The organism is Paraburkholderia dinghuensis (genome assembly GCF_003837865.1).
Lineage (GTDB): Bacteria > Pseudomonadota > Gammaproteobacteria > Burkholderiales > Burkholderiaceae > Paraburkholderia > Paraburkholderia dinghuensis.
The window spans coordinates 1-96,383 of sequence record NZ_RQIS01000021.1 but is presented as its reverse complement, the minus strand read 5'-3'; the positions used below and the strand labels follow the sequence as shown (position 1 = coordinate 96,383).

Annotated in this window: 72 protein-coding genes and 1 pseudogene; 47 read left to right on the top strand and 26 right to left on the bottom strand. The window is 61.3% G+C overall.

Features of this window, described 5'->3' with window-relative positions; translation table 11 throughout:
• Positions 1 to 342 precede the first annotated feature (342 nt).
• From D1Y85_RS23230 to D1Y85_RS23210, 5 genes are all read left to right on the top strand, one after another.
• Positions 343 to 3,366, top strand: coding sequence for a type VI secretion system Vgr family protein (locus tag D1Y85_RS23230; protein ID WP_124153425.1), 3,024 nt, complete (start codon positions 343 to 345; stop codon positions 3,364 to 3,366).
• A gap of 3 nt (positions 3,367 to 3,369) precedes the next feature.
• Positions 3,370 to 3,906 carry a hypothetical protein gene (locus D1Y85_RS23225; protein ID WP_124153424.1) on the top strand — a complete coding sequence of 179 codons (537 nt, stop codon included), beginning with the start codon at positions 3,370 to 3,372 and terminating at the stop codon, positions 3,904 to 3,906.
• An 11-nt stretch (positions 3,907 to 3,917) separates the two neighbouring features.
• The gene (locus D1Y85_RS23220) at positions 3,918 to 5,675 is read left to right on the top strand and encodes a LysM peptidoglycan-binding domain-containing protein (protein WP_124153423.1); all 1,758 of its coding nucleotides are present in this window, start codon (positions 3,918 to 3,920) and stop codon (positions 5,673 to 5,675) included.
• Positions 5,676 to 5,685: 10 nt separating this feature from the next.
• Complete coding sequence (locus tag D1Y85_RS23215; protein WP_124153422.1) at positions 5,686 to 6,294, top strand: hypothetical protein; 609 nt, start codon at positions 5,686 to 5,688, stop codon at positions 6,292 to 6,294.
• Positions 6,295 to 6,358: 64 nt separating this feature from the next.
• Entirely contained in the window at positions 6,359 to 6,616 is a 258-nt protein-coding gene (locus tag D1Y85_RS23210; RefSeq protein WP_124153421.1) for a PAAR domain-containing protein, read from the top strand.
• A 128-nt stretch (positions 6,617 to 6,744) separates the two neighbouring features.
• Here the strand turns inward: D1Y85_RS23210 and D1Y85_RS23205 are convergent, their stop codons facing one another.
• Positions 6,745 to 7,779, bottom strand: a complete 1,035-nt coding sequence (locus D1Y85_RS23205) for an IS481 family transposase (RefSeq protein WP_124153420.1) — start codon at positions 7,777 to 7,779, stop codon at positions 6,745 to 6,747.
• Between the two features lie 693 nt (positions 7,780 to 8,472).
• On the opposite strand from D1Y85_RS23205, the gene D1Y85_RS23200 reads away from it, so the two are divergent.
• From D1Y85_RS23200 to D1Y85_RS23180, 5 genes are all read left to right on the top strand, one after another.
• Positions 8,473 to 8,931 carry a hypothetical protein gene (locus D1Y85_RS23200; protein ID WP_124153419.1) on the top strand — a complete coding sequence of 153 codons (459 nt, stop codon included), beginning with the start codon at positions 8,473 to 8,475 and terminating at the stop codon, positions 8,929 to 8,931.
• Positions 8,932 to 9,356: 425 nt separating this feature from the next.
• Positions 9,357 to 10,667, top strand: coding sequence for an efflux RND transporter periplasmic adaptor subunit (locus tag D1Y85_RS23195; RefSeq protein WP_124153418.1), 1,311 nt, complete (start codon positions 9,357 to 9,359; stop codon positions 10,665 to 10,667).
• Between the two features lie 18 nt (positions 10,668 to 10,685).
• Positions 10,686 to 13,826 (top strand): efflux RND transporter permease subunit, encoded by a 3,141-nt coding sequence (locus D1Y85_RS23190; protein WP_124153417.1) that lies wholly within the window; start codon positions 10,686 to 10,688, stop codon positions 13,824 to 13,826.
• A complete protein-coding gene (locus D1Y85_RS23185) occupies positions 13,823 to 17,137 on the top strand; it encodes an efflux RND transporter permease subunit (RefSeq protein ID WP_124153416.1) in 3,315 nt (1,104 codons plus the stop codon). The genes D1Y85_RS23190 and D1Y85_RS23185 overlap by 4 nt, the downstream gene beginning before the upstream one ends.
• A gap of 86 nt (positions 17,138 to 17,223) precedes the next feature.
• Positions 17,224 to 18,723 carry an efflux transporter outer membrane subunit gene (locus D1Y85_RS23180; protein WP_246025030.1) on the top strand — a complete coding sequence of 500 codons (1,500 nt, stop codon included), beginning with the start codon at positions 17,224 to 17,226 and terminating at the stop codon, positions 18,721 to 18,723.
• A gap of 122 nt (positions 18,724 to 18,845) precedes the next feature.
• On the opposite strand, the gene nfsB is transcribed toward D1Y85_RS23180, so the two are convergent.
• Positions 18,846 to 19,499, bottom strand: a complete 654-nt coding sequence (gene nfsB / locus D1Y85_RS23175; protein WP_124153415.1) for an oxygen-insensitive NAD(P)H nitroreductase — start codon at positions 19,497 to 19,499, stop codon at positions 18,846 to 18,848.
• Between the two features lie 186 nt (positions 19,500 to 19,685).
• On the opposite strand from nfsB, the gene D1Y85_RS23170 reads away from it, so the two are divergent.
• The 3 genes from D1Y85_RS23170 to D1Y85_RS23160 all read left to right on the top strand — a co-directional run bounded on the left by D1Y85_RS23170 (position 19,686) and on the right by D1Y85_RS23160 (position 21,735).
• Complete coding sequence (locus tag D1Y85_RS23170) at positions 19,686 to 20,105, top strand: secondary thiamine-phosphate synthase enzyme YjbQ (RefSeq protein WP_124153414.1); 420 nt, start codon at positions 19,686 to 19,688, stop codon at positions 20,103 to 20,105.
• Between the two features lie 87 nt (positions 20,106 to 20,192).
• Positions 20,193 to 20,900: a dienelactone hydrolase family protein gene (locus tag D1Y85_RS23165; RefSeq protein ID WP_124153413.1), complete on the top strand. Its 708-nt coding sequence runs from the start codon at positions 20,193 to 20,195 to the stop codon at positions 20,898 to 20,900.
• A gap of 130 nt (positions 20,901 to 21,030) precedes the next feature.
• The gene (locus tag D1Y85_RS23160; protein ID WP_124153412.1) at positions 21,031 to 21,735 is read left to right on the top strand and encodes a glutathione binding-like protein; all 705 of its coding nucleotides are present in this window, start codon (positions 21,031 to 21,033) and stop codon (positions 21,733 to 21,735) included.
• A gap of 99 nt (positions 21,736 to 21,834) precedes the next feature.
• Here the strand turns inward: D1Y85_RS23160 and D1Y85_RS23155 are convergent, their stop codons facing one another.
• The 3 genes from D1Y85_RS23155 to D1Y85_RS23145 form a co-directional block, all read right to left on the bottom strand.
• Positions 21,835 to 22,854: an aldo/keto reductase gene (locus D1Y85_RS23155; RefSeq protein WP_124153411.1), complete on the bottom strand. Its 1,020-nt coding sequence runs from the start codon at positions 22,852 to 22,854 to the stop codon at positions 21,835 to 21,837.
• A gap of 198 nt (positions 22,855 to 23,052) precedes the next feature.
• Entirely contained in the window at positions 23,053 to 24,366 is a 1,314-nt protein-coding gene (locus D1Y85_RS23150) for a serine hydrolase domain-containing protein (RefSeq protein ID WP_124153410.1), read from the bottom strand.
• Between the two features lie 44 nt (positions 24,367 to 24,410).
• Positions 24,411 to 24,737 (bottom strand): DUF4148 domain-containing protein, encoded by a 327-nt coding sequence (locus tag D1Y85_RS23145; protein ID WP_124153409.1) that lies wholly within the window; start codon positions 24,735 to 24,737, stop codon positions 24,411 to 24,413.
• 223 nt (positions 24,738 to 24,960) lie between these two features.
• On the opposite strand from D1Y85_RS23145, the gene D1Y85_RS23140 reads away from it, so the two are divergent.
• The 8 genes from D1Y85_RS23140 to D1Y85_RS23105 all read left to right on the top strand — a co-directional run bounded on the left by D1Y85_RS23140 (position 24,961) and on the right by D1Y85_RS23105 (position 41,131).
• The gene (locus tag D1Y85_RS23140) at positions 24,961 to 25,893 is read left to right on the top strand and encodes a LysR family transcriptional regulator (protein WP_124153408.1); all 933 of its coding nucleotides are present in this window, start codon (positions 24,961 to 24,963) and stop codon (positions 25,891 to 25,893) included.
• A gap of 579 nt (positions 25,894 to 26,472) precedes the next feature.
• Positions 26,473 to 28,206, top strand: a complete 1,734-nt coding sequence (locus D1Y85_RS23135; RefSeq protein WP_124153407.1) for a SulP family inorganic anion transporter — start codon at positions 26,473 to 26,475, stop codon at positions 28,204 to 28,206.
• Positions 28,207 to 28,248: 42 nt separating this feature from the next.
• Positions 28,249 to 29,703 carry a DUF2252 domain-containing protein gene (locus tag D1Y85_RS23130; protein ID WP_246025026.1) on the top strand — a complete coding sequence of 485 codons (1,455 nt, stop codon included), beginning with the start codon at positions 28,249 to 28,251 and terminating at the stop codon, positions 29,701 to 29,703.
• Between the two features lie 136 nt (positions 29,704 to 29,839).
• Positions 29,840 to 30,208, top strand: coding sequence for a DUF2784 domain-containing protein (locus D1Y85_RS23125; RefSeq protein WP_124153405.1), 369 nt, complete (start codon positions 29,840 to 29,842; stop codon positions 30,206 to 30,208).
• 1,052 nt (positions 30,209 to 31,260) lie between these two features.
• Positions 31,261 to 33,846: a bifunctional aconitate hydratase 2/2-methylisocitrate dehydratase gene (gene acnB, locus D1Y85_RS23120; RefSeq protein WP_124153404.1), complete on the top strand. Its 2,586-nt coding sequence runs from the start codon at positions 31,261 to 31,263 to the stop codon at positions 33,844 to 33,846.
• A gap of 1,247 nt (positions 33,847 to 35,093) precedes the next feature.
• Entirely contained in the window at positions 35,094 to 36,506 is a 1,413-nt protein-coding gene (locus D1Y85_RS23115; protein WP_124153403.1) for an NAD(P)/FAD-dependent oxidoreductase, read from the top strand.
• Positions 36,503 to 37,477, top strand: coding sequence for an alpha/beta fold hydrolase (locus D1Y85_RS23110; protein ID WP_246025025.1), 975 nt, complete (start codon positions 36,503 to 36,505; stop codon positions 37,475 to 37,477). The genes D1Y85_RS23115 and D1Y85_RS23110 overlap by 4 nt, the downstream gene beginning before the upstream one ends.
• 513 nt (positions 37,478 to 37,990) lie before the next feature.
• Positions 37,991 to 41,131: a type VI secretion system Vgr family protein gene (locus D1Y85_RS23105; protein WP_124153402.1), complete on the top strand. Its 3,141-nt coding sequence runs from the start codon at positions 37,991 to 37,993 to the stop codon at positions 41,129 to 41,131.
• Between the two features lie 7 nt (positions 41,132 to 41,138).
• Here D1Y85_RS23105 and D1Y85_RS23100 read toward each other — a convergent pair whose 3' ends face one another.
• Entirely contained in the window at positions 41,139 to 41,345 is a 207-nt protein-coding gene (locus D1Y85_RS23100) for a hypothetical protein (RefSeq protein WP_124153401.1), read from the bottom strand.
• Between D1Y85_RS23100 and D1Y85_RS23095 the strand changes: the two genes are divergently transcribed.
• Positions 41,344 to 45,915: an RHS repeat-associated core domain-containing protein gene (locus D1Y85_RS23095; protein ID WP_124153400.1), complete on the top strand. Its 4,572-nt coding sequence runs from the start codon at positions 41,344 to 41,346 to the stop codon at positions 45,913 to 45,915. The genes D1Y85_RS23100 and D1Y85_RS23095 overlap by 2 nt on opposite strands.
• Before the next feature lie 2 nt (positions 45,916 to 45,917).
• Positions 45,918 to 46,100: a hypothetical protein gene (locus D1Y85_RS23090; RefSeq protein WP_124153399.1), complete on the top strand. Its 183-nt coding sequence runs from the start codon at positions 45,918 to 45,920 to the stop codon at positions 46,098 to 46,100.
• A 34-nt stretch (positions 46,101 to 46,134) separates the two neighbouring features.
• Here D1Y85_RS23090 and D1Y85_RS28040 read toward each other — a convergent pair whose 3' ends face one another.
• Entirely contained in the window at positions 46,135 to 46,236 is a 102-nt protein-coding gene (locus D1Y85_RS28040) for a SymE family type I addiction module toxin (protein ID WP_124153398.1), read from the bottom strand.
• Between the two features lie 409 nt (positions 46,237 to 46,645).
• On the opposite strand from D1Y85_RS28040, the gene D1Y85_RS23075 reads away from it, so the two are divergent.
• A complete protein-coding gene (locus D1Y85_RS23075) occupies positions 46,646 to 46,978 on the top strand; it encodes a hypothetical protein (RefSeq protein WP_124153397.1) in 333 nt (110 codons plus the stop codon).
• A 33-nt stretch (positions 46,979 to 47,011) separates the two neighbouring features.
• Here D1Y85_RS23075 and D1Y85_RS27225 read toward each other — a convergent pair whose 3' ends face one another.
• Positions 47,012 to 47,185, bottom strand: coding sequence for a SymE family type I addiction module toxin (locus D1Y85_RS27225; protein ID WP_185219095.1), 174 nt, complete (start codon positions 47,183 to 47,185; stop codon positions 47,012 to 47,014).
• Positions 47,186 to 47,216: 31 nt separating this feature from the next.
• Between D1Y85_RS27225 and D1Y85_RS27740 the strand changes: the two are divergent.
• A pseudogene (locus tag D1Y85_RS27740) lies at positions 47,217 to 47,903 on the top strand (RHS repeat-associated core domain-containing protein); the annotation flags it as partial.
• A gap of 212 nt (positions 47,904 to 48,115) precedes the next feature.
• Here D1Y85_RS27740 and D1Y85_RS23060 read toward each other — a convergent pair.
• Complete coding sequence (locus tag D1Y85_RS23060; protein ID WP_124153394.1) at positions 48,116 to 49,672, bottom strand: methyl-accepting chemotaxis protein; 1,557 nt, start codon at positions 49,670 to 49,672, stop codon at positions 48,116 to 48,118.
• Positions 49,673 to 50,255: 583 nt separating this feature from the next.
• Positions 50,256 to 50,732, bottom strand: coding sequence for an OsmC family protein (locus tag D1Y85_RS23055; protein ID WP_124153393.1), 477 nt, complete (start codon positions 50,730 to 50,732; stop codon positions 50,256 to 50,258).
• Between the two features lie 193 nt (positions 50,733 to 50,925).
• Between D1Y85_RS23055 and D1Y85_RS23050 the strand changes: the two genes are divergently transcribed.
• Together D1Y85_RS23050 and D1Y85_RS23045 are read left to right on the top strand one after the other, a co-directional pair.
• Positions 50,926 to 51,648 (top strand): YceH family protein, encoded by a 723-nt coding sequence (locus tag D1Y85_RS23050; RefSeq protein WP_124153392.1) that lies wholly within the window; start codon positions 50,926 to 50,928, stop codon positions 51,646 to 51,648.
• Positions 51,649 to 51,876: 228 nt separating this feature from the next.
• Entirely contained in the window at positions 51,877 to 52,137 is a 261-nt protein-coding gene (locus D1Y85_RS23045) for a hypothetical protein (RefSeq protein ID WP_124153391.1), read from the top strand.
• 45 nt (positions 52,138 to 52,182) lie between these two features.
• Here the strand turns inward: D1Y85_RS23045 and D1Y85_RS23040 are convergent, their stop codons facing one another.
• The gene (locus D1Y85_RS23040) at positions 52,183 to 53,274 is read right to left on the bottom strand and encodes a tartrate dehydrogenase (protein ID WP_124153390.1); all 1,092 of its coding nucleotides are present in this window, start codon (positions 53,272 to 53,274) and stop codon (positions 52,183 to 52,185) included.
• A 260-nt stretch (positions 53,275 to 53,534) separates the two neighbouring features.
• Here D1Y85_RS23040 and D1Y85_RS23035 point away from each other — a divergent pair, with 260 nt between their 5' ends.
• On the top strand, positions 53,535 to 54,044 hold the full coding sequence (locus D1Y85_RS23035) for a GAF domain-containing protein (protein WP_124153389.1): 510 nt from the start codon (positions 53,535 to 53,537) through the stop codon (positions 54,042 to 54,044).
• Positions 54,045 to 54,122: 78 nt separating this feature from the next.
• Here D1Y85_RS23035 and D1Y85_RS23030 read toward each other — a convergent pair whose 3' ends face one another.
• Positions 54,123 to 55,124 (bottom strand): LysR substrate-binding domain-containing protein, encoded by a 1,002-nt coding sequence (locus D1Y85_RS23030; RefSeq protein ID WP_124153388.1) that lies wholly within the window; start codon positions 55,122 to 55,124, stop codon positions 54,123 to 54,125.
• A 104-nt stretch (positions 55,125 to 55,228) separates the two neighbouring features.
• On the opposite strand from D1Y85_RS23030, the gene D1Y85_RS23025 reads away from it, so the two are divergent.
• Positions 55,229 to 56,527, top strand: coding sequence for a gallate dioxygenase (locus tag D1Y85_RS23025; protein WP_124153387.1), 1,299 nt, complete (start codon positions 55,229 to 55,231; stop codon positions 56,525 to 56,527).
• A 179-nt stretch (positions 56,528 to 56,706) separates the two neighbouring features.
• Here the strand turns inward: D1Y85_RS23025 and D1Y85_RS23020 are convergent, their stop codons facing one another.
• Positions 56,707 to 56,928, bottom strand: coding sequence for a hypothetical protein (locus D1Y85_RS23020; RefSeq protein ID WP_124153386.1), 222 nt, complete (start codon positions 56,926 to 56,928; stop codon positions 56,707 to 56,709).
• Positions 56,929 to 57,287: 359 nt separating this feature from the next.
• On the opposite strand from D1Y85_RS23020, the gene D1Y85_RS23015 reads away from it, so the two are divergent.
• From D1Y85_RS23015 to D1Y85_RS23005, 3 genes are all read left to right on the top strand, one after another.
• On the top strand, positions 57,288 to 57,923 hold the full coding sequence (locus tag D1Y85_RS23015; protein WP_124153385.1) for a LysE family translocator: 636 nt from the start codon (positions 57,288 to 57,290) through the stop codon (positions 57,921 to 57,923).
• 112 nt (positions 57,924 to 58,035) lie between these two features.
• Positions 58,036 to 59,097, top strand: coding sequence for a DMT family transporter (locus D1Y85_RS23010; RefSeq protein ID WP_124153384.1), 1,062 nt, complete (start codon positions 58,036 to 58,038; stop codon positions 59,095 to 59,097).
• Between the two features lie 152 nt (positions 59,098 to 59,249).
• A complete protein-coding gene (locus D1Y85_RS23005) occupies positions 59,250 to 59,636 on the top strand; it encodes an SRPBCC family protein (protein ID WP_124153383.1) in 387 nt (128 codons plus the stop codon).
• 7 nt (positions 59,637 to 59,643) lie between these two features.
• Here D1Y85_RS23005 and D1Y85_RS23000 read toward each other — a convergent pair whose 3' ends face one another.
• On the bottom strand, positions 59,644 to 59,868 hold the full coding sequence (locus D1Y85_RS23000; RefSeq protein ID WP_124153382.1) for a DUF3079 domain-containing protein: 225 nt from the start codon (positions 59,866 to 59,868) through the stop codon (positions 59,644 to 59,646).
• A 664-nt stretch (positions 59,869 to 60,532) separates the two neighbouring features.
• Between D1Y85_RS23000 and D1Y85_RS22995 the strand changes: the two genes are divergently transcribed.
• Positions 60,533 to 62,776 carry an NADP-dependent isocitrate dehydrogenase gene (locus tag D1Y85_RS22995; RefSeq protein WP_124153381.1) on the top strand — a complete coding sequence of 748 codons (2,244 nt, stop codon included), beginning with the start codon at positions 60,533 to 60,535 and terminating at the stop codon, positions 62,774 to 62,776.
• A 101-nt stretch (positions 62,777 to 62,877) separates the two neighbouring features.
• Here D1Y85_RS22995 and D1Y85_RS22990 read toward each other — a convergent pair whose 3' ends face one another.
• Entirely contained in the window at positions 62,878 to 63,252 is a 375-nt protein-coding gene (locus tag D1Y85_RS22990; protein ID WP_124153380.1) for a cupin domain-containing protein, read from the bottom strand.
• A 439-nt stretch (positions 63,253 to 63,691) separates the two neighbouring features.
• On the opposite strand from D1Y85_RS22990, the gene D1Y85_RS22985 reads away from it, so the two are divergent.
• The 3 genes from D1Y85_RS22985 to D1Y85_RS22975 all read left to right on the top strand — a co-directional run bounded on the left by D1Y85_RS22985 (position 63,692) and on the right by D1Y85_RS22975 (position 66,597).
• Positions 63,692 to 64,042, top strand: coding sequence for a hypothetical protein (locus tag D1Y85_RS22985; RefSeq protein ID WP_124153379.1), 351 nt, complete (start codon positions 63,692 to 63,694; stop codon positions 64,040 to 64,042).
• A 221-nt stretch (positions 64,043 to 64,263) separates the two neighbouring features.
• Complete coding sequence (hpnI, locus tag D1Y85_RS22980) at positions 64,264 to 65,544, top strand: bacteriohopanetetrol glucosamine biosynthesis glycosyltransferase HpnI (protein ID WP_246025024.1); 1,281 nt, start codon at positions 64,264 to 64,266, stop codon at positions 65,542 to 65,544.
• Between the two features lie 39 nt (positions 65,545 to 65,583).
• A complete protein-coding gene (locus D1Y85_RS22975) occupies positions 65,584 to 66,597 on the top strand; it encodes a lysylphosphatidylglycerol synthase domain-containing protein (protein ID WP_124153378.1) in 1,014 nt (337 codons plus the stop codon).
• Positions 66,598 to 66,826: 229 nt separating this feature from the next.
• Here D1Y85_RS22975 and D1Y85_RS22970 read toward each other — a convergent pair whose 3' ends face one another.
• Positions 66,827 to 67,018: a hypothetical protein gene (locus D1Y85_RS22970; protein WP_124153377.1), complete on the bottom strand. Its 192-nt coding sequence runs from the start codon at positions 67,016 to 67,018 to the stop codon at positions 66,827 to 66,829.
• Here D1Y85_RS22970 and D1Y85_RS22965 point away from each other — a divergent pair.
• The 4 genes from D1Y85_RS22965 (at position 67,017) to D1Y85_RS22950 (ending at position 71,993) form a co-directional block, all read left to right on the top strand.
• A complete protein-coding gene (locus D1Y85_RS22965; RefSeq protein ID WP_124153376.1) occupies positions 67,017 to 68,528 on the top strand; it encodes a sugar ABC transporter ATP-binding protein in 1,512 nt (503 codons plus the stop codon). The genes D1Y85_RS22970 and D1Y85_RS22965 overlap by 2 nt on opposite strands.
• A gap of 19 nt (positions 68,529 to 68,547) precedes the next feature.
• The gene (locus tag D1Y85_RS22960) at positions 68,548 to 69,573 is read left to right on the top strand and encodes an ABC transporter permease (protein ID WP_124153375.1); all 1,026 of its coding nucleotides are present in this window, start codon (positions 68,548 to 68,550) and stop codon (positions 69,571 to 69,573) included.
• A gap of 92 nt (positions 69,574 to 69,665) precedes the next feature.
• Positions 69,666 to 70,607, top strand: coding sequence for an ABC transporter substrate-binding protein (locus tag D1Y85_RS22955; protein WP_124153374.1), 942 nt, complete (start codon positions 69,666 to 69,668; stop codon positions 70,605 to 70,607).
• 87 nt (positions 70,608 to 70,694) lie between these two features.
• On the top strand, positions 70,695 to 71,993 hold the full coding sequence (locus D1Y85_RS22950; RefSeq protein WP_124153373.1) for an L-fuconate dehydratase: 1,299 nt from the start codon (positions 70,695 to 70,697) through the stop codon (positions 71,991 to 71,993).
• Positions 71,994 to 72,127: 134 nt separating this feature from the next.
• On the opposite strand, the gene D1Y85_RS22945 is transcribed toward D1Y85_RS22950, so the two are convergent.
• On the bottom strand, positions 72,128 to 72,430 hold the full coding sequence (locus D1Y85_RS22945; RefSeq protein WP_124153372.1) for a hypothetical protein: 303 nt from the start codon (positions 72,428 to 72,430) through the stop codon (positions 72,128 to 72,130).
• Positions 72,431 to 73,088: 658 nt separating this feature from the next.
• Between D1Y85_RS22945 and D1Y85_RS22940 the strand changes: the two genes are divergently transcribed.
• Positions 73,089 to 74,783: a methyl-accepting chemotaxis protein gene (locus tag D1Y85_RS22940; protein WP_124153371.1), complete on the top strand. Its 1,695-nt coding sequence runs from the start codon at positions 73,089 to 73,091 to the stop codon at positions 74,781 to 74,783.
• A gap of 53 nt (positions 74,784 to 74,836) precedes the next feature.
• Here the strand turns inward: D1Y85_RS22940 and D1Y85_RS22935 are convergent, their stop codons facing one another.
• Positions 74,837 to 76,090, bottom strand: coding sequence for a LysR family transcriptional regulator (locus D1Y85_RS22935; protein WP_124153370.1), 1,254 nt, complete (start codon positions 76,088 to 76,090; stop codon positions 74,837 to 74,839).
• A 347-nt stretch (positions 76,091 to 76,437) separates the two neighbouring features.
• Entirely contained in the window at positions 76,438 to 77,787 is a 1,350-nt protein-coding gene (locus D1Y85_RS22930) for an MFS transporter (protein ID WP_124153369.1), read from the bottom strand.
• A 1,408-nt stretch (positions 77,788 to 79,195) separates the two neighbouring features.
• Here D1Y85_RS22930 and D1Y85_RS22925 point away from each other — a divergent pair.
• A complete protein-coding gene (locus D1Y85_RS22925) occupies positions 79,196 to 80,290 on the top strand; it encodes a porin (RefSeq protein WP_124153368.1) in 1,095 nt (364 codons plus the stop codon).
• A gap of 481 nt (positions 80,291 to 80,771) precedes the next feature.
• Here the strand turns inward: D1Y85_RS22925 and D1Y85_RS22920 are convergent, their stop codons facing one another.
• The 5 genes from D1Y85_RS22920 to D1Y85_RS22900 all read right to left on the bottom strand — a co-directional run bounded on the left by D1Y85_RS22920 (position 80,772) and on the right by D1Y85_RS22900 (position 85,633).
• The gene (locus D1Y85_RS22920) at positions 80,772 to 81,161 is read right to left on the bottom strand and encodes a GntR family transcriptional regulator (RefSeq protein ID WP_124153367.1); all 390 of its coding nucleotides are present in this window, start codon (positions 81,159 to 81,161) and stop codon (positions 80,772 to 80,774) included.
• A gap of 53 nt (positions 81,162 to 81,214) precedes the next feature.
• The gene (locus D1Y85_RS22915; protein ID WP_124153366.1) at positions 81,215 to 82,993 is read right to left on the bottom strand and encodes a tannase/feruloyl esterase family alpha/beta hydrolase; all 1,779 of its coding nucleotides are present in this window, start codon (positions 82,991 to 82,993) and stop codon (positions 81,215 to 81,217) included.
• 191 nt (positions 82,994 to 83,184) lie between these two features.
• Positions 83,185 to 83,889 (bottom strand): substrate-binding domain-containing protein, encoded by a 705-nt coding sequence (locus D1Y85_RS22910; RefSeq protein WP_246025027.1) that lies wholly within the window; start codon positions 83,887 to 83,889, stop codon positions 83,185 to 83,187.
• Positions 83,890 to 83,921: 32 nt separating this feature from the next.
• The gene (gene ligK, locus D1Y85_RS22905) at positions 83,922 to 84,605 is read right to left on the bottom strand and encodes a 4-carboxy-4-hydroxy-2-oxoadipate aldolase/oxaloacetate decarboxylase (RefSeq protein ID WP_124153365.1); all 684 of its coding nucleotides are present in this window, start codon (positions 84,603 to 84,605) and stop codon (positions 83,922 to 83,924) included.
• Between the two features lie 2 nt (positions 84,606 to 84,607).
• Positions 84,608 to 85,633 (bottom strand): amidohydrolase family protein, encoded by a 1,026-nt coding sequence (locus tag D1Y85_RS22900; protein WP_124153364.1) that lies wholly within the window; start codon positions 85,631 to 85,633, stop codon positions 84,608 to 84,610.
• A gap of 680 nt (positions 85,634 to 86,313) precedes the next feature.
• On the opposite strand from D1Y85_RS22900, the gene D1Y85_RS22895 reads away from it, so the two are divergent.
• Positions 86,314 to 87,897 carry a Na+/H+ antiporter gene (locus D1Y85_RS22895; protein ID WP_124153363.1) on the top strand — a complete coding sequence of 528 codons (1,584 nt, stop codon included), beginning with the start codon at positions 86,314 to 86,316 and terminating at the stop codon, positions 87,895 to 87,897.
• 16 nt (positions 87,898 to 87,913) lie between these two features.
• Here the strand turns inward: D1Y85_RS22895 and D1Y85_RS22890 are convergent, their stop codons facing one another.
• Together D1Y85_RS22890 and D1Y85_RS22885 are read right to left on the bottom strand one after the other, a co-directional pair.
• Entirely contained in the window at positions 87,914 to 88,831 is a 918-nt protein-coding gene (locus D1Y85_RS22890) for a LysR family transcriptional regulator (RefSeq protein ID WP_246025023.1), read from the bottom strand.
• Positions 88,832 to 89,213: 382 nt separating this feature from the next.
• Positions 89,214 to 89,624, bottom strand: a complete 411-nt coding sequence (locus D1Y85_RS22885) for a VOC family protein (RefSeq protein ID WP_124153362.1) — start codon at positions 89,622 to 89,624, stop codon at positions 89,214 to 89,216.
• A 78-nt stretch (positions 89,625 to 89,702) separates the two neighbouring features.
• Between D1Y85_RS22885 and D1Y85_RS22880 the strand changes: the two genes are divergently transcribed.
• From D1Y85_RS22880 to D1Y85_RS22865, 4 genes are all read left to right on the top strand, one after another.
• Positions 89,703 to 90,101 (top strand): VOC family protein, encoded by a 399-nt coding sequence (locus D1Y85_RS22880; protein ID WP_124153361.1) that lies wholly within the window; start codon positions 89,703 to 89,705, stop codon positions 90,099 to 90,101.
• Positions 90,102 to 91,711: 1,610 nt separating this feature from the next.
• The gene (locus tag D1Y85_RS22875; RefSeq protein ID WP_124153360.1) at positions 91,712 to 93,085 is read left to right on the top strand and encodes a replication initiation protein; all 1,374 of its coding nucleotides are present in this window, start codon (positions 91,712 to 91,714) and stop codon (positions 93,083 to 93,085) included.
• Positions 93,086 to 94,020: 935 nt separating this feature from the next.
• Positions 94,021 to 94,707, top strand: a complete 687-nt coding sequence (gene parA, locus D1Y85_RS22870) for a ParA family partition ATPase (RefSeq protein ID WP_124153359.1) — start codon at positions 94,021 to 94,023, stop codon at positions 94,705 to 94,707.
• Positions 94,697 to 95,698: a ParB/RepB/Spo0J family partition protein gene (locus D1Y85_RS22865; RefSeq protein ID WP_124153358.1), complete on the top strand. Its 1,002-nt coding sequence runs from the start codon at positions 94,697 to 94,699 to the stop codon at positions 95,696 to 95,698. The genes parA and D1Y85_RS22865 overlap by 11 nt, the downstream gene beginning before the upstream one ends.
• Positions 95,699 to 96,383 lie beyond the last annotated feature (685 nt).

Sequence of the window (96,383 nt, the reverse complement as noted above, 5' to 3'; positions counted from 1 at the left end):
CCGACATGGTTCCGCCGGCGATCTTTCGCCTGTAGAGCTTGAAAGGCGCTATGCGCTGAACGGCTCGTGAGTGTCTATGAAACTCTGGTCGGTCCACCGGGCTGCTTCGTTTTTACTGCAATGCAAGTATCTAATTGACAAATTTTCACATTGCCTCCGGAGTGCGGGGCTATCTTTTCACCTGAATCGCACTGAAAATAGAAGTCAATTGTTTCGCGAATTATCGATTTGAATTAAATTTACACGTTCGCAGTACTGATCAGTTGCGGCCCACTGGGACGGGGAACCGTTCGCCCGTCGCAGAGCGCGGGCGCATCCAATAAGAAGCAGAGCGGATTACGTATGGACATGACCGAACTGGCACAGGCCATTCGCGGTGGTTTGATTCAACAAGACCGGTTGCTGAAAACTGATATTCCAGCCTTACCCGGCAATGCGCTAATACCCCGCCGGGCTGTGACTCATGCCGAATTGGGTCGGGATTTCAGTGTCGAGCTCGACATGGTGTCTGCAGCCGGCGATATCGAACTGAAAACGCTTATCGCTCAGCCCATAACGCTGTGGATTCAGCAGGCGGGTAAGTCTTATCTGCCGATCAACGGTTATATCCATACGGCCCATCGACTGGGTGCTGATGGCAGCTTGACTGGCTATCAGCTGAGTTTCGCGTCGTGGATGTACTTCCTCAAGTTCCGTAGCGACATGCGGCTCTGGCAAGACAAATCGGTCGTCCAGATCGTCACGGACGTGTTCAATCAGCATCCGCAGGCGCAAGGACACTTCCAGTTCGCGCTGTTCAAGCCGCTGCCTACGCGCTCGTATTGCCGCCAAAGCGAAACCGACTGGAATTTCGTACATCGGCTATTGGAGTCGGAAGGGTTGTTCGGATTCTGGCAACAGGCCGAAGACGGCAGGTCGCATACGTTCGTCATCACCGACGATCTCTACAAGCTCAACAAGATGTCGCCGGAGACGGTGGATTTCTACCGCTCAGGCGCAACCAGCGAAGTCGACGCGTTCACCCAGTGGTCGGCATCACGCACGTTGCAAAGCGTGACGTACACGACTCGAACGTTCGACTACAAGGCTCCCGCGTCATTGTTCAACCCCAAGGGCACGACGTTGCCGACGCGGCCGAATCAAGGCGAATTGCCCGGCCAACTTGAGATTTACTCATACACGGGCGCGTACACCTACTCGGATCGGGATCGCGGCGATCATCTGACGCATATCCACCTCGAGGAATGGGAGTCACGTGCAAAGCGCTTTCATGGCGCGGGCGGTGTGCGCGGTATTGACGCCGGGCTTCGTTTCAGCCTGAATAATCACCCGGAGCACCAGCACGATCCGGCCAACCAGCGGGAATTCGCGGCGATCAAGGTATCGCGGTACATCGAAAACAATCTTCCGCCTTCTAGCCATGAGACAAATTTTCCGCACAGCCTGAAGAGTCGAATTGCCGAGGCCCAAAATGGCTACTCGGGCGATACGTTGCTCAAGATTTACCATGCCGACGGTAGTGAGGGGTTCTTTCTGGTCGAAGTCGAAGCGCAACGGATAACGGTACCGTATCGCAGTCCGTTCGAGCACAAGAAGCCTGAGATGCATCTCGAGACGGCGATGGTCGTCGGCCCGAAGGGTGAAGAGGTCTATACGGATGCGCTGAACCGGATCAAGGTTCGGTTCATTTGGGAGCGGATCAACCCGGGCGACCAGAATGCCTCTTGCTGGGTGCGGGTGGCGCAGTCGGATACGGGAGGTGGGTACGGCGGCGTGCATGTTCCGAGAGTCGGTGAAGAGGTCATCATCGGGCACATCGGTGGGGACTGTGACCGGCCGATTGTTTTACATCGTGTTTTCAATGGCGCGGTTCAGCCTCAATGGCACAGCAACGGGATTCTGTCGGGTTATCGGACCAAGGAATATTCGGGCGCTGGTTTTAACGAGCTCGCGCTAGATGACGCTACGGGACAAAACCGAGTCAGACTGATGAGCAGTACAGGGAACAGTTTGCTTCACCTGGGGTACTTGATTGACCAAAGCGGCAATACACGTGGGTCTTTTCTAGGAAGCGGCTTTGATTTGAAGTCCGATGCGTATGGTGCTGTCCGCGCTGGACAGGGCCTATATATTTCGACGCATTCGACTTCAGTGGCGCAACCTTTAGGTGCACAACCCGCTACCGAACAACTGATCAACGCCGGAAGCGTGATTGAAGCGGTCTCTGAGGCCAGCGTGGCTGGCCACGCAGAAAGTCTGAAAGCTGGTCAGGAAGCGCTGACCAAGTTTGCCAACGCAACGCAGCATAGTATTTCTGGGGCAGAAGGGGCTGGCGGACGAACCGCTGGCGGTGGTGCCGGCAATGCAAACGGCTTCTCGAAACCGGTCATGTTGATGGCAAGCCCTTCGGGTATCGCACTGTCAACACCGGGGTCGACCCATATTAGTGCGGACCAGCACATCAACCTGATCAGCGGCAAAGACACCTATCTCGCAACGGGCAAATCGCTCGTAATGAGCGTGGTGGAAAAGATTAGCCTGTTTGTACAAAAGACGGGCATCAAAATGTTCGCTTCCGCTGGCAAGATTGATATCCAGGCTCAAAATGACGAGATGGCACTGAGTGCCCTAAAAAATTTGACGGTTCGAAGCACCGATGCCCAGTTGGCGCTCTCGGCGGCGAAGGATGTCAAACTCAACAGTGTCCAGAGCCAAATTACCATTGCGGCGAAGCAGGGCATCACGCTCACCAGCGGCGGCGCATATGTGAAGATCGCCGATGGCAATATAGAACTAGGCTGCCCGGGCAGCATTACGCTGAAGTCTGGCAACTTCCACTGGGAGGGGCCTGCCAGTGTCACTGATTCTGCAAACCTTTGGCCAGGCCAAATTCCTGCAAATTTCAGTGCAAAGGTCATCGTGGACCAGCAACTCCAGGAGCGGCTTGGTGCAACCGGAGCGATTCCTTATCAATTCATCAGTGAGAGCGGCGCTGTGATAGCGAAGGGAACGATCGATGAAACTGGGGCAACACAACGAATCTTTCATCCCAATACAGAAGGCATGGATGTGTTGTTTGGCGAAAAAGGCGAATGGAGCATGGCGGAACATCCGGATGGTGACAGCTGTGAATGCGGCGTTGATCATGCCGCTCAGTCGTCGCCGGGTTTTGCGCAACTCGCTGGTCAGGCGCAACAAGACGGCAACGAGAGGGTTGACGAGGAGCGCTCGCTCCAATCGACGTTCGACTCGGCAATGGTAACAAGTGTCGATTCCGAAACGATTCAATTTCAACGGAGCCTGATCGAGCAATTGGTGTTCAAAGACCCCAAAATTGAACAGGCAATTCTGGATGGTGAGGACTAGCCGATGAAGATGGTTGCAGTATTGTGTCTGGCGCTTTGTTTCTCAGGGGCGCATGCAGCGGAAGTCAGCCAGATCCCCGCTAGCGTTCAGCTGAAACTGGTTGATGGACCAACCGATGTTCCTCTTGCAGGAATGACTGTGCGCGTTGTCAAAGGTTATGTCGGCACCCTCACGGCGCATGGCTATGAAACCTTCACGAGCTATGTATTGCCTGGGAAGGCGGGCGGCAGTTGGCTACAGATTCTTGTCGATCAGCCCGAAGGCAGCGATTCCGAACTTAGGACCGTCGAATCCGCTGATTCGACGGTCCAGGCCATCGCAATGTATCGATCCAATGACGCACTTTACGCGGTCCAAGCTACTAAGAGTGGGGCCACGGCGCCGGACCTCTACCTGAAACCAGAAATGGTTGCATTCAAGGTTTACCGGTTTAACGGAAACCTCGACGTAGCACGCTTTAAGCTCGTGCAGACTTTGCGTAGCAAGGCGTCGTACATGAATGCGGGCGACGCACTCGCCAAAGAGTTCTTTTCTCACTAAAGGGATTACGTATGTTCGTGAGAGCAACCTATGACAGGGAAAAGAAGACGGTCCATTACTTCGATGAAGAAGGTAACGAGACGCTCTATATCGGTGGATCGTTTGCGTGGCGCACGAATAATCCGGGCAATTTAACCAAGCCTAGCAGCTACGTCATGAAGTCGGCGATCGGCTATGCGCTGCGGACAAGCAAATCCAAGGTTTCCTTCATCATCTTTCCAGATCGGGCCGTGGGTCAACAGGCGCATCAAGACCTGCTTAAGGGCGTTTACGGTGATAAGACCATCCGAGGCATGATTACGGAATATGCTCCGCCGTCAGAAAACGACACAGAGAGTTACATCAATTTCGTGACGAAGAAGGCGGATGCTTCATCGAGCAACGTTGTCGGTTCTTTAAGCGATGACAAGTTCAAGGCCGTCAGCGCGGCGATGGAACAAAAGGAGGGATGGGTTCCAGGCGTTATCAAACCGCTCGGCAAGCCGGTTCAGGTTCAGATGTTCGACAAATTGAACCAGCCTTTCGCCGGTCAGACGATGCAACTCAGCGGTGAGCACGCGACCATTGACGCGCGAACGAACGCCAACGGTGAGTTGCCGTGGATCTATAGCGGATTGATGGGAGAGAATGTCAACATCCAGTACAAACGCGGTCAGGATGACAAGGAGCACGTGGGCCAATTAACCACGTCGGAGACGGCCAGCGCCTATACATTTAATGCGCCATATTATCGGGTTCCGACACGTCCGAGGCTGCACGACAGCGAGGAGCGCCCGCGTCCACGTGTTCACATCGTACAGTCAGGCGAGACACTTTCCGCGATCGCAGCGAAGTACGGTACGACCGTAGGCGCGATGGTCGCGGCAAACGGACTGAAGGACGCGAACCACATCTACGCAAGGCAGCATCTCTCGATTCCGGCAACGTCGGACATGTCGTCTGCGCAGGGGGAGCATGGCGATGTCACGCCGCAACAAGCCGCATCGGCAACCGTCACGAAGCCGACGCTCGAGCCCGCAGCGGAGGCGTCCGCCATGGAAAAATTGCAGTCGACGACCTCGTCTCCTGCGAACGCAACTGCAAATCCCGCGCAACCCCATGCAGGCTCAGCGTCCCCATCCAACTCCGGTTCGAGCTCGGTTGCAGCGGGAGTTGTGCATCAGCACGCTCCGAGCGGCCACCCACAGACCGTTGTGAGTTCGCCTGCACTGGAAGCGAGCGATGCGGCATGGTGTCATCGCTATCCGGGCAGTGCGTCACTCGATTCGTTGAATGCTTCGTTCAAGGCAGCAGCGAGTGCATTTATTGGCGCGATGCGGGATGCCAATATCACGGTAAAGATCAATGCCGCGCTTCGCCCCATTCAACGTTCGTACCTCATGTATCACGCTTTTCAAATCGCCAAGGGAAAAGAAAGTCCGGACAAGGTGCCGTCCTATGCCGGCGTCAATATCGACTGGGTACATCGTAAAGCCGACGGCAGCATGGATCTCGACGCGTCAATCAAGGCGGCAAAAGAGATGTGCATGGGCTACGGGACTAACATTCACTCGGCCAAGCAGGCAGTGGGACGGCCCGGACATTCTCGGCATAATTTCGGTGCGGCAGTTGACCTAAATATCATTGGTCACACTGGAAAGAAAATGAAAGACTCGAGTGGGCATGACGTCGAGATCAAGTCGTTTGATGACTTGAAGGCGGTTGGGGCTGGCTATGGCGTGAGATATTTTGAGAAAGAAAATATGCACTGGTCTGACAACGGTTCTTAATATAGACACTATGAGAAAGATTGCACTATGTATTCTGATCGCGTCGACATGTCAGTTTGCTCATGCGGAGCAACCTCCGGCTGTCGGCTTGTGGGAGCAACTTGCCGCTGGAGATACGGGCGGCTCTCCAGCCAATACTCAGCGCGTCGACGTTGTATTCGTTGATCGAAAAATTAACGAGGATGTCCTGTTTAGCGGTCTTTTCGATATAGGTGAGAAGGTGGAGGTTTTGTGTTGTGTCAATGTGATCAAGAGCGCATTGATTACGCTGCCGGAATTATTGAAGAAGTATCCATGGGACCCGGATACTGCCGAACATCTCACGAAAATCACCGGCTGGAAATACATATACGAAGCGAGAGTTGTCGATTCGAGCGAGCAAAATGCGAGGATGCGGAGCTTGATCAAGAGTTTGATCATTCCTCCCGCGTTGTCGCCATATTCAGCTCCCGTGGTTGTCGGGAAGATTCCCGCCGTGGAAATCGACAAGAAGTTCAAGGTAGGCAGTGCGGATGTCGCTTATTCAATGCGAGTGTCGCAGGATAAACGCGTCATTTCGTACAAGTTCTTGATCAATGGGAAGCCAGTGACGCTGACTGAGGAAAATTTCCCGGATTGATAGCGGAATTTTCTGCGAGCGAAGGTTCGGTACCGCGGACCGGGCTTTTGACAAAGGACTAAATATGCCGGGTGTGATACGCGTGGGCGATCGTACCAGTTCGAATGGGGAAGTGCTGAGTGGATCGGAGACCTGCTTTTTTATGGGCAAAGGGGTGGCAAGAGTCGGTGATCCAGTTTCGTGCCCGAAGCACGGTGATAACCACATCGCACGCGCCACTTCACACGCGCACGATAACGGGCGGGAGGTGGCGCAACATGGGGATGCGTGCGAATGCGGATGCACGCTAGTTTCGTCCTTGCCTTCGGGCGGACCTAAGTAAATACAGCCAAGATGAAAGGACTAAGAGTCGCTAACACAAGTCATCAACGAAGCGTGAACAGATAACGGCGGCAGCGAGGGAAAGCAACGCGCCATGAATGTCGAGATGTGCGATTCACAGACATCGTTTCACTTTTTGTGAGGCCGTTTCTTTGACTCCTTGGAAGCCGTGGCGCCGGTAGGGGCCACGGCTTCCAAGGAGCGTCGATGATGTTCGCCGAGGATCTTGTCGACCCGCCATTCACGGTGCCGAAGTCGCTCTTTCCGTTCGTCGTACGCACTTTGCACGTCCTCCGCGAGAGGTGTGATTTCGCCCAACTCTGCAATGCGGTCAACAGGGGTCTTGCCACCGAGTGAGCCGTGTGGCCGACGCCAGTTGTAGTCGAACTGCCACTCTTCGATTCGCAGGCCAATTGCCCGCTCTGTCGGCGCATGGTGGAACCAGAATTCGTTCAGGTCAGTAAGCTGAGAACGTTCAACCTTGCCATTGAGGTGCGGCGAGCGCGGTGGAATCGGCCGGAACTTGATGCATTCGTTCATCAGGCGCCGCTGCACAGACTCAGCGAAGAACTCGCTGCCGCGGTCGGTCTGGATGCGTTGAATCGGAAATGGCATCTCCTCGATGACTCGATTAAGGAAAAGCAGCGTATTTCGGGCATTTCTACGCGGATAGACGGCCAGTACACGAAAGCGTGAACAATCGTCGATGGCCGTGTACTGATAGACGCCTCGCGCAATTTTCATCGTGTCCATCTGGACGCGATCTCCGGGAACCGGACGGCTGTAGCGCCTCGGCTGCGCTGGCCTCCTGGGGCGAACCAACGGCTTCACGGACGCTTCGCACAGAACCTTGTGAATCGTCGCAAGGGACAGTTCTCTTTGCTGGTGCAGACGCAAATCGTTCTGAATCCGCCGTGCCCCTTTGCGCTCAGCCCGCAGGCGGAGAATCGTTGCTCGATCTGCGTCGGAGACCTTTCGATTCGGGCTATTCAGAGGGCGGCGGCTTTGAGAGCGAAGACCTTCTTCTCCCGCCTCCTGGTAGCGGCACAGCCACTTGCGCAATGTCGGTCGGGAGATGCCACACCGCGCGCAAACGAGGCCGGCATTGCCGGTCTCCTGATGCAGGCGCACCCAATGCAATCGCGTGGCAATTTCGCGGTCCATCGCCTCATTTTAGTTGAAACGATGTCTGTGAATCGCACACATGAGTGCTCTGCATCCTCGCCTACGAACGTCCAGGCACGCGTTGTGCTGCACCTCTGCCGGTACTCGTGCCCGGAGCCTGCCGACATGCTGTTGTGGAAGAACTGCCTCGCCGCCGTCCTGTCCGCCGCTGCCGCGTTCGTGCCCGCGCACGCGCAGACGCAGACGGAGGGTGCGGTGCAGCCCGCCGTTCCTGCGTCGCAACGGCTGGTGATACACGCCGTTCCTCTGAACCCGCCCGCGTCCGCCCCACAACCCACTCCGCAGGCCGCTCAAAAGCCGACGCCACAACCTGCTCCACAGCCCGCTCAAAAACCTGCTGAAAAGCCCGCTAAAAATCTCGCTGAAAAGCCGGTTCATAAGCCTGAACATAGGCGTGTCCATGAGCCCACCTATGAGCCCGTTCCGCAGCCTGCCGTGCAGTCGGAACCGCCTATACTCCCGCCGACAACGTCGCAGCCCGCGGAGCAGCCTGCGCCAATACCGCAGCCGTACGCGCAACCAGCACCAGCGCCGCAGCCGAACGTACCGCCAGCACCAACGCCTCGCCCCTATGCACAGCCCGCGCCAACGCCGCAGCCCTACGCACAACCAGCACCTCAGCCTTACGCGCAGCCAGCGCCACCACCTCAACCGTATGCCCAACCAGCACCAATGTGGCAGCCCTTCGCGCAGCGCAGCGTGCAGCCCGTCGTTAACTGGACGCTGCAGGTGATCCGCGACGGCCGGCAAATCGACTCATTCAACGGGACGACTGCGGTAGGCCAGGCTCGGACCAACAGACATCACAAGCTCGTCACGCACGACGTCGGCTGCATGGATCAACCTGCGGCCAGGATCGACCTGCAGCGCACCATCACGGTCTCGCCGCTGCGTGCGGACCCGACTGGCTCCGTTCTCGCAATCGAGGCGCTGGAAACGCTCGAAAGCGATTTCCCGTCCGAAACCCGGGGTGGCTGCATGCTGCCGCCGCAGCCGAGCCAGGTGCACGCCATCCATCCGGGACTGATCGTGCCGGCGGGTCAATGGGTCAACTGGCAAATCGTCGGCCAGGATCCTTCGCTGCTGTACCGGGTGCATGCGAGCCTCGCGCCACCGTCTGCGCAACCTTGACTGGCAGTCGCGGGGAGACTGCACCAGGCCGCCAGTATCGCGTCGTCGGCCACGGCAACGCCCACACCAAACCGTCTGCTGACACGCGCGCCAACCCCGCGCCAGCCTGGCCACGGCTCGTAAGAAGAACTCACAGAAATAACGCGCCAGAACCTTTCATTATTCTGACGTTTCGATTTCCCCGTCCTGTTTGGTTAGACTTCAACTCTCGGCCTTCGCTGCGGAGCGTGTGTCGCTGCGCAGCGAAGGCATAACAACCACAAGAGAATGCGTATGGAGCCATCCGAAAGCTTCCGGCATGCCGTCGACACCGCGCGGCCGCCGCGTGCAACGCACACCGGGGAAGCGGCACTTGGGGCGTCTTCCACCCCGGCGTGCGCACAGGCAGTCAACCGTACCGGGACCGCTTTCCCACGGAGGCAAGCGTGAGCACCGCGCCAACCCCGCAACCGCCGGCGCAGCAAGCGCCAGCCCAGCCACCGCGCAAACGCCGCGGCCCGCTGTTGATCGCTCTCGTCGTGATCGTCCTGATTGCGTTAGTGATCGCGCATCTGCTGCGTGGCACGAAGCCCGAACACGGCCCGGCCGCGCAGGTCGTGACAGTCGCCACCGTCACACTCGGCCCGATGCCCGAAACGCTCAACGCACTCGGCACGATCACGCCCATCGCCACCATCACGGTGCTTCCGCAGTTGAGCGGGTACCTGACCGCCGTGGGCTACGAAGAAGGCCAGGACGTCAAGAAAGGCCAGTTCCTCGCACAGATCGACCCACGCCAGTACGAGATCGGCAAACAGCAAGCCGAGGCGCAGCTCGCGAAGGACGAGGCGGCGCGTGACCAGGCCCACGCGGACCTTGCGCGCTTCACGCTGCTGAACGAGCGGCATTCGATCGCCGAACAGACCTTTTACAACCAACGGTTCGTCGTCCAGCAGGCGGAGGCCGCCGTGAAGGCCGATCTCGCGAACATCGCGCAGTTCGCGCTCGACATCGAGTATTGCCACATCACGGCGCCGGTGGCCGGGCGCGTCGGTCTGCGGCTCGTCGATCCGGGCAACTTCGTGACGGCGTCGAGCCAGCCCGGCATCGTCGTGATCACGCAGATGAAGCCCACCACCGTCCAGTTCGCCATTCCGCAGAACACGCTCGGCGATGTGCTGCAGCGTTTCAACTCGGGAGCGACGCTGCCGGTCACGGTCTACAACAGCAACAACACGAAACAGCTCGCCACCGGCAAGCTGTTCGCGATCAACAACCAGATGGCGACGGCCACCGGTACGGTCACGCTACGCGCGAGCCTTCCCAACGACGACGAAGCGCTCTTCCCCAACGAGTTCGTGAACGTAATCCTGATGGTGGACACGCTGCAGAACGCCGTGCTCGTGCCCACACCCGCCGTGCAGACCGGCGCGCCCGGCGATTATGTGTATCTCGTGAACGCCGACAACACGGTCTCGGTCCACAAGGTCACGCTCGGGCCCGGCGACGGGAGGCACACCGTGATCGTCTCGGGGCTCTCGGCGGGTCAGCGCGTGGTGACCGACGGCCTCGACCGCCTCTCGGACGGCGCAAAGATCCAGCCAGCGGCCGCACACCCCGCAGCGGCCGGCGCCGCGCCCGAAGGAAGCGGCCCGGCCCCCGGCGGCAAGGGCCAGGCAGGCAACGCGCAAGCGCACCACGATAAGGCGGCGTCGACTGCGCCGGGCACGCCCCGCGCGGCATCGCCGGCATCGTAAGCCGCGGACCTGGTGCAGATGAATATCTCCCGCCTGTTCATCCTCCGGCCAGTCGCTACATCGCTCCTGATGATCGCGATGGTGCTGGTCGGCCTCGTCGCGATGAAGTTCCTGCCGGTGTCGTCCCTGCCTTCGGTCGACTATCCGACCATCCAGGTGCAGACCTTCTACCCCGGCGCGAGCCCCTCGGTGATGGCCACCACCGTCACCGCGCCGCTCGAAGTGCAGCTCGGTCAGATCCCTGGCCTGCAGCAGATGATCTCGTACAGTTCGCAAGGCGCGTCGGTCATCACGATGCAGTTCGACCTCGCGCTCAATCTCGACGTCGCCGCGCAGAACGTCCAGCAGGCCATCAACGCGGCCAACAGCTTCCTGCCGGCGGGCTTGCCCGCACCGCCGACCTACGCGAAGGTCAATCCCGCGGATCAGTCGATCCTCACGCTCGCGATCACGTCGAAGTCGATGTCGCTCACGCAGTTGCAGGATGCGGCCAACAACCGGCTCGCGATGAAGATCTCGCAGGTGTCGGGCGTGGGTCTCGTCACGACGGCGGGCGGCAACGTGCCCGCCGTGCGTGTGGAAGCCGATCCGCAGAAGCTCGCCGCCTACGGCCTCAATCTCGACGACCTGCGCACGCTGCTCGCCAACGTGAACGTGAGCGCCCCGAAGGGCAACTTCGACGGCCCCGAGCTCAACTACACGATCAATTCGAACGATCAGATCTCGGACCCGAGGGATTACGAAGACACGGTCATCGCCTACCAGAACGGCGCGCCCGTGTTCCTGCGCGATGTCGCGCGCGTGAGCACGGCGGCGCAGGACGTGGAGCGCGGCGCCTGGTACAACCGCACACCCGCGATCGTGCTGAACGTCCAGCGCCAGCCGGGCGCGAACGTCATCGCCACGGTCGACCAGATCACGCGGCAATTGCCGCAGCTCGAAGCGGCGCTGCCCGCGGGCATGCACGTCACGGTGGTGTCGAACAGTGTCGGCGTGATCCGCGCATCGGTGGCCGATGCCGCGTTCGAACTCGTGCTCGCGGTCGTGCTTGTGGTGGCCGTGATTTTCGTGTTCCTGCGCAACGTGCCCGCCACGATCATTCCGAGCATTTCAGTGCCGGTCTCGCTGATCGGCACGCTCGCGCTGATGTACGAGCTGAACTACTCGATCGACAATCTTTCGCTGATGGCGCTCATCATCGCGACGGGCTTCGTCGTGGACGACTCGATCGTGATGATCGAGAACGTCGTGCGTTATCTGGAGGAGGGCAAGAAGCCCCTTGAGGCGGCACTGGAAGGCGCGGGGCAGATCGGCTTCACCATTCTCTCGCTGACCATTTCGCTGATTGCCGTGCTGATTCCACTGCTTTTCATGGGCGGCGTGATCGGGCGGCTCTTCAGCGAATTCGCGGTGACGCTCGCCGTGACCATCGTGCTCTCGGCGGTCGTCTCGCTCACGGTCGTGCCGATGCTCTGCGCTCGCATGCTGCGCGCGCAGGCCGAACGCCACCCGAGCCGTTTCGAGCGCATCAGCGAATCGCTCTTCAACAAGCTGCTCGGCGCCTACGAACGCGGCCTGAAGTGGGTGCTCGACCATCAGACGCTCACGCTGCTCGTGGCCGTGGGCACAGTTGTGCTCACGATGCTCCTGTACATCGTGATCCCGAAAGGTCTCTTCCCGGTGCAGGACGTGGGCGTGCTGCAGGGCATCAGCGTGGCCGACAACTCGGTGTCCTACCTCGCGATGGTGCGCCGCCAGTCCGCGCTCGCCGACGAGATCCTCAAAGACCCCGACGTCGTCTCGCTCACCTCGTATGTAGGCATTGACGGCATCAACACGACGCTCAACAACGGGCGCTTCCTCATCAATCTGAAGCCGCACGACGATCGCTCCGAAACCGCCGTGGAAGTCGCGCGGCGCATCCAGCAGCGGGTGGCGAAGGTACCGGGCATCCGGCTCTATCTGCAGCCGGAGCAGGAACTCACGCTCGACACGACGGTGTCGCCCAATCAGTACAACGTCGTGCTGCGCGGCCCGAATCAGGAGGCATTCAATCAGTACGTGCCCGCGCTGATCGCGCGTATGAAGCAGATCCCCGCGATCAGCGACGTCACGAGCGATCTGAATACGGACGGCCTCGCCGTCAATGTCGAAGTGAACCGCCAGCTCGCGGCGCGCTACGGCATCACCGCGGCAACGATCGACAATGCGCTTTACGACGCCCTCGGCCAGCGCATCGTCTCGACGATTTTCCAGCAGTCGGACCAGTATCGCGTGATTCTCGTCGCGAAACCGGAGACGCTCGCCACCGTCGATTCGATCGGCAACATCTATCTGCCTAGCCAGACGAGCGCAACGGGCCAGGTGCCGCTCAAGGGCATCGCGACGATCCAGATCATGCGCTCGCCGCTCGTGATCAGCCACCTCGCGCAGTTTCCTTCCGTGACGATCTCGTTCAACCTCGCACAGGGCGGATCGCTTTCCGCCGCCGTGCGCGATATCCGCAAGGCTGAGGCGGCTGCGCAATTGCCGCCGTCGATCACGTTGTCGTTGCAGGGCGCCGCGCAGGCGTTCGAAGATTCGCTCACGAGCGAAGTGTATTTGCTGATCGCCGCGCTCGTGGCCGTCTATATCGTGCTGGGCGTGCTCTACGAGAGCTATGTGCATCCGGTCACGATTCTCTCCACGCTGCCTTCCGCCGGCATCGGCGCGCTGCTCGCGCTGATGATCGCGGGCGACGACCTCGACGTGATCGGCATCATCGGCATCGTGCTCCTGATCGGCATCGTCAAGAAGAACGCCATCATGATGGTGGACTTCGCGCTCGAAGCCGAACGCGTGCACGGCAAGCCGCCGCGCGAAGCGATCTTCGAGGCCTCGATCCTGCGTTTCCGCCCGATCCTGATGACCACGCTCGCGGCCATGCTCGGCGCGCTGCCGATGCTGCTCGGCGCCGGCACCGGGTCAGAGCTGCGGCGGCCGCTTGGTCTCGCGATCATCGGCGGCCTCACGCTATCGCAGATGCTCACGCTCTTCACGACGCCCGTGATCTATCTGTTCTTCGACCGTCTCGCCGTGCGCTTCGGCCGCAAGCGTAGCGCCGACGGTGCAGGCAATCCCGATGGCGGCGCACCGCCCGCTCCCGAAGGCACGCCGTGAACATCTCGGCGCTCTTCATCCGGCGACCGGTCGCGACCTCACTCCTCGCGATCGCGATCCTGATTTCAGGCGCGCTCGCGTTTTTCCGGCTGCCGGTCGCGCCGCTGCCGAATATCGCGTATCCGGTGATCGTCGTGCAGGCCACGATGGCGGGCGCGAGCCCCGACATCATGGCGGCCACGGTCGCCGAGCCGCTGGAGCGCCGCCTCGGCACCATCGCGGACGTCAGCCAGCTCACGTCGATCAGCTATGTGGGCTCGTCGATGATCATCATCGTGTTCGGGCTGACGCGTGACATCAACGGTGCAGCGCGCGACGTCGAAGGGGCCATTCAGGCCGCGCGCGCGGACCTGCCCACCACGTTGCGCAGCAATCCGACCTATCGCCAGTACAACCCGGCGAGCGCGCCGATCATGGTGCTCGCGCTCACCTCGGACACGCTCACGAAGGCGCAACTCTACGATTCCGCCGATTCGGTGATCCAGCAGCAGCTTTCGCAGGTGAACGGCGTGGGCCAGATCACGCTGGGGGGCGGCGCGCTGCCGTCCGTGCGTGTGGAACTGGAGCCCGGCAAACTCAACAGCTACGGCATCGGCATGGAGGACGTGCGCGCCGCGATCGGCGCGGCCAACGCGAACAGCGCGAAAGGCCACATCGATCAGGGCGACCAGCGCTACCAGGTCCTGTCGAACGACCAGATCAGCAAGGCCGCGCCATTCAAGGACATCGTGATCGCGTATCGCGAAGGCTCGCCGGTGTTGCTCAAAGACGTCGCCGAGGTGCTCGACTCGAACGAAAACATCCGCAACGCGGGCCTTTATAACGGCAAGTCAGCGGTGCTCGTCATCGTCTATCCGATGCCGGGCAGTAACGTCGTCAAAACCGTGCAGCAGATCGGGGCGAGGCTGCCCGCCATCGAAGCGGCGCTGCCCGCGTCGATCAAGGTCCACGTCGCGATCGACCGCTCCGAATCCGTGCGTGCCTCCGTGGCCGAAACGGAGCGCACGCTGTTCATCGCCGTTCTGCTCGTGATCGGCGTGGTGTTCGTGTTCCTGCTCTCGCCACGCGCCACGCTGATCCCCGCCGTCGCACTGCCGATCTCGATCGTCGGCACCTTCGGGCCGATGTACCTGCTCGGCTACAGCATCGACAATCTCTCGCTGATGGCGCTCACCATCGGCACCGGTTTCGTCGTGGACGACGCCGTGGTCGTGCTGGAGAACATCGTGCGCCACATCGAAGCCGGTCTCGAACCGAAAGAGGCCGCGTTGCGCGGCGCGGGCGAAGTGGGCTTCACCGTGGTGTCGATGAGCCTCTCGCTCATCGCCGTGTTTCTGCCGATCCTGCTGATGCCGGGTATTGTCGGCCTGCTCTTCCACGAGTTCGCGATGACGCTCTCCATCGCAATCCTCATCTCGCTCGTCGTCTCGCTCACGGTCACGCCGGCGATGTGCGCGTATGTGCTCCAGCGCCGGCAAAACGCGCGCCCGCAGGGGCGCGTTTCCGCGTGGTTCGAGGCGCAGTTCGGACGATTCAAAGCGGCCTATTCGCGTTCGCTCGAAGCCGCGCTCGACCATGCGGCGCTCGTCATCTTCGTGCTGATGGGGCTGCTCGTCGCCAACGTGTTCGTCGCTCGCCTGCTCTCCGCCACGTTCTTCCCCGAGCAGGACACCGGCATCCTGATTGGCCAGATCATCGCGGACCAGAGCATCTCGTTCCAGGCGATGTCGAAAAAGCTCGCTCAGTTGCAGTCGATCGTGCAGAAGGACCCCGCCGTGGCCTCGGTGGCCGGCTTCACGGGCGGGCGCGCGCTCAACACGGCCAATGTCTTCATCGAACTCAAGCCGCTCAACGAACGCCATCTCTCGGCCACCGAAGTCGTCAACCGGCTGCGGCCGAAGCTCAACGCGGTCTCCGGCGCGCGACTCTTCCTCCAGGCGCAACAGGACCTCCAGATCGGCGGGCGGCAGGCAGCGGCGCAATACCAGTACACGCTCACGAGCGAAGACGCAGACGCGCTCTTCACCTGGGTGCCACGGCTCGTCGACGAACTGAACAAGCATCGTACCCAGATGCTCGACGTGAACTCCGACCTGCAGCAAAACGGCCTGCAGGCCGACGTGACCTACGATCGCAAGACCGCGAAGCGCTTTACCTTCGATCCGAACCAGATCGACAACACGCTCTACGACGCGTTCGGCCAGCGCACCGTGTCGACCATCTATAACGCGATCAACCAGTATTTCGTCGTGATGGAAGTCGCGCCGCAGCACTGGCAGTTTCCGCAATCATTCGACCAGATCTGGCTTTCCACGGCAGCGGGCAACGCGAGCGGCGCCGCACAGACACAGATGCATCCCGGCACCATCTCCGGCGTGACGTCGCACGTGGCCGTGAGCACGACCTCTGGCACCACGTTGAACACGAACGCACTCAACGCGAACGCCGTGGCGAACCAGCTCACCAATGCGATTGCCAACAGCAAGGGCGGCGGTACGACCGGCAGCCCGGATAGCACCGCCGCCGAAACCATGGTGCCGTTAAAAGCGCTCATGACGTGGGTGACGAGCCACACCGCCACGCAGGTGAATCACCAGAGTGGCCTGGTCGCGGGCACCATCTCGTTCAATCTGCCCAAAGGCGGCTCGCTGAGCGGCGCGGAGCAGATCATCAACCAGGCCGAACGCGACATCGGCATGCCCGCTTCGGTGCATGGCGCATTTGCTGGCGCGGCACAGGCCTATGCGCAGTCGATGGGCACCGTGCCGCTCCTGATCCTCGCCGCGCTCGCCGTCGTGTATATCGTGCTCGGCGTGCTCTACGAAAACACCATCCACCCGCTCACCATTCTCTCGACGCTGCCCTCCGCCGGCATCGGCGCGACGCTCGCCATGCTGATCTTCGGCACGCCGTTTTCGGTCATCGCGATGATCGGCATCATCCTGCTGATCGGCATCGTCAAGAAGAACGGCATCATGATGGTCGACGTCGCGATCCAGTTGCAGCGCTACGAAGGCATGGATGCGAGACGCGCGATCCATGAAGCCGCCGTGGTGCGTCTGCGACCGATCATGATGACCACGTTCGCCGCCGTGCTCGGCGCGGTGCCGCTCGCGATCGGCATCGGCCAGGGTGCGTCGCTGCGCCAGCCGCTCGGCGTGACCGTGGTGGGCGGCCTGCTTCTGAGCCAGATCTTTACGCTGTACACCACACCCGTTATTTACCTGTTCCTCGACCGCCTGCGCGCTCGTCTCGCACGCTGGGCCGAGCGCCTGCCCTGGAACCGCCAGGCCGATGAGAGCGCATCATGATGAAGCCCCCCCACATGCCAGCGCGCCGCCACTCTTCCGCGACGCTCACGCGCGCCGCGCTGCGGCTCGCACCGTTCGCCTTTGCGATGCTCGTCGGCGGCTGCATGGTCGGCCCCGATTACCATCGTCCGCAGGTGACTGTGCCCGCCACCTGGAAGGAGCTGCCCGGCTGGACCGAGGCCGAGCCCGCCGCCGAAAGCCCGAAAGGCGACTGGTGGACCGCTTTCAACGACCCGCTGCTCGACGAACTGGAGCCCCTCGTCGCGGTGTCGAACCAGACCGTGCGGCAGAGCTACGCGAACTATCAGCAGGCGGTCGCTGAAGTGCGCGTCGCGCGTGCTGGCCTGTTTCCGACGCTCGGGGTGACCGGCTCGCTCACACGCGAGCGTTCGGCCATCGGCACGCTCAACAGCGTGAGCGGGGTCAGCTCGCTCGGCAGCAGCGGCGGCTTCTCGCGCATCAACAACGCGGGCGCGCTTGAAGGCACCGCGAGCTGGGACATCGACGTGTGGGGCGAAGTGCGCCGCCAGATCGAACAAAACTCCGCGACTGCGCAGGCCAGCGAGGCGACGCTCGCCAACGCTACGTTGTCCGAACAGATCGTGCTGGCCAACGCCGTGATAGGCCTGCGCGTCGCCGACGCGAATATCGACCTGCTCACGCACACAGTCGCCGCCTACACGGCGTTCCTGCGCGTGGTGGCCGATCAGGATTTCGCCGGCACCGTCCCGCCGTCCAGCCTCGTTCTCGCGCGTACGCAACTGGAAGCGGCACAAGCGAACCTGATTTCGCTCGGCGTCGTGCGCGCGCAGAACGAGCATGCGATCGCGGTACTCGTGGGCCGCAATCCCGAGGACCTCACTATTGCGCACAGCGAAAAGCTGCCGACTCTCCCGTCGATTCCCGCTGGCGTGCCCTCCACGATCCTGCAGCGCCGCCCGGACATCGCGGCGGCGGAGCGGAACATGGCCGCAGCGAACGCGTCGATCGGCGTAGCGACCGCGGCGTACTACCCGACGATCTCGCTCTCGGCGCTCGCCGGCTTCACGCAATCGCCGCTCGCGGGCTTGCTGCATATGAACAACTACGTGTGGTCGCTCGGCGCGAGCGCGACGCAAACGATCTTCGACGGCGGATTGCGTGGAGGCCAGGTAGCCGCGGCGCGCGCAAGCTACGACGCGGCGCTGGCGAACTATCGCGGCACGGTGCTGAATGCGTTCGAGAGCGTGGAGAACGATCTGTCCGGGTTGCGTATCCTCGCGCAGCAATCGGATGCGCTCGACGCCGCCGTGCGCGACGCCATCCACGGCACGCAGATCGCCCAGGATGAATTCGAAGCGGGTACCGTCGATTACACGACTGTCGCGACGGCTCAGACCACGCAGTTGGTCCAGCAGCAGACAGCGCTGGGCGTGCAGCAGCAGCGGCTGCTCACGGCGGCCTCGTTGATCGGTGATCTGGGGGGAGGATGGTCCGGCGCACTGCACGAGGCAGGGCATCCGGACCGCGAAGACCCGAATGCCAACACGGCGAATGCGCCCTCCGAACAGGCGAGCCACATGCCGGCGGCGACACAAAGCCCATGATCGCCAGGCACGGCGCTATAGCGACGTGGGGCGGGCTTTGCCAGTGGGAACGTGTGAGCGACGGGAGAACAAGAGTGCGCAAGGCAGGCGCGTAACACCCACGCCCGCCTTGCGAGCCAACGTTACGCGAGTTCGGTGAACACGGTTTGCACGGGCAGACGCGACTTCGGCAGCTTCGCGTTGAAATCGCTGTCGCTGCGGTAGCCGAGGCTCACCACCACCACCGACGTCAGGCCCTTTTCGCTCAGGCCGAGTTCCGCGTCGAGCGTCTTTACGTCGAAACCTTCCATCGGGCACGCGTCGATCTCGAGCGTGGCCGCGCCGATCAGCAGCGTGCCGAGCGCCAGATACGCCTGCTTTTCCATCCACGTGGACAGGTCGCGGCGCTCCCGATGCAGATCCACGTAATACGCACGCGTTTTCTGCTGGCCCGCTTTCGCATCGGCGTTGGCGAAGCGGCCATCCGCTTCTTCCTGCGCGATCACGGCGGCGAGATGGGCGTCGTCCATGTCGGTGCGCGCGCATAGCACGACGACGTGCGATGCGTTCAGCACCTTCGGCTCGTTATAGGCGTAGCCCGGTTGCATGGCCTTCGCGACGCGCGCGCGGCCCGCGTCGCTCGATGCGATCACGAAATGCCACGGCTGCGAGTTCACCGACGACGGGCTGAAACGAACCAGCTCCTTCAGTTCGTCGATGACGGATGCGGGAATCTTGCGGGCGGGGTCGAATGCCTTCGTGGCATGGCGGCCCTTCGCGAAGCGGGTAAGGTTCAAATGCGTTCTCCTGGGTGTATCCGGTGTTTGCCGTGCGTCGAGGGGGCGCTTTCGCGCCGCCGGCCCGGCGGCAAGGGCGACATCCTACCAGCAAGCACGCGCGCGTGCCGGACGCTCCCCGGGCGCCGCGGCATCCGTTATGCTCATCCATCACACGGATCACGCGACCACGAAGGAGTTACAACCATGCGCCAGGCACTTCATCATCTGCGCGTGAACGCGCGCACGCGCGGCCTCGTCGACATCAGCGCGGACGTGCGCGCGTTCGTGCGCGAACACGGCATCGGCACGGGCCTTTTGACCGTGTTCTGCCGCCATACGTCGGCCTCGCTGCTGATCCAGGAAAATGCGGACCCGTCGGTGCGCCGCGACATCGAGCGTTATTTCGATGAACTCGTCCCCGAAGATCCGCAGCGCTACGAACACGACACGGAAGGCCCCGACGACATGCCCGCACATTTGCGCACCGTGCTCACGCAAACGCAGCTGTCGATACCGGTCGAACACGGCGAGCCGGTGCTCGGCACCTGGCAGGGCATTTATCTGTTCGAGCATCGCCGGCATGCACAGGCACGCGATATCGTGCTGCATCTGATCGGCGAATGACGCGCACGCCTCAGGCGTTGCGGACGCGCAGGCGCTATGCTACGGCTTCCGCCCAATTCAGGTTCCGCACAGAAAGGAATGAGCACCATGAAACAGCACGCAGGATCCATGATCACCTTTAACCGCCCCGACGGCCAGGCGCTGCAGGGGTATCTCGCGAAGCCTGAGAAGGTCGACGGCGCACCCGCCATCGTCGTGATCCAGGAATGGTGGGGATTGAACGACCAGATCCGCGGCGTGGCCGACCGCCTCGCACAGTCGGGCTATGTGGCGCTCGTCCCCGATCTCTATCGCGGCAAGGCCACGGTCGAGGAAGAGGAAGCGAACCACCTGATGCAGGGGCTCGACTTCGCGGATGCCGCTTCGCAGGACGTGCGCGGCGCCGTCGATTACCTGAAGACGCTGACCGACCGCGTCGGTTTGACGGGCTTCTGCATGGGCGGCGCGCTGACGCTGCTCGCCGCAGGCATGACTCCCGCGCTTTCCGCAGTGGTGACGTGGTACGGCCTGCCGCCGCTCGAATACATCGACGCCACGAAGATCACGGCGCCCGTGCTCGGCCACTGGGGCATGCAGGACCAGTTCTTCAAGCCCGAAGCCGTGGACGCGCTCGAAAAGAAGCTGCGCGACGCCAACGTGAACGTCGAATTCCACCGCTATCTCGCGCACCACGCGTTCGCCAATGAAGACGCCGTCGGTCCGGACCGCATCGCCGCGACGCAGTACGACCCGGTCTGGGCGCAACTGGCGTGGGACCGCTCGCTCACGTTCTTCGGCAAGCACCTCTGGGCGTAACGCGGCACGCGCGATTTTCACGCAGGGCACGCAGGGACGCGGGCGGCCAAAACACGCCGCCCGCGGATTCCCCTAAACTGGGCGGTGTTTGCAAACGCACACACGACGCCTGGTAAAAGGAACCGCCCGCATGAACGATCTCTCCGCTTTTCCCATTACCCGCAAATGGCCCGCGCAGCATCCCGGGCGCATTCAGCTCTATTCACTGCCTACGCCGAACGGCGTCAAGGTTTCGGTGATGCTCGAAGAATCGGGCCTCGCCTACGAGCCGCATCTCGTTCGCTTCGACGCGAACGATCAGATGTCGCCCGAATTCCTTTCGCTGAATCCCAACAATAAGATTCCTGCCATCCTCGATCCCAATGGCCCGGATGACCAGCCGCTCGCGCTGTTCGAATCGGGTGCGATCCTGATTTATCTCGCGGACAAATGCGGCCAGTTCCTCGCGCGCGCAGGCAATGAGCGCTACGAGACGATCCAGTGGCTCATGTTCCAGATGGGCGGCATCGGTCCGATGTTCGGCCAGTTGGGCTTCTTCCACCGTTTCGCGGGCAAGGAGTACGAGGACAAGCGTCCGCGCGACCGGTATGTCGCCGAGTCGCGCCGTCTGCTCGGCGTGCTGAACGGCCGTCTCGAAGGTCGCACGTGGCTCATGGGCGAGCACTACACCATCGCCGACATGGCGACGTTCCCGTGGGTGCGTAATCTCGTCGGGTTCTATGAGGCAGGCGATCTGGTCGGGATTCGCGACTTCCCGCACGTCACGCGCGTGCTCGACGCTTTCCTCGCGCGTCCGGCCGTTGTGCGTGCGCTCGATATTCCGCATCGGGGATGAGTGGAAAAGCGAAGCCGCCGGGTGTCGGCGGGCTTCGCTTTTGCGGTGCGGGCCACGCGCCGCCTGCTTCGCGGTTCGACATCTACCACGCCCCGTTGATCAAGCGGGAACCCGGTCCCGGTCATGGAAGCGCTGCATCCAGTGGGGGAACGGAACAGGTGTCCCGGAGACCTTATCGAGGCGCGCGAGCTGTTCAGCGGTTAGTGCGAAATTCTGCGCGTCCAGGTTGGCTGCGAGTTGTGCGGGCGCGCGGGCTCCGACGATAACCGAAGTGATCTGCTCGCGCGCGAGTAACCAGGCCAGTGCAACTTGAGCCGGCATGGCCGCCAGTTCGCCAGCCACTTCACGCAAGACGGCGACGATCGGCTCGGCCCTGACGATGTCGACCGGAGGAAAATCGAGCTTCGTACGACGCCCGCCAGCTTCGCCATTCTGACCATACTTGCCGCTCAGGTAGCCGCCGGCCAGTGGGCTCCAAACCATAAGACCAATATGGTTTGCCGCTGCAACAGACATGATTTCGTGCTCCACATCACGGCATGTCAGCGAGTAGTGCACCTGATTGCTCGCCACACGCACCCGATCGGTGCGGGACGTTATGCCGAAAGCGCGCTCGAGATCGGCTGCACTGAAATTGCACACGCCGATGTGACGGACCTTGCCCTGCGTGACGAGGTCGTCCATCACACGAAGCGTCTCGTCGAGCGGAACGAGCGCGTCGCGGTCGTGCAACTGGAGCAGGTCGATGTGATCGCGGCCAAGTCTCTTCAGGCTGGTCTCGACCGAGCGCATGATATGCGAGCGGCCCAAACCCACATCATTCTGGCCAGGGCCGGTGCGCAGCCGAACCTTGGTCGCGACGAGCATTCGACTTTCGTCCAGCCCGAGCGCACCCAGCACCTCTCCCACGACTTCCTCGGAGCGACCCTGCGAGTAGACGTCCGCCGTGTCGATCAGGTTGACGCCCCGGTCCACCGCCATCGAGACGAGCCCGGCGGCCTGATCGCGGTCCACTCCGGCAATGTCGCCCCAGATGCCCGAGCCTGCACCGAACGTCATTGCGCCAAGGCTCAGCCGTGAGACGCGCAGCCCGGTTCTGCCAAGCGTGCTGTATTCCATCGTGTACTCCTTCGTGAATCGGTGTGTGATGCAATCGTCGATCGACGCGCAGTTGCCTGCATCGACCAACCGGTAGCGGTCAGACCGCCCGCGACACAATCTCGTCAAGAACCGTATTCAGCTCGACTACATCGTCCTTGCATGTAAAAAAGAGAGCGCGCCGCGTTGCGACGTTGCGGCGGCCAGGTGGTCAGGCGCTCAGGCACGCTTCAGGCCGTCGTAAAGCGCGCGCTCAAACTGTCCGTAGAGGTCCACGACGCGGGCATCGTAGAAAGGCAGAACCTGCGTATAGAGCGATCCGGTGACGCGCTTGACCGGATCCACCCAGTAGTAGGTGTTGAGCAGTCCCGCCCAACTCACGCTGCCCGCGCTGCGTCCGTTTGGCCCAGGTTGTGTATTGATGTCGAACGACAGCCCCCACTTGTGCACGGTGCCCGGAAACTGATCGAAGCTGTTCGACCACGATGGCAGCGCCGTCTTCATTTCAGTAACCTGCAGATCGCCGATGTGATTGCGGAACATCGCCGCCACGGTGTCGGCGCGCAGAACACGCTCACCGCGATACGTGCCGCCGTTCAATAACATCTGCAGAAACGCCATGTAGTCGCGTGGCGTGCTGAACAGTCCACCCCCGCCCATGAAGAATTCAGGACGCTGGTTGATCTCGAACGGCTCGGCCACCAGTGAGCCATCTGCCTGACGTCTGTGCATGGTTGCGACGCGCTCTTTCTGTGCGCTGCCGATGAGGAAGCCCGTATTGCGCATGCCTAGCGGAGTGAAGATGTGCTCGCGGAAATAGACCTCCAGCGACTGGTCGGTCACGGCCTCCACCAGCTTGCCGACCCAGTCCATGCTGATGCCGTACTGCCAGCGTTCGCCCGGCTCGAACTCGATCGGCGCCGCGAATGCGCCTTCCATCGAATAGCCGATGTCGGGCATCCCCGTCGCCTTCTCGTACTGACCGATTTCGCCGCTCCAGATGCTGTATGTGAAGCCGGAGGTATGCGTGAGCAGATGACGCACCGTGATCGTATTGCGCGCGGGACGCAGCTTCGGCTGCCCCGAAGCGTCGAACCCGTCGAGGATACGAGGCGACTTCAACTGCGGCAGGATCTCGCCCGCGGGCTGATCCAGGCGCAGCCTGCCCTGTTCGACGAGTTGCATGCACGCGGTTGCGGTAATCGCCTTGGTCATCGACAGAAGCCAGAGGATCGTGTCGGGGGTGATGGCGTCACGATTGTGAACATTCGCCACCCCGCGCGCTCCCTCGTAGACGAGCCCGCGCGGCGTGGCACCCATGGCCACGACACCGGCTACCGTGCCGTCGTCGACCGCCCGTTGCAGGCATTGATCGATCGACGCGTAAGCGGGATGCCGGACCCGCGCTGCTTCTTCTGGTGCACCTTGCTGCGTTGCTTGCGCGTTCCGGCTTGCGAACGCGCCGAGCGTCGCAACGGCCAGCAGGCTCGGCGCACCTTTCAGAAGCCGACGGCGATTCAGAATGACCGTCATTTTGTGCTCCTCTACGGGTGAATAAATCGTGGCATCACGGAGTCTCAATGATGCGAGAACAACTGGCTTTGCGAGCCGCTCGCGACAAGGCGAATCCCCGAATCGGAGTGGCCATCCGTTGCGCCGCCTACGGCGTTGACGGCATACGAATTGGCACCGCCAGCCGCGCGAATGCGCGCTTCAGCTGCGAGAATGTCATCGGGGTAATTGGCGTTGTCGAGGCGTGCCGGTTGATATCCCACACGCTCGAGTTGCACGATTTCCTGACGGACCTGCGCACGTGTCGTGCCCGATGCATCACTCTGCGCATGTGCGACGACGGGAAGAGAAATCGCGGTCGCGATGGCAACGATGAGAATACGGATGTTCATGTCAATCTCCTTTCGATCAGCAAGACGGAATGTCTCGGTGATGTGAATTCTGGAGAAACGCCGATTGAAATTAAATGACATGGATGGCATCGGATAAGTGACATCGAATCACCAATGAGGCATGCTGTGCATCGGTAACCCACGTGGCGGCACGGTGCGGCGTCGATGTGTTGGCCCTCATCGGATCGATTGCAGTCCGTTGCGCGTATTCACCCCCGCGACCATGACATCGAGTAGCGAGAAACTGTCCAGTGGTATTGGCGTATTCGCCGCAGTGGTCGATGCGGGGACGTTTGCGGCCGCTTCAGAAGCGTTGGAAATGTCGCCACCGGGCGTCAGCCGGGCGATCGCGAGGCTGGAAAAGAGACTGAAAATCCGGCTATTCAATCGAACGACGCGCTCCGTCTCCTTGACGGAAGAGGGTCGTCGCTTTTACGAGCAGGTCATGCCCCACCTCGCAGGCCTGGAAGAAGCGGCCGCTGCCGCGACAGGTGGCGCGTCGGCTGTGCGCGGCAAGCTGAGAATCAATCTGGATCCCGCCTTCTACCGGACCATCATCGGTCGACAGCTGGATGGATTCATGGATGCCCATCCCGACCTCGAAATCGAGTTCATCGCGCGAGACAATCTTGGCGATCTCGTCATGGACGGCTTCGACCTCGCCGTGCGATTCGGCGAGCCCAAAGCATCCACCCTGATCGCGCGAAAGCTGCTCAATACCGGCATTGTCACGGTCGCGGCGCCCTCGTACGTCGCGCGTTGGGGACGCCCGGCGAAACCCGAGGACCTTGAAAGCCGAAGCCACAAATGCCTTGAATTTCGCAACCCGGAAACGGGCAGGCCGTTTCCCTGGGAATTCCATCGCAAGCGAAAGCGCATTGTGGTGGACACGCGGGGCCGCCTCACGGTGAACGACCCCAGTGCGCTGATCAACGCATGCGTCGACGGTTCCGGGATTGCGCAGATGCTGCTTCTTGTTGCCGAGCCACTGATTGCAGAAGGCCGATTGATCAATCTCTTTCCCGAATGGGCAGACGAGCGATACCCCTTATACGCCTACTTCCCATCGCGCCATCACGTGCCGGCGAAGACGAGAGCTTTTATTGACTTCGTTGTCGAGCTGACGAGCAATAGCCAGCGCGTTGGCTTGAGTTAATGCTGTTGCTGCGAACAGGTGAGGCGAAGGCAAGCGACCGGCTACATGCCGTTATCGGTCGGCTCGGTCGCGCCAGTGCATTGAGCGGGAAGTGGCGCGCGGCCACGAGTGACGAACGAAATGGTCAGAACGAATGGGCGATCACGTTTTCGGTGCGCGCGCATCATCGTTTCGGGAATCGACGTGACCGGGATTGTCCGCAAGAAGCAGATGCATGACGACGAAGTGAAGATGCGAAACGCATCGGTTGTCGGTGGGATAGCACGCAGCGCTGGTTGTGACGATCACTAACCTCAACAACGTCTCACTCGTGGCCCCGTCTAAAACGTAGAACCACGAAATGAAACCACCTGCGAACCATGCCCGTCTGCGGGGTATGCCCCCGGCGCCAGGCTATTGACTATTCCCGTAAAAAGGACGACGGTCTCCATCTGGAACCGGGTTCGCCGTTGTCTCGATCAGGCCGTTTATCCGGGGCAATCATGTGAATCTTCCGTCGCGATGAGCCTCGCCTCGAGGTTATCCGCATCCGGGAATGGCGTCGTCGCGCGTGCCGTTCCGTCCAATGGAGGTGACGCCATGAAGCCAGCGGCATCCGCAGGGTCTCATCTACATCACATGCCATTTCTGCAGGGGCTCTTGCCAGTCAATCCCGTGCAACTCCCCCATGACATCATTGCGGGGATCACGCTGGCGGCACTCGGCATCCCCGAAGTCATGGGTTATACGAAGATCTCCGGCACGCCCACTGTCACCGGCCTTTACACGATCCTGCTGCCGCTACTCGCATTCGCCGTCATTGGTGCATCGCGTCAACTGGTTGTCGCTGCGGACTCTGCCACAGCCGCCATTCTTGCCGGTACGCTCACGACCGTCGCCGCATTGGGCAGTAAGGAATACGTCGGCCTGACGAGTACCGTCGCCCTCACGGTGGCCGTGATGCTCGTCATTGCGCGGATCTTTCGTCTGGGGTTTCTGGCCGACTTTCTTTCTCGCAGCGCCCTGATCGGTTTTCTTACCGGCGTGGGCGTACAGGTCGCAGCCGGCGAGCTGGCCGGGCTGATCGGCATCGCAAAGCAGGGGCATGGCCCGTTGATGCAGGCCGCATCCGTGGTCCAGCGCATCGCCGAGGCGAACTATCCGACCACAATACTTTCGATTGCCGTCCTCGCCGTGATCATCGGTTGCAAGCGTCTCGCACCACGTGCGCCGGGTGCGCTGATCGCCGTGATCGGTTCCATCGTGGCAAGCGGCGTGTTCAATTTCGCCGGACGTGGCATCGCGGTCACCGGCGCAGTACCGGGCGGGCTTCCGTCGTTGTTCCTCCCACCGCTGCACATCGGCGAGATCGACCAGGTACTGGCAACGGCCGCATCCTGCTTCATCGTCATCATCGCGCAGAGCGCGGCGACGGCACGCGCGTACGCCGCCCGCTACAACGAGAAGGGTGACGACAATGCCGACATCATCGGGCTCGCAGCGGCGAACGCCGCTGCGGCATTCACCGGCACCTTCGTCGTGAACGGCAGTCCGACCAAGACCGAGATGGTCGACGACGCGGGCGGTCGCACCCAGGTCGCCCATCTGACGACCGCTGTCATCGTGCTGGTGGTGCTGCTTTTCCTCACGAAGCCATTGAGTCTGCTGCCTGCCCCGGTATTGTCGGCCATCGTGTTCATGATCGGCGTGAAGCTGATCGACGTGAAGGGCATGACCGAACTTTTTCGCATGCAGAAGGACGAATTCATCGTCGCGTTGCTTACGGTGTGCGTGGTCGTGTTTGTCGATGTGATGCACGGCATCCTTGCCGCCATCGTGCTGTCGCTGATTGCGCACGCGCGGCATAGCTACCGGCTGCGAACACGCGTGCTCACACGCAGCCCTACCGGCAACTGGGTCCCGCATCGTGTCGAACCGAATTTGCTCGCGGCTCCAGGCATCGTCGCCTACCGGTTCGAAGCGGACCTGTTCTATGCAAACGCCGGCCGCTTCGCGGAGGAAGTGCTGAAGCTCGTCAACGACGCAGATCCTCCGTTGCGCTGGGTGGTCCTCGATGCATCGGAAATCAACAACATCGATTACACGGCATGCAAAACACTGATCCAGCTTGGTGACGAACTCGACAAGCGGGGTGTACGTATTGCCATAGTCGCGCTTCCGACGGGTGTCCGGCATGAGCTCGAACGATATAAGGCATTGCGCGGGCCGGACATCCATCGTGAGATCTTTCCAACGGTCGATGCCGCGATCGACGCGCTCGGCAAACTGCCGCCAGTCGCGCCCGCGGCGCCGCCCGACGAAAGCGCGAAATGACGTCAAGCACTTTTGGCAATGAACCGGGAGAGGGAGTCAGACGTGTCCAGGATCACCGCACCGAGGCCCAACGAACCTGCTACGGAACCGGCCGATCCGGGAACAGTGGCGGCACACGAAGATCCGTCCATCCTGTTTGCGGGACGTGGCTCGCTTGCATCGCGCATCGAACAGGGCAAAGCGGCGCGCAAAAAGGTGCCGCGTGCGAAGCTGGCCGAATGCAGGACAGATGGCCGCGATCCCCTCGCGTTGCTCGACGCGTCCAACGTGGGGCGGGTGCCCGAGCTGATTCCCATTCGCTACGGACGCATGGTTGCGAGTCCCTTCGCGTTTTATCGCGGGGCCGCGTCGCTAATGGCCTATGACTTGTCGAAACTGCCGAATTCGGGCGTCAACGTGCAACTGAGCGGAGATGCTCACCTGGCGAATTTTGGACTGTTCGCAAGCCCCGAGCGACGCATGCTTTTCGGACCCAACGATTTCGACGAAACGCTGCCCGGTCCGTTTGACTGGGATGTGCGCAGGCTGGCCGCATCGTTCGTGATCGAAGCGCGCGAACGCGGATTCTCGACGCGTGAGCAGCGCGCGGTGATAAGCAGGCTCTGCAAGACGCTTCGCGAAAGCATCGCCGACTTCAGCCGGATGGATACGCTCGCTGTCTGGTATTACCAGTTCACGGCAGCCGGCATGCTGGCTATTGCCGATTCGCAGCAGGAAAAGAGAAAGGAACTGGCCGTCATTACCAAGGCGCGCCAGCAGTCATCCCAATCGGTGATGACGCACGCGACCGAGATCGTCAACGGTAAGCTGCGCATCAAGGATGAGCCGCCGCTGGTGTATCACGTCCCCCTCGCAAGCCCGCACGATCATAGACAGTACGAAGCGATGGTCCGGCGTTTCTTCGCCGACTACCGGCTCACGCTACCGGACGACAGGCGTGCCCTCTTTGACCGCTATGAACTGGTGGATGTCGCCATTCGCGTCGTCGGCGTCGGGTCGGTGGGGACGCGCTGCTACCAGGCACTCTTCATGGCCGATGGAGAGTGCCCTTTGTTCCTCCAGTTGAAGGAGGCAAGAGCTTCCGTGCTCGAGGGTTACGTGCCGCCGAGCCGGTTTCCCAATCACGGCCAGCGTGTGGTGAACGGGCAGCGTCTGCTGCAGTCGGCCAGCGATATTTTTCTCGGATGGTCGAAGATGCGGCACACGGGCAATGACTTTTACGTGCGCCAGCTGCGCGACATGAAGGGCGCATTCGACTTCACCGCCTTCGATGTTGACGATCTCGGCGAATACGCGGTTTCCTGCGCTCATGCGCTGGCCCATGCGATGGCGAAAGCGGGCGATCCCGGGCTTCTCTGTGGGTATATCGGAAAGTCGGGCGCATTCGACGAAGCCATCGAGCGATTCGCGCTCGCCTATGCCGAACAGAATGAAGCAGACTGGACGGTTTTAAAGGCAGCGGTCAAGTCGGGAGGTGTCAAGGTTATTCGTCAGTGATGCACGCGCGAAGCAGGACCGGAGGCGGCTCGAAGTCGGAGGCCAACATGCTGCACGATGTAGCGGTCGCCACCCCGGTCATGCTCCTGTGCCTGCGCAACTACGCGCACATCCGGCACGGCTATAAAGACACCTCATGAACTGGCTGGCCAATACCGTCCTGGTGTTGCACGCGCTGGTCGTACTATTCATCGTCGGCGGACTACTCGCGATCTGGGCGGGGGCATGGTTACAACGCAGTTGGGTACGCAACCGCGTATTCCGGCTCGTGCATCTCATGGCTATAGGCGTCGTGGCGATTCTCGCTGTCCTTGACATACAGTGCCCGCTGACGGTCCTTGAGGACTGGCTACGTACCGGGCGTGCCGGGCCACAGGGCTTCATCCAGCGCTGGGTAAGCCACTGGCTGTATTACGACCTGCCCGGCTGGGTGTTCACGACGGCCTACGCAGCGTTCCTGCTGATCGTAGTGGTCACGTGGTTTCGCGTCCCGCCGCGTTCGTGACAGCAGCAGACTACGCAACGGCGGATTCAGTTCAAGGTCACGGAGTCGGTCAGCCAGAGCGTCGAAGGCTGAACATAGGGCTCTTCGCAGATTATTCATAGAATGGCGGCACAAATGCTCCGAAAAGTATTGCGATCAGAAGGACCACAACAAATGTGCCGATTGCTGCTGGCCGAGCGGGCAGTCCGACGCGAGGCAGTAGAAACACTCGAGCATAGAAGGCGAGTACGCAAACCCACGATATAAGGAATGGGTACGCAATGCCCGCCCAACCCGTTTGCGCGGGTTCGTTGAAGGCCAGTAGCGCTGCTACGAATGCGGGAGCAGGAAGAAGAACGAGACCGATGTCGGCCGCGAACAGGGTACGCCTTCGGAACGCGGTGATTGCGGGAACTATGGCCAAGCCAAGAGGCACAAGCGCAAGCAGAGGGGCAAAAAATTCGGGGGACATTTGAACTGTGGGACCCAACGTGGTATCAGGATGCTAGAGCAGGCTTGAGACAGCAAAATAGCGCAAGAGCACAGGCAGCATTGTCAATAATGCTTATCGCAAAAATCTCTCTGTCTTTCCGGGCGCGCTCCCCCGGATCGACTGTTGACGATCCAGGCACTGAGGTTGAACGGCCGCTCCTGGTTTGAGTCCGCAAGCGGTCGCCCCGGAAATCCGCGCGAAACCGAATAAAGCCCCACCGCTTAAACCCCACCAACTATCCGGAATCCGGTCCCAAAATGGCCCATCTCATGTCAGAGGACAATCCGGCGACGCTGTTCTTGTAGCCTGCCCGGACCCTCTCCGCTCCTGCCGACGAAAGCCCAAAATTAATCCGAAAGCCTTGTGCGACAAGGCTCCCGGCTAGACGGCCTAACGCCACACGAAAACCGCAACTTCCCCTCCCAACCCCAACCTCAAACGCCCCAACTCTTATATAAGACATAAGACATTTGACCTCATAGGCGTTTTGCCATTAAAATCGCGACCGAAGTAGCGCCCGGCACAGCCTCGGAGTGCCTGAAAAGTCTTCCCCCTGAAACGCACAATCAGCAGGTTCCCCATGCTTGAAAACTTTCGTGCTCACGTGGCCGCCCGCGCCGCGCTCGGTATTCCTCCCCTGCCGCTGACGGCTCAGCAGACCGCCGAACTGGTCGAACTGCTGACGAATCCGCCCGCCGGCGAAGAGCAGACCCTCGTCGATCTGATCACCAACCGCGTGCCGGCTGGCGTCGACGAAGCCGCCCGCGTGAAGGCCGGCTTCCTCGCCGCCGTGGCCAAGGGCCAGACCGCCTGCGCACTGATCTCGCGCGCACGCGCCACCGAACTGCTCGGCACGATGCTGGGCGGCTACAACATCCAGCCGCTGATCGAGCTGCTGTCCGACGCCGAAGTCGGCACCGTTGCCGCCGACGCGCTGAAGAAAACCCTGCTGATGTTCGACCAGTTCCACGACGTCAAGGAACTCGCCGACAAGGGCAACGCCAACGCAAAGGCCGTGCTGCAAAGCTGGGCCGACGCCGAATGGTTCACGAGCCGTCCGGAAGTGCCGCAAAGCCTGACCATCACCGTGTTCAAGGTGACGGGCGAAACGAACACCGACGACCTGTCGCCAGCCCCGGACGCCACCACGCGCCCGGACATCCCGATGCACGCGTTGGCGATGCTCAAAAACGCCCGTCCCGGCATCACGCCGGAAGAAGACGGCAAGCGTGGCCCGGTCAAGTTCATCGAATCGCTGAAGGAAAAGGGTCACCTGGTCGCCTACGTGGGCGACGTGGTCGGCACCGGCTCCTCGCGCAAGTCGGCGACCAACTCGGTGCTGTGGTTCACGGGTGAAGACATCCCCTTCATCCCGAACAAGCGCTTCGGCGGCGTGTGCCTCGGCGGCAAGATCGCCCCGATCTTCTACAACACGATGGAAGACGCCGGCGCCCTGCCGATCGAACTCGACGTGTCGAAGATGGAAATGGGCGACGTGGTGGAACTGCGCCCCTACGACGGCAAGGCACTGAAGAACGGCGAAGTGATCTCCGAATTCCAGGTCAAGTCCGACGTGCTGTTCGACGAAGTGCGCGCCGGTGGCCGCATTCCGCTGATCATCGGCCGTGGCCTGACCGCCAAGGCGCGTGAAGCGCTGGGTCTCGCCCCGTCGACGCTGTTCCGCCTGCCGCAGCAGCCTGCCGACAGCGGCAAGGGCTTCTCGCTGGCCCAGAAGATGGTCGGCCGCGCCTGCGGTCTGCCGGAAGGCCAGGGTATCCGTCCGGGCACGTACTGCGAACCGAAGATGACCTCGGTCGGCTCGCAGGACACCACGGGCCCGATGACCCGCGACGAACTCAAGGACCTGGCGTGCCTCGGCTTCTCGGCTGACCTCGTCATGCAGTCGTTCTGCCACACCGCCGCTTATCCGAAGCCCGTGGACGTGAAGACGCACCAGACCCTGCCGAACTTCATCAGCACGCGTGGCGGTATCGCGCTGCGTCCGGGCGACGGCGTGATCCACTCGTGGCTGAACCGCATGCTGCTGCCCGACACCGTCGGCACCGGCGGCGACTCGCATACGCGCTTCCCGATCGGCATCAGCTTCCCGGCGGGTTCGGGCCTGGTCGCGTTCGCGGCCGCTACCGGCACGATGCCGCTCGACATGCCGGAATCGGTGCTGGTCCGCTTCAAGGGCAAGATGCAGCCGGGCGTGACGCTGCGCGATCTCGTCAACGCGATCCCGCTCTACGCGATCAAGCAAGGTACGCTGACGGTCGCCAAGCAAGGCAAGAAGAACATCTTCTCGGGCCGCATTCTCGAAATCGAAGGCCTGCCCGATCTGAAGGTCGAGCAAGCGTTCGAATTGTCGGATGCGTCCGCCGAGCGTTCGGCCGCTGGTTGCACGGTCCACCTGAACAAGGCACCGATCATCGAATACCTCAACAGCAACATCACGCTGCTGAAGTGGATGATCGCCCAGGGCTATCAGGACCCGCGCAGCCTGCAGCGCCGCATCAAGGCGATGGAGCAGTGGCTGGCCGACCCGCAACTGCTGTCGCCGGATGCCGACGCCGAGTACGCGGCCGTCATCGAGATCGACCTCGCCGACATTCACGAGCCGATCGTCGCTTGCCCGAACGATCCGGACGACGTGAAGACGCTGTCTGATGTCGCTGGCGCCAAGATCGACGAAGTGTTCATCGGCTCGTGCATGACCAACATCGGTCACTTCCGTGCCGCATCGAAACTGCTGGAAGGCAAGCGCGACATTCCGGTCAAGCTGTGGGTCGCCCCGCCGACCAAGATGGACCAGAAGCAGCTGACCGAAGAAGGCCACTACGGCGTCTTCGGCACGGCCGGTGCCCGCACCGAAATGCCGGGCTGCTCGCTGTGCATGGGCAACCAGGCGCAGGTGCGTGAAGGCGCGACGGTCATGTCGACCTCGACTCGCAACTTCCCGAACCGCCTCGGCAAGAACACGAACGTGTATCTCGGCTCGGCGGAACTGGCGGCAATCTGCTCGCGTCTGGGCAAGATCCCGACCAAGGCCGAGTACATGGCCGACATCGGCGTGCTCAACGCCAGCAGCGACAAGATCTACCAGTACATGAACTTCGACCAGATCGAAGACTTCAAGGAAGTGGCGGATACCGTCGTGATGTAAGCGTGATGTTTGGCTACGGCGTGTTGTTTGCGTCGTAGCGGCACACGATGCGCAATGGCGCCTCAGGCTGAATGCCTGCGGCGCCATTTTTTTTGGTGTGATGCCGGGCAGCCTTTCGATAAGGAACGTTGCTGAACGGCTTCCTGTGCTTTCCTCTGTCCGCTGATTCGGTGACGAATGTCGCGACCTGGTGTCACTCGCCGGTGAGTTGCCGCGATCGAGCTCTGTGCTGGGCAGCCTCGTACAAGAAGGTGCAACTCCCTACAACGCTAGCGCCGGACAATGGGAGCGCGTCGGCCATCTCCGGCCATTCGGCCGTGCTCCAGGACGGATATTCAAACGTCGCTTCTGCCTAAGACAAGGGACGTTCGTCAACTCACGGACGCCAATAAACGGTGAGGAGTCTCCGGATGTGGAGACGTGGAGTAAAGAGCCAGGGGTCCTGCCCCTGACCATCGACTGACCGCCAGCACTTCAAAAGTGTGAGCGCCAGCGTACAGACACGATGTAGCTCCGAATTGCGGAATTGCGGAATTGCGATGCGGGCATAGTCCCGTTGGAAAAAGTTGTAGTCGAAGCGCGCGACCGCCGTTTTCCAGCCTTTGTAGATATCAGCGCCGTAGCCACGCCTTTGCCTCGCGCAGCTCCGAGGTAAAAAGGTCTTGCGCATAGCGACTGTGTGCAGGCTGAGCGGTGCTGCGATGAAGAAAGAAGTACGCTAATCCGGGTAAGTCGCCGTCGCGTTCCGCTACCAGGCGTCATAACCTCATACGGACCGACGAATCGTGACCGCGTCCTGAGAGTTATTTATCGGAGCAAAGCGGCATCGCTGCGGCGATTGCAGAAGGCGTTATAGCATCTCAAAGAACTTTCCATTTACGAAAAGCGCTGCGCACAATCGGGCGGATCCTCATGAGATCCGACATGGTTAGGTAACCTTGATGAAGGCTGTGCCGGAATTCTGTTTTGAGCATGAGTCGAGCGATTTTGAAAGATTCGAGCGCTCTCGTTAACCAGTCGAAAAGCCGGAAATCCACTATTTGCAATCCGCTACGCCGGACGCCGAGTGTGCTCCACATCCTCGACCAAGTCGGAAGACAACCGGCGGGAAGCCTCTGACACTGAAAACCGCTTCAGAATGACGCGAAGCGCAAGCGCGTAACCCGAAACCGTAGAAATGCAGCGGCCGTGTAACGCACCGGAATCGTTACGACACGGCTTCGAAGTCTCCCATTAAGGAGGGTGACATGGCATTGATTGAGTCCGACTACTTCGTGACAGGAACGGGTGCCACTGCCATGGCATTCGTCGACACGTTGCTCAGCGAGTCGCCAGATGCACGAGTCGTGATGGTGGATCGCCACCACCGTCCCGGTGGCCATTGGAACGACACCTATCCTTACGTGCGGCTGCACCAGCCGTCCGCCTGGTATGGCGTGGCATCGCGCGAACTGAGTGACTGGTCGCATGAAACGACGGGCTTTAACGAAGGCATGCTTGGTCTTTCCTCGGGAGCGGAGGTGCTCACGCATTTCGAACAGGTGATGAAACAGCGCTTCATTCCCTCTGGCCGCGTGCAGTGGTTCCCGAAATGCGATCACTTCGCGAGCGACGGCCGCACGCACCGCTTCCGCTCGCTGCTGACCGGCGCCGAGCACGAGGTGCGCGCGCGGCGCAAATGGGTGAATGCCACGCATGCGAAAACCGAGGTTCCGTCCACTCACCCGCCAAAATACAGCGTGGCCGCGGGTGTGCGATGCATCCCCTGCAACGAGCTGCCGAAGGTTATGCGGCCTTACGCGCGCTATACCGTTGTCGGCTCCGGCAAGACCGGTATGGATGCGTGCATCTGGCTGATCGAGAACGGTGTCCCGCACGAGCACATCCGCTGGATCATGCCGCGCGACGCCTGGGTGATGGACCGTGCCAACATGCAGCCCGGCCCGACCGGCTGGCGGCACTATTTCGAGAACAACGTGGTGCAATTCGATGCGATCCGCGACGCGCGCGACGTCCCCGACCTGTTCCGGCGACTCGAAGCGGGCGGCGCGCTAATGCGGATCGACGCTGCCATCGAACCCACGACCTACCGCTGCGCACTCGTTTCGCGCGGTGAGATGGCCCAATTGCGCAAGGTCGGCGAGATCGTGCGGCTAGGCCGCGTGCGCGCGATCGAGCCGTCGCGCATCGTGCTGGAGAAGGGTGAACTCGCCGCCGATCCCGACACGCTGTACATCGACTGCACGGCCTGCGCGATCCAGCCGCCGCCGGAGGTGCCGGTGTTCCAGGATGAAGCCATCAACCTCCTGATGGTCCGCTGGTGCCAGCCGGTCTTTTCGGGCAGCGTGATCGCCTGGGTCGAAGCGCACCTGGAGAATCTGCAGGAACAAAACGCGATGTGCATGCCCGTACCCGTGCCCGAACTGCCGATCGATTACCTGCGTATGTGGCTGCCGACTCTCGCCAATGCAGCGCGCTGGCAGCAGAACCCCGACCTGAGCGCCTGGCTCAGGCAGTGCCGCCTCAACGGGCAGGTTGTGGTTCTCAAAGGCGTGGAGGTGGACGCTGCCGTGCTAGACCTTATCAAGGCCGTCGGGACCAAAGCGACGGACGCGGCGCAGCGCATTCCGCAATTGCTGGCAGCAGCGGAGGTAGCGTGAGCGCCCCCTGCGAGGTACAACTCGAAACGCTACAGGTCGGCGCCATCCGCATGCGTGTCGCGCTGCAGGGCACCGGGCCGCTCGTGCTGTTTTGCCACGGATTTCCGGAGTTGTGGGTATCGTGGCGCGCGCAGATGGCTGCAATCGCCGACGCGGGCTACCGCGCCGCGGCACCGGACATGCGCGGCTACGGCGGTACAGACGCGCCGGCCGACCCTGCACAGTACACGATGCTGCACCACGCAGGCGACATGGTGGACCTGGTCAGAGTGCTCGGTGCCGGTTCGGCGGTGATCGTGGGCCACGACTGGGGAGCGCCCGCAGCCTGGCACAGTGCGCTGCTACGGCCCGATGTTTTCCGTGCCGTCGTCGGCCTGAGCGTACCCTATGTCCCGCCCGCGAAGACCGATTTGCTGACGGCACTCGAGCACCAGGGCGTGACGACGTTCTACATGCAGTACTTCCAGCAAGAGGGTGTGGCGGAAGAGGAGCTCGAGGCCGATGTCGCCGCGACCCTGCGCCGCGTCACGTTCAGCATGTCGGGCGACGGCCCGGGCCGCACGGTCGCAGGCATCCTCGCGCCGGGCGCCGGCCTCCTCGACAACACCGTCGAGCCCGACGTATTGCCGGATTGGCTTCTTCAGGACGACCTCGATTATGTCGTCGGGGAGTTCCGACGCACCGGTTTCCGCGGTGGGTTGAACTGGTACCGCGCGATCCGCAGGAACGCCGAATTGCTCGCCCCCTGGTATGGTTGCCCGATTCGTCAGCCATCGCTCTTCATTGGTGGCTCGCGCGACGATGTATTCAGGCTTCCCGGCATGCAGCAGCGCATCGCTGCGTTGCCGCAAGTGCTGCCGGAGTTGCGCGGTGCCCACGTGCTCGAAGGCGCGGGCCACTGGCTGCAGCGCGAGCGTGCCCGGGAAGTGAACCGGTTGCTACTCTCCTTCCTGAACGAACTCGACGGGTGACCTGCACAATTGCGCGGCACGATGCACTGCATAGGGCGGCTGTCCGGAAGATGGCGAGATCGATTGTTCATCGATCAACTCGACAGGCTGAGCGACGGTTGCATTGTAGAAGCGGCCGTCGCAGTGACTCGCGTCCGAACGGCGGTTCACGATCGGCTACGGCCGACTACGTTGGGCGGTAGTCGGCCAGGAAGAGGCTCGCGGCTCCTCCTTCGCCAAGACGTTCAGACGTCAGCTCCGCCAGCGGCGAAGTGCCATTCTCCATCTGATACGTCCGTCGGGCACGGCTTGCGTTTGGACGTCATCCCACCAGGATACCCGGTCTGAATCGAAGCGCCTAACGCCCCGCAGAATCCGCAGATAATTTTACCGATATCCGAAACGAATTAATTCGCGGTGAAATAAATTCCGATTTAACAATTAATTGCGAATTTAGGATTGCGAAAAATCTGCAATCGTTTGTACTATCGCGCGATTAGCGCGGGGGCGCGAATTGCTTATATACGAGGCAGCATGAGCGCTCAGGACATTATCGCGGCGATTAAAGGCGGACTGCTACAGAGTGACCGGCTGCTTAAACTGGACACGCCACTGGGCAGTGACGTCCTTTTGCCGCAAAGGCTGGTGGGTCGTTCGCGCCTTGGCCGCGATTACGAATTCACGCTGGATGCGGTTTCAGCCAGCGAAAATATTGAACTCAAGAAGCTGATCGCCCAGCCCGTCACGCTGTGGGTGCAGCAATCCGGTCTGTCGTACGCCCCGCATCACGGTTATGTCCATACTGCCCGTCGCTTAGGTTCCGACGGCGCCATTACCAGCTATCAGATTGGTTTTGTCTCCTGGATGCACTTTCTGCGTTTCAGAAAAGATGCGCGCATCTGGCAGGATAAAACCGTCGATGAAATCCTCACGGATGTATTCAATATGCATCCCCAGGCGCAGCGGGTATTCCGGTTTGACTTGCGAAGTCCATTGCCGCAACGCTCATTCTGCGTTCAATACGAGGACGACTGGAATTTCTGTTGCCGGCTGATGGAAACAGAGGGCCTGTTCAGCTATTTCGAACAGGCCGCCGATGGTAAATCGCATACCCTGGTGGTGACCGACGACATCGGCAGTCTGCAACCCCTGTCGCCGCAGACGGTAGCTTTCTACCGCTCGGGCACTAACAGCGAAACCGATGCCTTCGTGCAATGGAGCGGCACACGCACGCTGCAAAGTACCTCTCTCACGACCCGCACGTTTGACTACAAGGCCCCGTCCGTCCCCGCCAATCCAAAGGGGACGACGATCCCGACGCTGGCCACCCAGGGCGACCTGCCGCAGCAGGCCGAAGTGTACGAATATACGGGTGCCTACACCTACCGCAGGCAGGACCGCGGAAATCATCTCTCGACAGTGAGAATGGAGGAGTGGGAATCCCGGGCGAAGCGCTTCCACGGTGTGGGCGCGGTGCGCCGGGTCGACGCCGGCCGCTGGTTCGAACTGCAGGACCACCCGGAGCACGACACCGGCAGCCAGCAGGATCGCCAGTTTGCCGTCATCGGCGTTCAGTGGGTGATCGAGAATAACCTGCCGGTCTCGGGCGGTACGACGGACTTCCCGCATAGCCTTCACCAGACGATCGCCGGGGCGCGTGCGCAGCACGCCAACGAGCCAGCAATGCTCGTCAGGTCACCCGACGGCAGCGAAGGCTTCTTCATGGTCACCGTCGAGGCGCAGCGCAAGGCCATCCCGTTCCGCAGTCCGCTCGAGCATGAGAAGCCGGAAATACACCTGCAGACGGCGACCGTGGCGGGCCCCGCGAACGAGGAGGTCTTCACGGACCCGTTGAACCGCATCAAGGCGCGGATGCACTGGGACCGGCTGAACCCCGGCGATGAAAACGCCTCGTGCTGGATGCGTGTCGCGCAATCGCATGCCGGTGGTGGTCATGGCGGTGTGCATGTGCCGCGTATCGGCGAAGAGGTCATTGTGTCGTTCCTCGACGGCGACTGCGACAGGCCAGTCGTCACTGGCCGCGTCTACAACGGCGCCAGGACTCCCGACTGGCATTCGAACGGGATTCTCTCGGGCTACAAGTCCAAGGAATATCAGGGCCGCGGTTACAACCAGATGGTGATGGACGATGCCACGGGCCAGAATCGCATGCAGCTCTACAGCACGAGCGCAAACTCCCAATTGCATCTTGGCTATCTGATCGCGCAATCGGGCAATTCGCGCGGTGCCTATCTCGGGAGTGGCTTCGATCTGAAGTCGGATGCCTATGGCGCAGTCCGTGCCGCCAAGGGGCTGTATGTATCGACGCACCCGGCGACCGGCGCAGCGCGCCAGCCGCTCGATGTGCGCGAGGCCAGCAACCAGCTGGTCAATTCGGAGAGCGTGATCGAAGCGCTCTCGCAGGCGAGCGAAGCTCACGAGGCTGAAAGTCTGAAAGATGGCTACGGATCGCTGAAGTCGTTTACCGACGCAACGCAAGACAACGTGGCGGGTACCACAGGCAACGGAGGTAACACCGCCGGTGGCGGCACGGGTCATGCCAACGGCTTCAAGGAGCCGATCATGCTGTTCGCGACGCCGGCAGGCATCGCGATGTCGACGCAAAACTCGGCTCACGTCGCGGCAAACGAGCAGGTGAATCTCGTGAGTGGCCAGAACACGCACATTGCCACCGGCAAATCGCTGCTGGCAAGCGTTGGCGAAAAAATCAGTCTCTTCGTTCAAAACGCGGGCATGAAGCTGTTCGCTGCCAAAGGGAAAGTTGAGATCAAAGCGCAGTCCGACAATGTGGAACTCACTGCGCAGAAAACATTAAGGTTGCTCTCCGCAACCGAAAAAATTGAGGCGGCGGCCGATCAGGAAATCCTGCTGACGAGCGGCGGCGCATACATCCGCATTGCTGGTGGCAACATCGAGATTCACGCGCCGGGCATGGTCGACGTCAAAGGTGCGCAGCATAGCTTCGGTGGCCCGACGAGTCAGGGCTATCCACTGCCAGCGGCACGTCCCGATCAGCCGGGACAGCTCGAGTTGCTCCATCAATACGCGAATGGCGAGCCCGTCAAAGGCGGCCAGTTTTCAGTGCTGGACGCCAACGGCGGACTTCTACGACAAGGCGCGCTCGATGCCAACGGCCGCATGACCGTCTGCGGTTTGCCGCCAGGCGCGGCGCAAGTGCAATTCGGCACCGATCCTCGCGATCCCTCGCAGCCGGCCAACTACTTCAAGAGCACCCAGTGGCCGCCCGAGCCACTGGGTGCGTCAGGCGATGCCGTAGCCGTTTCGCAGATGGGTTCGTTTCTGCCGGGGGCTGGTGGTGCATCGGGCGCAGCGGCCACGGCTGGGGTAGCGGCTGCAGCAGGCACGATGGGCAGCGCGGCAACCAGCTCAATGAATGCAATGAAAACGGCAGCAGGTGGAGCATCGCAACTCGCGAGTCTCGCGAGCATGGCCTCGCAGGGGACGGGCGGACTCGCATCGATGGCACAAGGTCAGGCTACGGAACTCGCCCAAAAGGAGCTCACCAGGGTGCTGCCAACAGGCGCCAGCGCCGCGCTCTCACAAGCAAGCCAGGCAGCAGGCATGGCCAGGGAAATCAGCCGTATTGCGCAATCCGCGCGCGGCGCGTTGCCCACAATCAAGGGCATCGTCTGATTCGATGTCAGCCATTCGACTTCAGAGTGAAGGCGCGGGCACCGTCGCACTGCGCGAATCCGCTGGATGGCGCGGCGTCGACTATCGCAGGACGGCAGGAAGGAAGGAAATCAGATTGCTTGTCGATCAGCAGGAAAGCCCGGGCTGGATTCTGCTCGGATGCGATTACGACAAACTTTTTACCCGCAGCAACTAAACCGAACTGATCCACCATGAGCGCAAACGCCGCCCAGACCACCGCCGTTGTCCGTAAAGATGTCGCTGTGGCGCCGCTCGCCACCATCGCAAAGGAGGACGCGGGTTCCGCGCTCGAGCAATTCGATGCGTGGCTAAAGAGCGTTAGCGACGGCTACATCACGCTGGAGCGCGTCGAGCAACTGGCTAACTGCATTCCGGTCGTCTCGAACATTCTGTCTGCGGTCGATGTCGTGATGGATATCAAGCAGTTGATCGAAGCTGAAGCGAAAGACTTCTTTGATTATCTGAATCTGGGCATCGACCTCATCGGCGTGATTCCGGTGCCGCCCGTTATGGGTGAATTCCGCATGGGCGCGCGGCCCCTGATGAAGCTCGCCCGCGAGGAACTCTCAAAGAGCGCCAAAACCGTTGCACAGGGTGGTGCGCAGATGATCGCCGATACGATCATTTCGGTGCTGGTCGCGGGTATCAGCGCCAAGTTCGCCGGCGACATCGAAAAATTCATTCAGGAGGTGCAGTCACAGCTCGCGCAACTGCTGGACGACTGCGCGAAACACGCAAAACAACTACTCGAAGGTATTGCGCAGATTTTCGAAAATGCGGCGTCGGGCAAGCTCTTCGACACCTCGGGCAACTATCGGGCGGCCGGCAAACATATCGGGCAGGCCGGCGACGCCTTCGTCGCTCATGATGCGACCAGGGTTGCCGAGAACCTGTGGTCGTATCTGAAAGACGGCACGAAGGTGATGGTCAAGGACGCGGCGAATCTCGCCTCGCGTGCCGCGAATGTGATCTCGCCGTCGACAAACCAGCGGCTCATGCACATGGCCGGGCAAGCGCGCAACGCGATTCCGATGGTAACGGAGAAGATCAAAGGGCTGAACAGCGCGAATGTGGGCGGCCTGATCTGGTTGCTCGACGCCCTCATGAAGGCCGTGATCAAGTGGAAGGACAAGCAGAAACACAACCAGACCGTCGGCATCAAGGCAGCCGGCAAGGTCGAAGCCGAATTGAAGAAAACCGAAGGCGAGCTGGAGACGATCGGCGCGCAGGCGAAGGCGAAGCATCCGGGGGCGAACGACTGCAAGAGCTGTGGGCTGGGACGCAGCGGCGGCTCGATCGGCTACGCACTCGGCGACGAGCGCTTCGATCACGAAGACTTTGTCCTGCCCGGCGCCATGCCGGTGGTCTGGCGACGCACTTACCGGTCTTTTCTCGCGGCCTACGACGAAAGCAGTCTGGGCGCGCGCTGGATCACGCCCTACACCACGCGTTTCGATATCCACGCGGCGAAGCTTGTCTATCACGATCAGAGCGGACGCAGTCTTGACTACCCGCTACTGAAGGCGGGCGAGACGCATGACGATCTCGCCGAGAATCTCACGCTTGCCCGGCTCGATGACCAGTGGCTGACGCTCACTCGTGGTCATGAACTGCTCGAAGCGTACGAAAAACGCGGGGACGCCTTTCACCTTGCGTTTTTGAGGGACCGCAACGGCAACCAGGTCACGCTCGATTACGACGAGGCACACCGGCTCACCCGGCTGATCACCTCGCAAGGCGTCGTGGTGTTTTCACATGATGCGGGCGGCCGTCTCATCGAGGCGGCGGAGGTCAACCAGGCGGGCGAACGGATCGGCACGCTGGTGCGCTACACGTACGACCGGCATGGCGACCTCGTTGCGGCCACCGACCGTCATGGCAACCGTCGCGAGTACGCCTACACGCATCACCTCGTCACCCGCTACACGGATCGTACCGGCCGTGGCATGAATCTGGAGTGGGATGGCACCGGCCCCCGGGCGAAGTGCGTGCGCGAATACGCGGACGACGGCAGCCACGACACGCGCCTCGCGTGGCACCCGGACATCCGTCTTGTCGACGTGACTGACGGGCCAGGCAATGTCACCCGCCATTATTTCGATATCGACGGCTATACGTACCGGATCATCCACGCGGATGGCCTCAACGAATGGTTCTACCGCGACGCCCAGCATAACCTGACGCAGCATATTTACCCGGACGGCACTGTCGAACGCTTCACCTATGACAGGCGCGGCAACCTGACCGGGCAGACCCGTCGGGATGGCAGCGTGGTGCGCATGGAGTACGACGCGAAGGATCAGATGACGGTCCTCATCGATCCGCACGCGTATCGCTGGACGCGCGAATACGACGACGCCGGCAACGTCGCGACGCAGGTCGACCCGCTGGGTCACAGGACGCAGTACAGCTACAACGCCCAGGGCCTGCCAACGGAAATTGTCGACGCCAAAGGCGGGGCAAGGACACTCGCCTATGATGCCGCGGGGCGCCTTGTCCGCTATACCGACTGCTCGGGCAAGACCACGCGGTGGGCCTATGACGTAGAAGGCCGGCTGACCGAAAGCCGGGACGCGGGCGGACGGAGTGTCGTCTACCGCTACGGCGGCAATGGCCAGCTGGCTGCGGTGCAATCTGCTGCGGGAACCGAAAAGCTCGAGTACGACGCCGAGGGCCGGCTCCTGGTGCACACGGATGCGCTGGATCGCGTCACGCGCTATGGCTACGACGCCGCCGGGCGGATCGCGAATCGACGCGATGCGTCGGGTGAACTGCTGACCTATCGCTATGACCGGGCCGGGCGCCTGAGCGCCCTCACCGATTCAAATCGCGCGACTTACCAGTTCCACCATGATCCGGTCGGCCGGCTCATCGAGGAAACGGGCTTCGACGGGATGTCGACCCGCTACACCTACGACGCCGCGACGGGCCAGCTGCAATCCATCGATGAAGCGGGACAGACGACCCGGCTCGAATACGACAACGGTGGACGCCTCGCGCGGCGCGTTTGTGGTGCAAGCGACGAGCGCTTCATGTATGACGGCAGTGGCCGTCTGATCGACGCGCAGAATGCAGTCAGCCGGGTGCAGCATTTCTTCGACCCCGTCGGCAATCTCGTGCGCGAACATCATGCGCAGCAGCTGTTCGACGAGCGTCGCAGCTACGTGTGGCGACACGAATACGACGAGACCGGCACGCGTATCAGGACCGTGCGCCCGGATGGGCATGCGCTCGACTGGCTGGTGTATGGCACGGGTCACGTGCACGGCATGCAGCTCAACGGCCAGGAGTTGATCCAGTTCGAGCGTGACGGCCTGCATCGCGAAACACAACGCACGCTGTCGAACCGGATCGTGCAGGACACGCGTTACGACCCGCTCGGGCGAATGGAGGCCCAGGCGCTCCGGCGTTCGGGCGCACCTGCCCCGATCGTGGCGCGCCGGTACCAGTACGATGCAGCGGGACAGCTCAAGGAGATCGACGACAGCCGGCAGGGTGTGACGCGTTACCAGTACGATCCCGTCGGCAGGCTGCTCGAAGCGGTGAGTCCGCTTGCGACCGAACGTTTTGCATTTGATCCGGCTGGCAATATCGTCGATGCGGGCAGTCCAGCACAGGCGCGCAGTGGTGGCGCGCAACCATCGAGTACGTTGCCGGCGCAGATACCGAAGGTGCTGGGCAACCTGCTGAAGGATTACGCCGGCACCCACTTCAGCTACGATGCCCGCGGCAACCTGGTTGAGAAGCGCTCGGCGGGCGCCGGGCAGCGTTACGAGTGGGACGAATTCAACCGGATGAGCGCGGCCAGTGTCGATGAGCCTGCGCGCCGGCATGAGGTTCGCTACTTCTATGATGCCTTTGGACGTCGCATCGGAAAGGACGTCGACGGCGTGCGCACGACGTACGGCTGGGACGGCGACACGCTGGCTTACGAAAGCGTCGAGGAAGGTAGCACGCACTATGTGTATGAAGCGGGGTCCTTTGTGCCGCTGGCGCAGTTCGTGTCGGCTCCGGTCAGGGGAATTGACACGCCCGGCTGGAAGCCGACCGATCGCTACGCGCCGGAAGATGATCCGCTGCTGAAGCCGGTCAGGCCGGCCTCCCCCGCGCACGTTTTTTATTACCACTGTGACCAGCTTGGCACGCCGCAGTTGCTCACCGATGAACTCGGCGAGGTCGTCTGGGAGGCAAGATACAGGGCGTGGGGCGAAGCGCGGGAGGTGATAGCGCGGGTATCGAAGGCGACGCTCGGCGCTGCGCGCAACCCGATCCGGTTCCAGGGGCAGCAACGCGATGAAGAGACGGGCCTCGCGTATAACCGGTATCGGTACTATGATCCACAAAGCGGGCGGTTCGTCAGCAAGGATCCGATTGGGTTGGCGGGTGGGATCAATGCGTATGCGTATGCGCCCAATCCGATCTCATGGATCGACCCGCTAGGCCTAAGCGGCGCAACTCCGCCGACAATTACTGCGGCGGATATAACGGACAAAACGCGCACTGAGATTCGAGGTCTCGCGAATCAAAGGGGGCTCGTCGTGGCGAAGCAAGATGCTTCGGGGGCGCCGATAAAATGGAAATGTCCATGTACAGGGAAAGAGCGTCTCCGATTAGATCGTGGCCATATAGATCAATCAACAGGATTGCCCTATAACGATCCCAAAGCCGCTGTTGACCATGTACATGCCTATGACCCAACGGGGAAGGTGAAGGTTGTCTCGCCAGTCGATGGCAATCCTCATTTCCCGACCACAGGTGAATAGCAATGCAGGCCGAAAACAAGAAGGACTATTTCGAGTCAAGCGATGGGACGCTTCGGATATGGATCGAGCAAGAGTCGTCAATACACATCAAGGCGACGACAAAAGAAGGCGACCCGGTTGAATTGTCCGAGTCGGAGGCGTTGGAAATAGCAGAAGTGCTGAAAGACTTCGCAAGCCGAATCTAGTTCCGTACGAAGGGCCGCATCTGCGGCCCTTCGTTCATTTGGCGGTGATAGTCAGCCGCCCATGTTCAACAGCGATCCTGACGCGCTGTCCGGCTTCGAAGCCTGCGTGCTCGATCCACCGTCCGGCGAGCTTCATCCACGGATAAAGCGGGGGCGTATATGCGTATGCGCCCAATCCGGTGCAGTGGATTGACCCGCTTGGACTGTCTAACACATTCCCATCGAATCCGAATGACATGACAAAAGTCCTGGGTGTTGATCCCAAGATCGGAACGACTCCAGACGGAACGTCTCGTTATACCTGGTCCCCGAATAGCAATACACGTATCCGCTACGAAAGCCATCCTGAGGGGTTGTGCCGGTGCTCCAACGGATTCAACCCGCGGCATCATGGAGAGCATTACCATGTCGAAACAAAACCCGATGACCTCAGTTGGGGCCAAGCTTCGCGGCGTGGTCAGATAAACAAATCTCTACCGGACGGTTATATACCAGGCAGCGGCACTGGATTTACTCCAGGTGAAAAATTTCCGGGAAGTTAAGAAATGAAAAGCAGTGCGATTCTTGTCGCCGATGCGCAGATTGAGTCCTACTCTTATAAAGGTGGACGTCTAACAGTGCTTATACGGTCTGATGGAGGGGCTTTTGAGGTTGTTTTCCATACGGTCCTTGGCATGAAGGCCGTTTCTCCAGAAGGACAAGATCTGTCGCATTTGGTCGAGAGTACAGAGAAGAGTCCTTATCTTGTTGCTATATGTGACGCAGCAGAGGAGCCCATAGACGGGTTCAAGGAGTTCAGCTTTATCTCGGCTTGGACCGATGAGCCATTATTAACCGTGGTTGCGATTGACGTTCAGGTTCCCAAAACGCCGTATTAAAACAAGGGCCGCTTACTGCGGCCCTTCGTGCTTTTACCCGGCTGTGATGGTAAGCCGTCCGTGTTCAACGCTGATCTTCACGCGCTGCCCGGCTTCGAAGCCGGCGTGCTCGATCCACCGTCCGGCGAGCTTCATCCACGGATAAAGCGGCGGTGTACAACCGACTCTCCAGTTGCGCGGCTGGCGCAGCGACTGCTGGATGGTCACGAAGCGTTCCGTGACGGGTGAACGTGCCTTAAAAGCGGGACAGACGACCCAGCTCGAATACGACAACGGTGGACGCCTTGCGCGGCGCGTCTGCGGTGCAGGCGACGAGCGCTTCATGTATGACGGCAGTGGCCGTCTGATCGACGCGCAGAATGCCATCAGCCGGGTGCAGCATTTCTTCGACCCGGTCGGCAATCTCGTGCGCGAACATCATGCGCAGCAGCTGTTCGATGAGCGTCGCAGCTATGTGTGGCGACACGAATACAACGAGACCGGCACCCGTATCAAGACCGTGCGCCCGGATGGGCATGCGCTCGACTGGCTGGTCTATGGCACCGGTCACGTGCACGGCATGCAGCTCGACGGCCAGGAGCTGATCCAGTTCGAGCGTGACGAACTGCATCGCGAAACACAACGCACGCTGTCGAACCGGATCGCGCAGAACACGCGTTACGACCCGCTCGGGCGAATGGAGTCGCAGGCGCTCCGGCGTTCCGGCGCACCCTCCCCGATCGTGGCACGCCGGTACCAATACGATGCAGCGGGACAGCTAAGGGAGATCGACGACAGCCGGCAGGGTGTGACGCGTTACCAGTATGATCCCGTCGGCAGGCTGATCGAGGCGGTGAGTCCTCTTGCGACCGAACGTTTCGCATTTGATCCGGCCGGCAATATCATCGATCCGGGCAGTCCGGCACAGGCACGCAGCGGTGACCCGCGACAACCGGGTGCCCGGACAGGCACAGGCATTAATTGCTCGAATGTCTGCTTTCGTACTAATCGGTGGGCGGCTCAGGGTCGAACGGACCCCTTCCCCGGAAATCTGCGACGAACCTCTAAAAAAACCAGCCGGAATTATTCCGCTGTTGCGGCCCAAACCACTCTTCGCCGTTCAAACGGGCGCGGCATTGCACACGCGCCCGGACCACCTCATCGAGTACGGAAAATCGAAATCGCCGTGGTCAACCGGCGCGCCTGGTCTTCGAGCGACGCGGCCGCCGCCGCGGACTGCTCGACCAGCGCGGCATTCTGCTGCGTGACCTGATCCATCTGCGAGACGGCGATATTCACCTGATCGATGCCGGTGCTCTGCTCGTTTGCCGCCGTCGCGATTTCGCCCATGATGGCGCTCACGCGCGCGATGGCATCGACGATTTCCTGCATCGTCGCGCCCGAGCGCTCCACGAGCCCCGCGCCGGTTTGCACGCGCGCGGTCGAAGTCCCAATCAGTTCCTTGATCTCCTTGGCCGCCGCCGCGCTGCGCTGCGCGAGCGAGCGCACCTCGCCCGCGACAACCGCGAAACCACGCCCTTCCTCACCCGCGCGCGCCGCTTCGACGGCCGCATTCAGGGCGAGGATGTTGGTCTGGAACGCGATGCCTTCGATCACGCCGACGATTTCGCCGATGCGCTGCGAGTCGCTGACGATGTTATGCATCGTGCCCACCACCTCGCGCGCGAGGTCGCCGCCCTGGCCCGCGAGCCCCGACGCGCCCTGCGCGAGCGAGCTGGCCTGCTGGACGTTGCCGGCGGTCTGCCGGACCGTCGACGTCAGCTGTTCGATGCTGGCCGCGGTCTCTTCGAGTGACGCCGCCTGCTGTTCGGTGCGTTGCGAAAGATCGGTGTTGCCCGTCGCGATCTCGCTCACGCCCGTGTCGATCGACGCGACGCCGTCACGCACCGTGCTGACCATCGTGATGAGCGCTTCCTGCATGCGCTGCAGGCCGCTCAGCAGCTTGCCCATCTCGTTCTGGCTCGTCACGGCGATCGGCGTGGTGAGGTCGCCGCTCGCGATGCGGTGGAACTGCTCGACTGCGGCGTCGACAGGATGAACGATCGCGCGCATCAACGCGACGCGCGCAAACCAGGCGAGCACCAGCGCGCCCGAGAGGCCAACGCCAACCGCCACGCAAACCACCGTAAAGCGCGCGTGCGCGTCCTCGAACCGCCGAGCGCCGTTGGCCAGCTCGCGCTTTTCGACTGAGACCATCGCCTGGTCGTAACCGGCGTAGAGCGGCGGCAGCTTGTGCGCCTGCAGTTCCGAAAAAGTAGCGCGGTCGCCGGTTTTGAGCGCGGTGAGCGCCGGATCGATACCCTGGTGCAGGAACGCATCGCGCTTGTCCAGCATCTCTTTCAGGAGGCGCTGGTCTTCGTCGTCGCCCGTCACGATCGACCGGAAGTGGTCGAGGCGGTCGTTCGAGGTCTTGAGATACTGGTCGAAGCGTCCGAGCACGGCATTCGCGCCCGGCTGGTCGCCGGCGTCCAGGAGCGAGGCATACGTTGCGAGCGCGAGGCGCATACGCAGGAGCTGACCCGCGCTGCCCTCCAGATCGGCGACGGCCGGTTCGTCGATCGTGTACATGGCCTGCAGCGACAAATCGCTTTGCCGGATGGACAGAAGTCCCACTGCGGCGCCGATCACCAGCACAACGCCAATAAACGTGACCATCAAGGTAAGGCTTGTGCGAATCGACAGCTTGCTGAGCATTTAGATCTCCGGCGGGTCGCGCGCGGTTGACGCGCGCTTGACCACGGTTTCATCTGTTGACGGGCGCGCGTGACGCCCGCAAATTACCGGACCCATTTGCAGGTGTCCGTCTAGTGTCAACGGCAACGAGCGCCATAACTTTAGTCGCCACCGAATGTGACAGCATGTCGCACCCTCGGCGTGTGGGCCCGGTGGACGCTGGCTTGAGGCGGTACGGATGGGCATCGGCGCGATCTGCCGGTGCAAACTGAGCGGATACGTCGGCGTGAATGGAATACGGAAAGCCGGGCTAGCGAGACGAAAGGCCACAGGCACCGCCCACGAACAGGGCGGGTACCAGATTCGCGCGAACTGGAAGAATGGTTCTGGAAATTCGCGCCGAAGCGCAGTGGCCGCGGACAGACCGGGCAAGTCCGATCCGGTCAACCGGCTGTTCTTATGGGAAACGCATCACGCTGTAATCATCGCGAGCCACATCGGCGGCGGGGCAACCGTGGAATCACCGCCGCCTTTGATGAACAGCCAAGGCGCTCACCGCTGCACAACCGAAAGCGAAGGCGAGCGCCACTAGCATCGCCTGCTACTACGCTGCGGCAAACTCGAACGCAGGCTCACAACGAATGGGGAAGTTCAGCGAGTTCGCCACGAAGCATTGCTCGTGGGCGGTATGGTGCAGCCGTTCGGCGAGGGCGCGGTCGTCGCCGGAACGAATCGTGACGCGCGGGCGCAGGATAATTTCCGTAAACCGCCCCGCGTCCGGGCCGTCCTGCATGGTGCCTTCGGCCTCGTCGACATACGCCACGACGCAAATGCCCGCCTCGGCGCACAGGTGCAGATACCACAGCTTGTGACACGCCGATGCCGACGCCACCACCAGGTCCTCGGGATTCCAGCGTGCCGCATCGCCGCGAAACGCCGGGTCCGATGAGCCCGGAATGTCCGGTTTGGCGCCGGCACGAATGACGTGATCGCGGCCGTAGTCGCGGTATCCCGATGTGCCGCTGCCCTTGTTGCCCGTCCACTCCACCGTGACGTGGTACTTGTGCTGACCCTGTGCCATCGCAGATTCCTGTGAGAACGATGCGTTGAACCCGGACTGCGGGGGTGCGACGCCTGACTGCACACCGATCCGGTCTGGAGGCGTCATTGTGATGGACATTCTTCAAACCTGTCACGATCGCAATGTTCGATACACGCGCTCGACGCGAGTATCATCGAGCCCCACGTTCGATCTCCCGAAGCCGAAACTCCTCATGAATTCTCCTGCCGATAGTTCCTCGCCGCGCCCGATCCGGGCGCTCACGCAACTGGAAGCGCGCATCGTCGGCGTGCTGGTCGAGAAGCAACATACGGTTCCGGATACGTATCCGCTTTCGCTGAACGCCCTGACATCGGGCTGCAATCAGAAGACCGCGCGCACGCCGGTGATGAACGCCACCGAAACCGAGGTGCTTGGCGCGATCGAGAGCCTCAAGCATCTGAGTCTCGTATTCGAGGGCAGCAGCAGCCGTGTGCCGCGCTTCGAGCACAACCTGAACCGGGTGCTCGGCATTCCGAGCCAGGCGGTCGCGCTGCTCACCGTAATCCTGCTGCGCGGCGCCCAGACCGCCGCGGAATTGCGGCTGAATTCCGCGCGTCTGCATGGTTTCGCGGACGTTTCGTCGGTCGAGGCGTTCCTCAGCGAACTCGCCGGCCGCGAACCGCCGCTCGTCGTGAAGCTGCCGCGCTCGCCGGGCGAGCGCGAGCATCGCTGGATGCATCTGTTGTGCGGTGAAGTCGATGTGAGCGTTGCAGCGGGCAATGCCGCTGAACGCGCCTACGAGAGTGCCCAGGACGGCGTCTCGCTCGCGCAATTCGACGCGCTGAAGAGCGAGCACGATCGGTTGAGTGACGAGGTGGTCCGGTTGCGCGCGCTGGTCGAGCGGATGGCGTCGGAGCTGGGAATTTCGCTTGATGGATCGTCGACGTCGGCGTAACGACGGAGGCCACGTCGCGTGGCATCACGCGCGCAAATTCGCTGAGCGTCACGGTTAGCCGCCAGGTCGACGGACCGGCGAGCGATGACCACTACAACGCCCCCGGCCATCAGCCCTGACCATTTGGCGTATCAAGCGATCCTGCCAGCCCGCCGTCACCGGGAAAGCGGCATTCCCGCGTGCGGTCACGCCCTGAATACGGGTTCCGTTTGCGGTTACACTTCTCCGATGGACAAATGCCGTTACTGCGGAAAAGTTCGTGACGAATGGGATTGTCACGGTCAGGCCTGCCGTACCGCCATCGCGCGGGCGTTGCAGCGCCATCGCAAAGGCCTGCCGATGCTGGCCAACGTGATCCGCAACGAGATTCCCGCTCATGCCAGCACTAGCGAGGTCATCACGGTGCTGTCACGCCAGCGCATGCGCGCGCGGCGCGGTAACGAAGCACGCCGCGAACGCAAGGAACTCGAAGGCACTGACACCGACTGAGCCCACCGCTCACACCCCCATCGCGACGCGCCTCGCGGCCCCCTCTTACGCTGCCGCCTCAAGCGCAGCGGCAACAGCCTCACCCACGGCCGCCGTGTTTGCCGTTCCACCCATGTCGGGCGTGCGCGGCCCTTCGACCAGTACCTTTTCGATAGCGCGCATGATCGCGTCGTGTGCCTGCGTAAAACGCGCGTCGCCGTTACCGAGGTAATCCAGCATCATCGCGCCGGACCAGATCATGGCGACCGGATTGGCGATCTTCTTGCCGAAGATGTCGGGTGCGGAACCGTGCACCGGCTCGAACAGCGACGGGAATTTTCGCTCCGGATTCAGGTTCGCCGACGCCGCAAGGCCGATCGTACCCGTGCACGCAGGACCGAGATCGGAGAGGATGTCGCCGAACAGGTTCGAGGCCACGACCACGTCGAAGCGGTCCGGCTGCAGGACGAAGCGCGCTGAAAGAATGTCGATGTGCTGCTTGTCCCACGTCACGTCCGGAAACTGTTCGCCCATCGCGGCGACGCGCTCGTCCCAGTACGGCATGCTGATCGAGATGCCGTTCGACTTCGTCGCAGCCGTGAGCTTTTTGCGCTCGCGCTTGTTTGCAAGGTCGAACGCGTACTTCAGGATGCGATCCACGCCGTGACGCGTGAACACCGACTCCTGCAACACGAACTCGCGGTCGGTGCCTTCGAACATCTTGCCGCCCACCGAGCTGTATTCGCCCTCGGTGTTCTCGCGCACGACGAGGAAATCGATGTCGCCGGGCTTGCGGTTCGCGAGCGGGCACGGCACGCCGGGCAACAGACGCACAGGTCGCAGGTTCACGTACTGGTCGAACTCACGGCGGAATCTGAGTAGCGAGCCCCACAGCGAAATGTGGTCGGGCACCTTGTCGGGCCAGCCCACCGCGCCGAAATAGATCGCGTCGAAGCCCTTGAGCGTGGCGAACCAGTCGTCGGGCATCATCTTGCCGTGCTCGAGGTAGTAATCGCAGCTGGCCCAGTCGAAGTGCGTGAATTCGATCGACAGACCGAATTGCTTCGCCGCCGCCTGCACCACACGCACGCCCTCCGGCATCACCTCCTGACCAATGCCGTCGCCTGCGATGGCAGCGACCCGGAATGTCTTGCTCATGTTTCGTTCCCCATTGTCCCTATTGCTGGCTTGCTGGCGCGGATCGGCATTGATCCGCGCTTCGTGAGCGCCAGCATGCCTGAAAATACCGTGGAAACAAACTCCGCGAGCGTTGTGCCGTTCCGCACGAAACGTGGACAATCGGCCTGCGTCCATGACTTCCATGACGCCGACCGGGCTTTCGGCATTCGCGCCCGATGCCGCCTAAACTGTGCACTCGGCGCGATGTCGGTGCATCGCCCATAACCCGGTACCTTTCCATGTTTTCGCCCGCCAGCACGCTCCCGGCCGTCAAGGCCGATCTCTATGAAACGCTCGCCGCCCAGGCGCGCGCGATGCTCGAAGGCGAGTCCAATACCGTCGCCAACGCGGCGAATTTCTCGTCGCTCGTATTCAACTCGCTCGAAGGGCTCAACTGGGCCGGCTTCTATTTCTTCGACGGCAAGGAACTGGTCGTCGGCCCCTTCCAGGGCAAACCGGCATGCGTGCGGATTGGAATCGGCAAAGGCGTGTGCGGCACCGCCGCGCAGACGCGCGAAACGCAGGTCGTCCGTGACGTGCACGCGTTCGCTGGCCATATCGCGTGCGATTCGGCTTCGCAATCGGAGATCGTCGTGCCCCTCATCGCGCCGGATGGCGCGCTGATCGGCGTCTGGGACGTGGACAGCCCGCAACTCGCCCGCTTCGACGACGAAGACGCAAAGGGCATGGAAGCGCTGTGCCGCGTCTTCGTCGAATCGGGATGGAACACTGCCGCCCGGGGGACCTGATGCCCGCACGGCGGGCGCGTGCAAGCGGCGGTGCGCGGAACGTAGACGCACCGCGAGCGTTTTGCGTGAATCGTCGCGTTACGACGATGCGAACCGCCGCAGTTGTTCCGCGAAGGTGCCAGTCGCATCGGAAAGCGTATCCTGGCTGCGACGCAGGATTCCAATCTGCTCGACACCCCTCGGTGCGGGAACGCTGACAAGCGCGAGCGCGCCCGCGTCGAGATCGTCCTGCGCGACGCGCTCCGGCACGATCCATATCGCGTCGGACGCCCCCACCACGAGCCGCGCAACCGGCGACGACTGCGTCTCGACACACCCCTGCGGCAACACCAGCCCACGCGATTCGAAGAAGGCCTCCGTGTGGTGACGCGGCGCTGTGTCGACGCCCGCGATCACGAGCGGGTAATCGAGCACGTCTTCGAGCGTCGGCCTCGCGCCGGATTCGGTGAGCGGGTGACCGGCCCGCGCCACCATGGTCAGTGACTCGGTGTACAGATACTCGAACGAAATGCCCTTCATGGCCGACGGTTCAGCCATGCGCCCGACGACGAGATCGAGGTCGCCTGCCTTGAGCGCACCGAGCAATTCGGCGTTCGAGGCCACCTGAATCCGGACGCCGACGCCCGGCATAAGCGTCTTCATACTCACGATGGCCTTCGGCAGCACCGCCGTCTGGACGGTGGGAAGCGCGCCGACGCGGACCGCCAGCGAGTGGTGCGCGTCCTCGCGCGCCAGTGCAGCGGCGGACGCATCGACAGCGCGCTGCACGTCGAGCGCATAACGCAGGAAATGCTCGCCGGCGACCGTGAGTGCCGCGCCGTTGCGGCCCCGTTCGACGAGGCGTGCGCCCGCCCACTGCTCAAGCTCGGCGAGTGTCTTCGAGATCGCCGGCTGACTCAGATGCAGACGCTCGGCTGCGCGCGCAAGCGTGCGCTCCTGCGCAATCGCGACGATGCAGTTCAGGTGCCGCAGCCGCAGCCGATCCCGGACCTGGGCACGCAGATCGTTCAGTGGCGGGTCATCTTTCGTCGCAGCCGGACGTTGACGGTTCGACAATGCGGTCGGCTTCGGCTTTTCCATAACCTCAAGTTATTGATTTTTCCAAAAGAAGTCAATTTACATGATCTTTCGTGAAGATTAAATTAGCGCGAAACACATCGTTTAATCGCCCAAGGAGGAGACTCGTGGCCACACTCGTCGGCGGCATCGCCGTTTCGCACACCCCCACGATTGGTTTCGCGCTCGATGCGCACAAGCAGAACGATCCGGCCTGGGCGCCGATCTTCGAGACCTTCGAACCCGTCAAGCGCTGGCTGCGCGAGCAAAAACCCGACGTGATCGTCTACGTCTACAACGATCACGTGACGTCGTTCTTCTTCGACCACTACTCGGCGTTTGCGCTCGGCATCGGCGATGAGTACGGCGTAGCCGACGAAGGCGGCGGCGCGCGCGACCTGCCTGCCATCAAGGGTAACGCGCAACTCGCGCGCCACATCGGCATGAGTCTGTCCGCCGACGAATTCGATATGTCGTTCTTCCAGGACAAGCCGCTCGATCACGGCTTTTTCTCCCCGATTTCCGCGCTCATCGATCGCGACGAACAGGGCTGGCCGACGCGCGTCGTGCCACTGCAGGTCGGCGTGCTGCAGTTTCCGATTCCAACCGCGCGACGCTGCTACCGCATCGGTCAGGCGCTGCGCCGCGCAATCGAAAGTTATCCTGAAGATATTCGCGTGGTCGTGATGTCGACAGGCGGACTCTCGCATCAAGTGCACGGCGAACGCGCGGGCTTCAACAATACCCCGTGGGACCATCAGTTCATGGACGCGCTCACGAACGACCCCGAAGCCCTTGCGCAGATGACGCATGCCGAATTCGCCGAACTGGGCGGACTCGAAGGCGCCGAGGTCATCATGTGGCTCATCATGCGCGGTGCGCTTGCGGGCAACGTGAAGAAGGTGCATAGCGGCTACTATCTGCCGTCGATGACGGGCATCGGTACGCTCGTGCTGGAAAATACCGCCGCGCCGCTGCCGGGCGCCGCGCACGAACGCCATCGCGCGCATATGGCGCAACAACTCGTCGGCGCGGAGAAGCTGAGCGGCACGTACCCGTTCGATCTCGCGGCAAGCGTCAAGGCGTATCGGCTGAACAAGTACCTGCACGCGATGATCGACGAGGCTCATCGACGCGCATTCCTGGAGGACCCCGAGCGTTCGTTCGAGGCGGCGGGTCTGACCGACGAGGAAAAGGATCTTGTGCGACGGCGCGACTGGCGCGGCCTCATCCACTACGGCGTGATCTTCTTCATGCTCGAGAAACTAGGCGCGGTGGTAGGCGTATCGAACCTCCACATCTACGCGGCGATGCGCGGCGAAACACTTGAGGCGTTCTTGCAGACCCGCAAAACCAAAGCAATGTATTCGGTGGCGGGCAACACGCAGAAGACTGAGTCGTGGAGCAGTGAGCCTGCTGAGCGATAAGTTTGCCGAAGTTCCGCGGTGCGATCGCGCTTATCACGCTTATCGCTCTTCGCACCGCGCGGCGGGCTACGCCATCGTGAACGGAAAATGAAAAAGCCGCGGTTGCTCAACCGCGGCTTTCGTTCTTGACCGCTCGGCACGCGAGGCGCGCGACGCCCGCGCTGCCCCGGCGAAGAGGATCACGTCTGCGAATCGGAACTACCGGCCTGCTGGGCGCTGTCGTCTTCCTTCTTCTCATCCTCTTTCTTTTCGACCACCTCTTCCAGTTTCTCCGCGCCTTCGTAGCCCGCGACGGCCGCGGCTGCCTTGGTCAGGAAGCCTGCATTCGGATCCACCTTGTCCGTCGCTTCGACCGCGACCACTGCACCTGCAATCTCGCCCACCTTGTCCAGAATGCCCATACGACCCTCCAGTTCTCACCCGCCATCGCGTCGAAAAGCGCCTGCGCGCGGACTGCACGCGAGCCGCCAGCCACTGGCCGCGCGCCTTTCGCAGGCACGCGTGTCGTTCCATTCTGTGCGCCCGAATCTGACGGATCAATCTGATTCCACTGCAATTGACAATCTTTAACTATTTCGCCGATTCGCAATTGCTGCGGCGCACCAATCGCTAGACTAGACACGATCACGTTTCCTCCATGTCCTCTGGCATGGTTCAAGCCCGCCGCGTTGCGGGCTTTTTTCTTGTCCGCGCCGACGGGCAGTCCGCCAGCACGCTGGCATAATCCTCACTCCCGGTTCACCTTTCGCCCGTCGTCGTCATGAGTCTGCATATCTGGTGGCTCTTTCTCGCCACCGTATTCGTCGTATCCGCTATCCCTGGTCCCAACATGCTGCTCATCATGTCGCATGGCGCGCAATACGGTCTGCGCCGCACCGGCGCCAGCATGGCCGGCTGCCTGTCCGCACTCGTCCTGATGCTTTCGGTTTCTGCTGCTGGACTCGGCGTGTTCCTGCAGGCATGGCCCGCCATGTTCAACGCGCTGCGCCTGATCGGCGCGGCTTACCTCGTCTATCTCGGCATCAAGGCGTGGAGCGCACCTGTACCCCACGCCGATGCGCGTGAAGCTCAATCGCCCACCGTGGCTCCCGTGCGGCGCCCCGGCGCGCTCTTTCGCAATGGCTTCCTCGTGGCGAGCAGCAATCCGAAGGCGATCCTGTTCGCCGCCGCGCTGCTGCCGCAATTCATCGATGCGAGCCGGCCCACGCTGCCGCAGTTCGGCATCCTCGTCGCGACATTCGCCGTCATCGAGGTGAGCTGGTATCTCGTCTACGCGGGATTCGGCACGCGCATCGGCGCGACACTCAAGAGCCGCCGCGTCGCCAAGGCGTTCAACCGGTTGACCGGCGGTGTGTTCGTGGGTTTCGGAGCGGTGATGGCGCTCATGCGCCAGTAGTCAGCGCCATAAGCGCCACACCCGCGGCGCTTGCGTCTTCAGCGATCGCGTATGGGAATCCAGGCGGCGCGCGCATAAAATCACGCTCATCGATCGTCGTTGCGCCGCAGCCATGAAACTCCATCAGAACGCCATCTTCACGGCACTGCTCGCCGCTGCGCTGTTCGGCGCAACGACCCCTCTTGCGAAAGCCCTCCTCGGAACGCTGCCGCCCTTCATGGTGGCGGGCCTCTTTTATCTGGGCAGCGGCGTCGGCCTTGCCGTCGCCATCGCAGTGCGGCATGCGCGCCGCAAGGCAAACGAACCCCATGCGGAACACCCGCTAAAGATCGCTGAACTGCCCTGGCTCTTCGGCGCAATCGCAGCGGGCGGCATAGCGGGACCTGCCCTGCTGATGCTCGGCCTTAGCACCGCCCCCGCTGCCGCCAGTTCGCTGCTGCTCAACCTCGAAGGCGTGTTCACGGCGTTGATCGCATGGCTGTGCTTTCGCGAGAACGTCGATACGCAGATCTTCCTCGGCATGGCCGCAATCGTCGCGGGCGGGGTGCTGCTTTCGTGGCCGGCGTCGCATGCGGGCGCGGCGCCCGGCGAGCTGCTCGTAGCCGGTGCTTGCCTGTGCTGGGCCATCGATAACAACCTCACCCGCAAGGTCTCAACTAACGACGCGATGGTCATCGCGTGCCTGAAGGGGCTCGTTGCGGGCCCGGTGAATCTCGCCATCGCTTTCGCGCTCGGTGCGCACTGGCCTGATGCAGGCAGGATGGGCGGTGCGATGGCCGTGGGCTTCGCGGGCTATGGCGTGAGTCTCGTGCTCTTCGTGGTGGCGTTGCGCCATCTCGGAACGGCGCGCACGGGGGCCTATTTTTCGGTCGCGCCGCTGTTCGGCGTAACGCTTTCATTTCTGCTTTGGCCTGAGCGCCCGGCGGCTACGTTCTGGCTCGCAGGTGCGCTGATGGGCTTCGGCGTGTGGCTGCACGTCCGCGAGCGACACGAGCACGAACACACGCACGAACCGCTCGACCACACGCACCGCCACCGCCACGACGAGCACCATCAGCACGAACACGACTTCGACTGGGACGGCACCGAGCCGCATACGCACCGGCATCATCACGCGCCCATCACGCATCGTCACGCGCATTTCCCGGACGTGCATCACCGGCATTCGCACTGAATCGCTCGATCACTCGATCACTTGTGGCCGCGCGCTCGCATGGCGCGCAGTTCGCGTCGGCATCGCCGCGGCTTTTTCCAGGACCCGCGCCACGATTACGCGCACAATGCGCGTTATCCATTCGATGCCCGTCCCACGAAGGAGAAGCCGCGATGACTTCGATCTACCGCGAACTCGTACTGGACACCGACGCCGCCCACGTGTGGCATGCGCTACACGACCCCGCGAACCTCGCGCACGCTTTTGCGGGGGTGGTCACCGACTGCACGCTCGACGGCGATCTGCGCACCGTCACGTTTGCGAATGGGAATGCGATTGAAGAACGCATCGTCGCGATCGATGAGGCACGAATGCTTATCGCCTACACAATCCTGGACCGGTTCGAGCATCACCACGCGACGATGCAGATCGTGCCGGAAGGCTCCACCCGCTGCCGCTTCATCTGGCAAAGCGATTTCCTGCCCGACACGCGGCGCGAGGTAGTGGAACAGCTGATGGACGCGGGATGCGCCGCGTTTGCGCGTAACGTTGCGGGCTGAACGAGTTTCAGCGCGGGGACTCGCCCAGGCTCGCCGCAGTCGCTGCTGCCAATGACGGCGCTTCAATACCCCAGTCGCCATACTCCAGCCAGTCTTCGCCGAGCATTTCGATGGGGTGCGGCGTGCGGCCGCTGCCGTTTCCGCAACTGAGTGCATCAGCCGCGCAATAGCGGTCGCAGCCCCAGCAGATACGTTCGGGATGCGTGGGATAGATGGGGAAGACGCGGGCCATGGCGATCGGGAATCTGGCTTGTCGGCAATTAAATCAATATAGATTTCACAATTACGCACGCCAGTGACGCAACGCCGCAACTGGATCACCGGGATACCGCGCTACAAAACGAGACAATAAGAAGCGATATCGACCGGTTGGCGCAGCGCGCGACCGTGATCTGGCCACGCCAGCCGCGCTGGACCGTTAGTTGCGTTAGTGCCATCAGCTAGTACAAATGGCACGTTCTCGATGGATCGCTGAGTGCGCCCCTTCTGCGAGGCCCTGGAGCGACTGGCGTGACGGGGTGCCTCGCGCTGAATTCGCCGCTCGCGCGCATCGCTCCCGCCTGATCCGGGTCGTTCCGGCTTGACAACGGCGCCCGCATCGAAACAAAAGCGAACGATCGTTCTGTTCTCCGCGTGATCGTACCCCTTATATAAGACTTGCCTGCCATCGCCCGATCACGACGTTGCCCCACCCCCACGGCGCAACATGCGGACATGCGGCACCGTGATTTCCATCAGTTCCTGTAAAAAACTGCGATATGGCATTTTGCAATATGAAATTTCATGGGACTTTGGCCCCATCGCGTCGTAAAATCAGGCAAAATTCCAGTGTTTACGCCGACTGTGCGCAGCCGGTGGTGTTCCCACCCCGTTTTTGAACCCCCGCCAAGAAGCCGATGAGTACTCAGCAACCCACCATCATCTACACCCTGACCGATGAAGCGCCGCTGCTCGCCACCAGCGCGTTCCTGCCGATCATCCGCACCTTCGCTGCACCTGCCGGCGTGAACGTCGAGACCAGCGATATTTCCGTGGCGGGCCGTATTCTCGGCGAGTTCCCGGAATTCCTGACCGAAGCGCAGCGCGTGCCGGACAACCTGGCCGAACTGGGCCGTCTGACGCAATCGCCGGATACGAACATCATCAAGCTGCCGAACATCAGCGCATCGGTGCCGCAGCTCGTCGCCGCGATCAAGGAACTCCAGGGCAAGGGCTACAAGATCCCCGACTTCCCGGAAGATCCGAAGAACGACGAAGAAAAGGCCATCCAGAAGCGCTACTCGAAGTGCCTCGGCAGCGCGGTGAACCCGGTGCTGCGCGAAGGCAACTCGGACCGCCGTGCGCCGGCCGCCGTCAAGAATTACGCGAAGAAGCATCCGCACAGCATGGGCGCGTGGAGCATGGCTTCGCGCACCCACGTCGCGCACATGAAGCACGGCGACTTCTATCACGGCGAAAAGTCGATCACGAACGACAAGGCTCGTGAAGTCCGCATGGAACTCGTCACGAAGAGCGGCGAAACCATCGTGCTGAAGCCGAAGGTCGCGCTACAGGCCGGCGAGATCGTCGACAGCATGTTCATGAGCAAGAAGCACCTGATCGACTTCTACGAAGAGCAGATGGAAGACGCGCGCAAGACCGGCGTCATGCTCTCGCTGCACGTGAAGGCGACCATGATGAAGGTTTCGCACCCCATCGTGTTCGGCCACGCGGTCAAGGTGTTCTACAAGGACGCGTTCGCGAAGCACGCGAAGGTCTTCGAAGAAATCGGCGTGAACGTCAACAACGGCATGGTCGATCTGTACACGAAGATCGAGACGCTGCCGGAATCGAAGCGCGAAGAAATCATCCGCGATCTGCACGCGTGCCACGAGCACCGTCCGTCGCTCGCGATGGTCGACTCGGCCAAGGGTATCTCGAACCTGCACGCGCCGAACGACGTGATCGTCGACGCGTCGATGCCCGCGATGATCCGCGCCGGCGGCAAGATGTGGGGCGCCGACGGCCGTCCGGCCGACACGAAGTGCCTGATTCCGGAAAGCACGTTCGCGCGCATTTACCAGGAAATCATCAACTTCTGCAAGACCAACGGCGCGTTCGATCCGAAGACGATGGGCACGGTGCCGAACGTCGGCCTGATGGCGCAGAAGGCTGAAGAGTACGGTTCGCACGACAAGACGTACGAAATTCCGCAGGACGGCACGGCACGTATCGTCGACAACGCCACGGGCGAAGTCCTCGAAGCGCTGACGCAGCAAGTGGAAGAAGGCGACATCTGGCGCATGTGCCTCGTGAAGGACGCGCCGATCCGCGACTGGGTCAAGCTCACCGTCAATCGCGTGAAGAACTCGGGCACGCCGGCCGTGTTCTGGCTCGACCCGTATCGTCCGCACGAAAACGAACTGATCAAGAAGGTCGAAACGTACCTGAAGGATTACGACCTGACCGGCCTCGACATCCAGATCATGTCGCAAGTCCGCGCGATGCGTTACACGCTCGAGCGCGTGATCCGCGGCCTCGACACGATTTCGGTGACCGGCAACATCCTGCGCGACTACCTGACCGACCTGTTCCCGATCATGGAACTCGGCACGAGCGCGAAGATGCTGTCGATCGTTCCGCTGATGGCGGGCGGCGGCATGTACGAAACGGGCGCAGGCGGTTCGGCACCGAAGCACGTCCAGCAACTGGTGCAGGAAAACCACCTGCGCTGGGACTCGCTCGGCGAATTCCTCGCACTGGCCGTGTCGCTCGAAGACCTCGGGATCAAGACGGACAACGCGAAGGCGAAGCTGCTCGCGAAGACGCTCGACGCCGCCACGGGCAAGCTGCTCGACAACAGCAAGGGCCCGTCGCCGAAGACCGGCGAGCTGGACAACCGCGGCAGCCAGTTCTACCTGGCGATGTACTGGGCGCAAGAGCTGGCCGCGCAGAAGGACGACGCGGCACTGGCTGCCCACTTCGCACCGCTCGCGAAGACGCTGGCCGACAACGAAGCGGCGATCGTCGCGGAACTGTCGGCCGTGCAGGGCAAGCCGGCCGATATCGGCGGCTACTACATGCCGGACGTCGCGAAGCTTTCCGACGTCATGCGTCCGAGCAAGACGCTCAACGCGGCGCTTGCGGCGGCTGCAAAGTAAGTGAGACGCGAGGCGGGCCCGCGTAAGCGGGCCTTGCCTTGTCACGATGTCCTGAACGCCCTTGCGGTTGCTGACCGCAAGGGCGTTTTTGTTTTAGTGCATCAGGTGCGTGCCGTCTCGTTCTCGTAGACGACGTAGATTTTCTCGCACGGCTCCACGACTTCCCAGGTGCCCTTGAATCCTGCGGGAATCACAAACCGGTCACCTGCGCGCAGCACCTTCTCCTTGCCCGTTTCATCGCGAATCACCGAAACACCCTTGAGGATTTCGCAGTACTCCATCTCGGTGTAGTTCACGCGCCAGTGCCCGGGCGTGCTCGCCCAGATACCGGTGCTGAACTGTCCGCACGGGCTCGTAAAGCCCTGCGTGAGCGTCTGCACCGGATCGCCCGATATCAGCTTTTCCGGCGCCACGCGGTACTCGAATCGCTCGCCCTGGTCCACACCGATATCGACGATGCCCGAAATGCCTGCCATGTCTCGCTCCCCTCGTGCCGCAATCTGCGGTCGTTGAAAGCTGCGAGTATCGCAGCGTTCGGGCAGCGGCCAATATTACCGAGGGAAGAACCTGGGCACGCGTCGAAGCGCCTCGCGCGAAGGAGAAAAAACGGCCGGATCGCTTCACTCACCGACACCTTGCGCGGCGCGCCGGGCATCTCCGACACGCAACGTCGTCGAGCCAGTTGCGTCGCTTTCCATTCGATCAGGAATACGAATAAAACTTACATGACCAGGAACGCCCGGAGCGAATCGGCTTAAAGTTCTCTTCACGTTCCACCGCCAGAATGGCTGGAGCGTTGCGCTCGGTCTCGCGCCCGTAGAGGCGGACAGAAAGACATTTGCAGGCTGCAAAAATACATCCCGAAAGATTCGCTGCTCGCTTGTCCTGGCGCAAGGCATTGGAGCGGACCTCTAAATGAAGCCGTCGACCATCGAACTTTGGCGCGCGTACTTGTTTGTCGCTTCACTCGCAGCCGCCCTGATCCAGGTCGCCGCCTTCTTTTTAGTCCTCTTCTGGCGCATCCCGCAGGACGTCTTCACTTCATCGCAGTTCCGACTCGGCGTCGTCGCGCTTGTCGCGTGCTCCGTGGTCGTCGTCCGCCGGTTCGCGCTTAACACGTTTCACAGCGCGCTTGCCAGCCGGCACGCCCGCTTCGTCGGCGATCAGCAGCGCACCGTCGCGCTTTCGCCACACTGTCCGCGGCGGCTTCTCGTCAAGCTGCATGTCCGCTTCAATCGGCAGAGTCTCGATCCGGCGCTATACTGAAACCGCTGTGCGAAACCGGTCGCTTTAGATCTGGTAACGTCATCCCAGCGGTCATACCAGCGTCAAGTCTGGCCCCTATACTCCTGGCCGGGTCGCAACACGCGTCACGGGGACATTCTGCTCATGAATTGGCTGTATCTGCAGGCTGGCTGTCACGGCCGCCACATTTTCGCTGCCCGGGCGCCCGCAGCGCGGCGCAGTATGGCACTTCGGCGCGTCGCATGATGGACGTCCCGCGTGCCAGAAGGCCGAAGAAGGGGTATCCGGGGGTGACACGGGCGGTCCTATGGACCCTGCCCGTCGTCGCGGTCGCGCTCTGGGCAGCGTCGCCGCTCACGCTGTTGCATCTGGCGCACGTGTTGCTTGCGCTATTCGCCGTCGCCTGCGCTGTCGGATCGGCGCTCGGTATCGCCTACTGCTGCGTCGCCGCGGTGCTCGTGCGCCGCTTCTTCGCGCAGCCCTGCAACGAGCCAGCCTACTGCCCCGGCGTCACCATCGTGAAGCCGCTGCACGGCGACGAGTGGAATCTCGCCAGCAACCTCACCACCTTCTTCGAGCAGGACTACCCCGGCCCCATCCAGTATCTGTTCGGCGTTCACGACGAGGGCGACGCCGCCCTGCAAACCGTCGAGGCGCTGCGCACGCGCTACCCGGACGCACACATCACCGTGGTGGCGGATTCGCGGCTCTACGGGCCGAACCGCAAGATCGCGAACCTCGTCAACATGGTCGAACGCGCCGAGCACGACCTGCTCTGTTTCGCGGACAGCGACGTCAGCGTCGGGCGCGATTATCTGCGCCACGTCGTCGGTACGCTGGAGCAACCGGGCGTCGGGCTCGTCACCTGCCTCTATCGCGGCCTGCGCGCGCCCGGCTTCTGGCCGCGTGGCGCCGCCGCATCGACGAACTATCATTTCCTGCCCGGCGTCGTGACCGGGCTCGCCATTGGCCGCGCGCGCCCCTGCTTCGGCCAGACGATTGCCATGACACGGGCGATGCTCGAGCGCATTGGCGGACTCGCACAGTTCGCCCACCACCTCGCCGAAGATCATGCGCTCGGCCAGGCGGTGCGGCGCACGGGGGCGAGCGTCGCCATTCCGCCGTTCACGGTGCAGCACGCGTGCGTGGAAACCACCTTCACGACGCTCTTCACGCACGAACTGCGCTGGAGCCGCACGATCCGTGCCGCTGACCGCAGCGGTCATCTGAGTTCGACGCTGATGCATCCGTTCGTGCTTGCGCTGGGCGCCGTGCTGGCGTCAGGCGGCGCAAGCGCCGCTCTCGCGCTGATGCTTGCGGCGCTCGTCGCGCGCGCAGCGCTCAAATGGCAGACCGATCGTGCTATTGGCGAACGCTGCCGCGGGTTGTGGCTGCTGCCAATGTGGGATATCGTGCAGTTCATGATTTTCGCCGCCAGCTTCTTGTCTTCACGCGTCGTCTGGCGCGGCTTCAGCTTCAGCGTCGACGGCAACGGCATGCTCTCGCCGCTGCACGATGACTGAGCGCCGATTGAACAACACACGTCTCTCCGTTACCCATCAATGAAACACCTCGGACGCGCGACGGCCTTGATCGGCCTCGTAATCGCGATCTGGCTGGTCTGGCGCGAACACCCCACGACGATCTTCCGCATGCTGCAAGGCGCGGGCGCAGGCCTGCTGCTGGCCGCGGCAGTCCACGTGCTGCCGATGCTGGCCAACGCCTGGGACTGGGGCACGCTGATCCGGCCAGCGCAGCGCCCGAGACTCGCAACGATGCTGTGGCTCGTGTGGATCCGCGAATCGATCAATTCGATGCTGCCCGTCGCGCGCGTGGGCGGCGAACTCGTTTCGTTCCGTCTGCTCGGTCGCCACGGCGTGCGGCCGGCAACGGCGACGGCGAGTCTCGTCGTCGACATGCAGCTCACCGTCATCAGCCAGGTCCTGTTCGCGCTCGTGGCAGTCGGCTATCTGCTCGAACAGACATCGTCGGATACGGCGCGCGTCGTCGGACAGCTCGCCTGGGCCATCGCCGCGCTCGTGCCCGTGCTGCTGCTCTTCGCGCTCGTTCAGCATGCGCGGCCGTTCGAGCGTGCCGCACGCACGCTCAATCACATCACGAGCGGCAAGGTCTATGAGCTTGTCGGCAAATCTGCGCGGATCGACCAGTCCGTCAAGCTGATCTGGCGGCAGACGGGCGTGGTCGTGCGCTATCTTTTCGTCTGGCAGGTGCTGCAATTCCTGGGCTACTCGCTCGAAATCTGGTTGGCCCTGCACGTGCTCGGCGCGAACGCGACTTTCGTGCAGGCAATGGTGATCGAAGCGCTGATCCAGATCGTGAGCAGTGCGGCGTTTCTCGTGCCAGGCGGCCTCGGTGTTCAGGAGGGCGGCTTCGTGCTGATCGGCGCTCTGCTGGGTTTCGATGCGCCGACGTGTCTCGCGCTCGCAGGTGCACGACGCATCCGTGACCTGCTGTTTTACGTGCCCGGCCTGATTGCCTGGCAGTTCGCGGAATCCTGGCCGCGCGGCGCCAAGGCCCGTGTGCGCCCGCGCGTCGGCATGGGCGGAACGCGGTAAGTGATGCGATAACTACGGCAGTCATCAACGCAGCAATAACCGCGCGCCCCCGGAACGCACATCCGCCTGGCCCGTTCACATTCCCTTTTCATCTCGCGCTGCACAATACCAACGCGTCTGCGCGAATAACGCCGCAAAAGCGCAAATAGTGGGATTGCGCGACATACGAAGGCTGCGGCATCGGCACTTACCTTAGGTTGAGTGTCGCCTGTCCCGCGTCGTAGAATCGTCATACATCGATTTTGCAGGCCCCGGTAATGTCTCTGGCGTCTCGCTGAAATTGCAGCCCGGAATGGCGGAGAAAACCGCCGGAGACGCCCAACGCACTGACACCAGAAGTACCGACGTCCGACGCTTTTTCGACCAACGCTTCCTGACGAGGCTGCCGCCCGCCGGGAATTTGTCGTGAAATCTGCGCCATGACCCCGCTCATTTCCGTAAGCCGGCTCAGCAAGCGCTTTCCCGGTGTGAGGGCGTTGCACGACGTCCAGTTCGAACTGATGGCGGGCGAAGTGCATGCGCTGATGGGCGAAAACGGCGCCGGCAAGTCGACGCTGATGAAAATCCTCGCGGGCGTCTATACCCGCGATTCGGGCGATATCGTCTACGACGGCCAGACCGTCGCGTTCCAGAGTCCACGCGAAGCGCAGTCTGCGGGCATCGGCATCATTCATCAGGAACTCCAACTGATGAATCATCTGAGCGTCGCGCAAAACATGTTCATCGGCCGCGAACCGCGCAAAGGCCTGGGCGTGTTTCTCGACGAAGACAAGCTCAACGCGCAGGCGCGCGACATCCTCGAACGCATGCACGTCAAGCTCGACCCGCGCGCCATGGTCGGCACGCTCACGGTCGCCAAGCAGCAGATGGTCGAAATCGCCAAGGCGTTGTCCTTCGATTCGCGCGTCCTGATCATGGACGAGCCGACCTCCGCGCTCAACGACGCCGAGATCGCCGAGCTTTTCCGCATCATCCGGCAACTCAAGGGCCGGGGCGTCGGTGTCATCTACATCTCGCACAAGATGGACGAGCTCAAGCAGATCTCGGACCGCGTCACTGTGCTTCGCGATGGGGAATACGTCGCCACGGTCGACACCGGACAGACCAGCGTCGACACGATCATCAGCATGATGGTCGGGCGAATCTTGACGGATGCCACGCCCGACCACCGCGACAGCGGCAAAGGCGAAATCGCGTTTGAAGTGAAGCATCTGAACGCGGGCCCGCTCGTGAGGGATGTGAGCTTCGCGCTGCACAAGGGCGAGATACTGGGTTTTGCAGGACTGATGGGTGCGGGCCGCACCGAAGTCGCGCGCGCGGTGTTCGGCGCCGATCCCGTCGATTCCGGCGAGATCTTCGTGAGCGGCACGAAAGTGACGATTAAACAACCGAGCGACGCGGTGGCGCGTGGTATCGGCTATCTCTCGGAAGATCGCAAGCAGTTTGGCCTCGCGACCGGCATGGATGTCGAATCGAACATCGTGATGTCCAACCTGCGCAAGTTCCTCGCGTTCAACTTTTTCCTGCGTCGCGCACAGATCCGCAGGACCGCCGAGCATTTCGTCAAGCTGCTCGCCATACGCACGCCCGCCACGACGCAACAGGTGCGCCTGCTCTCGGGCGGCAACCAGCAAAAAATCGTCATCGCGAAGTGGCTCGAGCGCGACTGCGACGTGCTCTTCTTCGACGAGCCGACACGCGGCATCGACGTCGGCGCCAAAAGCGAAATCTACAAGCTGCTGCGCGCGCTCGCCGACGATGGCAAGGCGATCGTGATGATCTCGTCGGAGCTGCCCGAAATCCTGCGCATGAGCGACCGCGTCGTCGTGATGTGCGAAGGACGCGTCACCGGTGAACTTCGGGCCTCGGAAGCAACGCAGGAGCGCATCATGCAACTGGCGACACAGCGCGAAACCTTAAAAGCAGCGTGATCTTCGAAAGGTCCACTTCATGACACTGCGATCGGATACTTCCGTACTGGGAAACAAGGAACGGCCCACGGGCCTCAAGGCTCGCCTCTTTGCGCCAGCAACGCTGCAGAAGCTGCTTGCCTTCGTGAGCCTGATCCTGCTGCTGGTGTTTTTCAGCATTGCCTCGTCCGCGTTCATGCAGGTGGACAACATACTCGGCATTCTGCAGGCGACGGCGGTAAACGGCGTACTCGCGATCGCCTGCACGTTCGTCATCATCACGGGCGGCATCGATTTGTCGGTCGGCACGCTCATGACTTTCACAGCGGTCATTTGCGGCGTGTTTCTCACTTACTGGCATCTGCCGATGTGGACAGGCGTACTCGCGGCGATCGGAACGGGCGCGCTTTGCGGAACGATATCGGGCACGTTGACCGCGAAAATGAAAATACCGCCCTTCATTGCCACCCTCGGCATGATGCTGCTGCTGAAAGGACTTTCGCTCGTCGTCTCGGCCGACAAGCCGATCTATTTCAACGACACCGAAAATTTCTACATGATTTCGCAGGATTCGCTGATCGGCTATTTCATTCCGAGCCTGCCCGTTCCCAATGCGGTGCTGATCCTGTTCATTCTCGCCATCGCGAGTTCGATCACGCTCAATCGCACGGCGCTCGGCCGCTATACGTTCGCGCTCGGCAGCAATGAAGAAGCGGTACGCCTTTCCGGAGTGAACGTCGATCGCTGGAAGATCGCCATTTACGCACTCGGCGGATCGATTTGCGGCGTCGCCGGACTGCTCATCGCATCACGGCTGAATTCCGCACAGCCTGCGCTCGGCCAGGGGTATGAGCTTGAAGCCATCGCCGCGGTAGTGATCGGCGGCACGTCGCTCAGCGGCGGTGCCGGCACGATTCTGGGCACCATCATCGGCGCGTTCATCATGAGCGTGCTGACCAACGGGCTACGCATCATGTCCGTCGCTCAGGAATGGCAGATCGTGGTGACCGGTCTCATCATCATTCTGGCGGTCTATGCCGACATCTTGCGACGCAGAAAGCTCTGAGTCTGCACACGACGACATATAGAAGAAGGACGGGAGCACAAAAACGCTCCCCATCGGCTGAAGGTTGCTGTCCACTCAAAGAGGAGAACCTCATGTTGAAACGGAGACTTGTCGGTGTCGTGGTTGGCGTAGTTTCACTCGTTGGCGGCACGATGCTCGCGCACGCCGACGAACCCTATATCCCGCTCATTTCGAAGGGGTTCCAGCACCAGTTCTGGCAGGCCGTCAAATCCGGGGCCGAACAGTCGGCAAAAGAGCACAGCGTCAGGATCTCCTTCGAGGGTCCCGAAACAGAGGCCATGGTCGACAAACAGATCGACATGCTCTCGGCCGCACTTGCGAAGAATCCGCAGGCGCTCGGCATCGCCGCGCTCGACAGCAAAGCGGCCATTCCGCTCCTGAAACGCGCGCAAAGCAACAAAATACCGGTGATTGCCTTCGACTCCGGCGTCGACAGCGACATTCCGCTCACGACGTGCGCCACAAACAATCTCGCTGCCGCCGCGCTCGCGGCCGACAAGATGGCCGAGGCGATCGGCAACTCCGGCGAAGTCGGCGTGATCGTTCATGACCAGACCAGCCGGACCGGCATCGACCGCCGCGACGGTTTTCTGAATCAGATGAAGACGAAGCATCCTGGCGTCAAGATCGTCTCCGTGCAGTACGGCGGCGGCGACCACCTGAAGTCGGCGGAAATCGCCAAAGCGATGATCCAGGCGAACCCGAATATCAAGGGCATCTTCGGCGCCAATGAGGGTTCCGCGGAAGGCGCGGCAATCGGCGTCAGGGAATCGGGCAAGAAGCTCGTGCTGATCGGCTTCGACTCCGGCAAGGAGCAAAAAGACGACATCAACTCGGGCCTGATGTTGGGCGCCATCACCCAGAACCCGGTGGGTATTGGCAGGTGTGTCGTCGATTCGGCGGTGAAGGCGCTCAAGGGCGAAAAGCTGCCGCAGAAAGTCGACACGGGCTTCTTCTGGTACGACAAAACCAATATGACCGATCCGAAGATCGCCGCCGTGCTTTACGACTGACCCGCAGCCGACACGGTGCAACGAAAGGAAGGGCTGCGGCCCTTCCTCTTTTTTCGCTCCCGCACGTCGCGGGACAAGGATGCCTCAATGACCACGATCACCAAGCTGTCCGTCAAGGACATCCGGTTTCCGACATCGCGTTCGCTTGACGGCTCCGACGCGATGAACGCCGCACCGGATTACTCCGCGACTTACGTGACGCTCGAAACCGATTCGCCGACACCGCTCACGGGCCACGGACTCACGTTCACGATCGGACGCGGCAACGAAATCTGCGTGTGCGCTGCGCACGCGCTCGCGCCGCTTGTGGTCGGCAGAACGCTCGAGGATATTGCGGCAAACATGGGAGCGTTCTGGCGTGCGATCACTTCAGACAGCCAGTTACGCTGGATCGGCCCCGATAAAGGCGCCATTCATCTTGCGACGGCGGCTGTCGTCAATGCGGTATGGGATCTGTGGGCGAAAGCACAGGGCAAACCCGTGTGGAAGCTGCTGGTCGACATGAGTCCGGAAGAACTCGTGCGTTGCCTCGATTTCCGCTATGTCACCGACGCGATCACGCCACAGGAGGCCATCGCGCTACTGCATCGTCACGCGAAGACGAAGGGGGCGCGCGAAGCGGAAATGCTCGCGAATGGCTATCCCGCGTATACGACTTCCGCTGGCTGGCTCGGCTACGACGACGACAAGATCCGCCGGCTCGCACGCGAAGGCGTCGCGAACGGCTGGACGCATTTCAAGCAGAAAGTGGGCGGCAATATCGAGGAAGATGCGCGGCGCGCACGCATTCTGCGCGAGGAGATTGGCGAGAACCTGAAGCTCATGATGGACGCGAATCAGGTGTGGGATGTCGATGAGGCCGTCGCCAACATGCGGCGCCTCGCCGAATTCGACCCGTGGTGGATCGAAGAGCCCACGAGCCCCGACGACATACTCGGCCACGCTGCAATCCGCGAGCGAATCCGCCCCATCGGTGTCGCGACGGGGGAGCATTGCCAGAACCGCGTGATGTTCAAACAACTTCTGCAGGCACAGGCGATCGACTTCTGCCAGATCGACAGCTGCCGCCTGGGTGGACTGAACGAAGTGATCGTCGTACTGCTCATGGCCGCAAAATACGGCGTGCCCGTATGTCCGCATGCGGGCGGAGTCGGGCTATGCGAGTACGTGCAGCATATCTCGCTGTTCGACTACATTTGCGTGTCAGGTTCGCTGGAAAACCGCGTGCTCGAATACGTCGATCACCTGCACGAACATTTCATCGATCCGGTCGTGATCCGTAACGGTCATTACATGCCACCACAACGTCCCGGATACAGCATCGAAATGCATGCCGCTTCGCTCGATCAATACGCGTTTCCAGATGGACCCGCGTGGCGGTCGTAATCGCTGGCGCTTAACACGTTCTCGCCTGTTAACAGGTGAACGGACGCTCAACCAGCGAAGATTCGATGTATGGGTGAAATTGATTCCGTACCGGATCCCGGCGCAAATGCACCGGGTATCCGGAACGAAAGGCCTTAATTGACCGAATTGATCGCTTCCGTCGCGCGGCCGCGGGCCTCCTGCACGGACTGATTGCGTTCAGCTCTGGATTCGCGGACTTCGGCTCGCTGGACGCTTCTCGCTTCAGCTCTGTTTGCGCGATGCGTCTGGTTGGCCGCACGAACCTCCATGCGCTTCTGAACGATGGGATCGTTGTGCGTGGTCGTGGCTGGAGATTGCTCAGGTGCAACAGCGGATGGCTGTGCCATTACGGGGCCGGCCACGAGCAGACCAACAGCGAAAACGAGGGCGCTCAACTTGATAGCAGGGACTTTCATGAGAGATCTCCATTAAATAGGATGACGAAATGTAACAAACCGTGTTTAAGTTCCTTACGTGAAGCATTACGTGAATATCCGCAATACAATCAGTTGCTTGCGAACGCAATTACGTTTTGCTTTCAGCGATTCTACTGAGCAAAGTGACCAACATCAACCGCCGGACACACCAGAATTGCGTGGCACGTTGTCATCCAGAAATTATTACGCCACGGACGATCTGACACTTCCAGACGCTGCAGCCCCGTATTACGGGGGTTTGCTTCCATAAAACGTGCCCTCACGCACTCGCTCCGCTCTTCGCCGGGAAGCGATCGAGGAAATTGCGGTAATAAATGCAGCCTTCACGGACCGCTTTGAAATAGCGATCACCCTACGCATCAGCGCGAAGCTTTCGCTATCAGGACGCGCGAGTTCGGTCTATCGAATTTCGCTTTACGGCGTTGCAAATAAGTTATCGACCATGGCACGGCAATTCGAACTGCCGAATGGTTTGCGCCATCGAGCGTCATTACTGCGAGCCCCTGGTTTCAGGCACTCCGGCGATCTCTACGCGACGGCAACACGGAAGAACCCCTGGCGATAGCGCGAAATCCCACTGTATCCGCGCGATTTGCTTCGTCGCTGCCCGCACCAGAATTGAAAACGTCGGTCGATAATGATCGCCCGAGCGGCGTCGATGCTCCGGCTCACAAACGGACTCGCGAGCGAAACGAACCTCCAGCTCAAGCGAGCACATGACAACGATCTCAAAGAACGCAAGCGGAGACCACGAGTGCACCCTGAATTGCTCACCACCCAGGGAGAAGTTTCTCTTCCCGCGGGAACGATGCTCGTTTCGACGACCGATACTCGGGGGGTAATCACAAGCTGCAATGATGCTTTCGTTGAGGCAAGCGGCTTTTCCAGAGAAGAGCTTCTCGGACAGCCACACAACATCGTCCGCCATCCTGACATGCCACGCGAGGTGTACCGGGACATGTGGGAAACCCTGAAGAAGGGCGAATCCTGGATCGGTATGCTGAAGAACCAGTTCAGGAGCGGGCACCATTGTTGGGTTCAGGCCGGTATTACGCCTGTTTTCGAGGGGATGGACATCGTCGCGTATCGCGCAGTCCAGACTGCCGCTTCGCGCGAACAGGTCCGGGCTGCTGAAACGCTGTACGCGACCTTGCTGAATGAGCAAAACACCGGGCGGCACGCGCGCCACCTTCAATCCGGGGTGATCGTCCGCACGGACATGACCGGGCGGCTCGCACGCCTCGTACACCCGACCATGAAGACGCAAACCTACCTGTTGACGTGCGGTCTCGCCATACTGGGCATGGCAGTCGGCGTACTCATCGCTAGCGGTGTTTCGTCGATCACGCTGCTGCGTGCTGGTATCGGATTCGCAGCCTGTATCGCGTTGGGCTTTCTCGCCGAGTATCGCATGCGCTACATGTTCATCTACCCGCTGCGCAGATTGCTGGGCGTGGCCAGCCGGCTCGCGAGGGGTGACCTCACGCACACTATCGACAATAGCTGGAAGCCCACCGGCGTGGTCGGCAAACTCGAGCAGTCCGTCAATCAGGTGAGCCTCAATATGCGCGCGATCGTCGGCGACGCCCGCAACCAGATGGCGAGAATGGGCGACGCGACGACCACCGTGTCCGAGGGCAGCCGCAAACTCTCGGCCCGGGCCGAATCGCAGGCCGCCAGTCTCGAGCAGTCGGCAGCCTCGATGGAGCATATGGACGCCAACGTTCGGCAAACCGCCGAAGCCGCGCGCCAGGCCGCCAATAGCGCCGGGAATGCTCGTGCCATCACCGAGGACAGCGGCCGCGCGGTAGACGCCATGACGCAAACGATGCAGGGCATTACCCATGCATCACGAAAAATCGGCGAAATTATTCAGGTTATCGAAGGGATTTCATTCCAGACGAACATACTCGCGCTCAATGCGGCTGTAGAGGCGGCGCGAGCCGGCGAGCATGGACGCGGCTTCGCCGTGGTCGCCAGCGAAGTACGCAGCCTTGCAGGCCGTGCGGCGACGGCTGCCCGGGAAATTGCCAGTCTCATCGTCGATTCGACCCATCAGGTCGAAGAGGGCTGCAAGCTCACTGAAACCGCGCGAGAGAAGATGCAACAAGCCGTTCAGGCAGTGCGCGACGTCAATGCGCTGATCGACGCGATCAATTCGGCCACCGCCGAACAAAGCAACGGAATCTCGGAGATCAAACAGGCTCTGGATCACCTCGGTGATTTGACGAACCAGGATACGGCTCTCGTGAACAACTTCTCGATCTCCGCCAACAAGCTCGCGAACAACGCACAGACCGTCATCGAAACAGTCGGTATGTTCAGGATCTGAGAAGCGTTAGCGGAAGCGATGAATCGCGATGATCGTACCCATCACGCGCGACTTCACCCCTGCGCCTTTGCAACGCCGGCCATGGTACGCACCTTGTCGGCGGTAAGGCGCACCGCGTCGATCATCGCACGAGCAGCAGGCGACGGTACGCTTCCCGCACGCATAACGATGCCGATGTCGCGCCGCGTATCCGGCATCGCAATGTCGACGATCGATAGCTGCCCCGTCATGCATTCGTAGTAGAGCTGCTGGGTCGACAACACGGCGACCATATCCGTCTGCAGCAACAGTCCGCGAATGACGGCGAGGTCGGCCGTCTCCACGGTCGGCATCGGCACCTTGAGCTTGTGACGCTTGAAGAGTCCTTCGAAGAGCAGGCGTGTCGGTGCATAGCTGCGCGGCAGAATCCATTGCGCGCCCGCCAGTTGCGCGAACGTTACGTTGCGCACTTGCGCAAGCGGGTGGCCAGCGCGCACGAGCACAACCAGGTCTTCGGACATGAGCCGTTCGTTGACGAGTCCACTGCCAGTGTCGGTTGGGCGCAGCGCGCCCAGCACAAAATCGATGTCCCCCGCACGCAGACCCGCCACCAGGGTTTCATACGCGCTTTCGTCCGTGGTGATTTTCACGCCGGGATATTGGGCCGCAACCCGTGCGATGGCCTGCGGCAGAATCAGCGTGCGCGCGAGCGGCAACGCACCGACAGTGACTTGTCCCTGAATCGTGCCGCGCAAAGCGGCAATATCGTCGGATATATGCCGCAATTCGTTGAGTGCGCGGCGAACGTGGAGAACAAACGTCTCGCCTTCTGCAGTCAGCAACGAACCGCGCGGGCTGCGATGAAAGAGCGGCGTGCCCGCACCGGCTTCGAGGATGCGAATGGCGTTGCTCACAGCAGGCTGGCTGATGCCGAAGGCCTGAGCAGTGGTCGGCATATGGCGGTGGCGCGCAAGCGCCACGACCAGTTGCAGGCGTCGGGTGTTCAGCAAAAACGAGGGAACTGCGCCGACTTTCGTGGCGCGTCGTCCCGTCTGCTGCGACGCGCACCAACCCGCCAACGTTTCCAGTTCCGCGAAGATGCGCTCGCAGCGTTGAAGCACGACGCGTCCCGCCGGGGTCGGCAGCATGCCCGCCGCGCGACGTTCGAACAGACTCTCACCCACCGCAGTCTCGAGTTCCTGCAAGGAACGCGTGACCACCGACTGCGCACGAAAGAGCGTCGTAGCGCTGCGCGTGACGCTGCCCGTTTGCGCGACCACACGAAACGCCCGCAGATGAGAAAGGTTCAGTTGGTCTCGATTGTCCATCGCAACGTATCCGGTCACGCCGGTAGCCGTCTGGGACCGGCCGGCACTTCCACCGCAATGCCCGGGCGAGCGCCCACCCCCCTTCACTTGCGGATCGACTCACTCGGACGCTGCGCGCCCGGTGTGGTCCATCGACTCGTTGAATGGCCGCTCGACCATGCTGGACCGCCATTCTAATGCCTACGTCATCCTCGAAGAATGGATGAATCCTTCAACCCGCAACTGCGCACCGCTCGTCGCGCTTTTCACGCTGTTCTGAAGTGACCGCGGATACGACGGTCGACCCCTGTTGGGCGAATACCATTTGCGGGGCGCAGCCGCACGATTGCGACATGCGCCCTCGAACATCAATGTGCAGCGCTAACCTGAGGCGTCGCTTCGTTAGACCTTGTGCGTTGCGACACCAGAATGGCGAGTGCCGCGAGAATGGCCGGCACGGCGAGCATGCCGAGAATGGCACCGAATTGCCAGCCAAGTCCGAGCAAGGCGCCACCGATGGCGGACCCGAAGATGCTGCCGAAACGGCCCATGCCCAGCATCCAGCTGACACCCGTGGCACGCGCAGCAGTCGGGTAACGGCCGGGCGCATAAGCGTTGAGGCCCGTTTGCGCACCGCTCATGCAGAAGCCGGCTGCAAAGACGAGCAGCGCGAGCGACGACGACAAAGCACCCAATCCGCCGAGCACCAGCACGCAGATTCCACCGCCGATGTAGGCGAGGCCGATGACGCGTGCGGGACGAACCTTGTCCATGAACCATCCAACCAGCACAGCGCCGATCGTGCCGCCGATCTGGAACATGGCGGTGACGTTGGCAGCCTGCGTGATCGAGAGACCAGCGTCCTTGATCAGCGTCGGAAGCCAGCCGGTCAACAGATAGATGACGAGCAGGCCCATGAAGTAGGTCACCCACAACGCAATCGTCATTACGCCGTAGCCCTGCGAAAACAGGATGCCAATCGGCTTGCGGGTGGGCAGCGACGGCTCAGTCGATACGAAGGTCTCCTGTCCGGTGAACTGCGCACCGGTGACACGGTTGAGAAGCGAGCCGATGCGCGCCGACGATGCACCGCGTACCGCAAGCAGACGCGCCGACTCGGGCAGGAGCCAGATCTGGAGCGGAACGAGAACCAGCGGAATGGCGCCGCCGAAAATCAGCACCGCACGCCAGCCGTAGTTCGGAACGAGCCATCCGGCAGCGAAACCGATTAAGGCCGAGCCGAGATTGAAGCCCGTGAACATGATCGTGATGAGCAATGCGCGCTTGCGTTGCGGCGAGTACTCGGAGAGCAGCGTCGTCGAATTCGGCATCGCTGCGCCAAGACCGATGCCGGTCAACACGCGCAGCACGGCCATCGACACCGGCGACTCCGTAAATGCAGTCAGGATCGTGAAGACGCCGAAAAGGAACACGGAAGTAATCAACACCGTCTTCCGCCCGATCTTGTCCGATGCGGGCCCCGCGAAGAGCGCGCCGATCACGAGACCGATGGGTGCCGCGCTCATAACGAGCCCGAACTCAGGGCGCGAAATACCCCACTGATGAGTGATGGCGGGCGCGATGAATCCCATGATGGCCACGTCCATCCCGTCGGCGGTCACCGCGAGAAAACACAACGCGACCACCAACCACTGGTAGGCCGAAATATGGCGTTCGTCAATGAACGCTTTGATGTCAACTGTCTTGCTGCCAGACATGTGTAGTCTCCTGTGCGTACTGTGGTCCACTGCTAGTGGCGCACTACCGTCGCGCTGATACGGAAAAGCGCGGCGGCATGCTGGTCATCTCTTCGCTTCTTTGCGCGTTCCGGCACGCCGTCGTGATGGACGTCCCCTCGCCGGATCTAGCGTTAGCGCCCTTGTCGCACGCGAATGCGATGGTGGGCGTATGAAACGCGGCAAGCCTCCGATGATTGCCGCCGTGACCTGGTCCGATTTCCACCAGATGACGGCATGTCGGTTGGGGTTTCGACACGCCCGTCGCCTGTGTTCAACGTCGGCACGATAAGCAACTGGGGGACGGGTAAGTAGTGCGGGTTAACCACATATCGGGTTCGTGCGTGCGCGTGCAGCAACGTCAATTGCATGTGCGGGGTGCAGTAGAAAATCCCCGGGAGCCGCGCCCTGTAAGGCCGTCGTGGGTGTCCTGCGTGCTACGTCCGGATCGCACTGCGCCTGGAATGGCATTCCGCGTGATAAATAAAATAGATGCCGCTCGAAAGGATTCGCAAACACTGGTTTGTGCCGTTCGTGCCGTTTCGACACGCACTGTATTGGCAGCCCGCGATTGTTGATCGTGGCGTCCGAATCTCCACCGTTCGACGCCAGCCCCGCCGGTAGCGTTATTCAGCGCTTCATGGCGCGTACCCGGAGAAGGATGTCTTGTTCACTTCGCCGTGGACGGTCGCGATGCGCGTGGCACCGCGCTACATACAATGACCGTGCCCGCCGGACCTGACGACCGCGGCCAAACAAGTTCGTTCACACATCATCGGCGGCTGCATGGCCGCATCAACTGGGGAATTTTGCTGGCAATCGGTATCCATTCGCCCAAACTCGAAACGACGAATCGCACAATTAGTTAGCCTTCGCGACACGACTCCATCGCTACAGAATTGCGACGTCCCCTCAAGCAACATCTAATTTAATTATCGCTGGACTCGCAACCAGTATTGAAGCCAACGCTGTGCGCTGTCGAATGCCGTTATTGACCATCAACTCAGAAACAAGAAAATACGGTTAATAATCAGCGCACTACGACGCACCTCCACAAAGCACTCCTCTCTAGCCGCGCCCGCGGACAATCAGTAATAACCCTGTCGAACAACAGGTTGTCGCGTGCGAACTGGCATCACTGCGAGTCCTGAGCAGGTCTTTCGCCGACCAGTTTCATTTTCTATATTTGGCTCCGCCGCCATCTGGACTACGAACGTGTCGCAGAACTGGTTTCTTCGTCTGCCGCGTTCGTCGATGGACCGGGCCGCCGGCAGCGATCCACAACGAACGCAAAGGCACCAGGAAAGACGGCACAGGCCACGGCGCTACGCATCACGATAGCTGGTGCTCCGGGTCTGACACACGAATATAACCAAGGAGAACTTTTCCAATGAAAAAAACGGGTATCGCGCTGGCGCTTTCGACTTGCATATGTGCTGTGCCGTCTGCGCACGCACAAAGCAGCGTAACGCTTTGGGGCATGATGGACACTGGCGTCACTTATGTGAACAACCAGGGTGGGCATTCCAACGTGAAGATGGACGACGGCGTCAACGGCCCGAATCTGTGGGGGATGAAAGGCGTTGAAGACCTCGGCGGCGGCACCAAAGCCATTTTCGAACTCGTCAATCAGTTTCAGGTTGATAACGGCCAGTTCATGCCGAACAAGAGCCTGTTCAGCCGCACGTCGCTGGTCGGACTGACGAACGAGCAGTTCGGTCGCCTGACGTTGGGTAATCAGTACGACTTCATGACCAACTCGCTTTACTTTGGCGGCAATGACCCGTCGGAGCTTTCCGGTCACTTCTATGATTTCCGGGCCGGTCCTTTCCAGAAACTCGCCCTGCCCCAAAACCCGACGGGTGCGTTCGACTGGGACCGCATGGCGGGCGAGAGCATCAACAACTCGATCGCCTACGTCACGCCGAAATTCGGCGGATTCAGCGCGGGCGCAATGTATGCCTTCGGTGGCGTCGCCGGATCGATCGGCGCTGGCAATGCGAACAGCTTCGGGTTGAACTACGCCAACGGCAACTTCGGCGCGAACGCCGCGTACACGAACGTCAAGACCTACACCGCCGGATCGCCCCAAATCAGCGTGCGAACGTGGGGTGTGGGCGCGCATTACCATTTCGGCGCGTGGGTAACGAACGCCCTGTTCACGACCGTCCACAACTCGCTCAATGGCGGCTCCGTCTTCCAGGGTTCTGCGGGCGCGCACTATAACTTCTCGCCAGCACTCAGCGCTGGTGCGTCCTACATGTACATGAAGGGCAACGAAGTGGTGAACAACAACCACGCGCATCAGCTTGCTGCCAACGTCGACTATGCGTTGTCCAAGCGGACGTCCGTGTATTTGATCGGCGTGTACCAGCGCGCGAACGAAGGTGCGAACGCGCAGATCAATGGTTTCAACAGTGCTGACGGTGCTTCGTCCAACGCCACGCAGGCTGTTGCCCGCGTAGGTCTCCATACCCGCTTCTAACGCGGTGTGACCGAACCGGCACATATCGTCGATATGTGCCGGTTCGGTCATTTAACCCGCCGACTCTGGCGGGTTAGTGTCTTCCGGCGCACTTAGGTCAGCCCGCTGTCCCTGAGCGCACGGATATCTAGATGGTCACGCTGGGAAAGCCGGTTTTCCTTGCCGCGAGAATCTCCGCAATCGCGTCCACGATTGAAATCCGCCCCACATGCGCGTAGACATCGTTGGTCGCCGCCTCCTGGAAACGTGACAGGCCCGGCAAACGGGTCGTATACGCGCCACGCCGTAGGCTTGCCTTAGCGGTCGGCACGAAGGCCACACTTCCATTCAAGCCCCCTTCGAATCACGTCGCGCATGATGCCTTCCGGGATCGCCGCACTACTCTTTTAAACTCAACACCGCTTCTCCACGCGAGCAATCAATGCCATCGAGCTGGTAACGTGCTTCGTTCGCTGCGAATCCGAATCCGCCTCAAATCGTTCTACATCCTGACTTGAGCGAGTCCGTCGAAGCCGACAACCATTCCGCGGCGCGTCTTCGCGACAATCAGTCCGCGCTTTACGGCTTCATGCATTGCGCGATTGACCGTGTTGACGTGCACACCGATCAGATCGGCGAGATGTCGCTGCGAAAGCAGGCTGTCGCCAACCCGAAGCTCGCCAGAGCTTATGGCTTTTTCAAGCGAGGAAATAATTTGAAGCCATTTCGGCTTACCTTCAACTGAAAGACGGGGTATCCAGTTGGCACGAACACGCTTGTTCATTTTCTTCGAAGACAACGCGACCGGGACGATCGGGTAACCTGATGGGCCAGGCGTGCGATATCGCCATCGGGCATGGCCCAGATTAAAAGCGATATCGTGAATGAACAAGCCAGCCCCGAAGGGCTGGCCGCGATAACTGCTACTGCTGAAGTGGACCTTGCTTACGGTGCCGCGACGCCTTGCAGCATCCCCGTGTACGCCGTATAGAAGCTGGAGCCAGCCCACGGATGCGTCGGTTCGTTGTACAGCGGAGCACCCTGCGTCCAGTTCGCGCCATCGTGCCAGTCGCCGGTACCGGAGTACTGCGGAACGGCCGGATACGGGTACACCGGACGCGAGCCAGTAAACACGCTCGTCGAGGGATCGCTATAAGTCATGACCGCGTTCGGCGCCGTGCCTTGCTCGACCCAGCCCGTGATCTGGGACACCAGGTCGATGTTGCTCAAGCCCTCACCACCACCGCAGTGCGCGACGCCGGGCACGAGATACAAGCGCGAGAAGTCATTCACGCTCGAGACGCCCATCGTATTTTGCATCGCCTCGTAGTACTGGATCGTGAACAGCGGCGAAATATGCTGGTCCGCCCAACCGTGCCAGAGGATCAGCTTGCCGCCGGCATTTTTGAACGCGGACAGATCGGGATCGGTTGCGTCGTAGAGCGGGTGATTGGCTTGCAGATAATTCGGGTAGAAGCTCGCGTCGTGATAGCCGAAGTTGTCGAGGTTATGCATGGTCGAGGCGTTCGAGAAGATCAGGTTATACGCTCCGCTCACGATCATGTAGCTGAACAGGCCCGTGACAGGCACGGCCGCGTCCGTCGAGTTCGACGTCGGAACTTCCACGCCGATCCAGTTGATTTCGGAACCGGGCTGCGGCGAACCAGCCAGCATGCGTTCATTCGTAGTGCTATCCAGCGGGCCGCCGTAGATCTTGCTCGCGGTAGCCACTTCGGCTCCGGTCAGGCAGTTGCTGGTGTCCGTCGCGCCGTTCGCACACTCAATCGACGCCGGATCGAAATTGCAGGTACGCGGATCCGCGATCAGACCATCAGCTACGCCAGTTTGGCCACCACAAGCCGCGAGGACCGCTTTGTGCAACACCTTGGCTTTGTCCGCGTAGAGCGTGGCCATGCCTGTCGAGTTGCCCGTCGTGCTTTGCGATTCCACGCTCCAGCCGTGATAGAGCGAGTTCTGGATCGTGAAGTGGGCAGCCGGGGCACCAACGATGATGCCGTTATAGTCGGCGGGGTAGCGTTGCGCAGCCATGAGACCCTCGCGACCGCCATCGGAACAACCGACAAAGTAGGCGTACTTCTGCGCCTGACCGTAGTAGGCCTTGATCAGCTTTTCCGCCGCAAGCGTCGTAATGTGCTGCCCGCGGTAGGCGAAGTCGGCCTGCTGCTGCGCGTTCTGCGCCCAGTTGTTACCGTTGGGGTCAATAGAAGAACCGTGACCCATGTCGGTCTCTGCCGTCACGAAGCCACCCTGTTGCACCAGCGGACACGTATAGCTAAAGCTAAACTGCCCTTGCGAACTCGGATCGTTGACGTTGCCACACAGGCCACCGCAACCAAGTTCCGCAAAGCGTTGAGTCCAGGTGCTGACCGGCAGTGCAACCTGAAACGTGTTGTACGGTGCGAGCGTGCCCTTCACAAGACAGTAATTGACAGAAGTACCGTTGATAGTTTGCGTCTCAACGGAGGCCGACGTGATCGAACTCCCCGCCCCACCGACGTCGGTGAGATCGACTGAAGTCAGCTTCGAACAATCTACGACAGGTGCGACGACAGCCAACGGCGCTTTAGCAGGATCGTTACCACCGCTGCTACTCCCACACGCCGCGACCAGGGTGACCGTCGCGCTGACTGCGAACAGCGCCAGCAACGCGGTTGCTCGTTCCCGTGCGCTCGCAAAGAGTGTTGCCGGATTCAGATATCTCATACGTGCCTCCTGAAAATGAATGTTATTTTGTTCATCTGCAACGTCTCAGCTTCTAGTACAGACAATTAGCATAGCTAACAAACATAGACGTGTAGACTGCAACAAACTTCGCAACCGATGCGATTTTCTTATTGCACGTGTACTACGAATGCTCCTTGCTCAAAGCCGGGCGATACGTATCTGCCGCTCGCTTACCGCGGTGTGCAGCCCCTCGCCGGCTCCATGCCATGTGCGCGCTTGACCGCGTCGGTCTGTTCCGACGCCAGGAACGCGAGAAAACGCGCGGCGGCTTCCTGTCGCTGCGATGCGGAGCAGATTGCCGCCGAAAAGACCGTAGTGAGCTGGACGTCGGGCGGTAACGGCCCGACCACCTCGATGCCGGGTGCACCCGTTAGCTCACTCAATTGCTGAAAACCGAGTTCGACTTCGCCGCTGGCAATCAGGCTGGCGACCGGCACGCCCGGCGGCGTCTGAACGATGCGCGAACCGATCACTTGAGCTATGCCGAAGCGCGCGATCAACTTCAACAAGTGCTCGCCGCTCGGGCCCGTCGAGTAGCCGATTCGTGACGCGCCCAGTATCGCGTCGCGCAACGCCGCCGCCGATCCGATATCCGGATGCGGCGCACCGGCTGCAACAGCGACGGCCATACCCGAGCGCACGATTTCGATGCGCGCAACCGCAACATGGCCGTCGACTGCGAGGCGCTCAAGAGCACCGGACGCCAGCACCGCGAAGTCGAACGGCTCGCCATCCTGCACGCGACGCACAGCCTCGACCCCGCCGATCGACGTAACACTCACGCGGCAACCCGATTCGCGCCGGTACTGGTCGATCAGGTCTGCCAACAACTTGCGCGTCGCCATCGATCCCACGCCGGTCAACACGTCGCCCATCTTTAGCTCGTCCACTGCCGATTGCGTCCCGCTTAGTCGATATAGCGCAGCCCCGCCTCGCGCAGCGGCTCACGCATGTTGTACATATCGAGGCCCAGCACGCCGGAGGCGAGCTTCGCACGCTTGGCCGCCTCGTTCGCCTCGCGGGCGGTGGCGGTCTCGAGTACCTTCGCGGCGAGCGCAGACGGAACCGCGACCACACCGTCTGTGTCCGCAACGATCACGTCGCCGGGATTGACGAGCGCGCCTGCGCAGACGACCGGAATGTTCACCGATCCCACCGTCGCCTTGATTGTGCCTTTCGCGGAAATCGCCTTGCTCCACACCGGAAACTGCATTTCCTCGAGGACGTCGACATCCCGCACGCCAGCGTCGATGATCAGCGCTCTCGCGCCGCGCGCCTTGAAGCTTGTGGCGAGCAGGTCACCGAAGTAGCCATCGGTGCAGTCGGCCGTGACCGCAGCGACAACGATATCGCCCGGTTGGATCTGCTCAGCGGCAACGTGCATCATCCAGTTGTCGCCCGGATGCAGCAACACCGTCACCGCAGTGCCCGACGCGCGCGCGCCGCGGTAGATCGGCCGCATGTACGGCTTGAGCAGACCGGTTCGCCCCATGGCCTCGTGCACGGTTGCCGAGCCCAGTTCGCCCAGTTTTTCCGCGACGGCACCATCGGCGCGCGGGATATTGCGGTAGACCACGCCCATTTCGTACATGCTCAAAGTCCCTTCGATTTGAGTTGCGCGTCGAGACGCGGATAGACACGGCGTGCATTGCCTTCGTAGATCTTGTAGCGATCCTCAGCATCGACATGCGCTGCTTCGATATAGCGTTTCGTGTCGTCGTAGTAGTGGCCAGTCTCGGGATCGATACCCCGTACCGCCCCGATCATCTCGCTTGCGAAGAGGATGTTGTCCACCGGAATGACTCGTGTCAGCAGGTCGATGCCTGGCTGATGGTAGACGCACGTATCGAAGAACACATTGTTGAGCAGGCGCTCCGCCGCCCGGGGCTTGTTCAGTTCCTGTGCCAGCCCGCGGAATCGGCCCCAGTGGTACGGCACCGCGCCGCCGCCGTGCGGGACGATAATGCGCAGCGTCGGAAAATCCTTGAACAGATCCGATGTCAGGCATTGCATGAACGCCGTCGTGTCGGCGTTCAGATAATGCGAGCCGGTGGTGTGAAAGCACGCGTTGCAGCTCGTGCTCACGTGAATCATCGCCGGGATGTCGTACTCGACCAGCTTTTCGTAGAGCGGATACCACTGGCGGTCAGAGATCGGCGGGCTCGTCCAGTGGCCGCCCGACGGATCGGGATTCAGATTGATCGCGACATTGCCATACTGCTCGACACATTTGACCAGTTCCGGAATGCACGTCGCAGGATCGACGCCGGGGCTCTGCGGCAGCATCGCGGCCGGCACGAAATTGTCGGGGAACAGTTGGCTGACGCGGTAGCAAAGCTCATTGCAGATCGCGGCCCACGTGCTCGAAATATTGAAGTCGCCGATGTGATGCGCCATGAAGCTCGCGCGCGGACTGAAGATCGTGAGATCCAGACCGCGCTCGCGCATCAGTTTCAGTTGATTGAGTTCGATCGATTCGCGCAACTCGTCGTCGCTGATCCGCAAGTCGGATACTTTCGGCATTTCGGCCGGGCTGTTGATGCCCGCGATCTGCCGGCTGCGCCACTGTGCAAGCGCTTCTGGCGCCGTGGTGTAGTGGCCATGAATATCGATGATCATTGATACTCCTGCTTCCTGCTATTGATGAATCGTCCGGCGACCCGCCGAAAACCGGAGTCGCGCCGTCGGCCGCCGCGCGTTGATGTGGCGCGCTGGCTAATCCGTGCGCAAGACTGTGCGGCGCAAACAAGGTAATGCCGGATGGCGAGCGCATCGCCCCTGATTGGTTACCGTCGCTACGGTACGAATTGGCGCCCTGCCGCCGGTAGCTAGGGTTATCCCCTGGAATTCGGCGAAAGCGCAGCGCATCGCCAGGCTCGCACGCGTAGCTTGCAGGCTCGAAATGGCGCAAACCGTCTAGCGAAGGGGCACAGCGCGTAAGCCCGCTCCACGCTTACCAGGGTGGTTCGTGCCACCCATCGTCGGAAGATAGATAAGTAAAACGGATACCTGGATAATCATCGAGAAAGTGCGCCGGGTTGAATTCTGTCCGGCCTCCTGGCTCTGGTCGGCCTGCGCCCCGGGCGACCCTGTCGCCAATGCCATGATCGCGATGTGCATCGCACCGGGCTCGCGGATCACTCGCGGATCACCAACGTCGGCATGCCGGGCTATCTCACGCGGCGTCCACGACCACACGGCCAGCACTGGGCGCGAAGCCGCGTTAGTATCCGATTCGTCCTCCGTCACCCGACGGGCACCGCCATGTGCAGCCGCGCCTCGATCCCCGGGCCGACAAAATGAACAACGTCGAGTTCTTTCACACCCTGGTGGTCCTCATCGCCGGCGCGGGCGTGCTGACGTGGCTCGCGGAGCGTCTCGCCATCGCACCCGCCGTTGTGCTGCTGCTGGGCGGCTCCGCCATCGCGCTCACGGGCGGCCCCGCGCCCGACATGGACCCCGACCTCCTGCTCGCAGCAGTCCTGCCGCCGCTGCTCATGTCGAGTTCGTTCTACACCGCGTGGAAGGATTTCCGGCGCGAGATCGGCACCATTTCATCGCTCGTGCTGGGCGCCGTGGCGTTCACGACCGTCGCGGTGGCCGTTGCCGTGCACGCCGTCGAGCCGACGCTGCCGTGGGCCGCATGCTTCGCGCTCGGCGCAATCGTCTCGCCGCCCGACGCCGTCGCCGCCAAAGCGATGCTGCAACGCTTCCCGTTACCCACACGGCTCGTTACCGTGCTGGAAGGCGAGAGCCTCGTCAACGATGCGTCAGGTCTGCTGCTCTATCAGATGGCCATCGCTGCAGCGGTCGCCGGAGCGTTCACCGCGCCGCGCGCGGCCGTCGTGTTCTCGATGCTCACCTTGATCGGCGTGACTGTCGGCGCCCTTTGCGGGTATGGCATGACATGGCTCATCAAGCGCCTTCGCGAACCCATGCTCAGCATCATGCTGACGTTCGTGATGGCCTGGGCCAGCTATGCGATCGCCGAGGCACTGCACGGGTCCGGCGTGCTCGCGGTCGTGACCTGCGGGCTCGTACTCGGGATTCGCCAGCATCAGTCATTCGACGCGTCCACGCGCATCAAGGCGGAGGCATCCTGGGAAGTCATCGTCTTCGCGCTCGACGCATTCGTTTTCATCCTGATCGGCCTCGCGCTGCACGGCATTCTCACGCGCATGCAAGCGCGAAGCGCACTGTTCACCGCAGGGCTCGGGGTCGCGTTTGCCGCCACCGCGGCCGCGATCGTCGCGCGAATCGTGTGGGTGGGGCTTGCGATCTGGCTGCCGTCGGGGATCGCCGCGCGGCGCGGCATGCGGGTGCGAGCGTGGCGCTTCGGCGAGGCGTGCGTGCTCGGCTGGGCGGGCATGCGCGGCGTCGTGAGCCTCGCGGCCGCGCTCGCCCTGCCCGACGGCTTTCCGGGCCGCGACGTCATCATCTTCAGCACGTTCATCGTGATTTTCGCGACGCTCGTCATTCAGGGTCTATCGCTCGCCCCGCTGATCCGCCTGCTGCATCTGCGCGCGAAGAAGCGCACGAGCATGTCCGAACTTGAAGCACGCTCGCATGCGTTCCGTGCGGCGCTGGTCGAACTCGAGAAAATCGCGGAAACGACGACGGACGACGAATGCGAAATCGTGCAACGCCTGCTCGACGAATACCGCCTTCGCGTACGTGCCAATGAAAACGCGCACGCGTCCGGCGCCGCGCACGTGGAGCGGCGCGCGAAACATCTGCGGCTGGAACTCGCACTGGTTGCGAAGTCACGCGAGGCGCTGCTCACGCTGCACGACGAAAACCTCATTCAGGATGCCGTCTTGCACCGTATTGAAAACGAGCTCGATCTCGAGGAATTCAGGCTTCAGCGCCTGCTCGAACCATGATCGGCGCGCGCGCGGGCTACGGCTTGCCGCCGGCTCGCGTCTGCGCGACGCGCGAGCGCAGACGCGGTGTAGCGAAGTCGAGAAATGCGCGCAACTTGAGCGGCAGCGGTGCCTGACCCGCATGCACGAGGCTGATCGGCCAGGGCAGAGGCTCGAAGGCTTCGAGCACGATGTCGAGCTTGCCGTCCTCGAGCGCGTCCTTGATCTGATACGACAACACGCGTGTGAGCCCGACACCCAGCATCGCGGCTTCGATGGCGGCATCGACCGTGTTGACGACGAGTCGCGAATGCACCGCGACCTGCACCGGCGCCTTGTCCGCCCGCAGCACCCAGTTGCGCGCGGCCCCCAGCCCTTCGACCGTGATGCATCGATGGCCAGTGATATCGCGCGGTACCTGCGGCACGCCGTGCTCCGCAAGATAGCCAGGACTCGCGCACATCACACGCCGTATCGCGCCGAGACCGATCGCCACGCTCGTGCTGTCGGGCAGATCGCCGATGCGGACTGCGACGTCAATGTGCTCTTCGAGCAGATTGACCACGCGATCGAGCAGCACCAGGCGAACGTCGATCTCCGGATAGAGCGCGAGAAAGGCCGCCACGACCGGTACGACATGCAAGCGGCCAAACACGACCGGCGCGGTGATCGTGAGGTCGCCTTTGGGCGTGGTGTACTCACCGGTCGCGGCGCGCTCGGCCTCACCGACGTCCTCAAGAATGCGCCGGCATGCGGCCACGTACGACACGCCAGCCTCGGTCAGCGAGAGCTGGCGTGTCGTTCGGGTGAGCAGGCGCGTCTTGAGCTGCGTCTCGAGTTCGGCGACTTTGCGGCTCACCGTGGCGAGCGGCATACCAAGCTGCCGAGCTGCGGCGGAAAGACTGCCCGCGTCGACCACGGCAACCAGCACGGACATCGATTCGAGGCGGTCCACCGGACTCCAATAGGACGGAACGTTGATGGCCGATCTTGCCGCATTCTTCCCGCAAGCGAAAGCACGTAACGCGGCGCGAGCGAGACGGCACAAAGTTCAACGGTGCGATCGGCTGTCTGGTGGCGCGAACTGCGGTTCGGTTCTGTGCCCGTGGTTCATTTGATGAACACAGGGCGCGTCGGCATGACAATGCCGGACGGTTGTGTCGAAGCAAAACCGCCAGATTGCGCCGCACTCGATCCGCGGCACCCGAGCCAATAACGCACGAGCGCGAGCACGAATGGGACGCCGGACGGAGCAAACGGTCTGAGTCGCACGAACGACGAAATGGCGTCGAGCCCGGCAATCGGGCGCCACGGCAGACGCAGTTGCTGTGGAAGCGCTATTCCGGCACCGGATCGTGGCAGCAAACGCAAATCTTGTTGCCTTCTGGATCGCGAAAATATGCGCCGTAGTAGTCAGGATGATAGTGAGGTCGCAAGCCCGGCGGACCTTCGGATGTTCCGCCGATAGCGAGCGCAATGGCATACACCGCATCGACGCACGCCCTGTCCGGCGCCAGCAGCGCCACCATCTGGCCATTGCCGGGCTGTGCGCAATTGCCGTCGTAGGGCGTCCCGACGATGATGATCGGACGCGGCATGCCCGGCGCCGTCCAGCCGGCCCAAGCACCCGACCATGGGGTATCGCGCTCGCAGAACTTCGGCGTGTGTCCGAGCGCTTGCATGATGGCGGAATAGAACTCGAAAGCCCGATCGAAGTCGTCAATTCCGATGAAGACGTGCGAAATCATTTCGTCCTTTTGCGGTACAAGCGGCGCAACCGTCGTCGCTAGAATGAAATCCGTTCAACTCTCATTGGCGAAACTTGCATGCAACTCATCGACCACGTATCAATCGGCGTGCCCGACATCGACGCAGCCAGGCCATTCTACGACACGATCATGGCCGCACTCGGCGCGTCGAAGGTCTACGACCGGCCGCAGGCGCTTGGCTACGGCGAGCGCTGCTCGCAAGCCGACACGATGTCCACATTTCTCGCGGTCTATCTCGACGCGAGCGACATCGGTGTGAACAGGCAGCATTGGTGTTTCAAGGCGCAGACGCGCGCGCAGGTCGATGCGTTTTTTACGGCGGGCATCGCCAGTGGCGGACGGTCCGATGGCGAGCCGGGACTGCGTCCGCACTATCACGCGACCTACTACGCGGCGTTTCTGTTCGATCCGGCGGGCAACCGCGTCGAGGCCGTGTGTCATGCGGCACCGGTGTAAGTTCAGCGGTCTCAAGGTAGTGGCCTACGCGGCAAGGTGCACCTCCGTGGGACGGGCCACAAGCCGGTGTTGGCCTGAATAGCCGCTGAAGCCCTCGCGCGAATCGCTTCGTAGTTCGCTAACGGCTCAGGACTGAAGCGTCCGTTTGACGAGCGCCAGGTCACCGGAAGTCTCGGCGCAGTGAACCTTCGAGCGTTAACGCTCACTCGGGCGATCGCGTTTCGGCCGTGTTCCCTCCCATTTCGTGTGACCTGGAGTCGGTAACCTGATATGGGATCTGGTGACCTTGATTACAGTGATTGGCCTCGTTGGATCGCTGCATCAAGTTCATCGGCTGACCAGCAAGCTCTTCTTCGATGACACAGCCGCCCAGGAATGTATTAGGAAGTCGAGTTCGGGAGAGCGATATTCATCCCACAGAGGGTTACCTTTGAGCTTTCCAGGCTCCCATAGCCGGCAACCATTCGGGGGTTTAGTTTTTAAAATCTTGAGGTTAGCCGTGGTTCAGAAGGTAGAACCTGAATAACTGGGGCGCGTTTGTTGTTTCCCTCAGGGCGATTCGGAGCCGTAGAGACGCCAAGGTAGCTGGAAATGGGACCTCTGCGGTTGGTGACCACTTACTTGTCGACAGGGTCCCGGTTTTGGGAGACGTTTTTATCTCTCTGCACAGGTTTCAGTGTTTACCTATAACGCTTTAACAACTTTAGTAAACCTTTAGCAGGCTGGAAGCCTTACCTGGCATGGCTTTGCGGGCGATTTGGTTGCTCGTTATGGGATTTCGGGTACGCGATATGGGTACTTCGGGTTGTGGATATGGGAACTCGGTATCCGGGTATGGGTTTTCGGGGTTGTGGATATGGGGAAACGGTCTCGTTCTATGGGGTGAACGTGCTGGAAGTACCAAGGTAACGTGATATGGGATGTGCTAAAGGTCACTGTCTATGGTGTCACGGGCGGATTCAGGGGGCGTTTTTTCGGGTTGTCTCTGTCCTATAGGTTGCCTGTTATGGGAGATTCTGTTGGTCACCAATTATGGGGGCGTTATTTCACGGAGTTTCAGGCGTTCCTTCGGGGCCCTGGATGCGCGGCCCCACTCCGCGCGGACGTCTCGTCGCAGAGGAATCAAAGGTCACTTGCTATGGGATCAGTCGAAGGTAGCCAGATATGGGTGTTTCCGCGTCAATCGCTCGTGGTTCTGAGCGACTTCTGGATTTGGCTGGGTAGCGTGTTATGGGATGGCCTAAAGGTCGCTATTCATGGGATATGTTCTGGGCGACGCACGTCGGGTGGCTGTGGATAACCGTGACACCAGGAATTTCCCATAGTTGGATACCTTAACGGTGTTCTCTCTGAGAGTAAGTACTCACACCTTCAGGAATGGTTGCGGGTTATGGGATTCCGCCAGGATCGATTGCCCGCTAAGGTATCCACTTATGGGAGTGCCCCTCGCAAGCTCCGATCGTGCCCCGGGCCGCACCTTGTAGCCGCGGGATGTCAATCGGCGCGCCTGGCAATGTTGTTGCGTGGCACGGGTTGATTGCGTTCTTGAGTCACCTGTTCGCTTGGTATACAGTTACCAACCGATCAGGTTCCCTTCTAACGTGGGTCACATGGCAAGAAAAAAGGCCGATGCCGGCGATGCCGATAAGCAAGGCGCACTCATATTTCAGCAGGGCCAGCCGCCTGATCTCTTCCGCAAGGCCGTTCCGGCGATTCATATTGCGCCGAAGTCCGGATCCATCAGCCTTCAGCAGCGCAAGATGTTCAGTTCGCTGATCAAGCACGCCATTCGCCAGGACTCGCTTGATCCGGGCCGCTCGTCGTTCGAGATCACCATCTCCGCGCTCTCGCAGGATGTCGATCTGAACAGCAACAACACTGAATACGTCAAGGAGACGATCAACTCGTTGATCAGTACGGTCGTCAACTGGGACTATCTCACGCAGGATAAGCGCAGCATCTGGAAGGCGTCCGGCCTGCTCGCCGGGGCCGAGCTCGAGCGTTCGGTGCTGCGCTATACGTTTTCCGAACAGATTCGCGGTGAACTGCTCAACCCGGAAATCTACGCGATGATCGACATGCGGATCACGCGTCAGTTCAGAAAGGCGCATTCGCTTGCGCTCTGGGAAAACGTCGTGCGCTACGAGGCGGTCGGAATGACTGCGCGCTTTCCGCTTGCGACGCTTCGCGATTTGATCCTCGGCCAGGATACGTCGGCACAGTCGTACAAGCTGTACAAGCAGTTCAAGAGTCGTGTGCTCGTGCCGTGCATCAAGGAAGTGAACGAGATTTCGGATCACATCTTCGAACTCATTGAGCACAAGGTTGGTCGCTCGGTTGTTGCCCTTCAGTTTCGGGTGATGCGCAAGCCCGAGACCGACCCTTCCCAGGAATTCCGTGGGAACGAGACCGTGCTGATTGGCGAAATGTCGAAATTCAGCATTCCGGTCTCCGAGGCGAAGCGCCTGTTGAAGCAGTACGGCGAAGAAAAGATCCGAACGGCGGTTGCCTACACCGCAGCCCGTATCGCGCAGAAGAACGCTGCGCCGCTTGCGAATGTGGCGGCCTACTTCCGCAAGGCGCTGATGCAGGGTTACGAGTTGCCCGGTGCCAACGCGGCAGGCGCCGTGGCTGAATCGGTGAAGGCGCGCGAGAGCCAGGATCAGGTCAAGGATCGCTACATCGCCGCCAAGATCGCCGAGGCGCGTGCCTACTTCAACGAACTCGAATATGACGACCAGACGGCGCTGATCAAGCGCTACAACGAGACGGTCGGTATGGACAAGCTCAAGGTCTCGACCACGAAGGTGCCGAGCAAGATGGCATCGACCAACTTCTTCCGCTGGGTCGTCCTCGATACCTGGGGGCAACCGACGGCCGCAGATCTGCTCGAATTCCTGCTAAGCGGCCAACAGGGACCAGGTGCTGCGGATGCTCAGTCCTCTTCCGATGTCGAACTCGCCCTGAAAGCGCGCGCCGAGTGAGCATTAGGAGTGGCGTGCTGTCGCTGCGTATTGCGATATCAGGCACGCGACACCAGGAATTTTCTAAATTCCATGAATAAGCGGTCGTAAGTTAATTTGCGCCGCCCCTCCCCTTCCAGTTGGCTTCGCGTTTGGTCAACTCCGGCTTTGATTCTGTCCTCTTCGACTTCGGCCTGATTACATCCTATGCAGTCAGGTCGAGGCCTTCACAACATTCGAGTCTGTCTGGGATCTCCACGTGGAGATCGAAATCGGTAGCCCAGCATCCGATGAAACCTGATCGCGCTAGACAATGTTTCTCGTCAATGCTGATCAAACGGGTCCTGACTTGACGCGCATTCGTCAAGGGGGGCTGCGTAGCGAGACGTGTTCGGGTTGCGTTGGATCTCCGCGTGAAGAATTTCCTTCCTGGCAATTTTGTTCCAGGTAGCGATGTCGGTCGCGTAATCAAAGCGTTCCGGGGATATCTCCACGTGGAGATCAAGATGAGCCCTTGGGGTCGCGACTTGCATTGCGTATCGATCTGCTGTGAATCGGAGCGCGATTCGCGTTATGAGTCAGTGCGGGCTCGCCGTTGAATCCAGCGTGCTCAACGTGCGATGAGTCGTAAATTTTGTAGATATGCTGCCGCGCCTTCCGTCCGTATTCTTTCCGCTCCAGTGTACAACCGCATCGACATCCGTCGATTCTCCACGTGGAGATCACACACTAACTACGCTCTGCACCGCAATAGCACTGCGACGCCCTCTTTTTGTCACCCGGGCCATTCAAGACTCGTCCTTTTGGCCAAACGGTTGTGAGTCGGCAACGGATTTGGCGGAAAACCTAGAATTTACTTTAACGTGCCGTTAGACTCCCAACTGGCGCGCTGGCGTCTCCACGTGGAGAGTGCACGAGGGTGATCGTCAGAGATTGAACATTGCATGGAGAACCGAATGGGACTGGTCATAGCCGTAGCGAATCAAAAGGGTGGCGTGGGTAAAACCACCACCACCATGAATCTGGCCGGGGCGTTTCAGTCTGAGGGGTACAAAGTCTATGTCGCCGACGCTGATGGCCAGCAGTCATGCATGAGTTGGTGCGCTGCAGCCGGTCCAGATACACCGCTTCCGTTCCGGGTCGGTAGCATTCACAAGCTCGAAAAGATGATTGGACCCGAAGTCGCCGCGCTTGCCGACGACTACGACGTAGTGATTGTCGATTGCCCTCCCAACATCAACGACCTCACGACTGCACGCGTGCTAGCCGTTGCGGATGCCACGGTCATCCCGACCGATGCTTCCCCCATCGATATCTGGAGTAGTGAAGGGATGATGGAATTGGTTGAACGCACACGTATCGCCAATCCAGCTGGAAAATTCGCAATTTTGCTGAATAAATCGAACTCGAAGACGCTGTTGCACACACAGATGAGCGCGATCCTCGCCGAGAGCAACGTGCGTGTTCTGTCGTCCACGATCAAGCAGCGGGAACTGTATCGGCAGACGGCCGCGCTAGGTCGAACGGTATTCGACGTTCGCGGCGTCCGGGGGGCCAAGGTCGCAAAAGACGAAATCAGCGCGCTCTATAACGAAATCATTGCACTTGTTCAGGAAGAGGAGGAGATCGTCGATGGCCGCTAAGCTCAACTTCACCAGCAAGGTCCGTGCGGGTATGGCGGTGGAGCGTGTCTCTGCCGGGGAGCGTCTTGCTGAAGCCGATGTCGTCAACATCGCGCAGCGCGAGGCGGCCGTCGTCACCCAGCCGGAAGAGGGGAGTGCCCAAACGGAATCGCATGCGGTCAGACAGATTCTGGTCGAAGACGTCGTTTCTAATCCGTACAACCCGCGCGCTTTCTACAGCGCGGAAACGATCGATGAACTCGCGGATAGTTTCGAGAAGCAAGGTCAGATCACGCCAATTCTGGTCACACACCTTGCCGAATTCCCGGGCAAATACGTCATCGTCGACGGTGAACGGCGCATCCGTGCAGCCCGCTCGCGCGGCGACAAAACGATCGAAGCCGATGTTCGGGACGGGCTCGACAGTCAGAACCTCTACCTACGCGCTTACCATGCGAACAAGGAGCGCGAGGAGCAGACCGTGTTCGACGACGCGCTCGCGTGGAAGAAGCTGCTCGACGAGCGGGTCTATGTCGACCAGGTCGAGCTGGGCGTAGCCGTGGGCGAGGATCCGAAGCATATCAGCAAGGTCATCTCGCTCACGTCGCTTCCGCCTTTGCTGCTGCAACGCATGGCGCAGAACAAAACGGACGTCGGACTTGGACATGCCTACAACATCAAGCTGATTTTCGACCGCGCCGGAGCGAGCGTCGCGGAGCATTGGCTCGATCAGGTCATCGAAGGGAAGGCGACCGTTCGCAAGCTCGAGGCCGCTGCGTCGGCCGAAGCGGGCGCGCGCCGGATCGGCCCGCGTCGTACGCATTACCAGTCGCGCGTACAGTTCAATCGTCCCGACGGCGTAGCGCTCGGCGAATTGAAGCTTTTCGGCGATGGACGAGCCGAACTCAGCCTAACTGGAATTGCCCCCGCCGATCAGCAGCGCCTCGCGGAACGCGTTAAAGCCGTAATCGAGCAATGGGCATCGGAAATGGAGACGCCGGAGACCGTGTAGTCTCAGGTGGGCGTCAGTTGCGAGAAATAGGGAGTTTCAGTGGGCACGTGAGGCGTTACACGCCTCACTGCGTGCTCTTCGAGAGGGCATAGGGTCAAATCCGTGAAACAAGGAAAGACGATTCGTGCTGCGGAATAAGGTTTAAAAATCAGCGAGATACGATAGATTTCCAAGAATGTTTCACGATTTAAGCGGCTATGGGGCCGGTAAACATCTACTTTTGGGGCGAAATCATGAGCTTGCGCCCGCGCAGCTTACGTGTAGCGCCGAAATGTAATGTTTGATACGTAAAAATCATTTTTTATACAAATTGCCTAAATGTGGCGGGATTGACAAACAATCGGCGCCAGGCGATGCTTATTCCCCATGAACTGCCGCCAATTTTCGATTGCGCTGATTATTAGCACCATTCCAGGAATGGTGGGTTAGCGCGCGTCGATCGCAGTGTCACGCAGTTGTCAATAACCCGCCCCAAGAGGCGGGTTTTTTGTTTCCGCCTCCTGGCTAAATGTACTGCAGCGTAGGAGCGCCTATGTCGGCCAACCCGAGCCACACCCCAGTCGAAGTCCGCACGACCGAGCAGACTGATTACCTCCGGAAAATCCTCACCGCCCGCGTCTACGACGTCGCCCGCGAGACCGAGCTGGAGCGCGCGCCGAACCTCTCGGCGCGCCTTGGCAACGCC

Bases quoted from the DNA above. Each gene is read 5' to 3' on its own strand.
- D1Y85_RS22935 (WP_124153370.1), bottom strand. From the start codon at position 76,090: ATGGACAATCGAGACCAACTGAACCTTTCTCATCTGCGGGCGTTTCGT.
- D1Y85_RS23145 (WP_124153409.1), bottom strand. From the start codon at position 24,737: ATGAACATCCGTATTCTCATCGTTGCCATCGCGACCGCGATTTCTCTT.
- D1Y85_RS23060 (WP_124153394.1), bottom strand. From the start codon at position 49,672: ATGCTCAGCAAGCTGTCGATTCGCACAAGCCTTACCTTGATGGTCACG.
- D1Y85_RS22865 (WP_124153358.1), top strand. From the start codon at position 94,697: ATGGCCGCTAAGCTCAACTTCACCAGCAAGGTCCGTGCGGGTATGGCG.
- D1Y85_RS23075 (WP_124153397.1), top strand. From the start codon at position 46,646: ATGAAAAGCAGTGCGATTCTTGTCGCCGATGCGCAGATTGAGTCCTAC.
- D1Y85_RS22930 (WP_124153369.1), bottom strand. From the start codon at position 77,787: ATGTCTGGCAGCAAGACAGTTGACATCAAAGCGTTCATTGACGAACGC.
- D1Y85_RS22880 (WP_124153361.1), top strand. From the start codon at position 89,703: ATGCAACTCATCGACCACGTATCAATCGGCGTGCCCGACATCGACGCA.
- D1Y85_RS23170 (WP_124153414.1), top strand. From the start codon at position 19,686: ATGCGCCAGGCACTTCATCATCTGCGCGTGAACGCGCGCACGCGCGGC.
- D1Y85_RS22885 (WP_124153362.1), bottom strand. From the start codon at position 89,624: ATGATTTCGCACGTCTTCATCGGAATTGACGACTTCGATCGGGCTTTC.
- D1Y85_RS23000 (WP_124153382.1), bottom strand. From the start codon at position 59,868: ATGGCCCGCGTCTTCCCCATCTATCCCACGCATCCCGAACGTATCTGC.
- D1Y85_RS23030 (WP_124153388.1), bottom strand. From the start codon at position 55,124: ATGGAAAAGCCGAAGCCGACCGCATTGTCGAACCGTCAACGTCCGGCT.
- D1Y85_RS22955 (WP_124153374.1), top strand. From the start codon at position 69,666: ATGTTGAAACGGAGACTTGTCGGTGTCGTGGTTGGCGTAGTTTCACTC.
- D1Y85_RS22925 (WP_124153368.1), top strand. From the start codon at position 79,196: ATGAAAAAAACGGGTATCGCGCTGGCGCTTTCGACTTGCATATGTGCT.
- D1Y85_RS22990 (WP_124153380.1), bottom strand. From the start codon at position 63,252: ATGGCAGGCATTTCGGGCATCGTCGATATCGGTGTGGACCAGGGCGAG.
- hpnI (WP_246025024.1), top strand. From the start codon at position 64,264: ATGATGGACGTCCCGCGTGCCAGAAGGCCGAAGAAGGGGTATCCGGGG.
- D1Y85_RS23125 (WP_124153405.1), top strand. From the start codon at position 29,840: ATGAACTGGCTGGCCAATACCGTCCTGGTGTTGCACGCGCTGGTCGTA.
- D1Y85_RS23040 (WP_124153390.1), bottom strand. From the start codon at position 53,274: ATGAGCAAGACATTCCGGGTCGCTGCCATCGCAGGCGACGGCATTGGT.
- D1Y85_RS23220 (WP_124153423.1), top strand. From the start codon at position 3,918: ATGTTCGTGAGAGCAACCTATGACAGGGAAAAGAAGACGGTCCATTAC.
- D1Y85_RS23015 (WP_124153385.1), top strand. From the start codon at position 57,288: ATGAGTCTGCATATCTGGTGGCTCTTTCTCGCCACCGTATTCGTCGTA.
- D1Y85_RS23205 (WP_124153420.1), bottom strand. From the start codon at position 7,779: ATGGACCGCGAAATTGCCACGCGATTGCATTGGGTGCGCCTGCATCAG.
- D1Y85_RS23180 (WP_246025030.1), top strand. From the start codon at position 17,224: ATGCTCGTCGGCGGCTGCATGGTCGGCCCCGATTACCATCGTCCGCAG.
- D1Y85_RS23115 (WP_124153403.1), top strand. From the start codon at position 35,094: ATGGCATTGATTGAGTCCGACTACTTCGTGACAGGAACGGGTGCCACT.
- D1Y85_RS22910 (WP_246025027.1), bottom strand. From the start codon at position 83,889: ATGGGCGACGTGTTGACCGGCGTGGGATCGATGGCGACGCGCAAGTTG.
- D1Y85_RS23200 (WP_124153419.1), top strand. From the start codon at position 8,473: ATGTGGCAGCCCTTCGCGCAGCGCAGCGTGCAGCCCGTCGTTAACTGG.
- D1Y85_RS22940 (WP_124153371.1), top strand. From the start codon at position 73,089: ATGATCGCCCGAGCGGCGTCGATGCTCCGGCTCACAAACGGACTCGCG.
- D1Y85_RS23050 (WP_124153392.1), top strand. From the start codon at position 50,926: ATGAATTCTCCTGCCGATAGTTCCTCGCCGCGCCCGATCCGGGCGCTC.
- D1Y85_RS22960 (WP_124153375.1), top strand. From the start codon at position 68,548: ATGACACTGCGATCGGATACTTCCGTACTGGGAAACAAGGAACGGCCC.
- D1Y85_RS22950 (WP_124153373.1), top strand. From the start codon at position 70,695: ATGACCACGATCACCAAGCTGTCCGTCAAGGACATCCGGTTTCCGACA.
- D1Y85_RS23020 (WP_124153386.1), bottom strand. From the start codon at position 56,928: ATGGGCATTCTGGACAAGGTGGGCGAGATTGCAGGTGCAGTGGTCGCG.
- D1Y85_RS23055 (WP_124153393.1), bottom strand. From the start codon at position 50,732: ATGGCACAGGGTCAGCACAAGTACCACGTCACGGTGGAGTGGACGGGC.
- D1Y85_RS23190 (WP_124153417.1), top strand. From the start codon at position 10,686: ATGAATATCTCCCGCCTGTTCATCCTCCGGCCAGTCGCTACATCGCTC.
- D1Y85_RS22945 (WP_124153372.1), bottom strand. From the start codon at position 72,430: ATGAAAGTCCCTGCTATCAAGTTGAGCGCCCTCGTTTTCGCTGTTGGT.
- D1Y85_RS23140 (WP_124153408.1), top strand. From the start codon at position 24,961: ATGACATCGAGTAGCGAGAAACTGTCCAGTGGTATTGGCGTATTCGCC.
- D1Y85_RS23010 (WP_124153384.1), top strand. From the start codon at position 58,036: ATGAAACTCCATCAGAACGCCATCTTCACGGCACTGCTCGCCGCTGCG.
- D1Y85_RS23155 (WP_124153411.1), bottom strand. From the start codon at position 22,854: ATGGAATACAGCACGCTTGGCAGAACCGGGCTGCGCGTCTCACGGCTG.
- D1Y85_RS23135 (WP_124153407.1), top strand. From the start codon at position 26,473: ATGAAGCCAGCGGCATCCGCAGGGTCTCATCTACATCACATGCCATTT.
- D1Y85_RS23165 (WP_124153413.1), top strand. From the start codon at position 20,193: ATGAAACAGCACGCAGGATCCATGATCACCTTTAACCGCCCCGACGGC.
- D1Y85_RS23215 (WP_124153422.1), top strand. From the start codon at position 5,686: ATGAGAAAGATTGCACTATGTATTCTGATCGCGTCGACATGTCAGTTT.
- D1Y85_RS22915 (WP_124153366.1), bottom strand. From the start codon at position 82,993: ATGAGATATCTGAATCCGGCAACACTCTTTGCGAGCGCACGGGAACGA.
- D1Y85_RS23160 (WP_124153412.1), top strand. From the start codon at position 21,031: ATGAACGATCTCTCCGCTTTTCCCATTACCCGCAAATGGCCCGCGCAG.
- D1Y85_RS23210 (WP_124153421.1), top strand. From the start codon at position 6,359: ATGCCGGGTGTGATACGCGTGGGCGATCGTACCAGTTCGAATGGGGAA.
- ligK (WP_124153365.1), bottom strand. From the start codon at position 84,605: ATGTACGAAATGGGCGTGGTCTACCGCAATATCCCGCGCGCCGATGGT.
- D1Y85_RS22895 (WP_124153363.1), top strand. From the start codon at position 86,314: ATGAACAACGTCGAGTTCTTTCACACCCTGGTGGTCCTCATCGCCGGC.
- D1Y85_RS23095 (WP_124153400.1), top strand. From the start codon at position 41,344: ATGAGCGCAAACGCCGCCCAGACCACCGCCGTTGTCCGTAAAGATGTC.
- D1Y85_RS23090 (WP_124153399.1), top strand. From the start codon at position 45,918: ATGCAGGCCGAAAACAAGAAGGACTATTTCGAGTCAAGCGATGGGACG.
- parA (WP_124153359.1), top strand. From the start codon at position 94,021: ATGGGACTGGTCATAGCCGTAGCGAATCAAAAGGGTGGCGTGGGTAAA.
- D1Y85_RS22965 (WP_124153376.1), top strand. From the start codon at position 67,017: ATGACCCCGCTCATTTCCGTAAGCCGGCTCAGCAAGCGCTTTCCCGGT.
- D1Y85_RS22975 (WP_124153378.1), top strand. From the start codon at position 65,584: ATGAAACACCTCGGACGCGCGACGGCCTTGATCGGCCTCGTAATCGCG.
- D1Y85_RS23150 (WP_124153410.1), bottom strand. From the start codon at position 24,366: ATGACGGTCATTCTGAATCGCCGTCGGCTTCTGAAAGGTGCGCCGAGC.
- D1Y85_RS22970 (WP_124153377.1), bottom strand. From the start codon at position 67,018: ATGGCGCAGATTTCACGACAAATTCCCGGCGGGCGGCAGCCTCGTCAG.
- D1Y85_RS22900 (WP_124153364.1), bottom strand. From the start codon at position 85,633: ATGATCATCGATATTCATGGCCACTACACCACGGCGCCAGAAGCGCTT.
- D1Y85_RS22875 (WP_124153360.1), top strand. From the start codon at position 91,712: ATGGCAAGAAAAAAGGCCGATGCCGGCGATGCCGATAAGCAAGGCGCA.
- acnB (WP_124153404.1), top strand. From the start codon at position 31,261: ATGCTTGAAAACTTTCGTGCTCACGTGGCCGCCCGCGCCGCGCTCGGT.
- D1Y85_RS23225 (WP_124153424.1), top strand. From the start codon at position 3,370: ATGAAGATGGTTGCAGTATTGTGTCTGGCGCTTTGTTTCTCAGGGGCG.
- D1Y85_RS28040 (WP_124153398.1), bottom strand. From the start codon at position 46,236: ATGAAGCTCGCCGGACGGTGGATCGAGCACGCAGGCTTCGAAGCCGGA.
- D1Y85_RS23005 (WP_124153383.1), top strand. From the start codon at position 59,250: ATGACTTCGATCTACCGCGAACTCGTACTGGACACCGACGCCGCCCAC.
- D1Y85_RS23230 (WP_124153425.1), top strand. From the start codon at position 343: ATGGACATGACCGAACTGGCACAGGCCATTCGCGGTGGTTTGATTCAA.
- D1Y85_RS23100 (WP_124153401.1), bottom strand. From the start codon at position 41,345: ATGGTGGATCAGTTCGGTTTAGTTGCTGCGGGTAAAAAGTTTGTCGTA.
- D1Y85_RS23105 (WP_124153402.1), top strand. From the start codon at position 37,991: ATGAGCGCTCAGGACATTATCGCGGCGATTAAAGGCGGACTGCTACAG.
- D1Y85_RS22985 (WP_124153379.1), top strand. From the start codon at position 63,692: ATGAAGCCGTCGACCATCGAACTTTGGCGCGCGTACTTGTTTGTCGCT.
- D1Y85_RS23035 (WP_124153389.1), top strand. From the start codon at position 53,535: ATGTTTTCGCCCGCCAGCACGCTCCCGGCCGTCAAGGCCGATCTCTAT.
- D1Y85_RS23045 (WP_124153391.1), top strand. From the start codon at position 51,877: ATGGACAAATGCCGTTACTGCGGAAAAGTTCGTGACGAATGGGATTGT.
- D1Y85_RS22995 (WP_124153381.1), top strand. From the start codon at position 60,533: ATGAGTACTCAGCAACCCACCATCATCTACACCCTGACCGATGAAGCG.